Source organism: Salinicola sp. JS01 (assembly GCF_030284585.1).
GTDB lineage: Bacteria > Pseudomonadota > Gammaproteobacteria > Pseudomonadales > Halomonadaceae > Salinicola.
The window spans coordinates 3,551,105-3,665,442 of sequence record NZ_CP127244.1 but is presented as its reverse complement, the minus strand read 5'-3'; the positions used below and the strand labels follow the sequence as shown (position 1 = coordinate 3,665,442).

Below are 114,338 nucleotides of genomic sequence, written 5' to 3'. Positions count from 1 at the left end.
GCTGGGCCAGCGCTTGCTGGCGATCTACGCCTTCGGCAGCCAGATATCGGGGCAGGCACGCGCGGACAGCGATCTGGATCTGGCCGTGCTGCTGAGCGGCACGGCCGATAGCGTCGCGCTGTGGACCCTGGCCCAGGATATCGCCGCCATGCTCGATATCGATGTCGACCTCGTCGACCTGCGCAAGGCTTCCACCGTCATGCAGTATCGGGTCGTCACCAGCGGTGAGCGCTGGTGGTCACGCGATGAACAGGCGGGGCTGTTCGAAGCGTTCGTGCTCAGCGACAAGATGGCGCTCGACGAGGCTCGGGCGCCGCTGATGGCGGACATTCAGCGCGAGGGGCGTATCCATGGTCGATGACGTGCTGGTCAACAAGGCCGCGACCATCGAGCGCTGTGTCGGCCGTGCTCGCGAAGAGTATGCGAAGGGCCCGGCGTCGTTCGTCGACGACTTCACCCGTCAGGATGCGGCCATTCTCAATATTCAGCGGGCCTGCGAGGCGGCGCTGGATATGGGGCACCATCTGATTCGGCGCGAACGCCTGGGCGTGCCGCAGAGCGCCCGCGATGTGTTCACGCTGCTGGCCCAGGGCAACTGGATCACACCCGCGACGGCCGATGTGATGCGACGCATGGTGGGGTTTCGCAATATCGCCGTGCATGACTACCAGCAGCTGCAAGTGGCCATTATCGTCGCCATCATCGAGAAGCATCTCGATGACTTTCTGGCCTATTCACGCCAGCTTTTGGCTCTCTAAGAGCCCATTTCCAATCTCTCTAAGCTTGCGATTCATCGTCAGGGATCGAAACGCCAGCGTCGATGTCTATCCACAAGCCGCTGATCATGGCTGTTCGGATCACCGGCCAGACAGCGAACGCCGGTCGTGTCATGCCGGCCAGGCCCGTAAAGGGCGAGACTCGACGAAGGAGCGACGAGCGATGGTGTCACGGAGCACAGCCGTAGCGGCAGTGATGGGGGCCTGGCTGACGGCCTCGGCGACCACGGCGCTGGCCTTGCCCAGCAGCTTTCCCACCGGCACGACCTACTACGATCCCGAACGCGCCTATAACGGCTTCGTGCTGTTTCCCGGCGGCGACCGCCAGACCCACCTGATCGACATGAACGGCAACGAAGTGCACCGCTGGGACTACGAGAGCTTCCCGCCGGTGCCGCTCTCCGCTGCGCAGGCCGGCGGTGAGAAGGGGCATCTGCTGGTGCAGCTGGCACGGGTCGACAAGCTCCCCGAACACGCCAGCCCCGGCAACGGTCTCACCAACGCCGCCGTGGCCGAGGTGAATTGGGACGGCGATGTTGAGTGGCAGTGGGGCAGCCAGCAGCATCCGGTCTATCAGCATCACGACATGCGCCGGCTGCCCAACGGCAACAATCTGGTGATGACCGCCGGGATGCGCGAACTCAACGGCTTCGATTACCCGATCATCGACAACGCCGTCGAGGAGGTCGATCCCGCCGGCCGGGTGGTCTGGACGTGGAAGGCCGGCGATCATCTCGATGAGATGGGCTTTTCCGATGCCGGCCTGCGTGCGCTCAAGGATTCCGAGGACCCCGACTTCCTGCATCTGAACACGGCGGTACCGCTGGGCCCCAATCGCTGGTACGACGCCGGCGATGAGCGTTTCGCGCCGGACAATATCCTGATCAACTCGCGCAACGCCAACGTCATGTTAATCGTCGACCGGCAGAGCGGCGACATCGTCTGGCGTATCGGCCCCGACCTGCCGGCGCTCAAGCTCAATGGCAAGCTCGGCCGCCCGGTGGACCAGACCGTGGGGGCCCACGACGTCCATCTCATCCCCGAGGGCCTGCCGGGGGCCGGCAACCTGTTGATCTTCGACAACCAGGGCAATGCCGGCTTCCCGCCGTCGAAGCAGGGGTTTTTCTCCTCCTCCCGGGTGATCGAGGTCAATCCGAGCAGCGGCAAAATTGTATGGCAGTACACCGGCAGTATGTCGGGCATTTCGCCCTATACCTTCTACAGCTCGTTCATCTCCAGCGCGCGGCGGCTGCCCAACGGCAATACGCTGATCGACGAGGGTCAGGACGGCCGGCTGTTCCAGGTCACACCGTCAGGCGAGATCGTGTGGGAGTACGTGAGCCCGTTCTTCGGCAAGTCGATGCCGGGCGACGACTACGTCACCAACCAGGTCTACCGGGCGCAGCTGGTGGATTATGACTGGGCGCCGCAGGGTACGCCGCACCAGGAGCGCGCGGTGATGCCGGACTGCGACATTTATGTGGCGGCGCCCGGCTGTCATCCGGGCACGCCAGACAAGTAAACCGTGAGCGTCACTAGCGGTCGGCGTGGCGGCAAGACGCCGCACGCCGGCCGGATGCGGGGCGCGCGCTGACTGCGTAAACTTCACAGAACACTCTCCCGCGCGAGCTCCCATGACCAGCCATGCTCCAGATGCTCCGGCCGATACGCCTGCCGACCGCCATGACGCGCCTGCCGACACCCTGATCGTCGGCGCCGGGGCCACCGGCCTCGCCGCCGCCTGGGCCCTGGCCAAGCAGGGCCGACAGGTGACGCTGCTCGAAGCCGGGGCACGTGTCGGCGGCAATATCGCCAGCGAGCGCGACGGCGAGTGGCAGATCGAACATGGCCCCAACACGGTGATCATGAAGCCGCCGCTCTATGCGCTGCTCGATGAGCTCGATCTCCTGGGTGAGGCGCAGCCGGCCAACCGTATTGCCAACAAGCGCTATGTGGTGCTCGACGGCAAGCCGGTGGCGCTGCCGATGACCCCGGCCGAGGCGCTGACCAGCCCGATCATCGGCTGGCGCGGTTGGGCCCGGCTGCTGCGCGAGCCGCTGCTACCGCGTGGGCATCAGGCGGAGGAGTCGCTGGCGGCGTTCGTCGAGCGGCGTCTCGGCCGGCGCGTGCTCCAGCGCATGGTCGACCCCTTCGTCTCCGGCGTCTACGCCGGGGACCCGGCCAGGCTTTCGGTACAGGCGGCGATGCCGCGCCTGGCGGCGATCGAGCGCGAACACCGTTCGCTGATCCTCGGCGGTCTCAAACGCCTGCGCCAGAGCCGGCGCGAGCCCTCGCCCGTACCCGCTGCCTGGCGCGGCCAGCTGGTCAGTTTCCCCGGCGGGCTTGCGCGACTGGCCGAGCGTCTGGCCGAGTGCATCACGGCGCAGCCGGGTGCTGCCATCGAGACCGGCTGCGAGATCGTCGGCGTGCGCCGCGATGGCCAGGACTGGGTGGCGCGCGGGCGTGACGGGCGCGAATGGCGTGGGCGGCAGCTGCTGCTGGCGGTGCCGGCGCCGCTGGCGGCGCGCTGGCTCGACGCGCTCGATCCGGCCCTGGCCGAGCCGCTGGCGGAGATCGTCTATCCGCCGGTCAATGCCGTGGCGCTGGGCTTTCGCGAGGCCGATATCGATCACCCGCTGGATGGCTTCGGTGTGCTCATCCCGCGGGCCGAGGGGCGGGCGACGCTGGGCGCGCTGTTCCCCTCCACGCTCTTTCCCGGCCGCGCCCCCAGCGGCCACAAATTGCTCAACGTCTTCATCGGCGGCCGCCAATCCCCCGAAGCCGCGGCGGGCGACGACGACAGCCTCACCCGGCGCGTGCAGGCGGACCTGGGCGATATTCTGGGGATTCGCGGTGAGCCGGTATGGCGGCGGGTGGTGCGCTGGCCGCAGGCGATTCCGCAGTACGAACTCGGCCACGACGAGCGGCTGGCACGGCTCGACGCCGCGCTGGCACATCACCCCGGCCTGCACCTGGGCGGCAACTGGCGCGGCGGTATCGCCGTGGGTGACTGCCTGGAGAATGGCAGGCTGTTGGGCGAGGCGCTCGCTCTTTAGAACGCCTTTCCTGGAACGCCTTTCACAACCGCGAGACGACTTGGGCTTATCCGGCGGCAAGACGTCGCGAGGGCGCTGTGAACCCCTCCCTGGGCGCTACCTTTGCCATCCCTGGCAAAGGACCCTCGCTTTGTCCTGCCCCCGGCGCCCATCGTCAGAGGGGAGATGGGTTTTGGGGCGATCGGCGCGGTTGGGGTATGAAGTGTCTCGAACGCTACTTGTCCACCAGCTCGGCCACCGAGGAGAGGATCTCCTTGGGCCGGAACGGGTAGCGCTCGATCTCCGACTTGTCGGCGATGCCGCTGAGCACCAGCACGGTGTGCATGCCCGCTTCGATGCCGGCGACGATATCGGTGTCCATGCGGTCGCCGATCATGCCGGTGCCGTCCGAGTGCACCCCGAGCTTGTTGAGCGCCGAGCGGAACATCATCGGGTTGGGCTTGCCGACGATGTACGGCTTGCGGCCGGTCGCCTCGGTGATCAGCGCGGCCACGGCCCCGGTGGCTGGCAGCACGCCCTCGGCGCTGGGGCCGGTGGCGTCCGGGTTGGTGCAGATGAAGCGCGCGCCATCCTTGATCAGGCGGATCGCCTTGGTGATCGCCTCGAAGGAGTAGGAGCGGGTCTCGCCGAGCACCACGTAGTCGGGCTGGGTGTCGGTCATGATGAAGCCGGCTTCGTGGATCGCGGTGAGCAGGCCCGCTTCGCCGACCACGAAGGCCGAGCTGCCCGGGGCCTGATCGCGCAGGAAGGCCGCAGTGGCCAGCGCCGAGGTCCAGATGCTCTCCTCCGGCACTTCGATGCCGCTGTGCTGCAGCCGGGCGCTGAGATCGCGCGGCGTATAGATGGAGTTGTTGGTCAGCACCAGAAAGGGAATCTCGCGCTCGCGCCACTGATTGATCAGCTCGGCAGCGCCGGGAATCGCCTTGTTCTCATGGACCAGAACGCCATCCATGTCGGTCAGCCAGGATTTGATGTTGCGCCGGCTGGCGGTGTTGTCGCCCTTGCCGGTGCCTGACTTCCCGGATGTGCCCTTGGCGGACGATGCTGTGTCGGAGCTGCGGTTCTCGGCCATGAAACCCCTCGGCGTGCGGCTGTGGATAACGTATCAGTGATGGTCTTGTGCACAGGCAGTTTAGCAACTCGGACGGCAAAGCTCTGCCGTTCAGTAGCCGCGCGCGGCATCGGCGAGATCGGCGACCTCGCCGTGGGCCTCGAACTCTCGGATATTGGCGGCGACGATACGGCTGCCGCTCTCCGGGTCGATCAGTGAGGCGACATGCGGCGTCACGGTGATCTGCGGATGGCGCCAGAACGGGTGCGCCTCGGGTAGCGGCTCCTGACGGAAGACATCGAGCGTGGCGTGACTCAGCTGGCCGCTGGCGAGCGCGGCGAGCAGATCATCCTCGACCAGGTGGGGGCCGCGCCCGGCGTTGATCAGGCTGGCGCCGCGGGGCAGCCTGGCGAACAGCGCGGCGTCGAGGAGATTCTCCGTGGCCGGCGTCAGCGGCAGCAGACAGACCAGTATCTCGCAGCGCTGGAGGAAGGCCGCGAATTCGGCCTCGCCGGCGTAGGTGACGACCCCTTCGATCGCGCGCTGCGTGCGTGTCCAGCCGAGCGTCTCGAAGCCGAGCCCGGCGAGCGTGCGCGCCGCGGCACCGCCGAGGTTACCCAGCCCCATGACCCCGACCCGGCGCCGGGTGGCCGGCGGTACCACCTGCTGCGCCCAGCGCTGGCGGCGCTGGTTGGCGGCGATCATAGGCATCTCACGATGATGGCGCAGCACGTGCAGCGCCACGTACTCGCGCATGCGCTGGGTCAGGTCCGTGCCCACGGTGCGGATGATCGGCACCCCCGGCGGCAGCTCGCGGTCGGCCAGGACGTGATCGATGCCCGCCCCCAGCGAGACGATCGCCTTGAGGTTGGGGAACGGAGTGAAGGTGGCGTCGGCGGGGCGCCAGACCACCGCATAGTGGACCGCGGCCGGGTCGCCGGGGGCATCCACCGGGCGTAGCGTCCACTCGGGCAGCAGCGGCGCGAGCCGGGCGATCCACCACTCGATCTTGGCCGCATCGGGGATCGAGACGACGATCGTGGCACGCGTCTGGGCGGCATTCATGGGCGCACCTCCGGCGCGGTGTCGGTGAGCGGGTCGAGCTGGAACGGTGCCGGCGTGGCGCCGCCGCCGATCGGCTGGGTGGGGTCTCCAAGGCCGACGCATTCACCCGACTCGGGGTCGCGCGCCACCCCCGAGACACAGGCATAGAGCTTGGGGAAGACCAGCGACTGGGCGATCTCCAGTGTGAAGCGCGATTCCAGCGCGGCCAGCGTCGCCGCATCGAAGCGCGGATCGACGCGTATCGAGCCGCGATGACTGGCGTCGAGGCGCGGGTGCTGCATGGCTTCTTCCAGGCTCATGCCGAAGTCCATCATCAGCGCCGCGACCTGGGTCACTGCCGGCATGATCAGATTGCCGCCGGAGGCGCCCACCGAGAAGCGCGCCTCGCCGTCCTTCACCGCCACCGTGGGGCACATGTTCGACGAGTTGATGCGCTTGCCGCCGGCCATGGTCGTGGGGTAGCCGGGGCGCGGGTCGAAGTAGCTGACGCTGTCGTTCATCAGCATGCCGGTGGTGGGCAAGGTGACCCCGGAACCGAAGCGATTGAGCAGGGTGTAGGTGAGCGCGACCATGTTGCCGTCGGCGTCCACCGCGGACATCGACGAGGTGCAGGCGCCGTGTTCGCCGTCGACGCTCTCTCCGTTTACGTACCCTCCGTTTGCGTTCCCTCCGTTCACATCCTCGCCGGCACTTGGCGGCAGCACGCCGGTGCGGATCTTGTGCTGGCGCCAGCACGCTTCCAGCGCCTCGGCGTAGGCCACCCAGGTTGCCGGGGTCGGCCGCGCGGGTGGCGCCGGCATCGCCGCCCCGGCGTGGGCCAGCATCTCGCGCTGACGTAGCCCGCCCGAGGCCTCCCCGGGTGTGTAGAGCGTATAGCCGCGGTGTTCGGCCAGCATCGGTGCGTATTCGCGCACGGCGTAGCCTGCCAGATCTTCATGCGAGAGGCGTGAACCGCCGGCCTGGAGATCGGCGACGATCTGCTTCGCCAGCTTGCCGCGATAGAAGGTTTCCGCGCCGCCGGCGGCGATCTCGCGGAGCGTGTCGGCCAGCTGCGGTATGCGCAGGCGGCTTTCGGGGGTGGCCGGATGCCCGCCGGGCAGGTAGATCGCCGCCGAGGTCGCATCGCGGGCCAGGGTGCGAGCACACAGCGCGATCTGCAGCGTGGTGAACCAGTCGACGTGGAGGCCGCGTTCGGCAAGCGTGATGGCCGGCGCCATGACCTCGGCGCGGGGGCGCGAGCCGAAGCGTGTCAGGGCATGATCGAGCCCGGCCACCGCGCCGGGCACGGTGATCGAGCGATAGCCTGCGATGTTGGCGTCGTCGACCACGCCGGGAAAGCCCATCGGGGTCTTGGGCCGGGCGGGGTCGACCGGGTAGTCGGTCAGGCGGATGGCGCCCGGCAGCGTGCCCTGGAAGTCGAGCGCCACGGCGCGCTGTTCCCTGGCCAGCCAGATCACCATGAAGCCCGAGCCGCCCAGCCCGCACATCCACGGCTCGACGGCGTTGAGGGCGTAGGCGGTGGCGACGATGGCATCGACGGCATTGCCGCCGGCCTCGAGCTGGGCCGCCCCGGCGCGGGCGGCGAGCCGGTGCTGGGCGGCGACCGCACCCCGCGGCGAGCGCACCGGCGCAGTGGTCAGGGTCCAGTTGTCGCTATCGGCATGGGGGCTGGGGAGAATCATGGCCGGGTGGCCTCGCGCTGTCGGGTCTCCCTGCGATCATACGGCCTGTGGCGCAAAGATCATCCCGCGCCAGCGATATCGGCGCGCGCTGGCAGTTTCTTTCCCAGCCTCAGGCGGCGCCCGCGGCCAGGCGCCAGGTGCCCAGATAGAAGCTCAGATAGCGCAGCGCCACATAGCCGACGATCACGCTGGCGACGACGATCTCCAGCGTGGCCAGGCCATGGACGATGGCGATGTCGTGATGGTGGAAGCCGACCTGCTGCATCCAGGCGGTGGTCTTCACCAGCGCCGTGGCGCCGATCACCATGGGGAAGGTGAAGGCGGCGTAGCCGGGGCTGTAGGGCAGGCGCAGCAGCCGAATGAAGGCCAGGTAGATGATCAGCGTCATCAGCACCGCGATGCCGCCGAGCAGGGCCACCAGCAGCGGCGAGGGGCTGGCGACCACGCTCAGGTAGCCGGCCAGCGAGAGGCTGGCGGGGGCCGCCATGATCGCGATGGTGGGCTTGGCCGGGTCGGGGATCTCGGCGGCGAAGATCAGCCGGTAGATCATCACCGGCAGCAGCACCGCGTAGAGACCCATGCCCAGCCAGAGCAGGCCCAGGGCGAGCGGATGCAGCGCGGCCGTGCCGGGGAAGGCGACGTCGGCGACGATGATGCCCACCGGCGGCACGAACCACGCCGGCACCATGTGGTGCAGCTCGAAGCCGCGCACCCGATGCACCACGAAGGCGACCAGGAACAGCAGGTGCAGGGCCACCGCGACCAGCCACAGGGTCACGCCCAGGGTTGGTGCGAGCCAGGTGCCCGCGGCCTTCGACACCACCATGGTCGCCATGGCGAAGGTGGGGACCACGCTGCCCACCACCGGGTGGGCCAGATCCGCCCACAGCAGCCGCGGATGGAGCACGAACTTGGCCGTCAGCAGCGCCAGCAGCACGCTGGCGACCAGCGCGCCGCAGATCTGCGCCACACCGCCCAGCGGGGCGAAGCTCTCCCACGCCCAGCCCAGACTCGAGATGCCCAGGGCCAGGCCGGCCATGGGTGTGGGGGCGTGCTGCAGGCGCTGGTGCAGGGTCATCATGCGCGTAGCCATGGGTGCCTCGACGGTGACGATGAGCGAATGCCACCTATGTTATGGCTTTTCGTTCTATCGATATATTTTAACTTTTTTCACTGGTCGTTTTATTCTATTTAACGAGACCGCTCGAGCGGCCTGCGCCACGGCCCACATGACCGTCGAGACGTGGCGTTCCGGATACCACCCGCGACGAGAGGCAACCCATGGCCATTACCCTGCGTCAGCTCCAGATCTTCGTCAGCGTGACCCGCGAGCGCACCCTGACCGCCGCTGCCGAACGGCTGGCGCTGAGCAAGCCGGCGCTGAGCATCGCCCTGGCCGAGCTGGAGAAGCAGTGCGGGCGGACCCTGTTCGACCGCCACCGCAATCGGCTCTATCTCAACGATCAGGGGCGCCGGCTACTGCCGCTGGCGGACGAGCTGCTGGCGCGCAGCGCGACCCTCGAGCAGCTGTTCGATGACGCCACCACGCTGGGGGGCCAACTACACATCGGTGCCAGCTACACCATCGGTCATCAGTTGCTGCCCCATCTGCTGCGCGACTTCCGCGATGCCACCGGCCATCGGCAGCAGCAGCTCACCATCGCCAACAGCGCCGCGATCTGCAGCGCACTGGAGGCGTTCGAGCTGGATATCGGCATGATCGAGGGGCGCGTCGCCGATGCGCACTTCGACGTCATCCCCTGGCGCCAGGACCGGCTGGTGGTGACCGCCGCCGCCGACCATCCGCTGGCCGCGGCGGGGCCGCTCGAGATCGAGGCGCTGGCGGCGGAGGCGTGGCTGCTGCGCGAGCCGGGTTCGGGCACCCGCGAGCAGTTCATGCGCTATATCGCGCCGAGGCTGCCGGCGTGGCGAGCGGGGCTGGAGATCAACTCCGCCGAGGCGATCATCAATGCCACCGCGGCGGGGTTGGGGCTGACCTGTCTGTCACGGCTGGAGGCGCGCCATGCGCTGCGCGACGGGCGCCTGGTCGAACTCGACGTGGGCCTGGAGATGACCCGTGAGTTCAGCCTGGTGCTGCATCGCGACAAGTATCGCAGCCCGCTGCTCGAGCGTTTCGTGGCGTTCTGTCGGACGGCGGGGAACCCCGAGGACGATGACTTGGTCTAGTCTGATGAGAGGGCCGGATAGGGACGCCGGTCACGGGTATCGCCAAAGGAGAGGTCATGATCATCACTGTGGGTGAATTCAAACGTCTGCTCGACGCCTACGACGACAGTCTGGAGCTGAGTTTCAGCGGGCTCGAGTACCACCGTCTCAAGCAGAAGGGCGACGCTCACCTCGAGGTCGAGTTCGAGGAGAAGGTGTTCAAGGACAAGCAGGGCCATACCCGGGTTCATGACGACAAGTACTGACGCTCGCCGTGCGGCGCGGCGCCGGGTGCGCGCATCGGCCGCGCCCGTGCCGCCGGCCGTGGGATTACCCGCGGCGCGTTTTTGGTTATCTTGACGCCCCATCACGGTAGGGAGCGGCAGAGATGGAAGGTTCCACCCCCACAACGCGAGTCGACGTCGCGATCGTCGGCGCCGGCTCGATCGGTTTGTGCTTCGCCAACGCGCTGTCGCGGCGCGGCGTGAGTGCGCTGCTGATCGACCGCCAGCCGCGCGCCAGTCTCGAAGCGCCGCAAAGCGACGGCCGTGAGATCGCGCTGACCCGCGCCTCGCAGCAGACCCTCGACGCACTCGACGTGTGGCCGCGGATCCCCGCGGAGGAGCGCGCGGCGATGCGTGCCGCCAAGGTCTTCAACGGTGAGTCGCTGTTCGCGATGCAGATCGCTCCCCGCGCGGGGCAGGACGCCGAGCTCGGCTGCCTGGTGCCCAACCGGGTGATCCGCGCCGCCGCCTATGCCGCGCTCGTCGATTCGGCCCAGGCCGAGGTGCTGTGGCGCTGCGAGAGCGAGATCGAGACCTTCGCCCCCAGCGCCGATGACAACAGCGTCGAGATTCGCCTGGCCGGCGGCGAAACCGTCGAGGCCGCGCTGCTGGTGGCGGCGGACAGCCGCTTCTCGACCACGCGCCGGGCGATGGGCATCCCCGCGCACACCTATCAGCACGGCCAGCACATGCTGGTGTGTCGCATGCACCACGAACAAGCGCATGATTTCAGCGCCTGGGAGTGGTTCGGCCATGGCCAGACGCTGGCGCTGCTGCCGGTGGATACTCACTGCTCGTCGGTGGTGCTGACCCTGCCGCCGGCGCAGATGGATGCGCTGATGGCGCTGCCCCAGGCCGACTTCGACGCCGAGATCACCCGTCGCTTCGAGGGCCGCCTGGGGGCGATGACCCGAGCCGCCGCGCCGCGCCGCTATCCGCTGGTGAGTGTCTATGCCGAGCGTTTCGTGGGGCCGCGCCAGGCGCTGCTCGGCGATGCCGCGGTGGGCATGCATCCAGTCACCGCGCATGGCTTCAATCTCGGCCTTGAAGGCGTACGCCGGCTGGCCGGGTTGGTCGGTGACGCCCGCGCGGCGGGGCAGGATATCGGCGCGCCGCGGCTGCTGGCGCGCTACCAGCGCCAGCAGCGTCTGGCCACCGGGCCGCTGTTCGCCGCCACCCTGGCGATCGTCGGCCTCTACACCGACGAGCGCCCGCCGGCGCAGCTGCTGCGCCAGGCGGTGCTGCGCGCCGGCGACGCCGCCTGGCCGGTACGGCGGCTGATCGCCAGCCACCTGATGCGCTCTGCAGGCTAGGTAGGCTGGTGGCTGCCACCGGCAGGAGGATTTTCCGCTAGGCTCTGAAACATCTCATCGTCGTGCCCCAGTGCATGGATATCGATAGGTCGGTGGCGCGGCTCGAACCCTCGAAAAAGGATGTCACATGGAACTCGCAATGGTGGGGCTGGGGCGCATGGGCGCCAATATGGCCGAGCGGCTGGTACGCGGTGGGCACCGGGTGGTCGGCTCCGATCCGAGCGCGGAGGCTCGCGCCAAGGCGGCGGACAAGGGCATCGAGCCGGCCGAATCGCTGGCGGCGGCGGTGGCCGCGCTGCCGTCGCCGCGGATCGTGTGGCTGATGGTGCCGGCAGGGGATCTCGTCGATCAGCTGCTCGCCGACCTCGAGCCGCTGCTGGCGGCGGACGATGTGGTCATCGATGGCGGCAACTCTCTCTACAAGGACAGCCTGCGCCGGGCCGAGCGCGCCAGCGAGAAAGGGCTGCACTTCGTCGATGTGGGCACCAGCGGTGGGGTCTGGGGGCTCGCCGAGGGCTACAGCATGATGGTCGGCGGCGAGACCGCGGTGGTCGAGGCGCTCACCCCGCTGTTCGAGGCCCTGGCGCCGGCGCCGGACAAGGGCTGGGGGCATGTCGGCCCCGCCGGTGCCGGTCACTTCACCAAGATGGTCCACAATGGGATCGAGTACGGGCTGATGCAGGCCTACGCCGAAGGCTTCGCGATCATGGGCAAGAAGACGGAGTTCGGTGTCGACCTGCATCAGGTCGCCGAGATCTGGCGTCACGGCAGCGTGGTGCGTTCGTGGCTGCTCGACCTGACCGCCGATGCCCTGGACAAGAACCCCGGCCTGGAGGGCATCGCGCCCTACGTTTCCGACTCCGGCGAAGGGCGCTGGACGGTGGCCGAAGCGCTCGAGCTTGACGTCAGCGCGCCAGTCATTACCCTCTCCCTGCTCGAACGCCTGCGCTCGCGCGAGGCGGACTCTTTCGGTGACAAGCTGCTCGCTGCGATGCGCAACGAGTTTGGCGGTCACGCGATCAAGTCGGATTAGCGCCCATTTCCAAACTCTCTGACGATAGGGGCCGGATAAGCGCACGTCGTCTAGCGGTAGTGAAATGCGCTCTTAGGCCCTGACGAGAGGGCGCTCGTCACACCTCGGGCCCTACCCGATATCGCCCCTACCAGATGTAGTATGCCGAGCGCGCCGTTAGCTACCAGTCGAACGGCGCGCTCGACGTTTTTGGGGCCCTTGGCTGCCGTTGTCGAGGGCCTTTTCCTCCCCCGAGGAAGAAATTTTCGCCCCTTGACAGGGCGTGAGGCGCACAACGGTGGGCCCTCGCGAAGGGGGCGAAAATATCCACAGGGAATGCACAGAAAAAAACCACATCTATGCTTGGAAAAACGCCAGGCTACCATATATAGTGTTTTTCCAGAGGCGGTCGACACCACGCAATGGGTGTCCAGACGCCGCCAAGGCCCGCGCCATCGGCCAGCGATGGGCGTTATTTCCTATCACGGATGGTAATGATTATCATGAGCATCACGATCTATAGCAAACCCGCTTGCGTCCAGTGCAACGCCACCTATCGCGCGCTGGACAAACAGGGGATCGACTATACCGTGGTCGACCTGACCCAGGACGCCGCTGCCATGCAGCGTGTACAGGACCTCGGCTACCGTCAGGTGCCGGTCGTGGTGGCGGGTGATGATCATTGGGCCGGTTTCCGCCCGGACAAGATCAGCACGCTGGTCGCCTGATTCGTGGTTTCCGGGGCGCCCGCCCCGGCTGACGCGGACCGCGCCAAGTGCGCCGGTCCGGTCTGGAGAGCGCGGTAGAGCGGCCGCTCGCTGGCATCGTTCCGCGCTCGCAGAGAGTCTCCAGGCCGCGGTCCCATTCGACACGACCTGAATCGCGCAGAGGCGCAAGGAAGTCGTCATGGCTGAGCTGGTCTATTTCTCGACCAAATCAGGCAACACGCGACGCTTCGTGGAAAAGCTCGGCCTGCCGGCCAGCCGGATCCCGCTGAACCGTGACGATCCGCCACTGCGCGTCGCAGCACCTTATATTCTCATCGTACCCACCTACGGCGATGGTGAACCGCGTACGGCGGTGCCACCGCAGGTGATCCGCTTTCTCAACGATGAGCACAACCGGTCGCTGATCCGTGGGGTCATCGCCGGTGGCAATGCCAACTTCGGCGCGGCATTCGGCCAGGCTGGCCGAGTGATCGCACAGAAGTGCCAGGTACCGTATCTCTACCGTTTCGAGCTGATGGGCACCGATGAGGATGTCCGTCGCGTCCTTGCAGGGGTGAATGAATTTTGGAAACGCTCAGCCTAGAAAAAGAGACGGCAGCACGATCGCCCGCCGATCACAATGCCAAGACGCTCGACTACCACGCGCTCAACGCCATGTTGAACCTGTACGATGCCGAAGGGCGTCTGCAGCTCGACAAGGATCGCGAAGCCGCGCGTCAATATTTCCTCCAGCACGTGAACCAGAACACCGTGTTCTTTCACTCGCTGAAGGAGAAGCTCGACTATCTGGTGGAAGAGGGCTACTACGAGCAGGAAGTGCTCGATCAGTACGACTTCGCCTTCGTCACGGCGCTGTTCGATCAGGCCTATGCGGTCAAGTTCCGCTTCCAGAGCTTCCTGGGCGCTTTCAAGTACTACACCAGCTACACGCTCAAGACCTTCGACGGCAAGCGCTACCTCGAACGCTTCGAGGATCGCGTGTGCATGGTCGCACTGTCGCTGGCGCGCGGTGACGAGACCCTGGCGCGCCAGCTGGTCGAAGAGATCATCCACGGGCGTTTCCAGCCGGCCACCCCGACCTTCCTCAACTGCGGCAAGCGTCAGCGCGGCGAGCTGGTCTCATGCTTCCTGCTGCGCATCGAGGACAACATGGAGTCCATCGGGCGCTCCATCAACTCGGCACTGCAGCTCTCCAAGCGCGGCGGCGGTGTGGCGTTCTCGCTCTCCAACATCCGCGAGGCGGGGGCGCCGATCAAGCGCATCGAGAACCAGTCCTCCGGCATCATTCCGATCATGAAGATGCTCGAAGACGCCTTCTCCTACGCCAATCAGCTGGGCGCGCGTCAGGGCGCCGGGGCGGTTTATCTCAACGCTCACCACCCGGATATCCTGCGCTTCCTCGATACCAAGCGCGAGAACGCCGACGAGAAGATCCGCATCAAGACGCTCTCGCTGGGCATCGTGATGCCGGACATCACCTTCGAGCTGGCCAAGCGCAACGAGGACATGTACCTGTTCTCGCCCTACGACGTGGAGCGCATCTACGGCGTGCCCTTCGGTGATATCAGCATCACCGAGAAGTACGACGAGATGGTCGACGACGGCCGTATCCACAAGAAGAAGATCAACGCTCGCGAGCTGTTCCAGACCATCGCCGAGCTGCAGTTCGAATCCGGCTATCCGTATCTGATGTTCGAGGACACGGTCAATCGCGCCAATCCGATCCACGGCCGGATCAACATGTCCAACCTGTGCTCGGAGATCCTGCAGGTCAACACGCCGACCGAGTACGACGACGACCTCGGCTATCGTCAGATCGGCGAGGACATCTCCTGCAACCTGGGCTCGCTCAACATCGCCAAGACCATGGATTCGCCGGACTTCGGCGCCACCGTGGAGACCGCGATCCGCGGCCTGACGGCGGTCTCCGAGATGAGTCATATCTCCTCGGTGCCGTCGATCGCCGAAGGCAACGCCAAGTCGCATGCGATCGGCCTGGGGCAGATGAACCTGCACGGCTACCTGGCCCGCGAGCGCATCTTCTACGGTAGCGAAGAGGGGTTGGATTTCACCAACATCTACTTCTACACCGTGGCGTTCCACGCTATCCGTGCCTCCAACCGCATCGCCATCGAGCGTGGCAAGCGCTTCGCCGGTTTCGAGCAGTCGACCTATGCCAGCGGCGAGTACTTCGACAAGTACACCGAGCAGGCGTGGGCGCCCAAGACCGAGAAGGTGCGCGGGCTGTTCGAGAAGAGCGGTATCCACGTCCCGACCCAGGACGACTGGCGCGAGCTGAAGGCATCGGTGATGGCCCATGGGCTGTTCAACCGCAACCTGCAGGCGATCCCGCCCACCGGCTCGATCTCCTACATCAATAACTCGACGTCGAGCATCCACCCGGTCACGGCCAAGGTCGAGATCCGCAAGGAGGGCAAGCTGGGCCGCGTCTACTACCCGGCGCCCTACCTGACCGACGACAACCAGGCCTACTACCAGGACGCCTACGAGCTCGGCCCGGAGAAGATCATCGACACCTACGCCGAGGCGACCCAGCACGTCGACCAGGGCCTGTCGCTGACGCTCTTCTTCCGCGACACCGCGACCACGCGTGACGTCAACAAGGCGCAGATCTACGCCTGGCGCAAAGGCATCAAGACGATCTACTACATTCGTCTACGCCAGGCCGCGCTGGAAGGCACGGAAGTCGAAGGTTGCGTCTCCTGCACGCTGTAAGCCCGACTGTCTGAATCGATTGTCTGAATCGATTGTCTGAATCGACTGTCTGAATTGTTGGAACGCGCCGGCCCTCGCGCCGGCGTCAACCGAACGAGAACATGCTCATGGATATGCCCGCGACCTCTGCAGCCCGCCATCTGAGCCGGGTCGATGCGATCAACTGGAACCGCCTTCAGGACGACAAGGACCTGGAGGTCTGGAACCGTCTGACCGGCAACTTCTGGCTGCCGGAGAAGATTCCGCTCTCCAACGACATCCCGTCCTGGAACACCCTGACCGAGCACGAGCAGCAGCTGACCATCCGTGTCTTCACCGGTCTCACCCTGCTCGACACCATCCAGGGCACGGTCGGCGCGCCGACGCTGATCGAGGACGCGGTGACCCCCCACGAAGAGGCGGTGATCACCAATATCAGCTTCATGGAGTCGGTCCACGCGCGCTCCTACAGCTCGATCTTCTCGACGCTGTGCGCCACCCGCGACGTCGACGACGCCTACCGCTGGAGCGAGGAGAACCCCTTCCTGCAGAAGAAGGCGGAGCTGATCCTCGAGCGCTACCGCGCCGAAGACCCGCTGATGCGCAAGGTCGCCAGCACCTTCCTCGAGTCGTTTTTGTTCTACTCCGGCTTCTACCTGCCGATGTACTGGTCCAGCCGCGCCAAGCTGACCAACACCGCCGACCTGATCCGCCTGATCATTCGTGACGAGGCGATCCACGGCTACTACATCGGCTACAAGTTCCAGCGTCAGCTCGCCCAGCTGCCGGCGGAGCGCCAGGAAGAGATCAAGATCTACGCCTATGAGCTGCTCCACGAGCTCTACGACAACGAGGTGAGATACACAGAAGCCCTCTACGACGACGTCGGCCTGACCGAAGACGTCAAGAAGTTCCTCCACTACAACGCCAACAAGGCGTTGATGAACCTGGGCTTCGAGGCTCTGTTCCCGGCCAGCGTCACCGACGTCAGCCCGGCGATCCTCGCCGCGCTCTCGCCCGGCTCCGACGAGAACCACGACTTCTTCTCCGGCTCCGGCTCCTCCTACGTGATCGGCAAGACGGTCAGCACGGAAGACGAGGACTGGGCGTTCTGAGGCTGATTCGGAAGCCTTTCTGATCGATGCCTGTCGAACCGCCCCATGTGGGCGGTTTTGCACGTCTGGGGCCGAGCTTCCATGCTCGCTGCACACTGCGTGCATGAAACGCGGCGATAGTGGGGGTGCACCGCGTCCCGGTGCGCCACAGGAGTCGTGTCATCATGCAAGCAAGGTCCAAGTCACTCTTCGCGCTCGCCGTTACCCTCACCGCACTGTCGCCGCTGGCCATGGCGGCGCCGGCCGAGCGTGCGCAGCCACCGGCGCCGCACAGCGCCAAGCACGCCCACGCCGATGCGCTCAAGGACGCCGTGGTCGCCAGCTGGCAGCTCGATCAGCGCCAGCAGGCCGCGCTGGCCCAGGCGGATACCGAATTCCGTGACGGGCTGCGCCAGCTGCGCGGCGATGGCCCCAAGGCGGCCCCTGAGGCGCGTCGTGGTGCGCTCGATGCGCTGCTCGAGCGTCAGCGCCAGCAGCTCGCCGATGTGCTGGAGCCGGCCCAGCTGCGCGCTTATCTGATGCTCGAGCGTCAGGCGGCGATGCCGCGCCATCCTGGCCCGCGCCACGAGCACGATCCGGCAGCGCTGGAGGCCGACCTGCAGGCGCGCTTCACGCCGCTGTTCGCGACCTGGCAGCTCGATCAGCAGCAGAGCGCGGAGGTGCTCAACGCCCAGCGCACCTTCTTCGATGGTCTGCACCAGCTCAAGCGGCCCGGCGCGGCACCCGACGCCCAGGTCGACGACACGCGTGGCGAACGCTTCAAACGCCTGATCGAACAGCGCCACAGCGCCTTGGCCCAGGTGCTGAACCCGGAGCAGGTCGCCGCCTTCGAGGCGTTGACCCAGCCGCCGCGGCCGCCGCGCGCCGGTCAGGCCCAGGCGCCCGATGCGCCGCCGGCGCCCCCTGCTCCCGGCACGCCTCCGGCACCCGATGCTCCCCCGGCACCGAACGCTCCGCCGGCGCCCTGAGTCGTCCTATCAAGCCCCTCTCCGGAGGGGCTTTTTTGTGCGTGCCACAGGTGCACTTGTTAGTCTGGCGCCTTCACCCGCCGCAGGATGGACCCCATGGAAGATCAATGGCTGAGCTGGGCCAAGCGTATCTCTGCGCTCGCCGATACCGGGCTGCACTACTGCCGCGACACCTTCGACCGCGAACGCTACGAGGAGATATCCGCGCTCTCGCGCGAGATGATGGCGGCGCTGGGCGACGCCACCCCCGAGCGTATCGTCACGGCGCTGGGCCCGCGGGAGGGGCATGTCACGCCCAAGATCGACGTGCGCGCGGCGATCATCGAGCAGGGGCGTATTCTGCTGGTGCAGGAGCGCTCGGATGGCCGCTGGACCCTGCCCGGCGGCTATGCCGAGGTGGGCGTGTCGGCGGCCGACAATACCTGCAAGGAGGTGTGGGAGGAGGCCGGTATCCGGGTGCGCATCGCGCGGCTCTATGCCATCCGTCACAAGGCGCGCCACGCCTACCCGCCGGACGTGCTCGACTTCTACAAGCTGTTCTTCCTCTGCGAGCGGCTCGACGACGCCCCGCTGGACCCCGGCCACGAGGTGCTGGATGCGGCCTACTTCGCGCCCGACGCGCTGCCGCCGCTATCGACGCCGCGGGCGATCGCCCGCGACATCGAAGACGCCTTCCTGTTTCATGCCCAGCCGCAGCGGCCTGCCGTCATCGACTAGCGCAGGCCGTTTTCGTCCAGAGCCTAGAACGCTTCCCACTCGGCGGTCTCCGCTTCGCGGCGCGGGGCCGGTTGGGCGTTTGCAGGTTTGGCGCTCGCCGCCGGCAGCGGCGCGGCCTGTGGGCGCCGCGGGCTGGCCACGGCGCTGGCGTCGAGGCGGAACACCGCGACCACCGACTGCAGCTCGTTGGCTTCCTCTTCCAGCGCCCGCGCGGCGTTGGCGGCCTGCTGCACCAGCGCGGCGTTCTGCTGGGTGACCTGGTCCATCTGAGTCACCGCCTGGTTGACCTGGGTAATGCCGTGGTTCTGCTCCTCCGAGGCCGCGGCGATCTCGTGCATGATCTCGCTGACCCGGGTGATCGAGGTGACGATGTCCTGCATCGTGGTGCCGGCCTTGTCGGCCAGGGCGGCGCCGCTCTCGACCCGCTCGGCGGAGCGCTGGATCAGGTCGCGGATCGCCTTGGCCGCATCGGCCGAGCGCTTGGCCAGCGTCTGCACCTCGTTGGCGACCACGGCGAAGCCGCGGCCCTGTTCGCCGGCGCGGGCCGCTTCCACCGAGGCGTTGAGGGCGAGGATATTGGTCTGGAACGCTACCGAGTCGATGGCATCGAGCAGCGTCACCGCCTGGCGCGAGTTCTCGCTGATCGCGTGCATCGTGCTGACCACACCGCCGACCACCTCGCCGCCGCGATTGGCCACATCGGTGGCTTCGCTCGCCAGCTGGCTCGCCTGGACCGCGTTGTCGGCGTTCTGGCGCACGGTCGAGGTCAGCTGCTCCATGCTGGCGGCGGTCTCTTCCAGCGAGGCGGCCTGCTGCTCGGTACGCGAGGAGAGGTCGGTATTGCCCTGAGCGATGCCGCTGGCGCCGTCGAGCACGTTGCCGCAGGCATCACGCACGTTGCCGACGGTGTGCGAGAGATGGCTCTGGGTCTGCGCCATGGCCGCGAACAACCGGCCGATCTCGTTATTGCCGCGGCGCTCCACCGGCACCGACAGATCGCCGGTAGCGAGCTTCTCGCAGTGTTCCACCAGGCGCTCCAGCGGACGAATCACGTTGACCGTCACCCCCCACAGCACGATCGTCACCAGCACCAGGGTTGCCACCACCGCGACGACAATGCCGGCGTTGATCAGCCCCGGTGAGACGTCGGTATTGACGGCGTAGGCGGCCAGCCCTGCGACCCCCAGCACCAGGAGTGTGAATGCCACCAGTACCAGCAGCCAGCTGGTCTTCACGGTCATGTCTGCGAGACGTTTCATGCTTGGTTCACCTGCCTTCCCTTAGTATCGAAGAGCCGGGCGTCACCTGCGGGTGGCGGCCGGGACGGCACCGATCCGCGTGGGTGCCGAGTACGCTCTATCGGCCCTCGTGGCAGCCCCTTGAGCGCCGGGCGCTGCGGCAAACTGGCACACCGGGGCGATGCCGTGGCCCGGTGGCCGATGCTGGCGGCGCCACTTCTTTTCGACAGGCAGCGGAGTACAGCAGATGAACGCACAACGGATCCTTTCCCAGCTCATGCAGCAGGCGGGTGGTGGTCAGCGCCAGAAGGCCGGCAGCGGCGGCTTCGATGTCAAGTCGCTACTCGGCGGTGGCGCGCTGGGCATGCTGATCGGCAGCAAGCGCGGGCGCAGCCTGGGCGGCAAGGCGATCAAGTACGGCGCGCTGGCGGGGCTCGGGGCGCTGGCGTGGAAGGCGTGGCAGTCGCATCAGGCGCGGCAGTCGGCACCGGCCGAGGCGACGAGCGCAACGGACCAGCCGCTGGAGCAGCTCTCCGGCGAGCGCCAGGAGACGCGCAGCCGCGGCATTCTCAAGGCGATGATCGCGGCGGCGCGTGCCGATGGGCATATCGATGCCGCCGAGCGTGCCGCCCTGGCCGAGCAGATCGACGCCCTGGGCGCGGATGACGAGCTGCACGCCTGGGTCGAGCGCGAGATGTCGGCGCCGCTGGATGCCGAGGCGATCGCGCGCGATGCCGACTCGCCTCAGGCCGCCCGCGAGATCTATCTCGCCAGCGTGGCGATCATCGACGATCAGAACCCGATGGAGAAAGCCTGGCTCGACCAGCTGGCACAGGCGCTGTCACTGGATGGCGAGATGCGCCAGGTGCTCGAGCGCGAGGTGCACGCGGGCTGAAGCACAGCCCGTGTCACCGCGTCAGACGGGGCGTGGGGAGCATCCGGCGTCCCCGCGCGGTGCGGCCAGAGCCGCGATCAGCGCGGTCAGCGAGAGCAGGGCGACCAGCGTACCGTAGGCGTAGGTCGTCGGCAGCAGGCCGAGATGCTGGGTCGCCACGCCAGCGGCCAGTGACAGCAGGCTGGCCGAGAGATAGCAGATGGTATAGAACGCCGCCATCAGCGCCGAGCGCTGGGTCGGCGGCGCCAGGGGCATGACCGTGCGCATGGCGCCCATGAAAGCCGCGCCGAATCCGATACCCGCCACGGCCGTTCCCGCCAGCAGCACCGCCACCGAGTCGCTGCTGACTCCCGCCAGTAGACCGCCCATACCCAGCATCAGACAGGCCGTGCCGATCATCACCGCCGAACGCGGCGGCCTGGCGCGCAGCGTCAGCACGCTGATCCCGCCGATGAACGGCAGCAAAAAGGTGATCAGACAGCCCACCATCGGATTGTGGATGCCGCTCACGCGCTCGATCAGGGTCGGGCCGAGGGAGAGGGAAAATCCACCCAGCGCCCACGACGAGACGACCGCCGGCACCACCCGCAGCAGCGGACCGCGCACGGCCGGTGGAATGCCGATGCGCGGGCGCAGGGCACCCAACGCCCCCGCACGCCGCGCCGCGGTCTCGGGGATGCGCATGAGCCACACCCCCTGTACGCAGAGAATCACCAGCAAAAGCCAATAGATCAGGTGCATCGGCGCGGGGGCGTAGGTCACCAGCGCGCCGGCGATCAGCGCGCCGAAACCCATGCCGTAGAGCGGGGCGATACTCGCGACTACCGGGCCGCGCTGATGGTCGCTGTCGAGCATGGCGGCGGCGAGTGCGCTGGTCACCACACCGGTCGCCACGCCCTGCAGCATGCGCGCCGCCAGCAGCCAGGCGAGATCGTCCGCGGCCAGGAACACCAGCATGGCGGCGATCTCGCCGAGGATCGCCAATGCCACGACCGGACGGCGGCCGAGATAGTCCGACAGCGAGCCGGAGACCAGCAGTGTCAGCAGCAGGGCGAACACATAGCTGGCGAAGACCAGCGTCAGCCAGGTGGTCGAGAAGCCCCAGGCGAGCTGATAAGGGCGATAGAGCGGCGTGGGCGCGCTGGAGGCGGCGAGAAAGGTCACCATCAGCAGCGCATAGTAGGTCAGCGTGCCGAGCCGCGGCGCCGGATAGGCCGCGGGAGCGACGGATGGCGGTGACATGACGGGCTCCATTAATGCTAAAATTTTGCGTTAACGGAAGTCTGAGCGTGCTCAAAGCAAAAAGCAAATATTTTGCGTTTAGGCCAGTGGGTGAGCCGAATGATGGATCGAGCAGGAAGCGAGTAGTAAGCGAGTAGTAAGCGAGTCGGGAGAGAGGCATGGCGAGTACGACGAACAAGGAAGCCGCGCGGCCGGGCGGGCGCAGCGCCCGGGTTCAGCAGGCGGTACATGAAGCGGTCAGAACGCTACAGCAGGAGGGCCGGCGCGATGCGCTGAGCGTGCCGCAGATTGCCGAGCTGGCGGGCGTCACCCCGTCGACGATCTACCGGCGCTGGGGCAACCTCGCCGAGCTGTTGGCCGATGTCTCGCTCGAGCGTCTGCATCTCGATACCGCGCCGGCGGATACCGGCAGCCTGGCCGGCGATCTGCAGGCGTGGTGCGAGCAGTATCTCGAGGAGATGACCTCGGTGCCCGGCCGACGTGGGCTCGACGACATCATGGCCAGCGCCGACGATGAGCGTCGGCAGCGCTGTCGGGAGTGCAGCGAGGCGATCATGCAGACCCTGCGCGAGCGTGCCCTGGCGCGCGGAGAAGTAGCACCTTCGGTCGCGGTGCTGATGGATACGCTCATCGCGCCGCTGACCTATCATTTGCTGTATACGCGTGGCGAGATTCCCCCGGAGCGCCTGCGCGGCTGGATCACCACGGCACTGGCGGCTTGCCACGCAGCGCACCCGCCAACCCCGGGATCGAAGTTCAACCCCGGTGAACTTGATTAACGCTGACGACATGAATTAACCGGGGTGTATTTTTTCCTTTGAATTCAATCATTTATTGAAAGTCTGCGGCGCGACGACTATAGTCTGAATCTCTTTGGGGAGTAGCCGGTCGCTGGCGTGTCTGTTGTCGCCCAGCGGCGTGCGTGTCAACACACTCGGCCCTGGCCGTGGCACGCACACCGATGTCGGTTGGCGAGACCATTGACACCCGCGACGCAGAGTCGGGCCTGGCGGGTGTCGTGGTGCAACCACCGGCTGGACGACGCCATGAATCCCGCATCTCTATTCTTGCTTGCCTTCGCCATGTCGACCGATGCCTTTGCCGCGTCGATCGGCAAGGGCGCCGCGCTCAAGCGCACGCGGTTTCCCGAGGCGCTGCGCATCGGCATGATCTTCGGCACCATCGAGGCGATCACGCCGGTGATCGGCTGGGCCATCGGCCTGGCGGCAACGCATTTCGTGTCCGAGTGGGACCACTGGATCGCCTTCGTACTGCTCGCCGGGCTCGGTTCGCACATGATCTGGGCCGGTCTCAAGCCGGATGGCCCGCGCGATGCGGGCGACGCTCAAGCCCCGGCACGGCGCTCGTTCTGGCTGGTGGCGGCCACCGCTCTGGCGACCAGCATCGACGCCATGGCGGTCGGCGTCACGCTGGCCTTTGCCAACGTCAATATCCTGGTCGCGGCGGCGGCGATCGGCCTGGCCACCACGCTGATGGTCACCATCGGCATCATGCTCGGCCGCGCCATCGGTTCGCTGATCGGCAAGCGCGCCGAGATCGGCGGTGGCCTGGTGCTGATCGTGATCGGCTGCATGGTGCTCTACGAGCACCTCGCCGCTGCCTGAGCGATAGCGGGAACGGCAAGACAGACGCCAACGGCCACCCCCCGGTGGCCGTTTGCAGTTGGCGCCTGCCGCTGGCGCGCTTCCCAGGAGGTCGGGTTCATGCAGGCTTGAAGCGTCACGTTTCATCCTCCATCTTGGCCACTCATCCTGATCCACCATTCTGAACGTCAAGGAGCTTCCATGGCACGTCAGCCGATCCGCGACAACGCGCTCAAGGCCGCGTTGCGCACACCGCAGTTTCGTCAGCAGCAGCAGACGCCCAAGAAGGGCAAGGGCAGCTATTCACGCAAGGGCCGTGGTGCCCATGGGGGGCGCCATCGCCAAGCGGCCTGAAGCCGGCCGTTTCGCCATGGCGCTTTCCTGCCATCCCTCACGCTGCTCGTCCTCTCCTTATTTTCCCGCCAGCTACTCTCTCAGCCCGGCATCAGCACGCTCCACCACGCCACCAGCAGCAGCACCAGCGCCAGCGCGCGGTTGAATAGCCGCCACTGCGCTGGAGAGCGCAGCAGGCGCGCGGCGCCGTCTCCCATCGCCCCCCAGGCGGCCAGGCAGGGCATCGCCAGGGTGGCGAAGATCGCCGCCAATCCCGCGGTCGCGGCCGGCGTGGCGTGCTGCGGGGCGAACACACCCACCACCGCCAGGGCCATCAGCCAGGTCTTGGGATTGATCAACTGCAGTATCGCCGCCTGTCTGGCGCCGAAGTTGGGCGCGCGGTTGCTCTCGGTGCGTTCAGTGGATGGCGCCGGCGCATGGTAGAGCCGCCACGCCAGCCAGCTCAGCCAGACCACACCCAGCCAGCTCAGCGCCAGACTCGCGTAGGGCCGGCTGGTCAGCAGCTGGCCCAGGCCCAGCCCTACCAGCAGCACGAGCGTGGCGGCGGCCAGACTGGCACCGATCACCGCCGGCAGGGTACGCCGGAAGCCGTGATGTAGCCCCTGCTGCAGAATCAGCAGATTGGTCGGCCCCGGCGTGATCGAGGCGACGATGGCGAACAGCGCAAAAGGTATCCAGCTCGGCATGGGGTGGCTCCATGGGACAACGTGAGCCCCGACTATCGCCTGGCGCGGCTGACGCGTCTGGAAGATCTGAGCAGGGCTGGCATGCCGCCGAGGTCTGGTCGCATCGGGGCGAAGGGGCGAGAGGAAGGGATCAGGCCGGCAAGGTCGGTTCGTCGGGATCAGATCGACAGGATCGAGTCGACAGCAGTGGCGTGATGAAAGGCCGCTCAGCCGCGGCGGCGGTAGTCCGCGGGCGTGAGGCCATAGGCGCGCCGGAACCAGCGCCCCAGATGGCTCTGGTCGGCGAAGCCGAAACGCGCCGCGACCTCGGCCGGGGCGTCGCCCACCGCCAGGCAGCGGCGGGCGCGGGCGAGTCGCAGCTGGACCAGATAGGCGTGCGGTGCCAGGCCGAAGGCGGCCTTGAAGGCGCGGCTGAGACGGAAACGGTCGACGCCGCAGTGGGCGGCGAGGGTCTCCAGGCCGATATCCTGCTCGCAGTGGGCGTGTAGATAGTCGCGGGCCAGACGCGCGGTGCGCGGCAGCCGCGGGTCGCCCAGAGCGCGCTCCTGCCAGCCCAGGTGGGGCAGCATGCCGCGCAGCACGGCGTCGAGATGTGTCTCCCGGGCCAGCCGCCACCCGGGCGTGCGCAGTGCGCTAAAGGCCGCGGCCACCTGGCGTGCCAGCTCGGGGTCGTCGGCCAGCGTGCGCCGGAAGCCGGGTTCGCCGCTGCTGACCGGCGCCGCGCCGAACTGGCGCAGTTCACGCTGCAGCCACGCCGGGTCGAGGTAGAGCATGGCATAGGTGAACCCGCCCGCGGTGGGCGCGCGGCCGTCGTGGAGCTCCCCGGGCTCGACGAAGAACAGCCGGCCCGGGGTGCTGTCGTGACGCTGACGCCGGCAGTGGAACTGCTGCACACCCTGCTCGGTGAAGCCGACCAGATAGCTGTCGTGCCAGTGCGGGTCGTAGGCGTGGCCCTCGAAGTGGGCGCGCAGGGTCTCGATACCGCTGCCGTGGCGCTGCAGATCGATCCACCCGGTCGACGACATGCTCTCCTCCTGGGCTGCGTGGAAGCCGCTTCAGTCTGCCATGCCCAGCGTGGCGCGTCTGGAAGATTCGTGCACGCCGGCAGCGCGCCCCGGGCGGTGCCGCGCTCAGTCGGGTAGCGGTGCCTCGAACGGCTCCTGGGCGCGGGCGGTGAGCGTGGTGCCGATCGAGGCGACGATCACCAGCGCGATCGCCAGCCACTGCAGCACGCTCAACTGCTGGCTCAGGAACAGCAGGCCGGAGAGCGCGCCCACCGCCGGCTCCAGGCTCATCAGGGTGCCGAAGGTCTGAGTCGGCAGGCGCGGCAGCGCGATCATCTCCAGGGTGTAGGGGAGTGCGGTGGAGAGCACCGCCACCGCCAGCGCGAACGGCAGGATCTCGGGAGCGAAGATCGCCGGGCCGACCTCGATCAGCCCGATCGGGGCGATCACCACCGCGGCGATGGTGATGCCAAGGGTGGCACTCTGGGCGCCGTTGATCGCCCCGGCCTTCTGCCCGAACAGGATATACAGCGCCCAGCACACCCCGGCACCGAGGGCGAAGGCCGCGCCGACCGGATCGACCGGGCCGCTGTGATCGTCACCCAGCAGCAGCAGCAGGATCAGGCCGCTGACCGCGAATGCCACCCACACCAGGTCCAGCCAGCGGCGCGAGGAGAGCATCGCCACCGCCAGCGGACCGGTGAACTCCAGCGCCACCGCGATCCCCAGCGGAATGCGCGCCAGCGCCTGATAGAACATCAGGTTCATGATGCCCAGCGAAACGCCGTAGATCAGCGTCGACTTCCACGCCCGGCGGCTGATGCGTCGCCGCCAGGGGCGCATCACCAGCAGCAGCAGGCCGGCGGCCAGGATCAGGCGAATCGAGGTGGTGCCGGTGGCGCCGATCTGGGGAAACAGCGTCTTGGCCACCGCTGCACCGCTCTGGATCGAACACATCGCCACCACCAGCATGGCGACCGGCCAGGTGCGCTGGACGAGGGGATGGTTGGCGACGGACATGACACCTCCAGGGGGCTCGGGCATGATGGCTCGCCAAACCTGACCGCGCAGCGCCTCGGCGGTGGGCGGCGGGGACGAGAGTCGCGATTGTACGGATGGGCAATATATTGCACAACACTAACGAGCGCCCCGACGTCCTGGTGCACGTGGCCGCCAATGTCCGGCGCCTGCGCCAGGCGGCCTCTCTGAGCCAGCAGGCGCTGGCCGAACGCGCCGGGCTCAGCCGGCGCATGCTGGTCAATATCGAGAAGGGCGATGTCAACGTCAGCCTGAACACGCTGGACCGCCTGGCCGAAGCGCTGGGAGTGCTGTTCTACGCGCTGGTCCAGCCACCGGACAGTGAAGACTCCGCGCGCATCGATGAGGTCGCCTGGGTCGGCCGCTCGCCGCAGAGCCGGGCGCGACTGCTGGCGAGTAAGCCGGCCCGCCAGGAGGTCGAGCTGTGGTCCTGGTCGCTCGCCCCGGGCGAGGTCTACGCCTCGGCGGCCGACGACAACGGCTGGCACGAGATGCTGGTGGTGATCGAAGGGGCGCTGACGCTGGAGCTTGCCACGGGTGACATCGTCATCGCCGCCGGCGACTTCCATGTCTATCCGAGTGACCAGCCCTACCGCTATCGCAACGACGGGGCTGGCACGCTGCGCTTCATTCGCAACGTGGTGCATTGAACCCGCTGCGCACTCGGTGCCACACGCTCTAACGCGTGATCACAGTCCCGCCTTGTCCAGTCCGAAGGCCTTGTCGGCGGAACCAGGAACGACCTGGAAGGCAATGCTGAGACGATTCCAGCCGTTGATGGCCACGATCAGGAAAGTCAGGTCCGAGAGCTCCGCTTCGGAAAAGTGGCTGCGCACGTCATCATAGGTATTGTCATCGACCCCATGCTCGGGCAGCCGGGTCAAGGTTTCCGTCCAGGCCAGGGCAGCCCGTTCGCGCGGGGTGAACAGCGTCGATTCCCGCCACAGCGCAACGTGGTGCAGGCGCAATTCGCGCTCGCCGTCGATCTTCGCCTCCTTGACGTGCATGTCGACGCAGAAGGCGCAGCCGTTGAGCTGGGAAGCGCGCAGCGTCACCAGATGCTTGATCTCCTTGATCACGTCGTTTTGCGACAGCGCCATGCTGAAATCGAGGTACTGCTGCGCGGCCTGGGGAGAGGTCTGGTAGTAATTCACGCGGGCTTTCATGTCGTTCACCTGTCTGGGGAGTGGATTGTGGGAAGGAGTGAATCGGATACCGGGACAGGATGAGAGGCAGGCGTGAGGTCGCACAGAGCCAAGATCTGCGACGATTTCTAGGCCATGGCAAAAAGCGCCGGGCCGCGTCATGTCATGAGCGCGGCCAGCCGGGCGGCCAGTTCGTCGGCGTGGGCGGCATCGGTGACGTTGGTGAAGCTCAGCAGCAGGCCGGACTCTTTTGCCGAACTCAGGTACCAAGAGGACAGTGCATGTCCACCCAGCCCGGCGCTGACAGCCCGGTTCGCGAGGGCCACATCGTCGGCGTCGTCGGGAAGACGGGCCAGCAGGTGCATCCCGCCGGCCTGTAGATCGAGCTGAACCCGGTCGCCCAGATGATGCTCGAGCGCCTGACTAAGATGTTCACGGCGCACCTGATAGAGCGCCCGCATACGCTTGAGATGGCGGGCGAAATGGCCTTCTTCGATGAAATCCGTCACGACCGCCTGACTCAACGTCGGTGCGCCATGCCCCAGCCCCTGCATCGTGCGCTGGAAGGTCGCGACCTGAGCACGGGGAACCACCAGGTAGGCCAGCTTGATGGCGGGAAACAGGACCTTGCTGAAGGTGCCGGTGTAGAGCACGCGCTCGTCACCATCGAGACTCTTCAGTGCCGGTTCGGGCTGGCCGCGATAGCGGTACTCACTATCGTAGTCATCCTCGATGATCCAGGCCTCCTCCCGCTTCGCCCATGCCAGCAATGCCCGCCGGCGGGCGAGCGGCATCGTCACCCCGGTGGGGCTCTGATGCGTGGGCGTGACGACGGCGAAGCGGGCCTGGGTGGTGCGTGAACATCCCTCTTCGACATTCAACCCATCGGCGTCGACGCTCACCGGGTTCAAGAGCATCCCCGCGCCCAGCAGTCGTTCCCGCGCCATCACATAGCCCGGCTCTTCGAACCAGCCACTGTCGCCGGGTGCCAGCAGGGCCCGGCAGATCAGCCCAAGCGTGTCCCGGTAGCTGTCGGTGATGAAGATCTGTTCGGGCTGGCAGGCGATACCGCGCGACACCCCGAGGTAGCTCACCAGGGCGCGCTTCAGCGCCGGGTGGCCCGTCGGCGGCGGGTAATTCAGTTCGGCGCTGGACTGGGCCCTGAGTCGGCGCTGGGTCAGACGCGCCCACAGCTTGTGGGGGAAGGCGTCCAGCGCCGGCAGCCCCAATTGGAAGGGTAGCGGCGGTTCTAGATCAGGCTCCGGCGCTTGATCGGCCATCGTATCCGGTGTCGGGGCCGGCCCCGTGAAGTCGGGCAGGTGGGGTGACACGATCGTGCCCGCCGGGCCTCGCGGCAACAGATACCCTTCGCTGACGAGCAGCTGATAGGCCAGCTCGACCGTACCGCGCGACAGGTTCAGCTCACTGGCGAGGCTGCGTACCGAAGGCACCCGTTTGCCGGGGGGCAGGCGCCCGTCTGTCATCGCCTCGCGCAGGCGCTGATAGAGCTGCCGATAGATCGGCACGCTCTGCGTACGGTCGAGCCGAAGTTGGGTATTGGACATGTCGATGTCCCAGAAGATCGAAGACGTCTTGGCGCTGCCAAGCGGATCTGCCCGATTCTAACCTGACTCCTCTTCACAAGGAGGATGTCCGATGACCAGCGTCCGACTATTACCGGTGACCACGGAGCAGGCGTGTCTGCGCTGCTTCGATGTCATGCGCGAGCTTCGCGCGCATCTCGATGCACCGCAGACCTTCGTCAGCCAGATCATGCGCCAAATGGCCATGGGATATCGGCTGCTGGCGGCGTGGGAGGGGAATCGGGTCGTCGGACTGGCGGGCTATCGCCTGACCGAGAACCTGCTGTATGGCCGCTTCGTCTATGTCGACGATCTCGTCGTCAGCGCAGCAGGGCGACGCCACGGTTTGGGGGCACGGCTGATGGCGGCCGTGCGCGAGGAGGCGAGAACCATGGCGTGTCGCCATCTGGTGCTGGATACCGGGCTGGGCATGTCGCTGGCACAGCGCTTCTACTTTCGACAAGGGCTGCTCTCCCGGGGCATGCACTTCTTGGAAGCCTTGGGCATCGAGGAGACGGCATCGTGACGATACCCACACTGCTCGTGACCACCAGCCCGCACCGCGACGAGGCCTTGGGGAACCGCCTGGCGCGTAAGATCTCGGCGCGAAAGGGAGGCGACCTGCTGGTGCGGGATCTCGCCGCCGAGCCGCTGGCGCCGTTGACGGTGGACTATGCCCAGGCGCTGACGCTGCGCGATCCCTTGCCTCGCGCGAACGCGACGCTTGAGTTATCCGAACGCCTGATCGAAGAGCTCGAATCCACCGACCGGCTGATCATCGCGACCCCCATGCATAATTTCGGCATGCCCGCGGCGCTGAAGCTCTGGGTCGATTACGTGCTGCGCATTCATCGAACCTTCGCTCCGACCCCGCAGGGCAAGGTGGGCCTGCTGGCGGACCGGCCGACGCTGGTCATCGTCAGCTCCGGTGGCTTTCACCGCGCCGGAGAATCGAAACAGCCCAATTTCCTCACCCCGCATCTCGAAGCCGTGCTGAATACGCTGGGCATTCGCGCGCCGGAATTCATGTATCTGGAAGGACTGGTCAGCCGACGCAGCGCGCCGGAGTCGATCATCGCAGAGGCGGCCGCTACGTTAGGCGACGCCTGGTACTGACGGCGGTCGACCCCCCTCGAACAGCCGATCATCACGTCGACGGGCAGATCCCCGGCGCATTCGGCATCAAGGACCGCACTGCCACTCGCCTTCCAGCTTGCGCTGGGCGCCGTCGGCGCGGTCGTAGGTCAGCGTCGCCGGCCGAGCGGGCGACTCGCCGCCACCGCTGGGCTCGCCGGTCACCTCGATGTGAAGGGTCTTGCCCTTGCCCTCGAAAGTCGGGTTGCCGGTCATGCCGTCGAACCCGCCTGGCGCCGAGACCCGCTCCACGTAGCCGGAGACCTTGACCACCCCTTGCGCCGCCGAAGACGAGTCGACATTCCCCTTCGCGACCAACAGAGGCGAGGCTTGCGCGGTCGAGAACTGGCAACCCAGCTCACCCGAGAGGTTGGCCTTGTCGATATCCGACGCTGTCAGGGCGTCCAGGGTGATCGTCGAACCGTCCCCGCCCTGGGTTTCTCCACCAGTGCCCGGCGCCAGCTGGTCGGTGGTCTGATCTTGGCGTGTTGGTTCCTGGGCGGTGGGCTGTTCCGCCGATGACGCCTGGTCGCTAGCGGCGTCGTCCGGGTCCGAAGACGAATCCGAGCAACCGGCCAGCATTAGTGTCAGCAGGCTGGCAGCGACGACACCGACCCGATATCTCTTTCCCTGGGTGAACTCCATGTTTCCTCCTGGAACGTTGTCTCCTGGAACTATCGATGAGACTCACGATGATGACGCCTGAACTCTAGCGCGAGTGGTTCATCGATGGGTAATGACGCTCCGCAGCAGTCTTGATGGCGATCACGTGATGTGCCCCCTTTGCGCGGCGCCGACCTCGGACCGGATCTGCGGCAAACCAAAGCCGGCCAGGCGCTTGACGAACGGTTACGCAGTCCCAGTGTTGCTCGTCATGCCTTTGCGCGCATGATAGCGGCAGCCGGCGTGCGGGCGGTTGCCCGTCGCCGATGCGGAACTCGATTCAAGGAGAACAGCATGAAAGCATGGTGGCTGGCGGTGACGCTGGCACTGGGGACGCAGGCGGCCATGGCCCAGGAGACGGGCGAGGCCGAGACCCGCCGGGTAGTCGACCCGCTGATCGAGTCGCTGATGCAGCAGGAGCGGATCGCCGGCATGGCGGTCGCCATCGTGCGCCGCGACGGGGTCCAGGTGCTCGACTACGGCGTCGCCGACCGGGAAAAACGCCAGCCGGTGGATGCCGATACCCTGTTCGAGATCGGCTCGCTGAGCAAGCCCTTCACCGCCACGCTGGCCACTCTCGCTGCGGTGCGCGGCAAGCTCGATCTGGATGCGCCGGTGAGCCAGTACCTGCCGGTGCTCGAGGGCAGCGTCTTCGACGACGTCGATGCGATCAATCTGGGTACCCACACCGCCGGCGGCTTGCCGCTGTTCGTGCCCGAGACGGTCAACGACCAGGATGCGCTGATGGCCTGGTATCGCCAGTTTCAGCCGAGCGCACCGGTGGGGGAGAGCCGACTCTACTCCAACCTGAGCATCGGGCTGCTGGGGTTGGAAGCAGCCGCCAGCCTGGGCAGCGACTTCGTGCCGGCGGTGCGCGAGCAACTGCTCGCACCGCTGGGACTCGACCACACCTGGTACGACGTGCCCACCACCGAGCAGGGGCATTACGCCATGGGCGAGAACAAGTCGGGCGAACCCACGCGGGTCTCGCCCGGGGTGCTCGAGGACGAAGCCTACGGTATCAAGACCACCGCCACCGATCTGGCGCGGCTGGTCCAGGCCAATCTGGGGCTGCTCACGCTCGACGATGAGCTGCAGCGGGCCATCGATGCCACCCACCGCCCCTACTACCAGGTCGGCGACATGACCCAGGATCTGATCTGGGAGCAGTATCCCCGCCCGGTCAGCCTCGACACCCTGGTAGCGGGCAACGGCTACGGCATGATTCTCGAGCCGCAGACGGTCAAGCCGATCGCCCCGCCGAGTGATGCCGCCGCGCGGCCGGCCCAGGTATGGATCAACAAGACCGGCTCGACCAATGGCTTCGGCGGCTATGTGGTGATGCTGCCCGACCGGCAGGTGGGGCTGGTGATGCTGGCCAATCGCAACTACCCCAACGCGGCGCGGGTGGAGACAGCCTACCGCATTCTCTCGGGCCTGGGGGCGATCGAGCCGGACGCTGCGACCCCCTTAGGGGAATGACAGGCGTCTTGATCGGCCAGAAACGCCAAGCGCCCGCCGGATTCCGGCGGGCGCTTGGCAAGGGCGACGAGAAGTGCGTCCTGGTGCTGAGTGCTGACGTCTAGTGCTGGCGTTCAGTGCTGACGCGGCGAGGGGGCGTCGATAGCCGCCTGCCCCAGATCGGGCTCGTCGAGTTCGAGCAGCTCCCGCGACATCGCACGGACCTCGCTCAGCAGCTTCGGATTGGACGCCAGCACCTGTCCGTAGGAGGGCACCAGCTCGCGCAGCTTAGCCTGCCACGCCTCGCTCTTGACCTGCTCGGGGAACACCTCCTCGATCAGGCGCAGCATGATCGACGGCGCCGTCGACGCCCCCGGGGAGGCACCCAGCAGGGCGGCGATGGTGCCTTCGGCGCCGCTCACCAGCTCGGTACCGAACTGCAGCGTGCCGCCCTTGCCCTCGACGTCCTTGATCGTCTGCACCCGCTGACCGGCGGTCCACAGCTTCCAGTCCGCGCGCTTGGCCTCGGGGTAGTAGCCCTTGAGCTCCTCGAACTGGTCCTCCTCGGACATGCGCAGCTGGCTGATCAGGTAACGCACCAGATCCAGGTTATCCAGCCCGACCTTGGTCATCGGCCACAGGTTGCTGGGGGTGATCGAGCGCATCAGATCGGTCCACGAGCCGTTCTTGAGGAACTTGCTCGAGAAGGTGGCGAAGGGGCCGAACATGATCGCCGGGGTGCCATCGAGAATACGCTTGTCGATGTGCGGCACCGACATCGGCGGCGAGCCGGCCGGCGCCAGGCCGTAGACCTTGGCGTCGTGCTTGGCGACCACTTCCTGGTTGGTGGTGTAGAGGAACTGCCCGCCCACCGGGAAGCCGCCGTACTGCTTGGCCTCGGGGATACCCGATTTCTGCAGCAGCGGCAGCGCCGCGCCGCCGGCGCCGATGAACACGAAGCGCGCGTTGACGCTGCGCTCGTTGCCGCCGTCGCTGGTGTTGGCGACCGTGACCTTCCAACTGCCGTCGGCGTTGCGCTTGAGATCGCGCACCTGGGTGTTGAGCGACAGCTCGAAATTGTCGCGCTTGGCCAGCGAGTCCATCATCTGGCGGGTGAGCTCGCCATAGTTGACCTCGGTGCCGATCGGCATGCGCGTGGCCGCCACCGGGTCATCGCCTTCGCGCCCGCTCATCACCAGCGGGATCCACTCGGCGATCTTGGCCGGGTCCTCGGCATACTCCATGCCGGCGTAGAGCGGGTTGCGGTGCATCGCCTCGAAGCGCGCATTCAGGAAGGAGACGCGATCCTGGCCCCAGACGAAGCTCAGGTGCGGCACGGTATTGATGAACGAGCGCGGTTCGGAGAGCACGCCGTCGCGCACCTGGCTGGCCCAGTACTGACGCGAGACCTCGAACTGCTCGGTGATGCCGATGGCGCGCTGAATGTCGACACTGCCGTCGGGCTGGGGCGAGGTGTAGTTCATCTCGGCGAAGGCCGAGTGACCGGTGCCGGCGTTGTTCCAGACGTTGGAACTCTCTTCGGCGGCGCGATCCAGCCGCTCGAACAGCTGGATCGACCAGTCGGGTTGCAGCGACTGCAGCAAGGTTCCCAGGGTAGCACTCATGGTGCCGCCCCCGATGAGAACCACGTCGACGTTGGGGGTATCGCCGGATGCCGCTCCTGCCTGGGTGGTCGGCAGGGAACAGAGCGTGATGCCGTGACGCAATTTCATGAAGGTTCTCTGTCTGATGGATACGGACAGGCGCGAACGCGAATGCGTGACTAGTTTAATGAGCTAGCCCACTCAGTGCCATGATAGATGTCGACAAAGGCGAGAAATCATCGCCATCCGCGGCATTAGCCGGTGGGGCCGGCCGCAATGGACTTGACGTCTGATGTTTTGTTTAGCATGCTAACTAGAGGCTGCGGCGAAACGCCGCAGCCACCTTACCGCCAGTGACAAGAGTCAAGGAGTGGTCATGAACGTATTCAATCGTCTCTTTTCGATGCTGGCCGCTGTCATCGTCTCGGCGCTGCTGCCGTTCTCGATGAGTGCCGAGAGCGAAAGCAGCCCGCATCACAATCTCTACGGCAGCAGCAACCTCAGCGCTTCAGTCAGCGACGACCGGCGCCAGGACGACCTCGTCTGATAGCGCACGGTGCTCCCGCCCCGGCGCTGGAATGAGCGACCTGGGCGGCTAAAGTCGCCTGGCGTAGAAGGGGGCGACGGGGGACCATCGCTGTTTCCGCGTCATCTTGGGAGTCCGCCATGCCGCTATACGCCTATCGCGAACACCGCCCCCAGCTCCCCGCCAGCGGGCGCTACTGGATCGCCCCCGGGGCGCATGTGATTGGTCGCGTCGAGCTGGGTGACGATGTGGGCATCTGGTTCAACGCGGTGCTCCGCGGTGACAACGAGCGCATCGTCGTCGGGGCCGGCAGCAATATCCAGGAAGGCTGCATGCTGCACACCGACCCTGGCTTCGTGCTGCGCGTCGGCGCCGGCTGCACGGTGGGTCACCACGCCATCCTCCACGGCTGCGAACTGGGCGACCATACCCTGATCGGCATGGGTGCCACGGTGCTCAATGGCGCCAGAATCGGCAAGCACTGTTTGGTCGGTGCGGGTGCCCTGGTCACCGAGGGCAAGCAGTTCCCCGATGGCTCGCTGATCGTCGGCTCGCCGGCCAAGGCGATACGTACCCTGGACGCCGAGGCCCGCGCTGCGCTGGAAGCGTCCGCCGAGCACTACGTCAAGCGCTGGCAGGCGTTCGCCGACGACCTCCAGCTTCTCGACGAGGAGTGAGGCCATGCTGCCCATCGATTACGCGCCCCAGGCCCCCGAACTCGACGCGCTGCGCGAGATGCGCGGCCCGGCGGTGATCGAGTTCGGCGTCTCCTGGTGCCCTTGGTGCCAGGCGGCGCAGCCACTGATCGCCGAAGCCTTCGCCGGCTTCGAGGCGCCCTATTTCAAGCTCGAGGATGGCAAGGGCCGCCCGCTGGGGCGCGCCTTCGGGGTCAAGCTGTGGCCCACCCTAATCTTTCTTTACGACGGTGAAGAGATCGCGCGGCGGGTGCGGCCGGCCTCTGCCGAGAGGCTGCAGGAAGCGTTGGCGCAGCTCGCCGATATCTGAGTCCCGCGGCGGATCGCTGCCGTGATGCCTGCCACCGCGCTACTGGCTACCCGCGCTCTCCGTGCTTCGATTTCCCGCCCGTCCTCACGCCTCTATCGCCTGTCTTCTTCGCTTGGCTGAGGTCGGTTCTCTGCCCGGCGCGTTCAGTGCCGAGCCATCGCCATCAGAGCGTCGTCTCCAGCGCGTGCAGCTCGCGCTCCAGGGCAAACACGTGGGCGTCGTCCCAGCCCAGCTCGCGCAGGGCCTGGGCGAGATTGAGCAGATAGTCGCGGTTGGGCCCGCTGGGGCCGTGTGAGGCAGCGATCTGACGCGCGATCTCCGCCTCCGATGCCGGACCCAGATAGGCGGCATTGTCGGCCCCGGCGAGGTAGACCACCCCCTCCGCCGTGGCCGGCGTGGCGCTGTCCATGAAGTCCATGCGGGTGACCACGCGCAGATAGCCGTTCTTCTCGCGAATATCCAGCGGCTCGAAGACCCGCGGGGCGATGCGGTAGGCCATGCCGTGGCAGACCGCGTCCGCCTGCTCGGTCAGGGTCAATACGCGTCCGGGGGCCTCGGGTGTTCCGCGGTGGTCGTGGGAACCCTGCCAGAAACGCCGGGTCCAGCCGCGGATCGCGGCCGGGCGGCGCTCCAGATAGTCGAAGTCCGCTTTCCAGATCAGCGAGCCGTAGCCGAACAGCCAGACCGAGTCGTGGCCGTCGAAGTGGGTCATCTGGCGGTTGTGCGCGGTAGTATCGAAGGACATGGCGCCGTCTCGTTGGGTGAATGGGAAGTGGTCTCGCCGTCACAGCTAGGGGCATCGCCGTCATAGCGGCAGGCTCGATATACATATCGGAAATCGAGATTGTCGCGCTGCACGAGACCTCCGTTATATTGATCGCGTTTCTTATACCATTTCAAGTATAAGCGTGTGGCCGGAGCGGCTCCGCCACGGCTTGCACGCAGCGACTTTCCGGGAGAGCGGCATGCAGCGTCTGATCATCTTCGGTATCGCCGGTTTCATCGCCCAGCTGGTGGATGGGGCGATCGGCATGGGGTACGGGCTGACCTCGTCATCGATGCTGCTGGCGCTCGGGGTCACCCCGGCGATCGCCTCGGCCTCGATCCACATGGCCGAGGTGGCGACCACGGCAGCATCGGGGACCGCCCACTGGCGCTTCGGCAACGTCGACCGCCGTCTGGTCAAGACCATGATGCTGCCGGGTGGTGTCGGTGCCTTCGTCGGCGCCTGCTTTCTCAGCAACGTGCCCGGCGATGCGATCAAGCCGGTGATCTCGCTCGGGCTGCTGCTGCTGGGGCTCTATATCATCGCCCGCTATCTGTTTGACCTGACGTCGCGGCAGCCGAGTCGTGACGTTTCCCGCGCCAAGCTGATCCCGCTGTCGCTGGTCGCCGGCTTCTTCGACAGCGTCGGTGGCGGCGGCTGGGGGCCGATTTCGACCCCGGTGCTGCTGGCCCACCGCGGCATCGAGGCGCGCAAGGTGGTGGGCTCGGTGGATACCAGTGAGTTCTTCGTCACCGTGGCCGGCACGCTCGGCTTCGTGCTGGCGCTGGGGCTCGACGACATCAACTGGCAGTGGGTGGCGGTGTTCGCGCTGAGCGGTCTCGCTGCGGCGCCGCTGGCGGCGTGGATCGTGCGCCTGCTGCCGGCGCGGCTGCTGGCGGTGATCGTCGGCGGCGCCATCGTGGTGGTCAACGCACGCACGCTGCTCGGCGCGCTGGGCGTACACGGCGAACCCGCCACCCTGACGCTGGCCCTGCTGGTACTGGGCTGGGGCGCGCTGGTGGCGATGGCGGTGCGGCGTCATCGGGCCAGCGTGGCGGCGCTCTCCTGACAGTCAGCGCTGGTGAGCCTGCGCCTGACAGGCTGCTTCAGGACGATGATCGTCCCGGCAGCACCAGATTGAGCACGATCGAGACGATCGCCCCGGGAATCAGACCGGAGTCGATCAGCACGCCGATCTGCTCCGGCGCCGCGGCATACAACCCTTTCTGCGCCGGCAGCCCGATCGCCACCGCCAGCGAGACCCCGACGATCAGCATGTTGCGCTTGTCGAAGGTGGCGTGGGAGAGCATCTTGACCCCGGCGCTGGCGATCATGCCGAACATGATCACCACCGCGCCGCCGAGCACCGCGGCCGGAATGGCCGAGACCGTCGCGCCGAGCTTGGGCACCAGCCCGGCGACGATCAGAAAGGCGCCGCCGATCGCCACCACGAAGCGGCTGGCGATGCCGGTGAAGGCCACCAGCCCCACGTTCTGGCTGAAGCTGATCTGCGGAAAGCCGCCGAACAGCGAGGCGAAGGTGCTGGCCAGGCCGTCTGCCATCACCCCGCCGGAGAGTTCACGCGGGGTGGCCTCGCGCTCGGCGCCGCCAATCGCGGTCCCCGAGATGTCGCCGATCGACTCGGCGCAGGTCACCACCGCCATCAGCGCGATCGCCAGCATCGCCGTAGGGTCGAAGGTGATCCCCATCTGCAGCGGGATCGGTAGCTGGAACCAGGCCGCCTCGCCTACCCCCGAAAAGTCGAGCAGGCCCAGCGGCGCCGCCGCCACGCAGCCGACCAGTATGCCAATCAGCACCGCCGCCTCGGACAGAAAGCCGCGCCCGAACTGATGGAAAGCGACGGTGACCACGAACACCAGCGCTGCCAACAGCAGATGGTGGGGGGCACCGAAGTCCGCCGCCCCGAAGCCCCCGCCGACGTAGGAGAAGCCCACCGGCAGCAGCAGCAGGCCGATCAGCAGCACGAAGGTGCCCGACACCACCGGTGGAAAGAACACGCTCAGGCGGCGATAGAACAGCCCCACCGTGGCCATCGCCAGCCCGCCCACCAGCGCGCCGCCGAACACCGCGGGTAGCCCCTGGGTGGTGGCGATGGGGATCATCACCGGCACGAAGCCGAAGCTGGTGCCCATGACGATCGGCAGGCGCGCGCCCACCGGCCCCAGCCCCAGCGTCTGCACCAGGGTGGCGACCCCGGCGACGAACATCGCCATCTGCACCAGGAACACCGTGTCCGCCCCCGAGAGCCCGGCGGCGCCCGCGATCACCAGCGGCACGGTGGCGTTGGCGACGAACATGGCGAGTACGTGCTGGATACCCAGCGGGATCGCCTTGCGCAGCGGTGGCAGGTAGTCGACATCGCGCAGACGCTCGGCGCCGCGTGTCTGCGGATGGGAGGCGGTAGGGGAGCTGGGCGCGGGGGCGGCACTGTCCTGGGTCATCGTTGTCTCCGACGGCATTGTTGTTGGTGCTGACCTGATGGGGGCGGCAGCGCGCGATCGCGATGCCCGGCTCCAATCTAGCGGTTTTGCCGGTCGATGTAGACTTTCGATTTAGACCTTCGGTTTAGAGCGCCTTTCACAGCCGCTAGGCGACGTGGGCTTCTCCGGCGGCAGGGCGTCGCGAGGGCGCTGTGAACCCCTCCCTGGGCGCTACCTTTGCCATCCATGGCAAAGGACCCTCGCTTGGCCCTGCCCCCGGCCGGCGCCCATCGTCAGAGAATTTGGAAGTGAGCTCTTAGGCTCTCGGTTTAGGCTTTTGCGCTGACAATCCGGCCATCCCGGCGTTGATCGGTGGCCGGTACGGCGAATCGCGCGGTCGAGGCGACTCACGCCGGCAGACTCGCGGCGAGGATCGAGTCGTTCGGGGAGACGAGTAGCGGGACGAGAGAAGGCCGGGTATTGCCCGGTAGCCGGCCCTCAGGCCGGCGGTGACTCGGACGACGCGGGCCACCAGCGCGCCAGCACCGCTGCCGCCTGGCGTTCGACCTCTTCGTCGATATAGATCGAGACCGCGACCAGCGCCGCCGCCAGCACGCTGGCGTCGTCGGTGAAGCCGACGCCGGCGATGACATCGGGGATCGCGTCCAGCGGCGAGATGAAGTAGCCCAGCGCGCCGATGATGGTCGACTTGGCCCAGATCGGCACGTCGGGGCGCTTGAGCACGAAGTAGAGCTGCAGCGACTTGAGCGCCACGCCGCGCCCCGCGCGGCTGCCGAAGCGTGCCAGCTTGCGCCAGAAGCGCGCATCGCTGTAGACCTCGGCGTGCTCGATGACCACCGCCTCTGGGTCAGTCACGGGCGTTGGCGTGTCGTGGGGCTCCGGCGTGGCGGGTGCGGCTGCCGGCGGCGTACGGCTGAAGCGGGGCAGGCGGGGCATGGCTGGTTTCCTCGTCGCGGACGCTGAGAGGGTGACTACACAATGTCTGCGTTCGCCGAATTTGTAAACGCCCTCTGGGACCGGGGCTGTGATTCTAGCCAGGCGCCCCCGCCCGCGCCTAGCCCCACGCGGGCGGGCGTTGCCTCAACCCTTGACGCCGCCGGCGAAGTCCAGCGACAGCCGGATCGGGGTATCCAGCGGCAGCTTGACCACCGCCAGGGCGTGCTCGGTCATGCGCCGGATCAGTTGCTCGTAGGCTTCACCGCCTTCGTCCTTGATCGCCTTGACCTGATTCTCCGAGAGGTTGTCGCTGCCCAGCTGGTTCTTGGCGGCGTGGCGCAGCGTCTCGCCGGTTTCGCCGGCGGCGAGCTGATGGAATTCGTCGCGATCCATACCGTCGTTGTGCAGTGTGATTTCCATATCGCTCTCTCTTTTTAACTGATGCATGACTTCCGTGTGTGGCTTGCGTCGTCGTGTCGAGCGGCGTCGCGATGCCGCCCACGCTACACAACGTAGAAGCCGGGCGGGCAGGGCACAACTCGCGTGTCGCCGGTACTGCTCTCGCATCACGTGACGGTGCCTGTGGCGCCGGGCATCGAAAGGTCCGAAAATGTCCGCTATTCGGGCACCAACGCCCTGGTGGCCGGCGCGGGCGAGACCCTACTCTGAACGCTCTGGCCGCTTCGGCCCTATCCTGTTCGAGGAGTTCGTCATGCCCGCCACTGCCTTGCTGCTGATCGATGTTCAGGCGTCTTTCCCGGCCCGAGACTACTGGGACGAGGCGCTCGCCGAGCGCTGGCGGCCGCACCAGCGCCGCCTGCTCGACCTCGCCCGCGAAACCGGCGTGCCGCTGGTGCGTATCTTTCATCAGGCGCCGGGCAGCGCCACACCCTTCGACCCCGTGAGTGGCCTGATTCGTCCGCTCGCTGGCTTCGACGATGACGCCGACGTCACCTTCCACAAGACCGCCCACAACGCCTTCAGCGACACCGGGCTCGAGCGCTGGCTACGGCTCAACCGCATCGAGCGTCTGGCAATCAGCGGCATCCGCACCGAACAGTGCTGTGAAACCACGGCGCGGGTCGGGTCGGACCTGGGCTTCGCGATCGATTTCGTCAGCGCGGCGACGCTGACCTTCCCCATGTCCCGCGCCGGGCGCACCTGGAGCGCCTCGGAGATCCGCGCGCGCACCGAGCTGGTGCTCGAGGGGCGGTTTGCGCGGATCGTCGATATCGAGACGCTGGCCGCGGAGTGGCGCGGCGCACGCGAGGTCGCGTGAGTACGCCGGTAACGCGCGCGGATCTGCGGGTCGGGGTGCTGATGCTGCCCGGCCAGGTGCCGCTGGACCTGGCCGGGCCGCTGCAGGTGCTGCTCAGCGCCGTGCAGCTGGGGGCGCCGCTGGCGCTGCGCTTCTTCGGCCTGCAGGCGTCGCTGCCGTGGCTGGGGCCACTGACGCTGACGGGCATCGAGGCGCTGCCCGAGACGCCGCTGGCGCTCGATCTGCTGGTGGTGCCGGGGCAGTATCGGGCGCACATCGACAGCGCGCTGCAGCGTCACGCCGGCGACTGGCTGCAACGGCAGGCGCCCGCCTGTCGCACCCTGATGGCGGTCTGCTCCGGGGCGCTGCTGCTGGCCGCGACAGGGCTGCTCGATGGCCGCCGCTGCACCACGCATCACAGCCTGCTCGACGAGCTGCGCCGGCTGGCGCCGCTGGCCCGGGTGCGCGGCGACTGCATCTTCGTCGAGGATGGCCGCTATCTCACCAGTGCCGGGATCTCCACCGGCATCGATACCATGCTGCACTGGCTGGCGCGGACCCAGGGACAGCGCCTGGCCCAGCAGGTCGCGCGGGAACTGGTGATCTACTGGCGACGTAGCGGTCAGGAGCCACAGCTCGGTATCTGGCTGGAAGGGCGCAATCACGTCGAGACGCGCATTCATCGACTGCAGGACGCGCTCGCCGCCGATCTCGCCCGGCCCTGGTCGCTCGCGGAGATGGCGCGTGTCGCTACCCTCGGCGAGCGCCAGCTGCGGCGACGCTTCGCCGCCCTGACCGGGATGTCGCTGGGCGATTACCTGGCGCGCCTGCGCCTGCAGCAGGCGCGCCAGTTGATGAGTGAAACCGACTGGAGCCTGGCGTGTATCGCCGAACGCAGCGGATTCGGCGATGATCGACAGCTGCGGCGGATATGGCAGCGCTTCGAGCAAGGCTCGCCCGCGGCCTGGCGCCGAGCACAGCGCCAGACCGCCGGTCTTGCGCGCGGCATCGACGCCGGCCAGCGCCAGGAATAACGTGGGCGCTGGCCGGCGTCGACGGCTCCTGAACGCGTCGCTGTGCCTTTATCGCCCACCCCGCTAGAGGAGCCCTCGATGCTCGCTGATACCCCCGAACCGCCGTACTACGCGGTCATCTTCACCTCGCTGATGGGCGACGACAGCTCAGGTTACGCCGCCATGGCGGATAAGATGCTGACGCTGGCTCGGGCCCGGCCCGGTTTCCTGGGCGTCGAATCGGCGCGGGAGGGCATCGGCATCACCGTCTCCTACTGGTCCGATCTCGACGCGATCCGTGCCTGGAAGCGTGACATCGACCACCGCGAGGCCCAGCGCCTGGGGCGGGAGCGCTGGTACGCGGCCTATCGCACGCGTATCGCCCGGGTCGAGCGTGACTATTCTTTCGAAGATCAGGGGGATTAAAGAGCAAGGGGGTTGACGAGCGGGTGGTGAAAAGCAGGGGGTGAAAGCAGGGGAGAAGCAGAAACGAGCCGAAAGTGGGCGAGGCGACTGAGCGCCGTGGATCGATTCTCGGAGTTTTGATCAAGCATCGTGGATTTTCGTCGATAGTGGGGGCTCGCCTAATACTTTAGTCTTGCCGGCATGCTCGGGCGCTGGCGCGCTTCTCGCCACGCTCTTCAGTCCCCTTGTCGAAGGATGCCGTCATGTCGACTCCCTTGCCCTCCGCCCAGCCGGCGCCATCCTCGCGCTGGTTCGCGGTACTCGCCCTGACCCTGGGCGTGTTCAGCCTGGTGATGGCCGAGTTTCTGCCCGCTAGCCTGCTCACCCCGATGGCCGGCTCGCTGGCGATCAGCGAAGGCCAGGCCGGCCAGGCCGTCACCGCTACGGCCGTGGTGGCGCTGCTCTCGGGCCTGCTGGTGACCGCGGTGACCCAGCGTCTCGATCGTCGCCACGTGCTGCTGGCGTTCTCGCTGCTGATGATCGCCGCCAACCTGATCGTGGCCTTTGCCCCCAGCCTTGCCTGGCTGCTGCTCGGGCGGGTGCTGCTGGGCATCGCCCTGGGCGGATTCTGGGCGCTCTCCACCGCCACCGTGATGCGGCTGGTCGCCGAGGCGGACGTGCCGCGGGCGCTCTCGATTCTCTTCACCGGCGTGCCGATCGCCACCATCGCTGCGGCCGCCCTGGGCAGCTATCTCGGCGATCTGTTCGGCTGGCGGGCGGTGTTTCTGCTGGCGACGGCGCTGTCGGTGGCCACGCTGGGCGTGCAGGCGCTCACCCTGCCGAGCATGGCGCCACAGCGGCCGACGCCGCTGGGCACCCTGGTCAGCGTGCTCAAGCGTCCCGGCATGGCGCTGGGCATTGCTGCCGTGGTGCTGGTGTTCTGCGGCCACTTCGCGTTCTTCACCTATGTGCGCCCGTTTCTCGAAACGGTCGCTGGCATGGGCATCAATGCGCTCTCCTCGACGCTGATGGCGTTCGGAGTGGCCAACTTCGTCGGCACCCTGTGCGCCGGCTGGCTGCTCCAGCGCAGTCTGCGCCTGACGCTGGTGCTGATGCCGCTGGCGATGGGCGTGATGGGCTGGCTGTTGGCCTCGCTGGGCGGTCTGATCATGGGCGTGGACGCGCTCATGGTGGCGCTGTGGGGCTTCGCCTTCGGCGCGGTGCCGGTGGCCTGGTCGACCTGGATCACGCGGGTGGTGCCGGACGAAGCCGAGAGTGGCGGCGGCCTGATCGTGGCCTCGATCCAGCTGGCGATCGCCCTGGGGGCGGCCGTCGGTGGGGTGATGTTCGACCTCAGCGGCGTGCTTGGCGTATGCGCCACCGCCGGCACGCTACTGCTGGCCGGCGCGGCGCTGGTGCTGGCGGGGGTGAAGACGCGGCCGGTGGCCGCTGCCGCGGAGTGCGGCGCACAGGGCTCGGCCTGCGGCTAAGCTTGGCGCTGCGGTATCTCGGTATAGCCGGGAACAGTTCGAGATGTCCCGGCACTTCCGGATTCTGTGAAGTGCTGGGTTCAAGGCTTCTCACCCGTGTCATACAGTCTGTCTACTGTTCCTGGGTCACCCAACCAAGTGTGGCAAGCTCGCGAATGCCGGTGCGGGAGGGAGCATCCGTTGGCTCCGAAGCTTGGCAACGGTCACCAAAGTGCGGCACGTTTTCTTGATGCCGGGCCAATCGCTCAAGCAATAGCGGCCGCAGCACCGTCGCCTCCAGCCCCTAGCGCTTACCGCTAAGCCGTTCGCAATATGTGCTTGGCTTGTAGTATGGGTTTATGCACTGACGCACGGTTACGTAGAGCTTTTTTATGAGGTGACAGCCAAGCGCGACGATCGCGATGTCGGTGAGCGCTGCCAGTAGCAGGAGCAGCGGATTCGTTTCCAGCAATCGTTCTTTGGGAAAGGCATATAAAAAGCCCAAAAACCCGATGGCTAGACAAAAAACGGTCACCCCGAATATGCTCAGGCACTCCCGAATGAAGTAGTGCCGCCCATGCCGAGTGAGTGCAGTATCAATATCGATGTAGTCCTCGAGATACACTACGATCGCTTCTCCTTTTGTAACGCTGCTTTCACTGTCCGATGTCTGCTTCGAGCTCGTTTCGATAAAAACGACGTCCAACTCGGTTTCCCGATCTCCGTTTTGCTCATTGGCGACGAAGGTGACCAGTGATGTTGCGGGTGGCAGTCGAAGCTTGATATCTCCGATGAAGAACTCTTCCCCTTTGGCGTTGCCCACGTGATGGGTGGCGTAAGTAACGGGACCTTTGAGCGAACACACCTTGTCGTCGAGTACGGCCTTTTTCTTATGCCCCCGCCTACCGATCCCCCGGCCGACGTAAAAACAAAGACCCACGAGCGGTATGCCTAATAGCAGCACCGTTAAGATGCTCGCGCGCGACACTCCGAACAGTAGCACCGGCATCAGCATCCCGGCCATGGTGAGGAAAACGGCGCCGATCAGGACATAGGCGTGAAGCTCGATGCGTTTGAGCACCAATACCTGCTTCGTATAAGTCAGCTCATTAGCCGTGATCTCTCGTTCGCTCTGAACGTTGACCCCACCGTCCATAGGGAATCCTTCTAATCATATGTGTCATGGGTTGGCGGGCTGAGTGTGTTAGGGGCCGGTATCGCGGTGCAGCGAATTATATCGTCCCAGCGGCAGACATGCTGTCGGTGGAGACGTTCTTGTGTCAGCGCTGCGCGCACGGCTCTGGCATATAGCGCCCGAGCGCGAGCCCGTCAGCCGGCGTCGGTGTCCGGCGCCGTGCGTGGCGCTCGCTTCTCGGCATACATGGCCTGATCGGCCCGGCGCAGCAACTCTTCGGCGCTGGTGCCATCCCGCTGAGAGACCGCGACACCGATGCTCACGCCCACCTGCAGACGCTGGCCCGAGACATCGAACGGCTGGCGCAGCGTTTGGCGCAGTGCCGCCGCCACGCGCTCGGCCTCGGCCGGCGCGCGTAGGTTCTCGAGCAGAACGGCGAACTCGTCCCCACCCAGACGCGCCACCAGGCTGGAGTCGCGCACGCCGTGGCGCAGGCGCTGGCCGGCGAGCTTGAGCAAGGTATCACCCAGCGCGTGGCCGTAGGTGTCGTTGATGTGCTTGAAGCCATCCAGGTCGAGATAGAGCACCGCCAGCCGCTTCGGCGGCGCGCCGAGGGGTGCCAGCGCAGCGCGCAGCCGTTCATGGAAGGCTTCACGGTTGGCCAGGCCGGTGAGCCCGTCGTAGCGGGCCATGTGCTCCAGGCGCTGGAACAGGCGCTTGCGCACGATCGCCTGCGCCACCTGGATCGAGACGAACTGCAGCAGGTCGCGGTCCGCTTCGTCGTAGGACTGTCTCTCGTCGTAGCTTTTCACCACCAGCGCGCCGATGGTGCGGTCGGCGCTCTTGAGCGGCACGCCCAGCCAGGAGTGCGCGCCATTCCCGTCCGGCGCTTCACTCGCTGTGCCGGGCGCCGGCGACTCGTTGCGGGCCGGTAGCAACAGCTCACGGCCGTGGCGGATGACCTGGCCACACAGGGTATCGGCGCTCATGGGCGGCGGCGTCCCCGGGGCGGCACGCTCATCGACATGGTAGAGATAGCTCAGCTCGTCGCGGTCGACGTCATGCAGCGCGACCGCGAAATTCTCCGCCGGCATGAGCGTGCTGATGATGGTGTGGATACGCGCCGCCAGGTCCGTCAGGTCGGCCGAGAGATGCGCCGCTTCCGAGATCGCATAGACTGCCGCCTGGCGCTGCTGGGCCTGCTTGAGCGCGGTCACGTCGCGGGCCACGCCGATGCGTACCCCGTCGGCTGGTGACCAGCGCGCCGTCCACATGATATGCGCGATCCCGCCATCCTTGCGGCGATAGCGGTTCTCGAAATGGGTCTCGATGCCGCCGCGCATCACCCGCTCGGCGGCGGCGCGAGTCCGCTCGCGATCCTCCTCGTGGACCAGATCGAGCATGCGCATGCCGACCATCTCCTCCGGCGCGTAGCCAAAGATCCGCTCACATGCTGCGCTCACCGACACGAAGCGCCCCTCCGCGCTGACGACGCAGATCGCGTCCAGCAGCAAATCGGCATAAACCATGCAGCCCCTCGCAAAATCTGGCACGCCCATGGCCCGAATGGCACCGGGCCCGCCCGCGACGTGACACCCGGCTCCCGGGTACGACCCACCTGCGATGCGCGCGAGCCGAACGGAAGCACAATTTCCCCTCGTCGGGGTAGGTAGGCAGTGTAGAGGAGTTGCCGGGGCCGCGGGGAGTCTTGCTTGTCGGCTGGCGACAGTGGTCTGCTATAGGGAATCTGGCCGGCGCGTGCATGTCAGACCCTATCCCAGGCCATCGAAAGGAACCGACGATGAGTATCGACCCCCAGGCAGGACGCTTGCCGGACCCGCACAGCCTCGCCAACCTGCCGCGGCTGGTCTCGCGCTACTATAGCGAACGCCCCGACGCCCATGACCCGGCCCAGCAGGTCGCCTTCGGAACCTCCGGTCACCGCGGCTCGTCGCTCAAGCTGAGCTTCAACGAGTGGCACATCCTGGCCACCACCCAGGCGATCTGCGAGTACCGTGAGGCCCAGGGCATCGATGGGCCGTTGTTCATCGGCATGGACACCCACGCGCTCTCCGAGCCGGCGTTCGTTTCCGCACTCGAGGTGCTCGCCGCCAATCGCGTGGCGGTGCGGATCGACGCTGGCTGCGAGGCGACCGGCTTCGAGCCCGGCTACACCCCGACCCCGGCGATCTCCAACGCCATCCTCTTCTATAACCAGGGCCGCCACCACGGCCTGGCCGACGGCATCGTCATCACCCCGTCGCACAACCCGCCGGTGGATGGCGGTTTCAAGTACAACCCCACCAACGGCGGTCCGGCCGATACCGGGGTCACCAAGTGGATCCAGGAGCGCGCCAACGAGCATCTCGCCGAGGGCCTGCGCCAGGTCCAGCGGGTGAGCTACGCCGAGGCGCTGGCGGCACCGACCACCCAGCGTTTCGACTATATCGAGAGCTATGTCGGCGGCCTCGACAAGGTCATCGACATGGCCGCGATCCGCGATTCCGGGCTCACCTTCGGGGTCGATCCGCTGGGCGGTGCCGGGGTGCACTACTGGCCGCGTATCGCCGAGAAGTACGACCTGCCGCTGGAGGTGATGTCGACCACGGTCGACCCCACCTTCCGCTTCATGCGCGTGGACTGGGACGGCAAGATCCGCATGGACTGCTCCTCGCCCCATGCCATGGCCGGGCTGATCGAGAACAAGGATCGCTTCGACGTCTCCTTCGCCTGCGATACCGACCATGATCGCCACGGTATCGTCGCCCGCTCCACCGGGCTTTTGAATCCCAACCACTATCTCGCCGTGGCCATCGAATACCTGTTCACTCATCGCCCGCACTGGGGGGACAAGGCCGCCATCGGCAAGACCCTGGTGTCGTCGTCGATGATCGATCGCGTCGCCGAGGGCCTGGGGCGCGAGGTCAACGAAGTGCCGGTGGGCTTCAAGTGGTTCGTCGATGGCCTGATCGAGGGCAGTCTCGGCTTCGGTGGCGAGGAGTCCGCAGGGGCCTCCTTCCTGACCCTGGAGGGCCAGCCCTGGTCGACCGACAAGGATGGCATCATCCTCGGCCTGCTCGCCGCCGAGATCACCGCGGTCACCGGGCAGGACCCAGGCGAGCGCTACCGGGCGCTGACCGAACGCTACGGCGCGCCGGTCTACCAGCGTGTCGATGCCCCGGCCACGCGTGAGCAGAAGGCCCGGCTGGGCAAGCTGTCGCCGGAGCAGGTCACCGCCGAGACGCTGGCTGGCCACCCGATCATGCGCAAGCTGACCGAAGCGCCGGGCAACGGCGCTGCCATCGGCGGACTCAAGGTGGTCACCGAGGCGGGCTGGTTCGCCGCGCGCCCCTCGGGTACCGAGGACGTCTACAAGATCTACGCCGAGAGCTTCGAAGGCGAGGCGCATCTTGCGCGTATCCAGCAAGAGGCCAAGGCGCTGGTCGACGCCGTGCTGGCGGGCTGAGCCCAGGCGCAACGGCGGCGGCCACGCCGCCGCCGTTGCCGCCCCCTCGATGTGTGGCCTGCGGCGATATTTGGCCTGAAACGATGCGTGGTCTGAGACGATAAGTAGCCTGCGACGCCGGGTGATCCCGTGGCGACGGTGGTGCACCTTTGCCTAAAGTTGCCTCTGACCCGGGCGATAACCCCCGTGAATCGATTCGTTGCCGCTCGTCGAGCGGTGCCTTTCGCCATCGGGGAGCGCTCATGCATTTCAAGTCCATACGTACGCTGGTCACGCTGTTGGTGGGGGCGTGTATCGTCTTCGTGGTTGCGGCCATGGTGGCTTACACCGTCTATGCCAACGCGCGTTCCCAGGCGCTGGTGGACGCGCGCACCGACACGCTACTGACCACAGGAATCCGCGAGCGCCTGAAGACCGTGGCCGGGCGCGAGGCCGAGCGTATCGAGGCACCGCTCGAGCACGCCCTGACCCTGGCGCGCTCGCTCGCCAATACCAATGCACTCATGGGGGCGGTCGACGATCAGGGCCGTCGGCGGCTGTCGCTGAGCCGTGACGAGCTTTCCAACTTGGTGCGCCAGACGGTGGTCGACAACCCCGACCTGCTCGACGCCTTCATCGGCTGGGAGCCCAACGCCTTCGGCAACGACACCTATTACCAGGGCCGCGGAGACGCCGGCTTCGGCAAGGATGGGCGCTTCATGCCGTGGTGGTATCGCACCGCCGACGGCAAGATCGCGGTGCTGCCGCTGGGTGACACCATGGAGAGCACCCAGGTGCTGCCGAGCGGGATCCGTGAGGGCGAGTACTACCTCTGCCCCAAGGAGACCCTGAAGCCTTGCATCATCGACCCGGCGCCTTACGACTACAACGGCAAGACGTTGATGGTGACCTCGTTCAACGTACCGATCCTGGTCGATGGTGAGTTCCGCGGCAGCGCCGGGGTCGATCTCTCGGTCGACTTCATCCAGGGCCTGCTGAAAGACGCCAGCAGCGCGCTCTATGACGGCGCCGGCGACTGGACGCTGGTCGCCCCGCGCGGCGGAGTTACTGCCTATACCGATGATCCCCAGGCGGTGGGCAAGAACGCCGCCGAGGTGTTCGATGCCAGCATCAATGCGCTGCTCGATCAGGCGCGCCAGGGCCAGCCAGCGCTGCGCGAAGAGGGCGGCCAGATCGAGATGGCGTGGCCGTTCCATGTCGGCCCGGCCGACGGCAAGCCCTGGGTTCTGATGATCCGCCTGCCCGAGAGCGTGGCCATGGCCGGGCTCACCGACCTGCAGCAACAGCTCGCCGCCCAGCGTCATCACGACACCCTGGCGATGCTCGCAGTGGGCGCCGGACTGGCCGCGCTGGGGCTGCTCGTGAGCTGGCTGCTCGGCGGCAGCCTGTCTCGGCCGCTCAGGCTGCTGGCGCAGCGCATGCGCGAGATCGCCTCCGGCGACGGCGACCTGACCCAGCGGCTGCCGGTACGCGGGCGCAACGAAAGCGCCGAACTGGCGGTCCAGTTCAACGCCTTCGCCGAGAAGATGCAGCAGGTGCTGATCGAGGTGCGCGACAGCAGCGACTCGGTCAAGCACGCCTCGCTGGAGATCGCCAGCGGCAGTGAGGATCTGTCGCGGCGTACCGACTCGATGGCGGCGAGCCTGCAGCAGACCTCGGCTTCGATCGAGCAGATCACCGGCACCGTGGAGCACACCGCGCACTCGGCGCGCGAGGTCGACAAGCTGGCGGTCTCGGCCACCGAGGCGGCCCAGCGCGGTGGTGAGGTGGTCTCCAGCGTGGTCCAGACCATGGACGAGATCGAAACCTCGTCGCGTCAGATCGCCGAGATCGTCAGCACCATGGATAGCATCTCCTTCCAGACCAACCTGCTGGCGCTCAACGCCTCGGTCGAGGCGGCTCGTGCCGGCGAGAATGGCCGCGGCTTCGCGGTGGTGGCGCAGGAAGTGCGCAATCTCGCCAGCCGCAGCGCGAACGCGGCGCAGCAGATCAAGACGCTGATCGATGCCTCCGCCGAGCGCACGCAACTAGGCGCTCAGCGGGTGCGCAATGCCGGCGCGGCGATGGACGAGATCGTCGCCAGCATCGCCCGGGTCAACGGCGTGCTGGGCGAGATCACCGCAGCCACCGGCGAACAGAGCCAGGGCATTGGCCAGGTCAATCTGGCGGTGGCCGAGCTCGACAGCGTGACCCAGCAGAACGCCGCCATGGTGCAGCAGACCGCTGCCGCCGCCGCCGCGCTGCAGCAGGAGTCGCAGCGTCTGGCCGAGACGGTGGGGGCGTTCACCCTGGATGACACCGGCGGTGTCAGGCGGCCGGCGTTGAGCTGATCTGGCCGTTGAACGGGCAGGCCGTTAATCGACACGGCCAGCACTGAAAATTGAAAGCACTGAAAATCGAAAGCTCTGAACAGTGAAAAGGGCGAGATGGCCGGGGCGGGTGCCCCGGTCGTAGCGGTATGTCGTTGTCGCCCTCCGTTTACTCAAGCGGCGTCTAAAGTTTCCTTCGGCCACGGCGATATCCCTGAATACGTCGCCGTGTTGGTGCTCCGAGAGGTGATTCGGGGGCCAGTCCGCGCGGTGCCAGACAATCTCAAAAAAACAAGCTGATTCGAGCGGTGTAAGCCGAGCGACCGTCGCACCACGGGCTACTGCCTTTCCGGGGGACTCTCTTATGCACTTCAAATCCATACGTACGCTGGTCACGCTGCTGGTAGGAGCGTGCATCGTCTTCGTGGTCGCGGCCATGGTGACTTACACCGTCTACGCCAACGCGCGTTCGCAGGCACTGATGGATGCGCGCACCGATGAACTCTTGACCGCGAGTATTCGTCAGCGCCTGGGTGCGGTGGCCGGGCGCGAAGCCGAGCGTATCGAGGCGCGTCTCGAGCACGCCCTGACCCTGGCGCACTCGCTCGCCAATACCAATGCGCTGATGGGCGCGGTAGACGACCAGGGCCGGCGCCGGCTCTCGCTGAGCCGCGACGAGCTCTCCAACTTGGTGCGTCAGACGGTGGTCGACAACCCTGACCTGCTCGACGCCTTCATCGGCTGGGAGCCCAACGCCTTCGGCAACGACGCCTATTATCAGGGCCGCGAAGATGCCGGCTACGGTAAGGATGGGCGCTTCATGCCGTGGTGGTACCGCACTGCCGACGGCAACATCGCGGTGCTTGGACTCGGCAGCTCGATGGAGAGTGAAAAGCCGATCCCGGGCGGCATCCGTGAGGGCGAGTACTATCTGTGTCCCAAAGAGACTCTGAAACCCTGTGTGGTCGACCCGCACCCCTTCGACTACAACGGCCAGACGCTGATGGTGACCTCGTTCAACGTGCCGATTCTGGTCGACGGTGAGTTCCGCGGTACCGCCGGGGTCGACTTCTCGGTCGACTTTATCCAGGGCCTGCTGAAAGATGCCAGCCGCGCACTCTACGATGGCGCCGGCGACTGGACGCTGATCGCTCCGCGCGGTGGAGTCACCGCCAACACCACCGATCCCAAGGCGGTGGGCAAGCCGGCCGCCGAGGTGTTCGATGCCAGCATCAATGCGCTGCTCGACCAGGCGCGCCAGGGCCAGCCGACGCTGCGTGAGAACGCCGGCCAGATCGAGATGGCATGGCCGTTCCATGTCGGCCCGGCCGACGGCAAGCCCTGGATCGTGATGATCCGCCTGCCCGAAAGCGTGGCCATGGCCGGGCTCACCGACCTGCAGCAAAAGCTCGCCGCCCAGCGTCATCACGACACCCTGGCGATGATCGCGGTGGGCGCCGGGCTGGCCGCGCTGGGGCTGATCGTGAGCTGGCTGCTCGGCGGCAGCCTGTCTCGGCCGCTCAGGCTGCTGGCGCAGCGCATGCGCGAGATCGCCTCCGGCGACGGCGACCTGACCCAGCGGCTGCCGGTACGCGGGCGCAACGAAAGCGCCGAACTGGCGGTCCAGTTCAACGCCTTCGCCGAGAAGATGCAGCAGGTGCTGATCGAGGTGCGCGACAGCAGCGACTCGGTCAAGCACGCCTCGCAGGAGATCGCCAGCGGCAGTGAGGATCTGTCGCGGCGTACCGACTCGATGGCGGCGAGCCTGCAGCAGACCTCGGCTTCGATCGAGGAGATCACCGGCACCGTGGAGCACACCGCGCACTCGGCGCGCGAGGTCGACAAGCTGGCGGTCTCGGCCACCGAGGCGGCCCAGCGCGGTGGTGAGGTGGTCTCCAGCGTGGTCCAGACCATGGACGAGATCGAAACCTCGTCGCGTCAGATCGCCGAGATCGTCAGCACCATGGATAGCATCTCCTTCCAGACCAACCTGCTGGCGCTCAACGCCTCGGTCGAGGCGGCTCGTGCCGGCGAGAATGGCCGCGGCTTCGCGGTGGTGGCGCAGGAAGTGCGCAATCTCGCCAGCCGCAGCGCGGATGCGGCGCAGCAGATCAAGACGCTGATCGACGCCTCCGCCGAGCGCACGCAACTAGGTGCGCAGCGGGTGCGCGACGCCGGCGCGGCGATGGACGAGATCGTCGCCAGTATCGCCCGGGTCAACGGCGTGCTGGGCGAGATCACCGCAGCCACCGGCGAGCAGAGCCAGGGCATTGGCCAGGTCAATCTGGCGGTGGCCGAGCTCGACAGCGTGACCCAGCAGAACGCCGCCATGGTGCAGCAGACCGCCACCGCCGCCGCCGCGCTGCAGCAGGAGTCGCAGCGCCTGGCCGAGACGGTGGGGGCGTTCACCCTGGATGACACCGGCGGTGTCAGGCGGCCGGCGTTGAGCTGAGCTGGCCGTTGAACGGGCAGGCCGTGACCGACACGGCCAGCACTGAAATCGAAAGCACTGAAAATCGAAAGCTCAACAATGAAAAGGGCGAGATGGCCGGGGCGGGTGCCCCGGTGGTCTTCAGCCCTTTTTTGTTTCTTTCTTTAGTCGATATGTAACTAAAGTTTTCATTGCCTGCGGCGATATCTTTCAAGGTGCCGCCGCGTGCATTCCCGGTGCGATGACTCGGGCCGATCTGGTCGGTACCAGGTGAGACCAAGAACCTACTCGAGCGGCGCTAGCCGGTCGGGCGTGGTGCCATCGTTGCCATTTCCGGCCGCTGGGGGACTTATTTCATGCATTTCAAATCCATACGTACGTTGGTCACACTGCTGGTGGGGACGTGTATCGTCTTCGTGGTCGCGGCGCTGGTGGGATACACCATCTATGCCAATGCGCGTTCGCAGGCGCTGGTAGACGCGCGCACCGATACGTTGCTGACAACGAGTATCCGTGAGCGCCTGAGTGCGGTGGCCGGGCGGGAGGCGGAACATATCCAGGCCAAGCTCGATCACGCCCTGACCTTGGCGCGCTCGCTTGCCAATACCAACGCGTTGATGGGCGCGGTCGACGACCAGGGCCGTACACGACTGTCGTTGAGCCGCGACGAGCTCTCCAATCTGGCGCGCCAGACGGTGATCGACAATTCCGATCTGCTCGACGCTTACGTTGGCTGGGAGCCCAACGCCTTCGGCAACGACACCTATTATCAGGGCCGCGAGGACGCCGGCTACGGTAAGGATGGGCGCTTCATGCCGTTGTGGTATCGCACCGACGACGGCAAGGTCGCGGTGATGCCGATGGGCGCTGAGATCATGGAAAGCACCAAGGTGATGCCGAACGGATCACGCGAAGGTGGCTTTTATCTCTGTCCCAAGGAGACTCACAAGGTCTGCATTACCGACCCGGCGGCTTACGAAATCAACGGCAAGAGGCAGATGGTGACCTCGTTCAACGTGCCTATTCTGGTCGACGGCGAGTTCCGCGGCAGCGCCGGGGTCGATTTCTCGGTCGGCTTCATCCAGGGCCTGCTGAAGCAGAACAGTCAGGCTCTTTACGACGGCGCCGGTGACTGGACGCTGGTCGCCCCGCGCGGTGGGATCACCGCCTACACCGATGACCCCGAAGCCATGGGCAAGCCGGCCGCCGAGGTGTTCGATGCCAGCACCAATGCGCTGCTCGATCAGGCGCGCCAGGGCCAGCCGGCGCTGCGTGAAGAGGGCGGCCAGATCGAGATGGCGTGGCCGTTCCATGCCGGCTCGGCCGACGGCAAGCCCTGGATACTGATGATCCGCCTGCCCGAGAGCGTGGCCATGGCCGGTATCAACGACCTCCAGCAGCAGCTCGCCGCTCAGCGTCATCACGACACCCTGGCGATGCTTGCGGTCGGTGCCGGGCTGGCCGCGCTGGGGCTGCTCGTGAGCTGGCTGCTCGGCGGCAGCCTGTCGCGGCCGCTTCAGCTGCTGGCGCAGCGCATGCAGGAGATCGCCTCCGGTGACGGCGACCTGACCCAGCGGCTGCCGGTAAGCGGGCGCAACGAGAGCGCCGAGCTGGCGCTCCAGTTCAACGCCTTCGCCGAGAAGATGCAGCAGGTGCTGATCGAGGTGCGCGACAGCAGCGACTCGGTCAAGAGTGCCTCTCTGGAGATCGCCAGCGGCAGCGAGGATCTGTCGCGGCGTACCGACTCGATGGCGGCGAGCCTGCAGCAGACCTCGGCCTCGATCGAGCAGATCACCGGCACCGTGGAGCATACCGCGCACTCGGCGCGCGAGGTCGACAAGCTGGCCGTCTCGGCCACCGAGGCGGCCCAGCGTGGCGGTGAAGTGGTCTCCAGCGTGGTTCAGACCATGGACGAGATCGAGACCTCGTCGCGTCAGATCGCCGAGATCGTCACCACCATGGACAGCATCGCCTTCCAGACCAACCTGCTGGCGCTCAACGCCTCGGTCGAGGCGGCGCGTGCCGGCGAGAACGGTCGCGGCTTCGCGGTAGTGGCGCAGGAAGTGCGCAATCTCGCCAGCCGCAGCGCGAACGCGGCGCAGCAGATCAAGACGCTGATCGACGCCTCCGCCGAGCGCACGCAACTAGGCGCGCAGCGGGTGCGCGATGCCGGTGCGGCGATGGACGAGATCGTCGCCAGTATCGCCCGGGTCAACGGCGTGCTGGGTGAGATCACCGCAGCCACCAGCGAGCAGAGCCAGGGCATCGGGCAGGTCAATCTGGCGGTCGCCGAGCTCGACAGCGTGACCCAGCAGAACGCCGCCATGGTGCAGCAGACCGCCACCGCCGCCGTCGCGCTGCAGCAGGAGTCGCAGCGCCTGGCCGAGACGGTGGGCGCCTTCACCCTGGATGACAGTGGTGGTGCCAGGCGGCCGGCCCTGGCCCTGGATCACTAGACCTGGGGCGCGGGATTGCTGGCCCGGCGCTGCCGGGCCAGCTCGCAGAAGAAGTCGACATATTCGGTATGGCCGCCGGAAAAGATCACATCGAGGCGGAGCGGGTCGTCGGGGTCGCTGATGCCGGCCAGCGCCGGCCACGGTGAGACGCTGGGGTCGCTGGCGTGACGCGCCAGCCGTTCGGCGTCGACCCGGGCGCGCGCCACCTCGCCTCCGCTGCTGTCGACGAACAGCACCCGGTTGGGGCGCGTGAAGGCGCGCCCCAACTGCTGCACCAGGGTCAGGAAACCACGATCGCTGCCGCCCCGCTGTGGGGGGTCGCCCTCGCCGGTGCTGACCGAGGTGAGCGTGTCACCGACCCCGACGATCGTCGGCATCAGCGCCGGATCGAAGTGCCCACGCGCCAGCGTCAGCAGCGCCTGCGGCTCGCGTGGGGCCTGGCGTGCATCGAACGTCTCCCCCAGCGGCGCCACTCCGGTACGTGCCTGGTAGTAGCGATTGAGGATCGCCAGCACGCCGCTCTCCTTGACCGCGCCGCGCAGCATCAACTGGAAGTCGGTAGTGCCTTCCGCGGTGCCCAGGCGCGGGCGCTCCTGGCCTGAGTCGTCGCGTCCGGCGTTGGGCGCATAGTGGATGAAGAAGGCGTCCTCGAGCCCTGCCGCCGCGGCCGCTGCCAGACGCGCCTGCATGAAGTCCACCACCGCCTCCTGCAGTTGCCAGTAGCGCTCGGGCGTTGCCTGCCAGTGGCGCCGGAAGACATTGAGGTTGAGCGTCGGTGAGGCGAGGTTGTCGAGCACGGCAGCGGCGATCAGCGGCGCTCGCGTCGCAGCGTCCAGCGCGAAGGGCGGGCCAGCCAGGCAGTGGTCGAGAAAAGTCTCGGCCGCAGCCGCAAAGCTGGCCAGAAAGTCGAGCTCGGCGGCGCTGACGCCGGGGTGTGACACGCGTCCGAAACGGTCCTGCCACTGGACCCCGCCGGCGGCCAGCCCGGGCAGGTAGCAGCCGCGATGGCGCGCCTCGGCGGGGTCGTCGAAGTTCGCCTCCACCAGCGCATTGACGCCACGAGTGCCGACGTGCTCGCCATTGGTGAGCACGAAGAAGTGCCCCGCCAGCTCGCCGGCGGCTTCCACATAGCGGCGCGGCAGATGCCGGGTCAGCGGGTCGTCCACCAGCCCCATGCAGACGCCGTCGAGATCCTGGATGATCAGTAGATCGGCACTCCCCGCCAGAGCCCGGCCCAGCTCGGCGTGGTCGAGCGCTAAGGGGCGGGGGTGAGAGACAGCGCGGCGCTGGGAGTCTGCGGGTCGGTCATGGCGTGGGTGGGCTCCGAGGTCGATGCGTGGCCTGATCGCGAGCGCCAGGCACGGTGCGGCAAACACGATGGTTCGAGTATAGCCCCCACCGCGCTGGGGCTCAGCCCGGGGGTACGGCGGACTTTGCTTAGCCGGCGCCGCGCAACTAGGCTCAAGGAGCCGCCGAGCCTTCGGCGGCCACGCCCGGATGGCGTGTTCTTCGGTTCGCTTGCGGACCCCCACGGTGACAGGAGGCAAGGATGTCCAGCCCCGAACACAAGCAGAAGATCTGGCAGCTGATCGACGATATCAAGGTCGGCATGCTGGTGACCCTCGATGACGGCACCCCCCGCGCCCGCCCCATGCATCTGGTCCAGGATGCTTACGATGGCACGCTCTGGTTCTACACCCGGCGTAGCGCCGAGAAGGCGTTCGAGGCGCAGAGCGACCGCGACGTTTGCATCACCTTCTCCGATCAGAAGCACGGGGTCTACGTGTCGATGTCGGGCAAGGCGCGTCTGCGCGACGATGCCGAGCTGATCGACAAGTACTGGAACCCGTTCGTGGCGGCCTGGTTCGAGGGCGGTCGCGAGGATGACGATATCGCCATGCTGGAGATCGACATCGACTTCGGCGAGCACTGGCAGTCGCGCGAGAGCAAGGCCTTCCAGCTCTACGAGATCGCCAAGGCCAACGTGAAGAAGGACCACAAGCCCGATATGGGCGAGAACGAGAAATTCGGCCACTGAGCGTGGCCGGGGGCCGTCGCCGTGCGCTCGGCGGCGGCGACATCCTGCCGCCTTGACACGGTCCGCCCAAGTCCCGATAAAGAGCGCTCACTGGTCACATAGCGAACCCCCATGCTCCTGCTGACGGCTTTCGTCGTTCTCTCCATCGGCTTCTCGTTTCTGTGCTCGATTCTCGAGGCCGCGCTGCTGTCGCTGACGCCCAGCTATATCGCGCAGCTTCAGGACACGCGGCCCAAGCTGCACGACTCGCTCAATGCGCTCAAGTCCAATATCGACCGCCCGCTGGCGGCGATCCTGACGCTCAATACCATCGCCCATACGGTCGGTGCGACCGGGGTCGGTGCCCAGGTGGCGGTGGTGTTCGGCGATGCCCACGTGGCCATTGCCTCGGCGCTGATGACTCTGGGCATCCTGGTGTTTTCCGAGATCATCCCCAAGACCATCGGCGCCACCTACTGGCGCGCGCTGGCGCCGATGCTGCCGCGGATACTCAAGTTCATGGTGTGGCTGCTGCTGCCGTTCATCTGGCTGTCGGAGATGATCACCAACCGCATCGCCAAGAACGAGGGCGATGTCGACATGCGCGGGGAGATCAAGGCGCTGGCCAGGATCGGTCTCGAAGGCAAGGCGCTGGATGCCGACGAGACGCGCACCATCACCAATATTCTCAACCTCCACGAGATTCCGCTGAAGCGGGTGATGACCCCGCGCACCGTGTGCATGACGGTGGCGCCGGACATGAGCGTGGCGGAGTTCGACCGCGACTACGGCAAGACCCAGTTCACCCGCTTCCCGGTGATGGATGGTGCCGAGCATGCGCTGGGCTACGTGCACAAGGCCGACACCTACCACGCCGAGGACGAGCAGCGGCTCAAGGCGCTGATGCACCCGATCGCGATGGTCGACGAGAACGACAGTGTCGAGCATGTCTTCGCCGCCATGCTCAAGGATCACAACCACCTGCGCGTGGTCTACGACGATCACGGTAGCTGGGTCGGGTTGATCACCATGGAAGACGTGATCGAGACGATTCTGGGCCAGGACATCGTCGATGAGACCGATAACGTGCATAACCTGCGCAAGTACGCCAAGCAGCGCTGGCTGAAACGAATCAAGCGCGGCGAATCCGCCCAGCCGCCGGGCTGAAGCCGGTGGTGGATGGCGCTGGCAACGTCAGCGCAAGCGCGAGAAGAGAGGGGCGTCCTGGACGCCCCTTTTTTCGGCCCCGTGACAGGCGCCCCGGCCAGGCCCCGCCTCACGCTATCTCGTCGGTGTGACGCACGGTGGCGCGCGACTGCCGGCTTTACGCTTGGCCGTTGAATTGTTATGTTATAACATAAATAGCATCGCGCGGGCCGACAGCGGTCTGCCGCCAAGCCTGGAGAGGGTCATGGCGCTATTACCGATCGAAGACGAGGCGCAGCTACTGGCGATGCCGGCAGCGGACTACATGAACGAGGCCCAGCTGGCGTTCTTCCAGCGCCGGCTCGAACGCGAGCGTGAGACGCTTGCCACCGCTCTGGCGGAGACCCGCGCGATCATCGTCGACAGCCGCGGTGACGGCGACGATGCCGATCTCGCCGCCAATGAAGAGACGCTTAGCCTGCTGCTGCGTCAGGCCGATCGTGAAACCCGGCTGCTGCGCAAGATCGCGGCGGCGCTCAAGCGTATCGAGTCCGGCGACTACGGCTTCTGCGACGAGACCGGCCAGCCCATCGGGCTGAAGCGCCTGCTGCTGCGGCCCACCGCCACACTCTGCCTGGAGGCCAAGGAGCGCCAGGAGCAGCGCGAACACCACTATGCCAAGCGTCGCAGTGCCTGACCCTGTATCGCCGTACCCTGGCAATGACCGATGCCGTGAGGAAACGACCATGAATGACATCATACCGGCCGGCTCGCGCCCCATGGCGAAGCCGCTTCCCGTTACCGTACTGTCCGGCTTTCTCGGCGCCGGCAAGACCACGCTGCTCAACCATCTGCTCAACAACCGTGACGGCCGCCGTATCGCGGTGATCGTCAACGACATGAGCGAGATCAATATCGATGCCGCTCTGGTCGAGCGTGAAGTCGATCTCAACCGCGCCGAAGAGAAGCTGGTCGAGATGAGCAATGGCTGCATCTGCTGCACCCTGCGCGAAGATCTGCTGATCGAGGTGAACCGCCTCGCCGAGGAGGGGCGCTTCGACTATCTGGTGATCGAATCCACCGGCATTTCCGAGCCGCTGCCGGTGGCCGAGACCTTCACCTTCGAGGATGAGCAGGGCCGCAGCCTGTCGCAGGTGGCGCGCCTGGATACCCTGGTCACGGTGGTCGACGGGGCCAACTTCCTGACCCAGTACTACGAAGCCAAATCGCTGGCCGAGGCCGGTGAAAGCCTGGGTGAGGAGGACGAGCGTAACGTCGCCGACCTGCTGGTCGACCAGATCGAGTTCTGCGACGTGCTGCTGATCTCCAAGAGCGACCTGATCGACGCTGCCCAGCTCGCCGAGGTCGAGGCGGTGCTCAGAACCCTCAACCCGGATGCCGAGATCCACGCCATCAGCCACGGCCAGATCGCCCTGGATCGGGTGCTCGATACCGGCCGCTTCAGTTTCGAGAAGGCCCAGCTCGCCCCCGGCTGGCTCAAGGAGCTGCGAGGCGAGCATGTCCCCGAGACCGAGGAGTACGGCATCAGCAGCTTCAGCTTTGAAGCGCGCCGCCCGTTCCACCCGCAGCGCTTCTTCGAACTGCTGCACGGTGACTGGGGTGACGGCCGCCTGCTGCGCTCCAAGGGCTTCTTCTGGCTGGCGAGCCGCCCCGAGTTCGCCGGCCAGTGGAGCCAGGCCGGCGGCATCGCCCACCACGGCTTCGCCGGTCTGTTCTGGCGGGCGGTGCCCGAGTCGCGCTGGCCCCAGGACCCGGAATATCTCGCCTCGATCCGGGAAAAATGGGAAGAGCCGTTCGGCGACATGCGCCAGGAGCTGGTGTTCATCGGCCAGGGGCTCGACGTGGCGGGCATCCGCCGCCGCCTGGAAGCCTGCCTGCTCGATGACGACGAGCTGGCCCGCGGCAAGGCGTACTGGAAAAGCCTGCCCGACCCCTTTCCCGACTGGGGTGTCGCCGCCTGAGCGACGCGCCCAGCCCCTCTCTGTGGTCTGGTCTCCACCAGAGTCTTCCCCGGCCCGACGGCCGGGGTTTTTTGTGTCGCCCGGGGGCCGATGGCATGTGCTCTCTATAGGTGGGGGATGCTGTGTCTCTCTTGATGGCCGTCATAAGACCAGACATTGCTACGGCTGGAAGGATCACATAGGCTCGAACCGTGTCCTGGTAACGGCTTGCGCAGGGAAAGACGATGGGAGCCAGCATTACTGCAGAGAACTGAGCCGCAACAACGTCTGTAGTTGTTGCGGCACTCTGCGAGATCGATCCTGCCTGATGGATGACGAGCAGATGCCGCCCGATATTCTCGATCGAGCGGTGATTCGTCATGACTCAACCTCCCTCTGCGTGGCGGCATACGTTACCGGCAGCCCTGCTGCTGATGGCGCCTTTCGACATTCTCGCTTCTCTGGCGATGGATATTTATCTTCCGGTGGTCCCGGCCATGCCCGGTCTGCTGGATACGACGCCTGATGTGATCCAACTGACACTGAGCCTCTACATGGCGCTGCTCGGTGTGGGGCAAATGATTTTCGGGCCGATATCGGATCGTCTCGGGCGACGGCCGGTCCTGCTGGCCGGGGGCGCCATCTTCGCCATGGCGTCTCTGGGTGCTGCGTTTTCTGACACGGCGACTCCCTTTGTCACCTTCCGTCTGTTGCAGGCATTCGGCGCCTCGGCAATGTTGGTAGCGACATTCGCGACGATTCGCGATGTGTACGCGAGGCGACCAGAAGGTACCGTCATCTACGGGCTATTGAGTGCAGCGCTTGCCTTCGTCCCTACGCTTGGCCCCATCGTTGGTGCCGTTGTCGGTCGGTATCTGGGATGGCGGATGATATTCGTGCTGCTGGCCGTGCTGGCACTGGTGGCTCTGATGCATGCCGGCATGCGATGGCACGAGACACGCCCGGAGCCCAGAGTCGAGGCATCCCGGTCCCTGTCCTCGATCCTCGAGAGTCTCGATTTCTGGGTTTACACGCTTGGTTTCAGCGCTGGGATGGGGAGCTTCTTCGTCTTCTTCTCAACGGCCCCGCGTATGCTCATGGACCGCGCTGGTTATTCGGGGATCGAATTCAGTCTGACTTTTTCGAGCGTTGCGCTCGTCATGGTCTTGACCACGCGATGCATCCGGTCCTTCGTCACCCAATGGGGAAATGTGGGTTGCGTATTACGCGGAATGGCTCTGCTGATAGGTGGTGCGCTGCTGCTGAGCGTGGGGGAGCTCTGTTGGGAACCCTCGTTCTTCACGCTCATCGTGCCTATGTGGGTGATGGCGATCGGGATCGTCTGCACGGTATCCGTTACCGCCAACGGCGCACTCGGGGCGTTTGACGATATCGCGGGAACGGCAGTCGCTCTCTACTTCTGTATCCAGAGTCTGATCGTCAGTTTCGCGGGCACGCTGTCAATCATCCTGCTGAACGGAGATACGGCATGGCCGTTGATCTGTTATGCCACGACGATGGCGCTGTTGGTGTCGGCGGGGTTGGCGCTGCTCCGACTGCGTGACGCCGTCGCTAAGGGATCTACACCTGACTGACAACTCTCGGTCGATGGGCCATTGCTCGACCGGCGTGGCGCATACCGCATCAGGTAATGCGAGGCACCGCACGGAAAGCATCTGCGGTGGCGACATTGCACTGCAATTATTAGCCAGCTACATTTTGTGCCATTCCCTTTCGCAACAGGAGCCGCGACCCGATGGCATCTCCGCAACTCTTTTCCCCGCTGGCAATCGGCGGGCTGACCCTGCCCAACCGTATCGTGATCTCGCCGATGTGCCAGTACTCGGCCGACGGCGAGGGGAGCATGACCGATTGGCATACGATCCACCTGGGCCAGCTGGCGCTCTCCGGCGCCGGCCTCTTGATCATCGAAGCCTCGGCGGTGGCCGCGGCAGGGCGTATCACCCCGGGTGACGTGGGGCTCTACTCCGACGCCAACGAGCAGGCGATGGCGCGTACGCTCGCCTCGGTACGCGCTCACTCGCCGATGCCCATCGGCATTCAGCTCGGCCACGCCGGGCGCAAGGCCTCCTGCCAGGCCCCCTGGGAGGGCGGCAAGCAGTTGGGGCTCGAAGACGGTGGCTGGGAGACCCTGGCGCCCTCTGCCACGCCCTATCAGGACGATCAGCGCCCGCCGCAGGCGATGACGCTCGACGATATCGACGCGCTCAAGGCGGATTTCGTGGCCGCGGCGCAGCGTGCTGCACGCCTGGGCTTCGACCTGATCGAGCTGCACGCGGCCCACGGCTATCTGCTGCACCAGTTCCTCTCGCCGCTCTCCAACCAGCGCGATGACGCCTACGGCGGCAGCCTGGAGAACCGCATGCGCCTGATACTCGAGATCTTCGAGGCGGTGCGTGGGGTGTTCCCGGCGGAGAAGCCGGTGGGCATTCGGATTTCCGGCAGCGACTGGGTCGGAGGCGGCTGGGACCTGGCGCAGAGCGTGGCCCTGGCTCAGGCGCTGGAGGCCCGCGGCTGCAGCTTCATCGACTGCTCCGGCGGTGGGCTCGACCCGCGCCAGACGCTCGATGTCGGCCCCAGCTACCAGGTGCCGTTCGCCCGGCGCATGAAGCAGGAAGTCGCCATGCCGGTGATCGCGGTCGGTCTGATCACCGAACCGGAGCAGGCCGAGGGGATCGTCTTCAGCGGTGACGCCGACGCCGTGGCGCTGGCCCGCGGGATGCTCTTCGATCCGCGCTGGCCGTGGCACGCCGCGGCCAAGCTGGGGGCCAGCGTGCACGCGCCCAAGCAGTATCTACGCAGCCAGCCGCATACCCTCAAGGGGCTATTTGGCTAGGACTGTTCGGCCAGGGCTATCTGACCAGGGCTATTGGGCCAGGGCTTTTGGCGATAGTGCAGGTCACGCCGGGCGGTGCAAATCACGGGGCGGGCGCACCGAGCTAGATGCTTGGTGGCGCCCGTTCAGCGGTTGTCGTCCGCCTCCTTGGGTGCCTCCTCACGCAGGCTGGCGATTGCCTCGCGGGCATCCTCCAGGCTGGTCGGGTCGTCGATGGTGGCGGGCACGTCGAAGCGCTCGCCATCGGCGATCTGGCGCAGCGCGCGGCGCAGGATCTTGCCCGAGCGGGTCTTGGGCAGGCGTGCCACCACCCGCACCTGCTTGAAGCTCGCCACCGGGCCGATCCGTTCGCGCACCAGCGCGATCAGCTCCTCGGCTAGCCGCGTCTCGTCGCCGTCGAAGCCATCCTTGGGGATCACCAGCCCCACCGGCCGCTGACCCTTGAGTGCGTCCTGGGCGCCGATCACCGCGCATTCGGCCACCGCGGGATGAGACCCCAGCACTTCCTCCATCTCGCCGGTGGATAGCCTATGACCGGCGACGTTGATCACGTCGTCGGTGCGTCCCATCACGAACAGGTAGCCCTCGTCGTCGATATAGCCGCCGTCGCCGGTCAGGTAGTAGCCCGGGTAGGTGGCCAGATAGGCGCTGTGCAGGCGCTCGGGATCGCCCCAGATACCGGCCAGGCAGCCCGGCGGCAGCGGCTGCTTGATCACCACGCTACCTTCGGTCAGTGCACCCACTTCCTCGCCGTGGCGGTCGAGAATGCGCACGTCGTAGCCCGGAACCGGGAAGGTCGCGGAGCCGGCGCGGGTGGGCACGGGGTCGAGCCCCAGCGGATCGGCGGCGATCGCCCAGCCGGTTTCGGTCTGCCACCAGTGGTCGACGACGGGCACGTCGAGATGCGCCTTGAGCCAGTGGTAGGTGGGTGGGTCGAGACGTTCTCCGGCCAGGAACAGCGAGCGCAGGCTGGAGAGATCGTAACCCTCCTTCAGCCGCGCCTCTGGGTCCTCCTTCTTGATCGCGCGGAAGGCGGTCGGCGCGGTGAAGAAGCTCTTCACCCGGTACGCCTCGATCACCCGCCAGAAGGCGCCGGCGTCCGGGGTGCGCACCGGCTTGCCTTCGTAGACCACCGTGCTGGCGCCGCGCAGCAGCGGGCCGTAGACGATGTAGGAGTGACCCACTACCCAGCCCACGTCGGAGGCGGAGAAGAACACCTCGCCCGGGGCGATGTCGTAGATCGCCTCCATCGAGTAGTGCAGCGCCACGGCGTAGCCGCCGGTATCGCGTACCACGCCCTTGGGGCGGCCGGTGGTGCCGGAGGTATAGAGGATATAGAGCGGATCGGTGGCCTTGACCGCAACGCAGGCGGCGGGCTCGGCCGCGGCCATGAGTGTCTCCCAATCGCTCTCGCCGGGGCCGAACTCGGCGCGGCACGCGTCGCGCTGCAGATAGACGCAGTGCGCCACCGCATGCGCGCTGCGCGACAGCGCCTCGCGCACGATCGGCTGATAGGGCACCACGCGGCCAGGTTCGAGCCCACACGAGGCAGCCACCAGCACCTTGGGCTTGGCGTCCTCGATCCGCGCCGCCAGCTCGCGCGCGGCGAAGCCGCCGAACACCACCGAGTGGATGGCGCCGAGACGCGCGCAGGCGAGCATCGCGATCAGCGCCTCCGGCACCATCGGCATGTAGATCACCACGCGCTCACCCGGCGCCACACCCAGCCCGCGCAGGGCGCCGGCGCAGCGGGCGGTGGCGTCGCGCAGCTCGCGGTAGGTGTAGCGGCGCTGCTGGCCGCTGAGTGGTGAGTCCCAGTAGAGCGCGATGCGCTCGCCGTGGCCCTGCTCGATATGATGGTCGAGGGCAGCATGGCACAGGTTGAGCTCGCCATCGCCGAACCAGCGCGCATGGCCGCTGGCATCGACCTCGAGCGCCCGGGTCGGCGGGGTGAACCAGGGGATGCGCCGAGCCTGGCGCATCCAGAAGGCTTCCGGGTCATCGAGAGAGGCCCGGTACTCGTCCTGATAACGACTCATGAACCCCCTCCCATTGAGCGTTTCCCTGGTTCGCGGCTGCCCGGAGTTTGCCTCAGGGCGCCGGCCGGTGGCACTGGCGGCGCGCAGCCGCTGTGTCTGCTCATACTCTATGGGGGTGGCGCGGCGGCGGCCGTCAGACCATCGGCTAGCTTCGACGAATGGACGCGGGCGAGGGTCGAGTAGGGCACGCTGGCGGCGCGGCTCAGCGCACCGCGAAGTCGCGTTCGGCCCGGGCCACGGCGTCGTGGGCGTGCAGGCTCTCGGCGTGGGTGATGTCGATACGATAGCCGGCGATGCCGGCTTGCGCCTCGCACGCCGCCGCTAGCCGCCGCGCGGCGTCCTCGCAGAACATCAGATTGGCGCCGTTGCGTTCGGCGAAGGCCTGCTCATCGACACGCTTGACCAGGGTCTGCACCGGCGTCTGCAGGGTCTGTTCGAAGGCGTCGATGCGCGTGACCGGGGCGTAGGCGGCATCCGCCTTCAGACGCAGCGCGATCACCGCCCGGCTGCGCTGACTGTGGGGCGTGGGGAAGCTGCCGCCGTGCTCGATCCACTCGGCCACTGCCTCGGCGCTGAGGTTCGCGGTGTTCTGCTCGTCGGCCCAGTGGCGCCAGTCGCGGGCCATGGCGTGGCGGGCCAGCGCGGTCGAGCAGGGGCAGGTGGATGAGTAGTCGAGTTCGAGGGTCAGGGTCTGGGTCAGGCCCTCGCGGCTGCCTTCGAGGGCCAGCGTGAGCGGATAGTGGCGCCAGCCGCTGGCGTCGCTGAGCAGGGCGCGGCGGCGCAGCGGCAGGGCGAAGCGCAGGGTCAGAGAGAGGCGCTGGCTGGTGTCGTCCTGGCTATCCAGCAGGGCGTGGCCGAGGGCATTAAGCCGCGCCGGTGTCACCGGCGATTCGTCCAGACGGTCGAGCAGGCGATAGAGGCGCGACATATGGATGCCGCGCTGGCCCATCGCGAGATCGACACTGACATCGGCGGTGGCCGGCAGCCGAGCGCCGTCCGCCCACTGCAGGCGGGTGGCGATGCCCTGCATGCCGACACGTTGCAGGGCTCGGTATGGCGCGCTCTGGGACGGTTCCGGTTCGCGCCCAGCGGCGACATCCGGTAGCGGCGGTACGGAGAGGTTCATGAGTGCTCGTCGACGGTTGAAAATGTTATTTTATAACATATCATTCGAGTCGATGGGTACACCCTTCGGTCACCGCGTGACGCCGCCGGGAGGGTCTCACGGGCGAACCGATGAATCAGTCGCCGATACGGTCCAGCCGTGCCATCTGCGCCGCGGGAATCTCCAGCGCTGCCGCCTGGATATTCTGCTGCAGATGATCAGGAGACGAAGTCCCGGGAATCAGCAGGATGTTGGGTGAGCGAGCCAGCAGCCAGGCCAGAGCTACCTGCATCGGGGTGGCGTCGAGCGTCGCCGCGACCTCGGTGAGCGTCTGCGACTGGAGTGGGGTGAATCCGCCCAGCGGGAAGAACGGCACGTAGGGAATGCCCTCCGCGGCCAGCTGATCGATCAGCGCATCGTCGGCGCGGTTGGCCAGGTTGAACTGGTTCTGCACGCAGACGATGGGCACGATCTTCTGTCCGTCGGCCACCTGGGTCGGCGTGACGTTGCTCAGGCCGATATGCTTGATCAGGCCGCGCTCGCGAAGTTCCGCCAGTGTCGTCAGCGGGGCCTCCAGTGAGCCCTCCGCCGGCCCATGCACATCCAGCATGCTGCGCAGGTTGACGACCTCCATCTGCTCGAGCCCCAGATTGCGCAGGTTGTCTTCCACAGCCTGGGTCAGCTCGGCGGGCGAGAGGGCGGGCAGCCAGGCGCCGGTGTCATCGCGCCGGGCACTGACCTTGGTGACGAGGCAGAGATCGCTCGGATAGGGGTGCAATGCCTGCTTGATGAGCTGATTGGTGATGTGCGGGCCGTAGAAATCCGAGGTATCGATGTGGTCGATACCGGCGGCGATGGCCGCCTCGAGGACCTGCAACGCCCGCGCCGGATCCTTGGGCGGACCGAACACGCCGGGGCCGGCGAGCTGCATCGCCCCATAGCCCAGTCGTTTGACCCGTCGGTTGCCGAGTGTGTAGGTGCCAGCCTTGTCGATGAAGGACATGCGTTCACTCCTGTGTCGAGGTCGGGGCGTCAGATGCCCCGATGTCCCCTCATGGTAGGCGCGTCAGTGCTGTGCGACTATTGTCCTCAATCCATACAAGGTGTGCGGAGAAATGCACAATGAGTGCCGATCTCGGTGATCTTCAGGTCGTGCTGGCCGTGGCCAGAGCCAAGGGGTTTCGGGAAGCGGCGCGGCTGAGCGGTAGCAGTGCGTCGCGCTTGAGCGATGCGGTGCGGCGTGCCGAGACGGCGCTGGGCATTCGGCTGTTTCATCGCACCACGCGGGCGGTGACGCTGACCGAGGCCGGCGCTGCCCTGGTCGCGCGGCTGGCGCCAGCGGTCGAGGAGGTCGAAAACGCGCTGGATGCGATCAACGGCTTTCGGGATCGCCCCGCCGGCACGCTACGCCTCAATGTCCCGGTCAGTGCGGCGCGGCTGATCCTGCCATCGATCCTGCCCGATTTCCTCAAGGCCTACCCGGAGATCCGCGTGGAGGTCACCGCCGACAGTGCGGCGACGGATACACTGGCGGCGGGCTTCGATGCCGGCATCCGCTACGACGAACTGCTCGAGCAGGACATGATCGCCGTGCCCATCGGCCCGCGCGAGCAGCGTTTTGCGCTGGTCGCCTCGCCCGATTACCTGGCGCGTCATGGCACCCCCACGCATCCCCGCGAGCTGCTGCAGCATGCCTGTATCCGTGGCCGTTTCACCAACGGCAACCGGCCGGCATGGGAGTTCGAGCGCGGCGAGGAGGCGATTCGCATCGAGCCCACCGGCCCTTTGACGATCAGCATCGGCGGCGGTGTGGATCTTGGCGTCGAGGCGGCGTTGCAAGGCGTCGGCCTGATCATGCTGTTCGAGCAGTGGCTCCAACCGTACCTGGCCAGCGGTGAGCTGGTCGCGGTTCTCGAGCCCTGGTGGCTACGCTTCCCCGGCCCTTATCTCTACTACTCGGATCGCCGGCTGGTACCTGCCCCCCTGCGCGCCTTCATCGACTTCATTCGCGATCAAGACTCGCTCCCCCGGCGGCGGGCTCGACTCTCCTGAGCCGCTTCGTCGCCTCAGCGGGGCTGCATCATGCCGAAGGCCGCCACCAGGGCAATGACCGCCGTCGCCAGGGTCAGTTCGAGCAGGGTGGCACGCTTCAGCCGGATCAGTGCGCCGGGCGTGGCGGCGAGCCGAGGGACCAGGCGATAGCGGTTGTAGAGCGCCACCAGCACCATGACGAGGACCAGGGCCACCTTGATGCCCAGCAGTCGTGGGTAGGTCATCGACCAGTCGTCGGGCCAGTCACCGACGATCAGCCCGGTATTCACCGCCCCCGACAGCAGGACCACGGCCACCGCGACGTGCCCCCACTGCGAGAATCGGGTCAGCGCCAGGGCGGCGGGCCTCTGGGCGCCGCGAGTGCCAAGCTGGCCCAGCAGCAGCAAGACCGGCAGTAACGCGCCGAACCAGAAACCGCCGGCCAGCAGATGCAGCCAGTCATTGCCCTGGTGCAGCCAGCCGAGCGCGCCGGCGTGCATCGCCGCGTGCCCCGATAGCGTCAGGCTGCCCAGCATCAGCGCACTGCTCAATGCCACCGCCGGCGCGCGGCAGCGGCGAGGCGGTAGCGAGGTGGCGAGCAGCAGCGCCACCGCGATCATCTGGCAGAGCCAGGCGCTGCCGAGGGTGGTTTGCGTGGCGACCCGCGCCAGCAGTGCCGTATCTCGCATCGCGGACCAGCCGCCCGACAGCTCGGCGGTACGCAGCGGCAGGCTGGCGAGCGTCACGACCGTGGCCGTGCCGATGGCGCACCAGCGTGCGCCACTCAAGCGTTGCCAGAGCCAGTCGCGCAGCTCGGAGGGAGGCATCGACAACAGATAGGCGCTGGACCCCCACAGAAATAGAGCCGCCGCGTCGAACGCGAAGCGGCTCATCACCAGCGCAGTGCCGGGTTCGGTCACGGTGTCACGCTGAACGCGTAATCGCCCTCGGTCTTGTGACCATCGACGGAGAGGACATGCCATGTGACCTGGTAACGGCCGGGCTCGAGCGTGGTCTCGACCGGGGCGGTCAGGGTCGTGCCATCGTCTGCCAGGGTGGCCTTGCCCAGCTCGATGGCAGAGCCATCGCTGCCGTTCAATTCGAGACCGCTGAAAGCCAGCTCCAGGCCCTCGGTGAAGGTGAGCGCCAGGCGCTCCGGCGCCGTGACATCCGCGCCCTCGGCGGGGGTCGCGGCCTCGAGATGCGCATGCGCGAGCGCTTGATGGCTGAAGGCAAGTGCCCCCAGGGTCGCGATCAGGGAGAGTGACTGGCGTAGATTCATATGACGTTTCATGGGTCGGTTTCCTAGAGTGGCCGCCCCGTCTGGGGCGGCTGGTGGTATGTCGAGTGGCGATGAAGCCGCCTCAGAAATGAAAATCTAGCTTGGCCCAGACCATCCGGCCCGGATCGTTGACCCGAGTGTTACCCGGATACCCGAAACCGGCGTTGCCCGCGAGGTTGAGGTGTTCGCTGTAGGTGTTGTCGAAGACGTTGTCGATACCGCTGCTGAGGGTGAAGTTGGGGTTGAAACGGTAGGCGCCATTGAGCGAGAAGACGCCGAAACCTGCCGAGTCACCGAGATCCTGGCCGACGACATTGCCCTGGTTCAGCGCGATCCGATGCTGGGGCGCGACCAGCCGCCAGAGGGCGCCGACCGAGTAGTCATCGCGCTCGTAGGTGAGGCTGAAGCGCGACTCCAGCGGGGGAATCTGCGGCAACGGCTGGTCATCGGTCGCATTGCGGCCCCAGGCATAGGCCAGGCTCGCTTCGCCGGTCCAGTTGTCGCTGAAGTCGTAGGCGGCGCCGAGTTCCGCCCCGGCAATGTTGGCGTCGACGTTGCGGACCTGGGTGTTGGCCCCGTCGTAGTCGAAGAGGATGAAATCCTCTACATAGCCAAGATAGCCGGAGACCCAGGCGCGGGTGCGTTCGCCACGGTATTGGGCGCCGACGTCGAGCTGCGTGGTCTTCTCCGGTTTCACGCCGGCGAAGGCGTTCGGGCTGCCGTCGGGGCCGTCGAGCCCGGGCTTGAGTTCCCAGTAATCCGGGAAGCGCTGCACGTGACCCACGCCGGCGTACCAGGTGACCGGCGCCGAGGCGAGATCCTGCTCGTAGCGCACGAAGCTGCTGGGCAGCGTCGTGCGCCGGGTATCGCCCGCGGTGGCGGTATCGTCGTTATGGTCGTCGACGTGGTAGCGATCCAGACGTGCGCCGCCGATGACCCGGTCGCGGTCGCTGGCGTACCAGGTCAGCTGGTTGAACAGGCCGTACTGGATCTGTTCGTAGTCGCTGTCCCAGTGGTCGCCGTCGCGATTGCGATGAATCTGCTGCTGGGCGTCGACCCCGGCGATCCAGCTGAAGTCGCTCCACTCCCAGGTCGAGGCGACGCGGGTGCTGCGCGTGCGGCGATCCAGCCGCATCGCCATGCCGTCGCTCATGTCCATGCTGTCGCCGCCCATGTCCATGCCGCCGCCACCCATGTCCATGCTGTCGCCGCCCATGTCCATGCCGCCGCCACCCATGTCCATGCCGCCGCCACCCATGTCCATGCCGCCGCCACCCATGTCCATGCCGCCTGAAGGATCGCGCAGCGTGAAGTTGTCCATGATGTGGTCGGCGTAGGCGTAATTCGCCTGCAGTTCGAGTTTGCGCCAGTGTTCACTGATATTGCGCTTTTCAAAGCGAACGCCTGCCGTCTCCCGCAGGAATCGACTGCCGTCCATGCCACGCCCGGCGTAGCGCGCCTCGCCATTGCCACGACCGGCGGTGACCTCCAGCCAGGTGTCGTCGTCCGGCGTCAGACCGAGGGCGATATCGCCATTCCACTTGTCCCATTTCGACGGCACCGTATCGCCGTTGCCATCCTTGTAGTCGTTGGCTTCCGATTCGTTGCCGATCAGGCGAACGTAGCCCGCTTCGTTACCCGCGGCGGCGTCGATGCGTCGATCGAAGCGGCCATAGGTGCCCAGCATCACGCTGCCATCGACCCGCGTGCCGGGGGCGTCGAACGACTCGGGCCCGCGGTCGAAGCGCACGGTAGCGGCTGAGGCACCGGGCCCCCATAGCACCGACTGCGGCCCCTTGGTCACGACCAGGCTGTCGTAGGCCTCCGGGGAGATATAGGAGGTGGGGGCATCCATGCGAAACGGGCAGGCGCCGAGCATCTCACTGCCATCGGTCAGGATCTTGATCCGCGAGCCGAACATCCCCCGAAACACCGGGTCACCATTGGTGCCGCCGTTACGAATCGAGGCGAAGCCCGGAATGGTCTTCAGATAGTCGGCGCCATCGCTCGCCGGCATGGGTTGGCGAGGTTGGCGTGGGTCCGTCTCTACCGTGATCGGCGAGCTGAGCGGGACGGCGGTCACGACCAGGGTGTCGTGATGGCTCGCGACGTGATCGTCATGGTCGTGGCTCATCGTCTGCGCCAGGCTCGGCGTGGCGAACGCGGCGCTCGCCAACGTGACCGCGGCTGCCAACGCTTGGTGCGGGGGAAGGCTGCGGCCAGGCGCGGCTGTCTGTGCGGCACCCCAGCGGGGGCCGTGTGCAGTGGTGGACATGAAGTTCCCTTGAATGCGTTTCGAGTGTGATCCGGCCGCACGGGCGGGCAGCACCACCGCCGGAAGCGGAAGCCGGATGAACAGGATGAGAGTGCGAATCAGGAGAACGCGGGTGGGGCGCGGGGGCGGCCTTCGAACCACAGGTGGTCACTCGAGGCCGCGGGGCGCGGCGATTCGAAACGACCACCGGCGGGCTTGAGGACGCTGCGGACAACGGCGGGAACGTCGCTATGGGCGGTGGGGAAGTGCTGCCACAGCGAGCAGTAGCCGCACTGATCGTGCCAGGCGAAGACGGCGCGCTCCGTTGTATCGCGGGCGTGCATGGACGCCATCGACATGCCGGGCATCGCCGCCATTCGCATCGACGAATGAGACGACTCCGACGCCTGGATCTGCGAGATCAGCGGCCCCAGGAACAGCATCATCATCGCCAACAGCGCCAGACTGGCGGCCAGGCGACGGTAGGTGCTGCGGGTTCGAGTGAGTCGGATCATCGTCATCCACGCGATGGCGGTGGGCAGGAAAAGTCATGTGTTACCCACACGTCTCGGATGGTAACCAAAAAGTTCCGCGGCGACTCGCCGGGGGATGAGGTGGATTGTCGCACCACGGACGTCCTGCTCGGTGCCATCCACGCCCCGTGATCCGCGAGGGGCGTTCGCGGCGGCGGGATCACGTATCCTGGCTCTCTCTTCGTCGCCTTGCCGGAGCTTCCCATGCGCATGTCCCCCCTGCCGCCGCTCAACTCGCTGGTCGCCTTCGAGTCAGCGGTGCGCCACATGAGCTTTACCCGCGCCGCGGGCGAGCTCAATCTGTCGCAGAGCGCGGTGAGCCGCCAGGTGGTCCATCTCGAGCAGTTTCTGGGGCGCAAGCTGTTCGTGCGCGAGCAGCGGCGGCTGACCCTGACCCGGGCCGGCGAGGCCTATGCGCTGCAGGTGCGGGCGATTCTCGACGACTGCGTCCAGGCCACCGCCGAAGTGATGAAGAGCACCGGCGAGAACGAGCTCACGCTCGCCTGCACCGCCGGCGTGGCGCAGTTCTGGATGGCGCCGCGGCTGAGTCTGTTCCGGCGCGCCCACCCCGACATCAAGCTGCGCCTGATCGTGCGCGACGGCGTCACCTCGCTCTCTTCGTTCGAGTTCGATATCGGGCTCTACTACCTGAAGAACCCTGCGCTGCCGGGGTTCGACACTACCTTCGTGATCCCCGAGCAGGTCTATACCGCCTGCGCGCCGGGCTATCTCGCCACTTGCCGCGAGCGCCACGGGCTGGGCGAGGGCGAACGCCTGAGCCCGGCGCAGCTGCAGCACGAGACGCTGCTGATGCTCGAGGATGCCCAGAGCCTGTGGATCTCCTGGCACGACTGGTTTCGCTACCACCGCCTGGCCAGCCCGGCGCTGGCCAACACCCTGGTGTGCAACCACTATCCGACGCTGGTAGAGATGGCGAGTCTGGAGCAGGGCATCGTGCTCGGTTGGCGGCATGTGATCGACAGCCAGATTCGCCGCGGGCGCCTGGTATGGGCTTCCGACCACTGGGCCAGCCACGGTGGCGGCTATTTCCTGATCACCCCGGAGGAGCGCCGCGAGAACTACGCCACTCGCTGCTTCAAGCGCTGGCTGCTGGAGATGGCGCCCAACGAACCGCTGGCCGCGGGCCCGGCGGGCGGTCGCGGCGCGGGCTGAACGATGCGCTGGCCGCATGCTGACATGCGTTTTTGTCGCTTTTCAGGCTCTTCCCGCGCTGATTAGGCTCGAGACGTTCCCGTCCCCACAAGAGCCCAATCATGACCGAACGCACGCCCCCCGCCCGCCTGCTCAAGAACTTCCGCCTGGTCGACGGCAGCGCCGCCGAACCGCGCGACGGCCTCCAGGTGCTGATCGAGGGTGACCGCATCGTCCAGGTCGCCGAGACAGCGATCGAGGCCCCCCACGCCGAGGTGATCGATCTCGGCGGGCGCACCCTGATGCCGGGGCTGATCGACTGCCATGTGCACGTGATCGCCACCACCGCCGATCTCGGTGCCAATGCGCTGCTGCCCGATGCGCTGGTCGCGGCGCGCGCCACGCCGATCCTGAAAGGCATGCTCGAGCGCGGTTTCACCACGGTGCGCGACGTCGGCGGCGCCGACCGCGCCATCCAGCAGGCGGTGGCGGAGGGCTACTTCGTCGGCCCCAGACTGGTGATCTGCGGCAAGGCGCTGTCGCAGACCGGTGGCCACAACGACTACCGCGGCTTTTTCGATGAGCGCGACGATCAGTACCAGACCCGCCGGCTGGGCTCGATGGGGCGTATCTGCGACGGCGTCGAGGCGGTGCGTCGCGCGGTGCGTCAGGAGATCAAGGGCGGCGCCCAGTTCATCAAGGTGATGGCCAACGGTGGTGTCTCTTCGCCCAGCGACCCGATCGATTTTCTCAGCTTCTCGCGCGCCGAGCTCGAGACCATCGTCGAGGAGGCGAGCAACGCCCAGGCCTACGTCAGTGCCCATCTCTACACCGACGAGGCGATCCGGCGCGCGGTCGAAGCGGGGGTGCGCTCGCTCGAACACTGCAATCTGATCACCGCGGAGACCGCGCGCTTTGCCGCCGAGCGCGGGGCGATGGCGTGTCCCACCCTGGTGACCTACGAACGGCTCAAGCTCGAGGGTGCCGAGTACGGGCTCAAGCCGGAGTCGGTGGCCAAGATCGACGACGTACGCCTGGCCGGGCTGGAGAGTCTGGTGACCATGCGCGAGGCAGGCCTGGAGATGGCCTACGGCACCGACCTGCTCGGCGAGATGCATCCGCACCAGTCCGACGAGTTCGTGATCCGCGCCCAGGTGCTGCCGCCCCACGAGGTGATCCGCAGCGCCACCGCCACCGCGGCCAAGCTGCTGCGCATGGAGGGCGAGGTCGGCTGTATCGCGCCGGGGGCCTATGCCGACCTGATCGTGGTCGACGGCAATCCGCTGGAGGAAATGCGGCTGCTGACCGGCCAGGGCGATCATCTGGCGCTGATCATGCAGGGCGGGCGTGTGATCAAGGAGCGCCTGAGCCGTTGAGCCCGGCGCGGCCGTGGGCGCCACCCACGGCCGCGACCGGCTCGCGCTGGACAACCACCACCGTCGATAACAACCGCGATCCATAACAACCACGATTCATAACAACCACGATTCATAACAACCACAACCGGAGGCCTGCACCATGCATGCACTCTTCGTCATTGCCTATCTGCTGCTGATGGTCGTCGTGGGGCTCTACTTCTCACGGCGCAAGGTCCACGACGATACCGACTTCATCGTGGCCGGACGCTCGCTCTCGACCCTGGTACTCACCGCGACGCTGTTGGCGACCTTCGTCGGTTCCGGCTCGATCGTCGGCGGCGCGAGCTTTGTGTTCCAGCACGGCCCGGGGGCGGCGATCTTCTTCTTCGCCGGCACGCCGATCGCCGCGCTGGTGGTCTACTTCCTGCTGGCACGCAAGATGCGCCGCTCGCGCGCCACCACCATCCCGGCGCTGATCGAGGCGCGCTTCGGCCCGGTGGCGCGCTCGATCGCCTCGCTGATCATCCTGCTCGCTTATGTCGGCATCGTGTCGTATCAGTTCACCGGCGCGGGGCAGGCGCTCAATCTCGTCTTCGGCCTGCCGGTGTGGCAGGGCGTGGTGATCGCGGCGCTGGTGATGATCGGCCTGGCGACCATGGGCGGGCTGGTCTCGGTGGCTTATACCGACTATCTGAGCGCGGTGATCATCTTCGGTAGCATGCTGATCGCGCTGCCGCTGGTGCTGACCCGGCTGGGCGGCCTCGACGGCATGATGGAGGCGCTGCCGGCGACCCACCAGACGCTGCTCGGCGGGCTCTCGCCGTGGCAGGCACTGGGTTACTTTCTGCCGCTGTTCCTGCTCATCCTTGGCGATCAGAACCTGTTCCAGCGCTTCGCCGCGGCGCGCGACCCCCAGACCGCCAAGAAGGCCGCGCTGGGTCTGGTCCTGGCTTCCATCGTCTGCACGTCGCTGATCACGCTGCTGGTATGCGCCACGCGGGTGATGTATCCCGATATCACCCCTTCGACCGCGATGATGACGCTGGCCCAGCAGGGTGTCCCCAGTGTGATCGGCGGCCTGCTGCTGGCCTCGATCGTGGCGCTGCTGCTGACCACCGGCAACTCGTATCTGCTCTCGGCCTCGGCCAGCCTGACCCAGGATATCGTCGGCGGGCTGTTCAAGATCCAGGTGCCGGCGGGCAAGGCGCTGCTGCTCAACCGCCTGGCGGTGGTGCTGCTCGGCCTGCTGGCCTGGGTGCTGGGCGCCTTCTTCCCCAGCGTGCTGGCGATGCAGATGTACTCCTACGGCATGTACGGCGCGGCGATCACGCCGGTGTTCCTGGCCGCGCTGCTGTGGCCGCGGGCGACCCCGGCCGGGGCGCTTGCGGCAATGCTCGTGGGTGGCGGGATGACGCTGGTATGGGAGATCGCGCTGGGCAAGCCGATGGGCTGGAACAGCGTGCTGGTGGCGATGCCGCTGGCGGCGTTGACGCTGATCGCGGTGAGTCTCGCCGGGCGACGCCCGGCGGCGGTCTCTAGCGCCGCCTGAGGGACCGGGACGCGTATCCAGACGCCCGTTCTCGGCTAGCGAGAGCGGGCGTGCTGCGTTCCGTGGACGGCAAGAGACGTTGGACGATCGAGGCGACGTGGCGGTGAACTCGATTCGGCGGGATCGGCGCCATGGGACATAATGGGATGGCAACAGGAATCCCCTGTCATTCGCCGCTAGCCCACGTGGAGTCCGCTTTCCTTGCAACAGAAAATCATCGATACGATGGCGGCATTGAGCGTCGCCTGCCGCGCGCGTCTCAGTGAACTCGCCCAGCGCGATGGTCTGACGCATCCCCCTTTTCAACTACGCGTGCTTTCGGTGGTCGGTCGCTATCCCGAGCAGCATCAGCAGTCGCTCATGCAAAAGCAGGGCTGGGACAAAGGGCAAGTGGCGAGAGCGTTCAAGGCGCTCGAGCGTGAAGGTCTGATTCGACGCTGCGGTGACTCGACGCCGCGCCGAATCACCCAGGTTGCCCTGACGGCGGAAGGGCAGGTCATCTTCGAGCGATTGGAGCGCATTCGCGAAGAGCTGACGGCAACGACCCTGGCGGAATTCTCGACGGCCGAAAGGCGAACCTTCGAGCAGTTGATGAAGCGGGCCATGAATAACATCGTCGAGGCGCCTCCCATCGAGTGAGATCGCTGGCGTGTTTGGTTCGAGGTCAGCCCGAGGCGCTGGAGTCAGGGCAAGATCGGCCTGTCGTTTAAAGTTGACAAAGTCAACTTTTGGCGATAGTTTCCTGCGCGACACCCGTGTCGCTCGTCGCCTATTCCCACTCGCCGTGATCCAGGGTTTTGCCATGTCCTCGCGTTTGATCGTCGGAATGATCGGCATGCTGCTCGCCTGCATTGCCGCCGATATCAATCAGGAGGCGGCCTCGCTGGCGCTGGCCGATATTCGCGGCGCCTACGGCTTCAGCGTCGATCAGGGCAGCTGGTTCACCACGCTCTACGCGACCGGTGTGGCGATGGGCATGCTGGTCGCACCGTGGCTCGCGGTGACCTATTCCATGCGTCGCTTCGCGGCGCTGGCGGCGGTGTCATTGGCGCTGCTGGGGCTCTGCTGCACGGTGACCGAGTCCCGCTCTCTATTGCTGGCGCTACGCTGGGTCCAGGGACTCAGCAACGGATTTCTGATTCCGCTGCTGATGGCGGTGGCCCTGCGCTTCCTGACACCTTCCACCAAGCTTTTCGGCCTCGCCGCCTACGGGTTGACCGCGACATTCGCGCCTAACATCGCCAGCCCGGTGGTGATCTGGGCCAACCATGGGCTGGGCATCGATTTCGTTTTCTGGGCGGCGGTGCCGCTGTGCCTGGTGGCAGCGTCGATGATGCTCTACGGGCTCCCGCAGGATCCTCGACCGACGGGGCGCTGGCGGCAGTTCGACTGGCTGGGACTGCTCCTGGGTTGGGGGTTATGCGCCAGCGTGGTGATCCTGTTTACCCAGGGGGAGCGACTCGACTGGTTCCACGCTTCACTGGTGCGCTGGTTGGCGCTGGCGGCGGTGACGCTGCTGCCGCTGTTCGTCCTGCGCTGCTGGGTCGCGCCGGTGCCATTCGTGCGGCCACAGCTGGTCAAACGGATCAACTTCGGCTTCGGTATCTTCATGCTGGTCGGTGTCATTGCGCTCGGCGCCTCGGCGGCCTCCCTGCCGGGTGAGTTCCTCGCCGAGGTGCAGGGCTATCGCCCGCTGCAGAGCCTGCCAGTCGCGCTGGCGCTGGCGCTGCCCCCACTACTGATGCTGCCGCTGAGCGCGCTCGTGCTGAACGTCGAGCGCGTCGACTGTCGCTGGGTCATGGCATCGGGCCTGGTGCTGATGGCCTGGGCGAGTTGGATGAACGGTGACGTCGGCGTCGCATGGGCACGCGAGCAGTTCTATCTCTCTCAGGTGATTTTCGCCTGCGGCCAGTCGATGGTCGTGGTGGGGCTATTGATGACGGCGACGGCGGTGGTCGATCCCATGGAGGGTCCGTTCGGATCGGCCACGATCAACACCGCCCGCGCGCTGGCGAGTCCGATCGCCGGCGGTATTCTGGGCCATTGGCTGGTGGTGGCCGCTGACCACCACGCGCACGCGCTGCTCGATCGGATCGGAGCCATGCGCTTCTCGTTGGCACAGGCGGCGGCGCTCTCGGGGCACGACGCCGAGGCCTTACAGTGGGCACCGAGCCAGCACTCGAGCGAAGCGCTGAGTCACCTCCACGAGCAGGTTTCACGTCATGCCGAGGTTCTGGCGTATGCCGATATCTGGCGTGCCTTGGCGGTGATGGCGCTGATCATGGTGCCGTTCTGCCTGCTACCGAAGCGCACTTACGCCCCTCGCTTTCACCGACCCAAACCCCTGTAGGCAACCCTAGCGATCGCCATGAAGCCGACTTCCCCAGAGCACTCCCAGACACACTCGCGTAAACCCTTGATCATCGCCTTGACGACCGTCGTGGCCGCGGTCGTTGTCGCTGCGAGCCTGGCTTACGGCGACTTTGGGGGTGACGCCGATGTCTGGACCAATGACGCCAAGTTCGATGCCGACTATACGGTGATCTCGCCGCGTGTATCGGGAGACCTGGTCAAGGTACACATCGAGGACCACGATCGCGTCGGGCGAGGCGACCCGCTGCTCGACATTGACCCCCGTGACTATCAGGTGGCGGTCGAGCGTGCCGAGGGCATGGTAGCGGCTGCCGAGGCCAATCTGGCGGAGATCGAAGCGCAGCTCGCCCAGCAGCCGGCGCAGATTCGTCACGCCGAGGCAACCGTACGCCAGGACGATGCCAACGCCGACTACGCGCGGGCCGACGCCGAGCGCTACGATCGCCTGCGCCACAACGGCAATGTGTCGGAGCAGAATGCGCAGCAGGCCAGTGTCAATGCACGCGCGCGGGAGGCGCAGCGACAGGCGGACCAGGCGACGCTGGAGAGTGTGCGCCAGCAGACCGAGGTGCTCCAAGCACAGCGGAAAGGCGCCGAGGCGGCGTTGGCGCAGGCCAAGGCGCAACGTCGGCAAGCGAAATTGGACCTGTCGCACACGCGAATCGAGGCTCCCATCGACGGGATCGTCGCTGCGCAGTCCGCTCGGGTAGGGGCCTGGGCCGAGGCGGGCGCAGCGCAGTTGGCTATCGTGCCGGTCCACGCCATCTACGTCACCGCCTACTATCGCGAAGTCGACATCACTCATGTGAAGCCAGGACAGCCAGTGAGCCTCTCCGTAGACGCCTATCCGGACCTCGATCTGCATGGTCACGTGAAGAGTCTGGCCCCGGCAACCGGCACGACCTTTTCACCCGTGTCGAGCAACGACGTGTCGGGCAACTTCACCAAGATCGTCCAACGACTGCCTGTTCGCATCACGCTCGATCCCGATCAACCCGGGCTCGATCGGCTCGCGGTCGGCCTGTCTGTCGAGACGACGATCCACACCAGTACCTAGGTTCAGACCAGCGCCTAGATTCACATCAGCGCCTAGATTCAGACCAGCACCGGCCGGATCTCGGCGTTCGACTCACACCGCTAGCGCGGCAGCCAGCCGCGGGCGATCAGCGGCGCCAGCAGCCGCCGGTGAATGCCTCGGGCCAGCCGGTGCAGCGCGGGCATGTAGTAGGCCTCGCAGCGCGCGGCGAGCAGGGCCACCGAGCCGGAGATGAGCAGCGCCCCCAGCATGTCCAGGGGGAAGTGCACCCCCAGATAGACCCGCGACCAGGCGATGCCCAGGCCGATGGCGGCGAAGATCACCCCCAGCGGGCGCAGCTCCCGCGACAGCAGCAGGGTCACCGCGGCGGCGGTGATCACCGTCATGTGGTCGCTGGGGAAGGAGCTGTCGGCGGCGTGGCTCAGGTAAGTGTGCCCCACCGGCAGCATGAACGGGCGCGGATGGCTCCACGTAAGCCCGATCACGCTGTTGACGCCGAGCGCAGCGACGCAGGCCACCAGGCCGCGCAGCGCCAGGCGCTGGCGGGCCGGGTCGCGCTGCAGCCAGCCGACGATCATCAACAGCGGCACCAGGTAGATGGCGTAGATGGCCAGCGCGTAGGCGAGATCCAGGGTCAGCCGCGAGGCGTGGGCGGGGGCGTTGAGCCAGTCGAACAGGCGAAGGTTGAGCGCTTCCATGATGGCGGTACGGGGGCGTCCTCGAGCGGCGTGCGGGAAAAACCAGATCGCCATGCTAGCGCCGCGACGGCGGGCGGTGCGCAGGGATTGGTAACGAAACGGTCATCTTTTTGTCAGCCGCCGCCTGGCGCTGTCGGCGTCTGGCAACGGGGTGACCGTCTGTGTTCTACGCCGGCTCGCTTAACAAGAGCTTAGGGCGGCCACGCCGTCGCTGACGGTGTGGCCGGGTGGTGCTGGCAGCGCCAGGCGTGGCGAGCGCTTCACGCCGGCAACGGGTTGGCCTCGAAGAAGTCGGCCACGCTCTGGTGCAGTGCCTCGGCCAGCGCCTGCTGGTGCGACTTGACCAGCAGGCGCTTGCAGTCGGCGCGGTTGGACATGAACCCGGTCTCCACCAGCATCGAGGGGATATCCGGCGACTTGAGCACCGCGAATGCCGCCTTATTGACCCGGTGCTGATGCAGGTGGGTCACCTCGCCGAGATGGCCGAGCGTGGTCTTGGCCAGTTTCTGGCTGGCGACGTCGGTCCCGCGCATCGACAGGTCGATCAGCACTGACTGCACGTCGGGGTCGTCCGAATAGATGTTGCTGTCGCGGGTCGAGTCGTAGCGGTCGGCGGCGTTCTGGCTCTCCGCCAGCCAGCGTGCCATCGCCGAACTGGCGCCGTGCTCGGAGAGGATATAGACCGAGGCCCCCGACGCCGACGGGGTGGGCGCGGCATCGGCATGGATCGAGATGAACAGGTCGGCGTGGTGGTCGCGGGCCATCAGCACGCGCTGATGCAGCGGAATGAAGATGTCGCTGTCTCGGGTCAGCGACGGCTCGAAGCGTGGGTCCGCGTGGAGCCGCGTCTTGAGTGCGTCGGCCACGCCCAGGGCGACATACTTCTCGTAGTGGTCGTCGGCGCTGACGCAGCCGGGGTCCTTGCCGCCGTGGCCGGCATCGATCTCGATGATCGCCTTGCGCGGCTGGCGGTGGGACTCGGCCTCGGCGGTGACCGCCGCCATCAGCGGATCGGGATCGTTGATGCTGACGATCAGCTGGGCACGGTGGGCATCCAGCTGGCGCACCTGGGTCCTGGGCTGCTTGAGCCGTTTCAGGTCGAGTACGATACGAATGCCGTCGCCGTGACGCCCGGTGCGCACGTCCTTGACGATGCCGGCGTGCTGGCGCGGGGCCTTCGACGGTGCAATGCGCGACACCTGTGGCAGATCGATGACCACCCGCGGCGGGTTATCCAGGGTGAACACCTTGTGTTCGTGGCTGCCCTCGAGCTCGATGACGAAGCTGGCACTGTCGTCGTCTTCCTGCAGGGTGAAGGGGGTGAGCGGGTTGGCGGCCAGCGCCCGGGTGCTGGGCAGGAGACAGGTGGCCAGAAGCGTGGTGATGAAGCGTCTTCTATCCATGACGGTGACTCGTGAAAATGGGTGACGATGGATAACGAAACGGACGTTATAACATAATGTTTATGGCCAGAGATCGGCATGACTATGACCGACGCCGGGCGTAAACGATCCCTCGGCGGAAGATATCTCGCGGGCTGTGACGCGCCGTGATTGCCTAACGGTCAGCCGGTGTCACTTTTGATAGCAGCGCATGGCAGTCCGGAAAGTGCCAGTCCACCGCTTCGGGGCAGGGGTTATCGGGGACGTTGACGAGCACCGTGGTCGTGCCCGCAGCGCGGCCGCAGGCCATGTCCATGGGGCTGTCGCCGACCATCACCAGCTCATCCGGCGCCCGCGCCCAGCGGCTGGCGAAGTGCTGCAGCCCGCCGGGGTGAGGCTTGGGCGGTGCTTCGTCGCGGCCGAGCACGTCAGCGTGGGCGAAGCAGTCCGCCAGGCCGATCGCCTCCAGCGTGATGTGCGCCAGCTCCTTGGCGTTGCGTGTCAGTATGCCCAGCCGGCAGCCGCGCTGGGCCAGGGTCAGAATCAGCTCGACCGCGCCACTCGCCGCGGTGGCCGCGAGTGCCAGCGCACGCTCGTGCTCCAGCAGCCAGGCGTGCTTGGCATCGCGCTCGGCCGCGGGCAGCGTCTCCAGGTGGTGGAGCAGATCCGCCTCCGCTGGGATTTCCAGCTCGCGCCGGATCGCCGGGAAGTCGTGCACGCCGACGGTGAGCGTGCCGTCCATGTCGAAGACCCAGTGGTGGCGGTGTTGCAGGGGGTGGGACGTCATGGGGCGCTCCTCGCGGGATATGCCTGGCATCCTGCCATGATCGATGAGGCTATGCGACGTGATGATGTATCTAGCCGACGTTGGATACCCATGATCGATGCCGTTTCTTGGGAGGTGGGGCGGGCTTCCTGCTGCTAGTGGCGCCAAGGGGGCGCGACTGCGCTATGGCCGGCGTCTCACTAGGACAATGCCTCTCTCTGTCCGATGGCTGCGGTGAGTGCCTCCTGCATGGCGCTCAGCTTCAGGCATGTCTCGTGATATTCATGGGATGGCTCCGAGTCGTCCACCAGACCGCAACCTGCAAACAGGTATGCCTGTCCGCGAACGAGCAAGGCCGAGCGCAGCGCCACCAGGAAATCGCCGTTGCCCTCTCCATCGAGCCAACCGAGAGGTGCTGCGTACCATCCGCGATCCATACCCTCGAGCTGGCGTATGCAGCCCAGCGCCGCGATGCGCGGGTAGCCTCCCACCGCTGGGGTCGGATGTAGCGCCTCTAGCAGGTCCAGGATCCCGTAGCCCTCGAGGAGGCGGGCGCGGATGGGGGTATCGAGATGCTGAATGCGTGCCAAACGTTTCAGGTTGGGTACAGCGGGGATCTCAAGCGCTTCGCTGAGTGGCGCCAGTGCTGCGCGAATCGCCTCCACCACCAGTCGATGCTCGTGTCTGTCCTTGGCACTGTCGAGCAGGGACTGGCCGAGCCGAGTATCTTCCTGGGCGTCGCCGCTACGGCTGATGGTTCCGGCCAGGGCATGTGTGATCACCTCGCCAGCGTCGACCTTGACCAGGCGCTCCGGCGAGGCGCCTATGAAACAGGCGTCACCGCGGCGGCAGGCGAATAGCTGGGCATCGTCGTGGCGCAGACGCAGCTGCTCGATGATCTGCCAGGGGGCGACGTCGCCAAGTGCCTGAGTCTGGGTGCGCGCCAGAACGACCTTGCCAAAGCATCCCTGGCGAATGTTCTGCACGGCTTCCGCCACCTTGCCCTCCCACTGTCGACGCGTCAGTGTCGAGTGGCTCTCCTGCCGCTCGCTGCGTGGCGGTAGTGCCCGAGGCTTGGCGGGTCGACATAGATGCCGCAGTGCGGCGTCATAGTCAGTGGCCAGGGCGAGAGCGTCCTCGCCGGGCTTGGCCAGATGCTGGCAGAGCACATGATGCTGCTGGTTCTGGCGTATCACCGTGACGTTGGCGAGCATTAGGCTGGCATCGGCAAAGGCCTGCCAGTGCGCTTCGCGCTGGCCGTACGTATCGAAGCGGAAGCCGCCGCAAAGGCGTGGCGCCAGCGGGCCGGCGACGACAGCATCGGCACGGAGCAGACGCCAGTTCTCCTCGACCTGAGTGAAGCGTTTCTCATCGTGGCCGTTCAATTCCAGGGCACAGCCCCAGGCAAAGAACGTCAGCTCGTGCTGTTCCCAATACAGGTAGGGCGTTCGCTGGTCTTCCCAGGCACCCAAGACCTGGAGCGGATCGATCGGATCGATGTCGAACGAGATCGCCGCCAGCACCGGATGCGCCAGCTTTTCCGCCTGCTCGATGGCACGTGCGAGGGTGTCATGCAGGCGCGCCAGATACCGGCTCGGCAGCGCTGCCCGGTTCATGCGCGACCTCGGGTCTGGCGCCAGTAGTCGATTTGCTGATCGATGTACCAGTGGATGACCTGAACGAACAGGTTCTCGATGAAGTCAGCATCGAGACCATGCTCCCGCGCCCAGGCGGCGCGTTGCGGGAGCATCGCCGCGACGCGCTCGGGCGCTGGTATCGCCGATTCGCTCTCCTTGAAGCGCGAGGCGGCCTTGACATAGTCCATGCGCCGGCCGAGTGCCTCGATGATCTCATGGTCGATTCGATCGATGGCATCGCGGATATCCGCCAGGCTGGAGCACGCTTCTGGGATTTTCATCGGATCTGGGGTTTTCATCGGGCAATCTCCCGGGAACGGTGGGAAGGATGAGCGAGGCGATGCAGCAGATGCTCGATCACCGCGTCGCGCATTTCGGTCAGATAGAAGTGGCCGCCGGGGAAACGCCGCAGCGCCACCGGTTGCCGGCTGGCATCTTCCCAGGCGTGCGCCTCGGCGCGGCTGACCTCCTCGTCACGCTCGCCGAGGAGCACGTCGAGTGAGCAGTCCAAGGCAATGGGGGGCACGCGCTGGTAGGTTTCGATCACCTGGTAGTCGGCGCGCAGGATCGGCAGGAATAGCGCGCGCAGTTTGGCATCTTCGAGCAACTCGCTGGCACCGCCCTGGCGCTGGATATCTGCCAGCAGCGCGGCTTCGTCACCCCTGTGCAGTGCTCCGCCGCGTTGTCGATGTGGTGCCGGGTGGGCGGAGACGAACAGGTGGCGTAGTGCTACGCCAGCGCTTTCCAGGCGCAGTGCCGTCTCATAGGCCAGCGCCGCGCCGAGGCTGTGGCCGAACAGCACCAGCGGAGTGTCGGCGAATTCGCGCAGCGCGTCGGCGGCGCCGTCGGCCAGATCGGCCAAACGGGTTGCCGGTGTTTGGTTGAAACGCTCTTCGCGACCTGGGTACTGCAGGGCGATCAGGTCGATATCGGCGGGTAGGTGGTCGCTCCAGTGGCGAAAGAAGCTGGCACTGCCGCCGGCGTGGGGAAAGCAGGCCAGGCGCAGGCGCGGCATCGGCGTCAGGCGCCAGGGGCGGATCCAGTGGGGGCTCATGAGCGTTCCTCCAACTCGCGGCGCAGGTGCTCGCGCAGATCCTTCTTGCTGATCTTGCCGATGCCGGTATGCGGGAACGCCGAAATCAGTTCGATGCGATCCGGCACCTTGAATGCCGCCAGGCCGCAGCCGTTCAGGTACTGCTTCAGTTTCAGCGTCGAAGGTGCCGGCTGACGTGGGATGACGAAGGCACAAGTGCGCTCGCCGAGGAGGCTGTCTGGCATCGCCACCACGGCGGCATCGTGTACCTGGGGATGGGCGATCAGCAGGTTCTCCACTTCCTCCGCTGCGATCTTCTCTCCGCCACGGTTGATCTGATCCTTGTCACGGCCCTCCACCACCAGATAGCCGTCGACGTCACGGCTGACTCGGTCGCCCGTGCGGTAGAAGCCGTCTTCGCTGAAGGTGATGGCGTTGTGCTCGGGCAGACGGTAGTAGCCGCGGATGGTGTAGGGGCCGCGCACCTGCAGTTCGCCAACCTCGCCGGGGCCGACCTCGCGGCCTTCGGCGTTGACCACCCGCACCTCGTCGTCCGGTGACAGAGGGCGACCCTGGGTATGCAGGACACGCTCCGGCGGATCGTCCAGGCGGGTGTAGCAGATCAGCCCCTCGGCCATCCCCAGCACCTGCTGCAACTGACAGCCGAGCAGCGGGGTGACGCGCCGCGCCGCGTTGCTGCCAAGCTTCGAGCCGCCGACCTGGAGCAGGCGCAGGCTGCAGAGGTTGGCGCGTCGGTTTTCCTGGGCATCCAGCCAGAGCATCGCCAGTGGCGGTACCAGTGCGGTGTGGCTGACCCTTTCGTGGGCAATCAGTGCGAAGCAGTACTCGGGATCGCTGCGCTGGCTGACCACCACCCGACCGCCAGCCAGCAGGGTGCCGATCACGCCTGGGCAACAGAGGGTGAAGTTGTGTGCCATCGGCAGGGCGGTAAGGTAGACCGTGTGTTCGTCGAAGCCACAGAGCTCGGCGCTGGCCCGCACGTTGTAGAGATACTCACGATGGCGTCGGGGTATCAGCTTTGGGGTACCGGTGGTACCGCCGGAAAGCTGGAAACAGGCGATATCTCCGGCACGCGCGGCACATTCTTCCAGCGCTTGTGCCTGGTAAAGGGGCTCCAGCGGTTGCAACGGGGTTTCGGCCTCGCCGTGAATCAGCGCCATCTGGCAGGCGCCGCTGGCGAGCAGTTCGCGGGCCATTGGCCGTGGGTCGAAACCATCGATCCGCTCGGCGCCAATGTAGGCCTTGGCGCCGCTAAAATGGCAGAAACCGCCGATTTCATGCTGGCGATGGGCGGGCAGGGCCATGACCGGACGGACGCCGAGCTGGAACAGGGCGAAGCAGGTTTCGACGAACGCGATGCTATTGGGCAGATGCAGCACCACCGTGTCGCCGCACGCCAGACCGATGTGACGCAGACCCGCCGCCAGACGTCGGCAGCGAACCAGTAAGTCGGCATAGGTGAGGCGTTGTTCGGTGTCGCACAGGGCGATCCGCTGCGGGTGGTCAGTGGCCCTAGCGGCCAGGGCTTCGGCGAAGCTAGTCGGTTGCCAATAGCCGGCTTCGATATAGCGACGAACGAAGTCGTCTGGCCAGTCGGGAGCATCCTCGAGGGATGAGGGAAGCGTGGACGTGGGCGTCATGCGGTCTCCGAGGGAGCGGTCGATTGTCATTTCATGTAAATGAGATTTATTATCATCTGCGGGTTGTGGAGGGGCGCGCAAGCGGACGCCTTTCGATGGCGGGACTTTTTCGTTCGGTGCGGTGGCGGGAGGCGCGATGCGGTGCCCGTCGCGGCTAAAAAGCGCGCCTGTCCCTCTGCGCTCAGCAAGGCCCTGCCATGTCGGCGGCGCCCGGACTACAGGAACATTCGATGGCCATCACAATCATTGCCCCGAAGTCGGGTGGCGTCGGGCCGGCACCCGGTAACCGGGCCGGCGTCGCGCACTTCGACCTGAACCTCAAGCTGGTGTCCGGGACCTTCCTGTCATCCAACGAGGCGTGGTACGAGGAGCCGCTGGAACGGGGTCTGCGGCTTATCCTGGTGCAGAGTGGCCGGCTGCGCTGCCGGGTTCCCGGTCAGCCCGAGCACCTCATCGAGGGACCGAGCCTGTGCACCATCGCCAACGACGGAGAGTTCAGCTCGGCACAGATCTACGCCACCGACCAACCGTTGCGCTATACCATCGTCCAACTCGGTGTCGAGGTGTTGAGCAGTCGCATCGGCGGGTTTCCCGAGCGACTGACCCGGCGCCCCGGCGGCGATCCGAAGATCATGAGCTGCCCGGCGCCACGGGCGATGCAGGCACTGGCCTCGCAGATCGATACCTGCCAAATGGTCGGTCCGGCTCGCGACCTCTACCTGGGCGGCAAAGCGCTCGAAATGGCTGCGGTGAGCGCTCAGTTTCTCTCCGGCGAGTCGCCTTCTTCCGCCGGACAGCGCATCACCTGCGGCGAAGTCGAGCGCGTGCACGCTGCCCGCGACATCCTGATCGGCGCGTTGCAGGATCCGCCATCACTGGATACGTTGGCCCGTCGCGTGGGCACGAACCCGCGCAAGCTGACCGCCGGCTTCCGCAAGGTCTTTGGCACCAGCGTATTCGCTTACCTGCAGGAGTATCGTCTGCGCGAGGCGCACCGGATGCTCTGTGATGAGGAGATGAATGTATCGACGGTGGCCTATCGCGTGGGCTATAGCCCGGCGCATTTTTCCATCGCTTTTCGCAAGCGCTATGGCGTCTCACCGAGCGACATCCGCTAGTCCGCGGGCGCTACATCTAACGAAACAGTGCGGCTGCCTAAAGCCGCGTCATTTAGGCTCCTTCATTAAATGAGATAAGGTCGCATTTGATAATAACTGCCATAACGGCAGTCGACTTCAGATGCCTGCCTCAGGGAGCCTCCATGGATCTGCCCCTCGATTCGCGTTCCGCGCTGCGCGACTGGATGACCGAGCAACTCGCCGAACTGCTTGGTGAGCCACTCGACGATGTTCGCGCCCTGGCGGACGACGACGATCTGCTGGGCTGTGGCCTCGATTCGATTCGCCTGATGTACCTTCAGGAGCGCTTGCGGGCGGGCGGTGCGGCGGTAGATTTCGCCCAACTGGCGCAGCGTCCTTGTCTGGGCGACTGGCTCGACCTCTTGGTGGATACCGTACCCGCGCCGACGCCGGCGATGCCGGAAACCTCGCTGGCACCTGGCCAGCCCTTCGCGCTCTCTTCCGTGCAGCAGGCCTACTGGCTGGGCAGGGGCGCCGACGAGGTGCTGGGGAACGTCAGTTGTCATGCGTTTCTCGAATTCCGCGCGTGCGATCTCGATCCGCAGCGCCTGGCCGTGGCGGCGCAGTGCGTGCGCCAGCGCCACCCGATGCTGCGAGCGCGCTTCATCGACGGGTGTCAGCAGATTCTCGCGTCACCACCGCTGCCCTGCTTCGACCTGCAGGAGTGGCGCGAACTACCCCCGGAACAGGCCGAACGCGACTGGCAGGCCCTGCGCCAGTGGCGCGCCAACGAGTGCCTGGCGGTGGAACAGGGGCAGGTGTTCCTGCTCGGGCTGGTGCGCATGCCGGCAGGCGAAGATCGCCTCTGGCTGAGCCTCGATCTGCTCGCGGCCGATGTCGAGAGCCTGCGCCTGCTGCTCGCCGAGCTGGGCACTGCCTACACGGCGCCGGCGCATCTGGCGCCGCCGCCCGCGCTGCACTTCGCCGATCACTTGGCACGTCGCGCGGTGCGGGATGAAGAGACCGAGGCGCGGGCCCGTGCGTATTGGCTGCAACGCTTGCCGAGCCTGCCGGATGCGCCGGCCCTGCCATTGGCCTGTGCGCCGGAGACGATTCAACGGCCCCACACCCAGCGCCTGGCGTTCACGCTTTGCGCCCGCGAGAGCCAGTCCCTCGAGCAGTTGGCGGCACGCCATGGCGTGACCCTGTCGAGCGTGTTCGGCTGCGCCTTCGCCACGATCCTGGCGCGCTGGAGCGAGACCGCGGAATTCTTGCTGAACGTGCCGCTGTTCAATCGTCACGACGAGGATCCGCGCATTGGCGAGGTGATCGCCGATTTCACCACCCTGTTGCTGCTGGAATGCCGTATGGACGCCAGTCGGCCCTTCGTCGAGGCGGTGAAAGACTTTCAGCGCTGTCTTCACGGTGCCATCGACCATGCCGCGTTCCCGGCGCTGGAGGTGCTGCGCGAGGCGCGTCGGCAGGGGCAGCCGCGCTCGGCGCCGGTGGTGTTCGCCAGTAACCTGGGTGAGGAGACCTTCGTGCCGACGGCCTTCCGCGAAGCTTTCGGCGAGCTCCATGACATGCTCTCGCAAACGCCGCAGGTGTGGCTCGACCATCAGCTCTACCGGGTCGACGATGGCATCCTGCTGGCATGGGACAGCGTTATCGGGCTGTTTCCCGAGGGCATGCTGCAAACCATGTTCGACGCCTATGTGGGTGTGCTCCAGCAACTCTGCGACAGTGCCTGGGAGCGACCGCTCGGCCTGCCGTTGCCTTGGGCGCAGCAGGCGCGCCGGGCCAGGCTGAATGGTCAGCCGTCGCTCGCTGCTCCGCGCACATTGCATCACGATTTCTTTGCCCGCGCGCTGGCCGCGCCGTCCGCCGTCGCGCTCTGCTACCGCGACAGGTGCATCAGCCGTGGCGAACTGGCCGAGCGCGCCCTGCGCATGGCCGGTGGCCTGTGCGCCGCCGGCGTCAGGCCGGGGGACGCGGTGGAGATCAGCCTGCCGCGCGGGCCTGAGCAGGTTGCGGCGGTCTTCGCCGTGCTCGCGGCGGGGGCCTGCTATGTACCGCTGGACATCGACCAGCCGCCGGCGCGCCGACGCCTGATCGAGGAAGCAGCCGGGGTGCGCCTGGTCATTGCCGGGCTGGACGACCCGCAGGCCTCGCCGCCGCGTTGGGATAGCGAGCGTTTGGCGTGCATGCCGGCCCTGGCCGCACCGTTGCCACTGTCGCCACAGGCCAGCGCCTATGTCATCTACACCTCCGGCTCCACCGGGGTGCCCAAGGGTGTGGAAGTCAGTCACGCGGCGGCGATCAATACCATCGACGCCTTGCTCGATCTGCTGCAGGTGAGCGAGGCGGATCGCCTGCTGACGGTTTCGGCGTTGGACTTCGATCTCTCGGTGTTCGACCTGTTCGGTGGCCTCGGTGCGGGCGCCAGCCTGATTCTGCCAAGCCAGGCACAGGCGCGCGATGCCGCCGCCTGGGCACAGGCCATCCAGCACCATGGGGTGACCTTGTGGAACTCGGCACCGGCCCTGCTGGAAATGGCCCTTAGCCTGCCTGCCAGCCAGGCCGACTACCGTAGCCTGCGCGCGGTGCTGCTGTCCGGCGATTGGGTGGCGCTGGATCTGCCCGCGCGCCTGCGTGCGCGTTGCGACAGCGCATGCGAGCTCCATGTGCTCGGTGGCGCCACCGAGGCGGGCATCTGGTCGAACCTGCAAAGCGTCGATACGGTGCCGCCACACTGGCGCTCGATTCCCTATGGCCGCCCGCTGCCCGGGCAGGCCTACCGGGTGGTCGACGCGCAGGGGCGTGACGTGCCGGATCTGGTGGTCGGCGAGCTGTGGATCGGTGGCGCCAGCCTGGCCCGTGGTTATCGCAACGATCCCGAGCTGAGCGCGCGGCGTTTCGTCCACGATGGCCAGGGCCGCTGGTACCGCACAGGGGATCGTGGACGCTACTGGCCCGATGGCACCCTGGAATTCCTCGGCCGGGTCGATCAGCAGGTGAAGGTGCGCGGTCAGCGTATCGAACTGGGCGAGGTGGAGTCCGCGCTGTGCGTCCCGCCCGGGGTGGAAAGCGCCTGCGCGGTCGTGCTCGAGGGTGCTACTGCGAGCATTGGCGCGGTGCTGGTGCCGCGCCTGGCAGAGCGCGCCGATAGCGCCACGCAGGTGCCGGAGGCACATCGCTTCGAGAGCCTGGCCGAGGCTGAAACGGTGGTGACCCGAACGCTGCTTGGTACGCTGCTGGAGGCGCCGCTGGCACTCGATGATGCCCTGCGCCAGCGCTGGCGCGACTGGCTGGAGGACTCCGCCACGCACCGGCTGCCGTCGTGCGACGACGCGTTGCAGCGGCTCGGCTGGCAGGCCGCGGACCTGGCCGCCATGGATGACGCCCTGCGTGTTCAGCTCAGCGGGGAGCAGGCTGCTGCACTGCTTCTCGATCCCTGGCTTGCGCCACAGGCGCTGGCCGCGCGTCTGCCGGATGGCCGCGAGGCTCTGGCGCGCATGCTGGAAGCGCTGCCGACGCCGGCCAATGGCGAGCGCTTGCGGGTGGCCATCGTCGATACCCGCGCCGGACTCTGGCTTGACCCGGCGTTGATCGCGCGGATGCACCCGGCGCTCGAATTGACGCTCTTCGAGCGCAGTCGTGGCCTGCTCGATGCCGCCGCTGCGCGCCTGCCGTCGCAGTGGGCGACCCAGCTACTGGACGACGGCCTGCTACCGGCGGAACACCTTGGCCGCTATGACCGGGTGATCAGCTTCGCCGCGCTGCATACCTACGATACCGGCCGCGAGGGGCTGGCGCTGGCGGTGTCACTACTGCGGCCGCAAGGCAGTCTGCTGCTGATCGATCTGCTGCGCGACTCACCTCTGGCACTGCTCGGCGCCGCGCTGCTCGACCCGCGGCCGCTGCGTCTGGCGCCGTTACCCACGCTACTGGAGGAGATCGCCGAGGTGGGGCTGACGCCGCACTGCCTGTGGCGCAGCGAACGCGTCGCGCTGATTCAGGCGCAGTCACCGGGCGTCGGACTCGATGCCGCTGCGCTTCACGCCACCTTGGCGGCGCGCCTGCCGCAGGCGATGCGCCCGGACCATCTGTGGTGTCTGCCGTCCCTGCCATTGAACGCCAATGGCAAGGTCGACCGCCGTCGTCTGGCGCACAGCATGAGCCGTGCGCTGGGCCAGGGTCGCGACGAGGAGGTGGCGGGGGAGCCGCTGCAAGCCCACGAAGAGGCGCTCGCCGAATGTTGGGCGGCGCTGCTCGAACGTCCGGTAAGGCAGCGCGATGCCAACTTCTTCAGCCTCGGCGGCGATAGCCTGCTGGCGACCCGTCTGCTGGCCCAAGTTCGCGAGCGCTTCGGTGTGCGTCTAGGCATGGCCGACTTCTATCGTCAGCCGACCCTGGCCGCCCTCGCTGACAAGGTGCGTAAGCCGGCCGTCGACCTCGCTGACAAGCCGATGGAAGAGGGCGTCCTATGAGCCTGGGCGAACTGCTGGAAACCTGCCATAGCCGCCGCATCGAACTCTGGAGCGAGGAGGGCCGCCTGCGTTACCGTGCGCCCCAAGGCGCCCTCGACGCCGACCTTGCCGAGCGCCTGCGGGCCGAGCGCGAGGCATTGCTGGAACATCTTGAGGGTGGCCCGGACTGGCGCGCCGAGCCCGAGCTTGCCCATCAGCGCTTCCCGTTGACCCCGGTTCAGGCCGCCTACGTGCTGGGCCGCCAGGCGGCTTTCGACTACGGCGGCAACGCTTGCCATCTCTACGTCGAGTACGACTGGCCAGCCGACACCGACCCCGAACGCCTGGAAGCGGCCTGGAACGCTTTGGTTGCTCGCCATCCCATGCTGCGCGCGGTGATCGAGGACAACACCTGGCAGCGGGTACTGCCCGAGGTGCCCTGGCAGACGTTGGCCGTGCACCCTTGCGCGGAACTCGACGAGGCGGATTTCGAGGCGCATCTGGGCCGGGTGCGCGAGCGTCTCGATCATGCCTGCGTAGCGCTCGACCGGTGGCCGATCCTGCGCCCCGAACTGAGTCTGGGTCGGCATGCCTGCGTGCTGCACTGCTCGGTGGACTTCACCCTGATCGATTACGCCAGCCTGCAACTGCTGCTCGGCGAATGGCGCCAGCGCTATCTCGATCCACAGGGCACAGAGCCTCCATTGCAGGCGACCTTCCGCGACTATGTTGGGGTCGAGCAGCGCCGTCGCCAGTCGCCGGCCTGGCAGCGTGACCGCGACTGGTGGCTGGCGCGTCTGGACGGTCTACCAGGTCGCCCCGACCTGCCGCTGCGGGCGCAGCCGGACACCCATGCCACGCGCTTCCAGCACTGGCACGCGCGGCTCGATGAAGCCGACTGGCAGAGCCTCGGTACCCGCGCCGCGGAATACGGGTTGAGTGCCGCGGGCGTGGCCCTGGCGGCATTCGCCGAGACCGTGGGGCGCTGGAGCCAGACCCCGGCGTTCTGCCTCAACCTGACGGTGCTCAATCGGCCGCCGCTGCACCCTCAGTTGCCGCAGGTACTCGGCGACTTCACCGCCCTCAGCCTGCTGGCGGTGGACAGCCGTCAGGGCGATAGCTTCGTCGAGCGTGCGCGGCGTATCGGTGCGCAGATGTTCGACGACCTCGACCACGCGACGTTCGGTGGCGTCGATCTGCTGCGTGAACTGGCCCGTCGGCGGGGACGTGGCGCTGACCTGATGCCGGTGGTCTTCACCAGTGGTATCGGCAGCGTGCAGCGGCTGCTCGGTGAGGGCGAGGGGCCGCGCGCGCCGCGCTACATGATCAGTCAGACGCCGCAGGTGTGGCTGGATTGCCAGGTCACCGACCAGTTCGGTGGGCTGGAGATCGGCTGGGATGTGCGCCTGGGACTGTTCCCCGAAGGTCAGGCGCAAGCCATGTTCGACGACTTCGTCGGCCTGTTACGGCAACTGGCGCAGAGCCCGCTTGCCTGGCGTGACGACGAGGCCGCGGCGTCCCTGGAAGCGCTGCCGCAGGCGTTGCCCGGCAGCGCGCGGAGCATCGCCGCAGGCTTCGCCGAGCGTGCCCTGCTGACCCCCGAGGCAACGGTGATCCACGACGCCAGTGGCAGCTACAGCTACCGCCAGGTCGCCCAGCACGCCAGCGCCCTGCGTCGTGCACTGGCGGCGCAGGGCGTGGGCCGTGGCCAGCGGGTCGCGGTGATGCTGCCCAAGAGCGCCGCGCAACTGGTCGCGGTGCTTGGCGTGATCCAGGCCGGCGCCGCCTATGTGCCACTGGATATCCGCCAGCCGCTGCTGCGCCGCCAGGCGATCCTGGACAGTGCGGGCGTCGCGGCGCTGGTCTGTCTGGAACACGATGCCCAGGAGACCGGCTGTCCCTGTCTGGCCATCGATCGTCTGGAGGCCGATCACGACTGGCCGCCGCCGCCCGCCGCGGAAGTGTCAGCGGATGACCTCGCCTACGTGATCTACACCTCGGGCTCCACCGGTACGCCCAAGGGGGTGATGCTCAGCCACGCCGCGGTGGGCAACACGCTGCTCGATATCAACGAGCGCTACGCGGTTGGCGAGCATGACCGACTCCTCGGGCTGGCCGAGCTGAGCTTCGATCTGTCGGTCTACGATCTGTTCGGGGCCACTGCGGTGGGCGCGCAGATCATCCTGCCGGACCCCGCACGCGGCAGCGACCCGTCGCATTGGGTCGAGCTGATGGAACGCCATGCCATCAGCCTGTGGAACTCGGTGCCGGCTCAGGGCCAGATGTTGATCGACTATCTGGAGAGCGAACCCGAGCGGCGCTTGCCTGGGCCGCGTTGCGTGCTCTGGTCCGGTGACTGGATTCCGGTCAGCCTGCCGACTCGCTGGTGGCAGCGCTGGCCGGAAAGCGCACTGTTCAGTCTGGGCGGCGCCACCGAGGCGGCGATCTGGTCGATCGAGCAGGCGATCCGCCCGCAGCATGCCGATATGGCCAGTATTCCCTATGGCCGCGCCTTGCGCGGGCAGAGCGTGGAGGTCCTGGATGCGCGTGGCCGGTGTTGCCCGCCCGGGGTACGCGGCGAGATTCATATTGGCGGGGTGGGGCTGGCGCTCGGCTACGCCGACGATCCGCAGCGAACGGCCGAGCGCTTCGTGCGGCATCGCGATGGCCGCCGCCTGTACCGCACCGGCGATCTTGGCCGTTATCTGGCCGACGGCAGCATCGAGTTCCTCGGTCGCGAGGATGATCAAGTGAAGATCCGCGGGCACCGTATCGAGCTGGCCGAGCTGGACGCCGCGCTGGGTGCTCATCCGCAGGTCAATCTGGCGGCCACTGTGGTGCTGGGTGAGGCCCATGAGCGGAGTCTGGCCAGCTTCGTCACCCTGCACGCGCAGGAATCGGGCGATACAGACCCACAGGCGGCGCTCGATGCGGTGCGCCAGCTGGCGGCGCAGGCCTTGCGGCGCGACTGGGGTAGCCTCGAGACGATTGCCGACGCGGTCGCGGCCCTCGATCGCGCTTGTCTTGCCTCCTTGGCGGCGTGGCTGGCCGGCAGCTGTCTGTTCGCCAGCCGCGTGCCGCTGGATGTCGCCACCCTGTGCCAGCGCCTGGGTCTCGCCGAGGAGCGACAGCGCCTGCTGCGCCACTGGTTACGCCAGTTGCACGAGGGGGGCTACCTGCGCGTCGAAGATGAGGGTTGGCTGGGGTGTGAGGAGCGTCCCACGCTGCCACCGGATGCGGCCTGGGCGGCGTTCGCCGAATGCGCACCGGCGTCGCTCTGGCCGGCGGAACTGGTCGCCTACCTGCGCGACAGCGCGCAGTCTCTTGGCGAACAGTTGGCCGGGCGGATCAGCCCGGCGGCACTGATGTTCCCGCAGGGGTCGGCGCGCATCGCCGAGGCCATGTACAGCCAAGGTCTGCATGCCCAGGCGCTGCATGACGCCATGGCCGAGGCCATCGCCGCCATCGTCGAACGGCAACCGCAGAGGCGCTGGCGTCTGCTGGAACTGGGCGCCGGCACCGCCGCCGCCAGCCGCGCGGTGATCGCCCGGCTGGCGCCGCTGGTGGCGAGTGGTGTGGAGGTGGATTATCTGTTCAGCGACGTCTCCAGCTACTTCCTCGCTGCCGCCCGCGAACGTTTCGCCGGCCAGCCCTGGGTGCGCTTCGGCCGCTTCGATATGAACGGCGATCTCCTCGACCAGGGGGTGGCGCCACACTCGGTGGACATCGTGCTCAGCTCCGGGGCCTTGAACAACGCCGTGGACACCCCGCGGCTGCTGTCCGGCCTGCGCCAGCTGCTGAATGCCGACGCCTGGCTGGTGATCCAGGAGCTGACCCGTGAGCACAACGAAATCAGCGTCAGTCAGAGCCTGATGATGGAAGCCCCGCGCGACCTCCGGGCTCAGGAACACCAGTTGTTCGTGCATGCCGGGCAGTGGCTCGACTGGCTGACGCGCGAGCCGGGTGACCTGGCGTGCAGCGTGGTAGCGCCCGGCAGTGCCCTCGACCTGCTCGGCTACGATCTCCTGCTGGCGCGCAGCAAGACCGACCGGGCGCGCCTGGAGCCAGCCGAGCTGCTGGCTTTCGCCGCAACACGGGTACCTCGCTACATGCTGCCGGCACAGGTTCGGGTGCTCGAACGCCTGCCGGTCACCGGCAATGGCAAGATCGATCGCAAGGCCCTGGCTGGTTTCGCCCGCCGGCCCCAGCCGAACCCGAATCGCGGCACTGCCCAGACGCCGACGGACGGGTTGGAGCGCGCGCTGCTGACGCTCTGGTGCGAGGTGCTGGACAGCCCCGGGCTGGGGGTCGAACAGGACTTCTTCGCTGCCGGCGGCGACTCGCTATTGATCGCCCAGCTGATCGCGCGTCTGCGCGAGCGGCTGGAGGAAGCGCGTCGTCATCCATTCGATCGCCTGCTGCGCTGGGCGCTCAGCCAGCCGACCCCGCGCGGTCTGGCCGAACGTCTGCGTGCCACACCCGATGAGGCGCCTGAGCAGGGTATGCCGACGCCTCGCGGTGTCGTGCCGGAGGTCACATCCCAGCCACCCGCGCCCCTCGGCTCGGGCCGGCCTTCGCTCGATCCGCTGGTGCGGCTGGTGGCCGGCGAGGGGACACCGCGGGTGTTGATCCACGAAGGGCTGGGTACGCTGCTGCCCTACCGGCCACTGCTGCGCGCTTTGGGCGAGGAGCGGCCGCTGCTGGGGTTGGCGGTGCACGACAGCGACGCCTACCTGGCGATCCCTGCCGAGCACCTCAACGCCTACTTGGGCCGGCGCTATGCCGAGGCGCTACAGGCGGCCGGGCTGCGCGAGGTCGATCTGCTCGGCTACTGCTCCGGTGGGCTGCTGGCCCTGGAAATGGCCAAGGCCCTGATACAGCGAGGGGTGCGGGTGCGCCACCTGGATATCGTCTCCAGCTACCGCATCCCCTATTGCGTGGACGACGAGCGCCTGCTGTTGTTCAGCTTCGCTGCCACCCTGGGCCTGGATACCGCAGCGCTCGGCTTCCCTGCGCCGCAGCAGCTCGGCCAGGCCGTGCAGGCGGCGCTCGTGCAGACGCCGGAACGTCTGGGCGACGAAGCGCTGGCAGATTTGCCGAACCTGGCCGATCTCGCCGCCCTGCGTGCCCGCGTATTGCAGGCGGCCAGCGGCAGCGCCGATGCCGCTAGTCTCGAACGGGACACCCTTTACCGGCTGTTCTGCCACTCGGTGCGCGCCAGCCAGGCCGAGACACCGGCGCCCTACGTCGGCGCCCTGCGGCTGTTCGTGCCGAACGCCGGTAATCCGCTGGTGCCGCGCTACGCCGACGCCCTGGAGTGTGAGTGGCGGGCTGCCGCGCTCGGCGCTTGCCGTGTCCAGGAGATTGTCGGCGGACACTTCGACTGCCTGGGCGAGGCCCTGGCGCAATGCCTGCTGACAGAGGAGGGGACGCGATGAGCGACGTCCATTCCGTGGTGGTCGCCGGTTCCCGGTTCGGCCAGTTCTACGCCGCCGGCATCGCCGCCGACCCGCGTTTTGACCTGCGCGGTATTCTCGGCCAGGGCAGCCGACGCTCCCAGGCCCTGGCAGCGCGTCTGAATGTCGAGTGCTGGTGCAACGTCGCGGCCCTGCCGGACGATATCCGGCTGGCGTGCGTCGCGGTCGGCGGGGCGGCCCGCGGCGAGCAGGGCCCAGCCTTGGCGGAGGCGCTGATGGCGCGTGGCATCGATGTGCTGATCGAGCATCCGCTGTTGCCGCGCGAATGGCAGCATCTGCTGCGTCGTGCCGAATGTCTGGGGCGGACCTGTCTGCTCAACACCTTCTATCCGCAACTGCCGGCGGTGGCGCGCTTCATCGAGCTGGGCCGACAACTACGTCGGCGTCGGGGCATTCGTCATCTGGACGTGGCCTGTGGCGTGCAGGTGGGGTTCGCCACCCTGGACATTCTCGCTGCCCTGCTGGAGGGGAGCGGCTCCTGCTCGCTGGAGGTGCCGTCGAGCGCGCGGTCGAGCATGCGCCACCTGTCCCTGGTGCTGGCCGAGGTGCCTTTGAGTCTGCAGGTGCTCAATGAACTGGCCGACGCCGACGATGGACGCATGACCCTGCTGCAGCGCATCAGTCTGACCACCGACCGCGGCACCCTGAGCCTGCTCACGCCCCATGGCCCATTGCTGTGGACGCCGGCGGTGGCTGTGCCGGCCGAGGACGACGATGGCCTGTTCGCGTTGTTCGACGAGCTCCCCGGCGAGCCGCTACCCAGCGCTCAGCTCTGGTACGCCGAGCCGTGTAGCTGGACGCAGATCCATCAGCGGCTATGGCCGGCAGCGGCAGCCGAAGCGCTGGCGCTGTTGGCTGACGGAGATGCGGTGCGCCAGCGTAACCAGCGCAGCCTGGAAGTCGCCGCCCTGTGGCAACGTATCGCCGAGTGTCTGGGGTTCCCCGAGGCGCCGCCGCGATCCCTGGCATCGGCGAGGCTGGAGCAGATCCTGGAGCCCGCGTCATGACCCCGGTGCTATGGCGTCTGCTGCGTCCCTATCGCGGGCGGATGTCCCTGGCCATGGGCTTGCAGGCCGTGGCCGGGCTCTGCTCGCTGCTGCCATGGATGCTGCTCGCCTGGCTGGCCGAGCCCCTGGCGCAGGGACGGGCGCCATCGGCGCTGCTGGCCTTGGTGCTGCTGGCCCTGCTGGTGTGGTTGAGCTGTCAGGCGCTGGCTGCACATCTAGCCCACCAGGTCGATGCGGATCTCTGTCATGACCTGCGCTGGCGCCTGCTGTCGCATCTGCAACGATTACCGCTGGCGTGGTTCGTTCACCGGGGCCAGGACGGTGTGGCGCGACGTGTCGAGCAGGACGTACGGGCCTTGCATCAGTTGATCGCGCATGCGCCCAACGATCTCAGCAATCTGCTGGTGGTGCCGCTGGCGGCGATGCTATGGCTGGCCTGGTTGCAACCCTGGCTGCTGTTGTTCTGCTTGCTGCCGTTGGCGTTGGCCTGCGCTGGCTTTCTGCGGCTGCGTTCGGCGCGTTACCGCGATCAGGTGCTACGCCGCAACGCCGCCCTGGAAACCCTCGCGGCGGATTACGGCGAGTTCGCCCACAACCTGCTGCTGGCGCGGCAATATCCCGATGCCGGCGTGCAACGCCGTGTCGAGGCGTCGGCGCGGGCTTTCGGCGAGGCGTTCGCTGCCTGGGTGGCGCGGGCCGGGCATCTGGCGGCACTGGTCTACCTGCAGCTATCCACCCCCTGGCTGCTGGCCTGGGTCGTACTCGGTGCGCTGCTGCTCGATAGCCTGGGCGTGCCTCTGGCGCTGGGACAGGTCTGCGCCTTCCTGCTCCTGCTGCGGGCGATGGCCGCGCCGGTTCAGGCGCTCGGACATGGCGGCGATGCGTTGTTGAGCGCCCGCGCCGCCGCCGAACGTCTGCAACAGGTGTTCGCTCAGGCGCCACTGGCCGAAGGCCGTGCGACCACGCCGCCGGCCGACGGTGCGGTGAGGGTGAGCGGCCTGGGGCATGCTTACGAGGGTGAGGCGGTGCTGAGCGATATCGATCTTGCACTGCCGGACGGCAGTCTGGTGGCGTTGGTCGGCGCCTCCGGTTCCGGCAAGAGCACCCTGCTGCACCTGCTGGCGCGCTACATGGATGCCGGGCGCGGCGAGATAAGCATCGGCGGCGTGGCGCTGCGGGATCTACCCGACGCGGTACGCCACCGGCATATCGTGCTGGTGGACCAACAGGCGGCGGCGCTGGAGATCTCTCTGGCCGACAACATCGCGCTGTTGCGTCCTGATGCTGGGCTTGACGAGATTCGCCAGGCGGCCCGCCTCGCCTGTCTCGACCGGCGCATCATGGCACTGCCGCGCGGCTACGACAGCGTACCGGGATCTGACCTGTCGCTCTCCGGCGGCGAGTTGCAGCGCCTGGCACTGGCGCGTGCGCTGTTGTCGCCGGCACGCCTGCTACTGTTCGATGAGCCGACCTCGGCGCTCGACCCGCAGACCGCCCGCCAGGTGCTGGGCAACCTTCACCGGCATGGCGACGGGCGAACCCGGATAGTCGTCGCCCATCGGCTGTCCGAGGTGCGCGATGCCGATCTGATTCTGGTCATGGCCGATGGCCGTCTGGTCGAGCGCGGCGAGCACGAGACGCTGCTGGCGGCGGACGGCATCTACGCGCGGCTGTGGCACGAGCAGCACGGCGGGGAGGCGGCCGCATGAGTCTGTTCGAACGACTGCGCGCGCTGCCGGATGAGTGCCGGGATGCACTGCGTCGGGCAAGCCTCTGGGCGATGCTGGCCGGCGTGCTGGATGCGGTCAGCGGGGTGTTGCTGGTGCCCTTGATCGAGGCCTGGTTCGCCGCGGGTAGCGTGCCCTGGCACTGGGCCACGGCACTGCTCGGCGCGACCCTGGTGCAGGCGCTGGTGCAGTACCTGGCCCTGAGACGGGGATTCGCCGCCGGCGGTGCGCTGACCGCCGGCCTGGTACGCCAGCTGATCGCGCGACTGCCGTGGCTGGCGCCGCCGGCACTGGATCGGGTGGCGCCGGCCGAAGGCCTGTTGCATGGCCCGGTCATGCAGGCCATGGGCATTCCGGCGCACCTTCTGGGCCCGCTGATCGGTGCCCTGGTGACGCCGCTCGGCGTGGTGCTCGGGCTGTTCCTGATCGACCCGCCGATCGCGCTGGCGTTGCTCGTCGCGGGTATTCTGCTCGGCCTGCTGCTGCGCTGGAGCGGGCGGCGCAAGTTGGCGGTGGAGGACGCCCGCATGGCCGCCGAGCGCGATGTCGCGCGGCAGGTGCAGGCCTTCGCCGAACACCAGCCGCTGCTGCGCGCGGCACAGCGCGAGAGTCGTGCCAGGAGGGGCCTGGAAGCGGCCCTGGCGTCCCTCCACGACACCACCCTCGGGTTGCTGCGGTGCAGTCTGCCCAGTGGCCTCGGCTTCGCCCTGGCGGTGCAGGCGGTGTTTGCTGGCGTGCTGCTCGGCGGGGCCTGGGCGGTCCAGCACCAGGCGCTGGATGGTGCGCGTCTGGTGGCGGTACTGGTGCTGCTGGTGCGCTTTCTCGAACCGCTGGCCCAGCTCACCCATCTCGACCAGGCGCTGCGGGGCGCCTGGCAGGCCCTCGATACGCTGTTACGAGTGTTCGTCCTGCCGCCGCTGGAGAGCCCCGAGCCGGGTGAGCAGCCGCGCGATGCCAGCCTGGCGGCAACGAAAGTGAGTGTGCGCCTGGATGATGGCCGGGCGCTGCTCACGGATATTGACCTGAAGCTGGAGCCGGGCTCGCTGAACGTCGTGGTTGGTCCTTCCGGGGCGGGCAAGAGCACCTTGCTGGCCGTGCTCGGGCGGCTCTACGACGCCGATGCCGGGCGTGTCCTGCTGGGGGGCGTGGATATCCGCCGATTGAGCGCAACAACGCTGGCCGCCAGCCGCAATCTGGTATTCCAGGACAATGGCCTGTTCCGCGGCAGCGTCGCCTGGAATCTGCGCATGGCGCAACCCGGTGCCAGTTTCGAGGCACTGCGCGAGGCAGCGCGAGCGGTCGGGCTGCTGGCGGAGATCGAGCGCTGGCCACAGGGCTGGGAGAGCGAGGTCGGCCCCGGCGGCGCACTGCTGTCCGGTGGTCAGCGCCAGCGCTTGTGTCTGGCTCGCGGTTTCCTATCGACGGCGCCGCGACTGTTGCTCGATGAGCCTACCGCCAGCCTCGACGCCGTCAACGAGGCGCAGGTGTTGCGTAGTCTGATCGCCTTGCGTGGCCGGCGAACCCTGCTGGTGGTGACCCATCGCCCGGCGCTGGCGTGTCTCGCCGATCAGGTGCTGGTGCTGGAACAGGGGCGCCTGCGCGCCAAGGGGCGGCCTGCCGAACTGCTCACCCGCGACGCCTGGTATGCCGACTTCGCCGCTGGCACGGATGCCAAGAGTTCCCAACGCTCCCGGGATCGATAGAGAAAGGCCGGCAATCGAAAGCGCCTGGGTCGATGTTTTTGTAAAATGATAATCATTTAGATTTGAAAGCAAAAACGAAAACGACCAGGGAACGCCAATCGATGAGCAAGAAACGCTATGTGCCGCTGTCTGTGGGGCTGCTTTTGATGTTGAACCCGCTGGGTCTCGCCATGACCTATGCGGATGAGCGCGCCAGTGAAACGAGCCCGGACGCTGCAAGGGCGGGCAAGGGTGCGGCCCATGCCACGAAACTGCAGGATGTCGTGGTCGAAGGCACGCGCTCTGCCGGCGTGGAAGCGCCGGGCGTGACCACGTTGGCCAAAATGCCGCTCGATCCGCGCGAACTGCCCCAGTCGGCCAGCGTCATCGATCGAGAGCGTCTCGACGAACAGAATCTGTTCAGCCTCGAAGAGACCATGAAGCAGGCCACCGGCGTCACCGTGAGGCCGTTCGAGCAACTCACCACGGCCTATTACGTGCGGGGCTTCAAGGTCGACTCCTTCGAGTTCGACGGCGTGCCGGCGCTACTGGGCAACACCGCCAGCTCCCCTCAGGACATGGCGGTCTACGAGCGGGTGGAGATACTGCGGGGTTCCAACGGCCTGCTGCACGGCACCGGCAATCCGGCCGCCACCGTCAACCTGGTGCGCAAGAAGCCGCAGCGGGAGTTCACCGCCAGCACCAACCTGTCTGCCGGGAGTTGGGACCGCTACCGCGCCGAGTTCGATGTGGGCGGGCCGCTCACCCCGAGCGGCAAGGTGCGCGGTCGGGCGGTGGCGGCCTATGAGGATCGCGATTACTTCTACGACACCGCGGATCAGGGCACGCGTCTGCTCTATGGGGTGACCGAGTTCGATCTCTCACCCAAGACGCTGCTGACCCTAGGCGCGCAGTATCAGGATATCGAGTCGACGACCAACATGGCCGGCGTGCCCATGGCCAAGGATGGCTCCAGCCTCGGACTGCCGCGGGATACCTATCTCGATGTTGACTGGGACCGCTTCGACTGGGAGACCTATCGTGCGTTCGGCTCGCTGGAACAGCAGCTCAGCGGGGGCTGGACAGGCAAACTGAGTGCCGAGTACCAGCATGCGGACTCCCAGTTGCGCTATGCCGGCGCCTACGGTGCTATCGATCCTGATACCGGTGATGGCGGCTATCTGACTGGGGCCGCCTACAAGTTCTCGACGATCCAGCGCAGTGTCGACGCCAATCTCAAGGGACCCGTGACCTGGTTGGGGGCGACGCACGAGCTGCTGGGTGGAGTGACCTACGCCCAAAGCGAGAGCCGCGATGCGTCCGCTGCGTTTCTCGATCTGGCCGCCACGCCGGTCAACGTCTATCGCTGGGACCCGTCGAGTGTTCCGCGTCCCCGAATCGGCCAGTACAGCTCTCGAGGAACGACGACGACCACGCAGAAGGGCCTCTATGCCCTGGGGCGGTTCAAGCTGGCCGAGCCCGTCACGCTGGTGGCCGGCGGGCGTGAAAGCTGGTGGGAGCAGGAAACCCCCTCGACGCGTTTCGAGCCTGGCCGTCAATTCACGCCCTATGGCGGCCTGATCTGGGACTTCGCCCGCGACTGGTCCTGGTATGCCAGCTATGCCGAGGTCTATCAGCCGCAGACCGGACAGACCTGGAGCGGCGAGCTGCTGAAGCCGGTCGAGGGCAAGACCTACGAGACCGGCATCAAGGCCTCCTTCGCCGATGACCGTTTGAATCTGTCACTGGCGGCGTTTCGCATCGACCTGGAGAACAATCCGCAGGTCGACCCCGACCATCCGGGTGTCGGTAGGAGTACTTACTACATCAGTGGTGGCAAGGTGCGTAGCGAGGGCTTCGAACTCGAGGGTACCGGTTACCTGACGCCCAACTGGAGCCTGTCAGCGGGCTACACCTACACCACCACCGAATATCTCAAGGACACCCAGTCCGCTTCCGGTGAGCGTTACGCTTCCTTCACGCCGCGCCATCTCCTGCGGCTTTGGAGCAGCTACGACCTGCCCTGGCAGGCGCGGCGCTGGAGTGTCGGCGCCGGCGTCCAGGCACAGAGTGATTACAACGTCGATTCCGGTGGCGTGACCCTACGTCAGGGCGGCTATGCGCTGGTCAATGCGCGCCTGGGATACCGCATCGACGAGCACTGGACGGCGGCCCTCAATGCCAACAACGTCTTCGACCGCACCTACTATCAGAGCCTGTTCAGTCCCAGTTGGAACAACCGCTACGGCGAGCCGCGCAGCCTCATGCTCAGCTTGCGGGGGACTTTCTGATGCCGCGCCGACAGACCTTCGGCTGGGCCTGGCGGGTACCCTGCGTCATCACGGTCAGCCTGATCGCCGCCGGGGCGACGGGCAATCAGCTCACGCGCGGACTGGTTGGATATGAGCCGCTGGAGCGGCTCTACGCCGGCCTCTTCGGCTCCCTGGCCGTGGGCCTGCTGCTGCTGGTTGCCGGGCTGTTGGCGCCGGATGCCGACGCCATGGCCGGGCGGCTAGGTGCGGGTCTGCTGTTGCTGGGCCTGACGTTGGGTCTGCTGACATGACCACGTCCAATCGCCCCCTCCTGCTTGCGCTGCACGGTGGTGCGGGCGCGCTGTTCGGTGTGGTGCTCTTCGTGGTCCTGTTCAGCGGCGCCTGGAGTCTCGGGCACGAGGCGCTGAACGATTGGCTGCGCCCCCCGTCGCAAACTGCGTCAACCTCGATGACGCTCGAGCGGGTCGTGGCCCGGGCACGCGAAGCGGGCATCGATACGCGCCATGTCAGCATCGTGCTGCCCAGTGCCGAGCGTGCCGCCTTCCGCGTCTGCGATGCGCGTCTGAACTGTCAGCTTACGCTCGATGCGCACGATGGCCGGCGGCTGAACGACATCCCGTCGCTGGACATCCTGCTGACTCTCCACAAGAGCCTCTTCATCGGCTTTCCGGGGCGTGTGTTGATCAGTCTGTCCGGCGTGGCGCTGTTCGTTCTCTGTGTGGCTGGCGTGCTGTTGCATGGTCGCCGTTGGCGCGAGCTATGGCGCTGGCGGCGTGATCGTGGGCTGCGGCTGGCGCTATTCGACCTGCACGGTCTCATTGGCCTATGGGGGCTGCCGTGGCTGTTGCTGTTCAGTCTCACCGGAGCGCTGAGCGGGCTGGGGGCGCTCGGTACCCTGCTGCTGGCGCCGGTGGCCTATCCAGAGCAGCCAAGGCAGGTCTTCGCGGCGCTCATGGGGGCGCCGCCACCGGCCGCCGTGGGCAGGCCGCTGGAGACGCGCGTCGACCTAGATGCGCTGCTGGTCAGGGATGCCGCGCGATCGCCGGGCTTCGTGGCGCAGCGGCTGACGCTCGTCCACGCCGATGATGTTGCCGGCAGCGTGGAGGTTGCCGGTATTCAGCGAGGCCTGCCGAGCAGCGCCAATTTCGAGCGCCACCGCTACCGGCTCGCCGATGGCACGCTCCTCGAGGAACGCAGTTCGGCGCAGCGCGGCGCCTGGCTGCGCGCCTTCATCGCAGTGCAGCCACTGCACTTCGCGCGCTACCAATGGCTGGGGCCGGGTTGGTCGGCCGTGCTGCGCGGCCTGCATCTGACCATGGGGCTCGGCGCCTGCCTGCTCTGTGCGACGGGGTTGTATCTGTGGCTGCAACGGCGCAGGGCGGCGTCAGCGGCGCGCGTGACGCTTCTCCTGCACCTCAGCCAGGGCGTCTGTGCCGGGCTGGTGACCGCCGCGGCGCTGCTCCTGCTGGCGCTGCAGCTTCTGCCGCAGGGCATGCTGGGCGGCCCCTGGCCGAGCCGGCTGTTCTTCGGCGTATGGTTCGCCTGCGTGCTCGCGGCGCTGGTCCCCATCAAGGGCTGGACGCCCATGCCGTGGCTGCTTGGCAGCGCGGGGCTCGCCTGCTTGGCGGCCGTAATCCTGCATCTCGGCCTCTGGCTCGCCCATGGCAGGTTACCGGCCCTCGGGCCGGATGTGACGCTGCTCTGCTGCGGCGTGCTGCTTACGCGCCACGTCTGGACACAGACGCGAGCCGCCAGATCTTTCAGCCACTCTCGGGTCATCGGAGACCATCATGTTTGAGCGCTATCGTCACCGGGGTGTGATCGCCACCCTGGCCTTGCTGTATCTGTCACAGGGCATTCCCATCGGCTTGGCCATGGACGCGCTGCCGACGCTGCTGCGCCAGGATGGCGCGCCACTGCGCGCGCTGGCCTTCCTGCCGCTGGTGGGCCTGCCCTGGGTGCTCAAGTTTCTCTGGGCGCCCTGGGTCGACAACCACTGGTTCCGCCGCCTCGGCCGGCGACGCAGTTGGATATTGCCGATGCAGGGCTGCGTTGTCGTCTGCCTGCTCGGCCTTGCTGCACTCGGTCTCGACGTAGACAACGCTGGTTGGGCGGTGGCGCTGCTGGCTGTGGCCTCACTGGCAAGTGCGACACAGGACATTGCCACCGATGGCATGGCGGCGGAGCACTTCAGCGGTGATCTGCTGGCCAAGGTCAACGCTATTCAGGTCGCCGGGGTGATGATCGGTTTCTTCGTCGGCGGCGCCGGCAGTCTGATTTTCAGTGGCCAGTTCGGCACTCGGGTGACCTGCCTGGTCTTGGCCGGCTTGCCGCTGGCGAGCCTGTGCTGCGTGCTCGCGCTGGGTCGGGACGACCCACGCGAGCGCCCCCCGGTGACGGCGGCCAACGCCAGCCTGCTGTGCTTCCTGCGCCGGCCGCTGGCGCCGTCGCTTCTGGCGCTGGCACTGCTGTCGGCGATGACTGCGGTGTCCGGCTTCGGCCTCTCCAAGCTCTATCTGAGCGATGCCGGCTGGGCGCTGCAGGATATCGGCAAGCTGGGCATGAGCGGCGGCCTGGTCACGGTCTTGCTGGGCTGTGGCGGCGGGGCGTGGCTGATCAGGCGAGTCGGCCTGTGGCGAGGCTTGGCTCTGGGGGTGACGCTCGGCGGGGGCGCGGCCCTGCTCTGGTCTCTCCAGGCGGGGCACTGGCTCAGGCTGAGTGAGCCACTGGCGTGGACTTGCGTGATGATCGGTTCGTTGTCCACGGGCATCACCTCGGTGGCGATTCTCACCGCGGCGATGCGCGTCGCCGGCCAGGGCGAACAGGCGGGTACCGATGTCACGGCGGTCCAGAGCACCCGTGACCTGGGGGAGATGCTGGCGTCCTCGTTTCTGGTCAGTCTCACCGCGCAGATTGGCTACGCGGGGGGCTTCGTGAGTGGCGCGGCACTGGCGCTGCTGGCGCTGATCGTGGCCCTGCGCTTGCAGGCACGTGAGGGGACGGAGTCAGTGCAGAGAGCGGGGCTGAGCGGTTGAGCGTTCGTCTTGGCGGCTATGGCATGCTCGGCGTGCCTGGCGACAGCCTCGGCACCCGAAATAGGCAAGCTATCGAGATCTGGTGTTGTGATCCTCGACGCTGCGTGCTCACTACCAGTGATCGGGATGTGTTGTCGGCGCAAGAGCGCGATGCGATGACGTCGTTCCGCTCACAGGATGCGCACCGACAATATCTGGTCAGCCGTGTCATGCTGCGTCGGGTATTGAGTCGCTACGAGCCCCGCGTGACGCCGGCGGCCTGGCGCTTCGAGAAAGATGGCTGTGGCAAGCCAAGGGTGCTCAACGCCACCCCGGCGCCGCTGTACTTCAATATCTCGCATATCTCGGCGTGTGTCGTGATCGCCGTCTCGCGGGGTGGGGAGGTCGGTGTGGATATCGAGACATGCGCGAAGTTGCCCGATCCTCAGGCCCTCATCGCGCTGTGCTTCAGTGACGCAGAAAAGAGACATCACACCGGCTTGGCGTCAGCGGAGAGATGCCAAGCCTTCATCCGGCGCTGGACGCTCAAAGAGGCCTGGTTGAAGGCGTTGGGAAAAGGCTTGAGCGTGCCGCCTGCCTCGATCGAATGCACGTGGCAAGCCGGTAGGTGGCAGATAGACGATCACCACCATCGGCTCACTTCCCGGCGGGACTGGTCGATAGAACAACGCGCGCTAACGAAGGATGTGCAGCTCGCCGTCGTGGCTGCCTATCCCGGTGCCAGCATGGATCTGATCCCCTGGTTGCCATCATGCAACGGTGATGAGCGGTGAGGTGCAAGGCGACTGCGCGGCACTCATCTTTCATCCGTTTTTCTTTCATCCGCTTTGTCACACCCGTCGATGATTTGCCTCACACCGTGGCTTCTTCCCACACCATCGCTTCGTCTCATATCGTCGCTTCGTCTCATATCGTCGCTTCGCTTTTGGCCGTCTGGCGCAGTGAGTGGACGAAGGCGATCACGAACACCAGCGTATAGAGCAGCACGATGGTCGGCGCTGGCGCGCTGTCGATGAAGAACGACAGGTAGACGCCGAGAAAAGCCACCGCTACCGACATCGCCACCGCCACGATCAGCATGACGCCGAAGCGCCGGGTCAGCAGGAAGGCGACTGCGCCGGGGGCGATCAGCAGCGCAATGGCGAGGATGATGCCCGCGGCCTTGAGCGCACCGACGATGGTCAGCGAGATCAGGCAGAGCAGGCCGTAGTGCAGCCAGCGCGTGTGCAGGCCGACGGCGCGGGCCTGGGTCGGGTCGAAGGCGTGGAGCAGAAAGTCCTTCCACTTCAGCCCGATCACCCCCGCCGTGACCAGCGCGATCGACGCCGATTCGACGATGTCCCGCGCTCCCACGCCGAGAATATTGCCGAACAGGATATGGTCGAGATGTACCGTCGACTGGATCTCGACATAGAGCACCAGCCCCAGTCCGAACATGCCCGAGTAGACGATGCCCATCACCTTATCCTGCTTGACGCGGCTGTTCTCTTTGAGAAAGCCCGTGGCGACCGCGCAGAACATGCCTGCGGCGAAGGCGCCGACGGCGAGCGGTATCCCGATCAGGTAAGAGATCACCACGCCGGGGAAGACCGCGTGCGAGATCGCATCCCCCATCAAGGCCCAGCCTTTCAGCACCAGAAAGCAGGAGAGCAGCGCCATGGGAACCGCCACCAGCATGGCGATGATCATGGCGTTGAGCATGAAGTCGAACTGGAACGGGGCGATTAGCCACTGAGCGAGACTCATCGGGTTTCCTCCCGGAGCAGCGACTGCGTTTCGTGCAGGGTGCGCGACGCCCGGCGGCGCGCGGCGAGCATGCCGTGCTTGGGCGCCAGGAAGAAGGCGCTCAGAAAGATCAGCGTCTGCAGCACGACGATGATGCCGCCGGTGGCACCGTCGAGGAAGTAGCTGACATAGGCGCCGATGAAGCTGGTCAGCGTGCCGATCGTGACTGCGATGACCAGTAGCCGCGGAAAACGGTCCGTGAGCAGATACGCGGTGGCGCCGGGCGTGACCACCATGCAGATCACCAGAAAGGCGCCCACCGTCTGCAGTGCGGCCACGATGGACGCCGAGAGCAGCGTGAAGAAGGTGATCTTGAGCGCGGTTGGGTTGAGTCCGATCGAGCGGGCGTGGTTCTCGTCGAAGAAGGTCACCAGCAGGTCCTGCCACTTGACCAGCAGCACGGCGAGCGAGACGACGCCAATCAGGGCGAGCTGGAGGGTATCGCTCGGCGTGATCGCCAGCACGTTGCCGAGCACGATCGACTGAATGTTCACCGCCGTCGGCGCTAGCGACACCATGAACAGCCCCAGGCCGAAGAAGGCGGTGAAGATCAGCCCGATGATCACGTCCTCCTTCAGCTTGCTGCGCTGGTTGAGAAACAGCATCGCCGCCGAGGCGAGACCGCCGGCGAAGAAGGCGCCGAGCGCGAACGGCAAACCGAGCATGTAGGCCCCGGCCACGCCCGGCACGATCGAGTGCGACAGCGCATCGCCGATCAGCGACCAGCCCTTGAGCATCAGATAGCAGGAGAGAAAGGCGCAGACGCCGCCCACCAGGGCCGAGACCCACATGGCGTTGCGCATGTAGCCATAGCCGAACGGTTCGCCAAGATAGCCGAACGGCTCGCAAAGATAGGAGAGCAGCTCGCTCATGTCTGGCTGTCCTCCGGCGACTGGCGCTGGCGTGCTGCGATGCCGTTGTGCAGCACCAGCGCGCGCTCGTCGTCGGTGAAAACGCCCACCGACTGGCGCGATGTCTCGTCCTTGTCGTGCTCGAAGATGAAATGGCGCAGTACACCCCCGAAGGCCTTTTCGAGATTGGCTTGGGTGAATATCTCGTCGGTCGGCCCGTGGGCGAGTACGGTGCCCTTGATCAGCACGGTGCGGTCGCAGAATTCCGGCACCGAGCCCAGATTGTGCGTCGAGACCAGCATGACCCGGCCCTCCTCGCGCAGTTCGCGCAGGAGCGCCACGATCTGATCTTCGGTCTTGACGTCGACCCCGGTGAACGGCTCGTCGAGCAGAATCACCCGGCTATCCTGGGCCAGCGCCCGGGCCAGGAAGACGCGCTTGCGCTGGCCGCCGGAGAGTTCGCCGATCTGGCGCTGGCGAAAATCGCTCATGTCGACCCGGGCCAGGGCCGTCTCGACCGCTTCGCGATCCTGGCGCTTGGGGATTCTGAGCATGCCCATGTGGCCGTAGCGCCCCATCATCACCACGTCCTCGACCAGGACGGGAAACTGCCAGTCGACCTCTTCGGATTGCGGGACATAGGCAATGAGATGGCTTTTCAGCGCCGCTTTGACCGAGCGGTCGAGCACGCGAATCTCGCCCTTGGCGAGCCGTACGAAGCCCATGATCGCCTTGAACAGCGTCGACTTGCCGGAGCCGTTGACCCCGACCAGCGCGGTGATCGTGCCGGTGGGGATCTGGAAACTGGCGCTTCTCAGCGCGGTATGGCCGTTGCGGTACGTCACCGTGGCGTCTTGGACGGCGATACCACCACCCGACGGTCGGGCTTCGGTGACCTTGGACGGTCGAGTGTCGGCGACCTTGGACGGTCGGGCAGCGGTGGTCGCACAGACGCTCGATGATGCGTGCGCGTCGGTTCGACTCATTGATTGACCCCTTCGGTCAGGCCGTTGGCCACCGTCCGGGACGTGACCTCGAGCAGATCGATGTAGGTCGGTACCGGGCCATCGGCGGCGCTCAGCGAGTCGACATAGAGTACGCCACCGTAGTGGGCGCCGGTTTCACGCGCGACCTGCTGTGCCGGTTTGGCGGAAATGGTGCTCTCGCTGAACACGGCGGGGATCTGGCGGGTGCGCACCTCGTCGACCACGTGGCGCACCTGTTGCGGCGTGCCCTGCTGGTCGGCGTTGATCGGCCAGAGATAGAGCTCCTTCAGGCCGAAGTCCCGGGCCAGGTAGGAGAAGGCGCCTTCGCTGGAGACCAGCCAGCGCTTGTCTACGGGAATCTGGGCGAGCGCAGCACGGATCGGTGCGATGGCCGCCTCGATCTTCTCCTTGTAGGCCGCGGCATTGGCGCGATAGGTGTCGGCGTTGGCCGGATCGTACTGGATGAACGCATCACGGATGTTGTCGACGTAGATCAGGGCGTTTTGCGGCGACATCCAGGCGTGCGGATTGGGCTTGCCAGCGTAGGGGCCGCCGGCAATGCCGATCGGCTCGACACCGTCGGAGACCACCACGCTGGGCACGTCATGCAGGTGCTGGAAGAACTTCTCGAACCAGCGCTCCAGATCGAGCCCGTTCCACAGGATCAGATCGGCGCCCTGGGCGCGCATGATATCGCCGGGTGTCGGCGAGTAGTCGTGGATCTCGGCGCCCGGTTTGGTGATCGACTCCACGGTGGCGGCATCCCCGGCCACGTTCTTGGCCATATCTGCGATCACCGTGAACGTCGTCACCGCCTTGAACTTGTGATGCGTGTCATCCTGCGCGAAGGCTGGCAGCGTGATCATCAGCGTCACAAAGGTCATGATCCGCAGTAGCGTCGAACGTCGATACATCATCCCAGGCATGAAGCGCTCCTACTCGACATGAGGTTTTGAAGGGTAGCCGCGGCCGTCTCGTCTTGCGCCAAGCCTGGGCGGTGCTTCGAGCGCGAGACGTTAGCGCGATTTTTCACCATGGTTAAATAGTATTCCTTTGGTTTTGATTTATAGCATCGGTTGATTCGGCTGTGAAGAAGGGAGCGACGTTGATCGAGAGAAGATCGACGACAATTCGAGAAGAGGGAGATTCGAAGTCGCCGCCCTCGATCTGCCCACGCTGTTGGTGGACGAGGGCGGCGACTACCCGGAAGGGCTAGAAGAGAACGCGGTGAAATTCTTCGAAGGGCCGCTGGGTTGAGCCCAAGGTGAGCTCAGGCGGGCACGATGGTGATATCGACGATCGCAGCATGACGCCGCGCGGCGCGCGCCTCGCGATATTCCGTGGAGTGATAGCAGGCTAGGGCCTGTTCCAGGCTCGGGAATTCGAAGATCACGCAGCGCTCGGGTGTCTGGCCGTCACGACTCTCCAGCACTTTGGGCTGATCACTGCGTACCAGCAGGCGCCCACCGTAAGCCTCGAAGGCCGTCGGTGCCAGCTGCTGATACATATGGTAGCGCTCGGGCTGTGTGATTTTGACCGTGGCGATCCAGTAAGCCTTGGGCATGTCGCTCTCCGTTGATTGCTTTTTGTATTATGGTATGCCAAAACGAATGGGGAAGCATATCTTCTCCCCTCTGACTGGACCATGCCATGACTGCCAAGCCTCTCACCTGCCGTGACGACACGCCTTTCGATACGATCGAAGAGATCATCGCTGACATGCGTGCCGGGAAAATGGTCCTGATGGTCGATGACGAGGACCGCGAGAACGAGGGTGACCTGGTACTCGCGGCGGACCATGTCAGTGCCGAGGCGATCAATTTCATGGCCCGCCACGCCCGCGGGCTGATCTGCCTGACGCTGAGCGGGGAGCGCTGCGATCATTTAGAGTTGCCGCTGATGGTGCGCGACAACGGCTCCAGCTACACGACCGCCTTCACGGTCTCGATCGAGGCACGTGAGGGCGTCACCACCGGCATTTCTGCCGCCGACCGTGCGGCCACCGTGCGTGCAGCAGTGGCACCCGATGCCAGCCCGCGGGATCTCGTCAGCCCGGGGCATATCTTTCCGCTACGTGCCCAGCCAGGGGGCGTGCTACAGCGCGCAGGGCATACCGAGGCCGGCTGTGACCTGGCGCGCTTGGCGGGCCTGGAGCCAGCCG

At 66.7% G+C, this 114,338-nt stretch carries 99 protein-coding genes and 1 riboswitch (2 of these 100 running past the window's edge); of the genes, 59 read left to right on the top strand and 40 right to left on the bottom strand.

The window, feature by feature from the left end:
- The 4 genes from mntA to hemG form a co-directional block, all read left to right on the top strand.
- Positions 1-361 carry the 3' portion of a type VII toxin-antitoxin system MntA family adenylyltransferase antitoxin gene (mntA, locus tag QO259_RS16620; RefSeq protein WP_285950802.1) on the top strand. 50 nt of this gene lie to the left of the window's left edge, so 361 of the gene's 411 nt are visible here — the last part of the coding sequence; its start codon lies off the left edge, out of view; the stop codon is at positions 359-361.
- Positions 351-758: a type VII toxin-antitoxin system HepT family RNase toxin gene (hepT, locus tag QO259_RS16615; protein WP_285950801.1), complete on the top strand. Its 408-nt coding sequence runs from the start codon at positions 351-353 to the stop codon at positions 756-758. The genes mntA and hepT overlap by 11 nt, the downstream gene beginning before the upstream one ends.
- Before the next feature lie 184 nt (positions 759-942).
- Positions 943-2,298, top strand: coding sequence for an aryl-sulfate sulfotransferase (locus tag QO259_RS16610; protein ID WP_285950800.1), 1,356 nt, complete (start codon positions 943-945; stop codon positions 2,296-2,298).
- 112 nt (positions 2,299-2,410) lie between these two features.
- Positions 2,411-3,832 carry a protoporphyrinogen oxidase gene (hemG, locus tag QO259_RS16605; RefSeq protein WP_285950799.1) on the top strand — a complete coding sequence of 474 codons (1,422 nt, stop codon included), beginning with the start codon at positions 2,411-2,413 and terminating at the stop codon, positions 3,830-3,832.
- Between the two features lie 214 nt (positions 3,833-4,046).
- Here hemG and QO259_RS16600 read toward each other — a convergent pair whose 3' ends face one another.
- The 4 genes from QO259_RS16600 to QO259_RS16585 all read right to left on the bottom strand — a co-directional run bounded on the left by QO259_RS16600 (position 4,047) and on the right by QO259_RS16585 (position 8,723).
- Positions 4,047-4,904 carry an HAD-IIA family hydrolase gene (locus tag QO259_RS16600; RefSeq protein WP_285950798.1) on the bottom strand — a complete coding sequence of 286 codons (858 nt, stop codon included), beginning with the start codon at positions 4,902-4,904 and terminating at the stop codon, positions 4,047-4,049.
- Positions 4,905-4,994: 90 nt separating this feature from the next.
- On the bottom strand, positions 4,995-5,948 hold the full coding sequence (locus tag QO259_RS16595) for a 2-hydroxyacid dehydrogenase (RefSeq protein ID WP_285950797.1): 954 nt from the start codon (positions 5,946-5,948) through the stop codon (positions 4,995-4,997).
- Positions 5,945-7,630, bottom strand: coding sequence for a gamma-glutamyltransferase family protein (locus QO259_RS16590; protein WP_285950796.1), 1,686 nt, complete (start codon positions 7,628-7,630; stop codon positions 5,945-5,947). The genes QO259_RS16595 and QO259_RS16590 overlap by 4 nt, the downstream gene beginning before the upstream one ends.
- Positions 7,631-7,739: 109 nt before the next feature.
- Positions 7,740-8,723: a TDT family transporter gene (locus tag QO259_RS16585; RefSeq protein ID WP_285950795.1), complete on the bottom strand. Its 984-nt coding sequence runs from the start codon at positions 8,721-8,723 to the stop codon at positions 7,740-7,742.
- Positions 8,724-8,911: 188 nt separating this feature from the next.
- Here QO259_RS16585 and QO259_RS16580 point away from each other — a divergent pair, with 188 nt between their 5' ends.
- The 10 genes from QO259_RS16580 (at position 8,912) to QO259_RS16535 (ending at position 18,648) form a co-directional block, all read left to right on the top strand.
- Positions 8,912-9,817, top strand: coding sequence for a LysR substrate-binding domain-containing protein (locus tag QO259_RS16580; RefSeq protein ID WP_285950794.1), 906 nt, complete (start codon positions 8,912-8,914; stop codon positions 9,815-9,817).
- A gap of 56 nt (positions 9,818-9,873) precedes the next feature.
- Positions 9,874-10,062 carry a hypothetical protein gene (locus tag QO259_RS16575; protein WP_035475128.1) on the top strand — a complete coding sequence of 63 codons (189 nt, stop codon included), beginning with the start codon at positions 9,874-9,876 and terminating at the stop codon, positions 10,060-10,062.
- A gap of 122 nt (positions 10,063-10,184) precedes the next feature.
- Entirely contained in the window at positions 10,185-11,393 is a 1,209-nt protein-coding gene (gene ubiM, locus QO259_RS16570) for a 5-demethoxyubiquinol-8 5-hydroxylase UbiM (RefSeq protein ID WP_285950793.1), read from the top strand.
- A gap of 127 nt (positions 11,394-11,520) precedes the next feature.
- Positions 11,521-12,426 carry a phosphogluconate dehydrogenase (NAD(+)-dependent, decarboxylating) gene (gene gnd / locus QO259_RS16565; protein ID WP_285950792.1) on the top strand — a complete coding sequence of 302 codons (906 nt, stop codon included), beginning with the start codon at positions 11,521-11,523 and terminating at the stop codon, positions 12,424-12,426.
- Between the two features lie 482 nt (positions 12,427-12,908).
- Positions 12,909-13,133 carry a glutaredoxin-like protein NrdH gene (nrdH, locus tag QO259_RS16560; protein ID WP_035475161.1) on the top strand — a complete coding sequence of 75 codons (225 nt, stop codon included), beginning with the start codon at positions 12,909-12,911 and terminating at the stop codon, positions 13,131-13,133.
- A gap of 178 nt (positions 13,134-13,311) precedes the next feature.
- Positions 13,312-13,716: a class Ib ribonucleoside-diphosphate reductase assembly flavoprotein NrdI gene (gene nrdI / locus QO259_RS16555; RefSeq protein ID WP_035475124.1), complete on the top strand. Its 405-nt coding sequence runs from the start codon at positions 13,312-13,314 to the stop codon at positions 13,714-13,716.
- Positions 13,698-15,869 carry a class 1b ribonucleoside-diphosphate reductase subunit alpha gene (gene nrdE, locus QO259_RS16550; RefSeq protein WP_233076887.1) on the top strand — a complete coding sequence of 724 codons (2,172 nt, stop codon included), beginning with the start codon at positions 13,698-13,700 and terminating at the stop codon, positions 15,867-15,869. The genes nrdI and nrdE overlap by 19 nt, the downstream gene beginning before the upstream one ends.
- 113 nt (positions 15,870-15,982) lie before the next feature.
- The gene (gene nrdF, locus QO259_RS16545; protein WP_035475159.1) at positions 15,983-16,963 is read left to right on the top strand and encodes a class 1b ribonucleoside-diphosphate reductase subunit beta; all 981 of its coding nucleotides are present in this window, start codon (positions 15,983-15,985) and stop codon (positions 16,961-16,963) included.
- Positions 16,964-17,127: 164 nt separating this feature from the next.
- Positions 17,128-17,931 carry a hypothetical protein gene (locus QO259_RS16540; protein WP_285950791.1) on the top strand — a complete coding sequence of 268 codons (804 nt, stop codon included), beginning with the start codon at positions 17,128-17,130 and terminating at the stop codon, positions 17,929-17,931.
- Positions 17,932-18,027: 96 nt separating this feature from the next.
- A complete protein-coding gene (locus QO259_RS16535) occupies positions 18,028-18,648 on the top strand; it encodes an NUDIX hydrolase (protein ID WP_285950790.1) in 621 nt (206 codons plus the stop codon).
- Positions 18,649-18,671: 23 nt separating this feature from the next.
- Here the strand turns inward: QO259_RS16535 and QO259_RS16530 are convergent, their stop codons facing one another.
- On the bottom strand, positions 18,672-19,907 hold the full coding sequence (locus QO259_RS16530; protein ID WP_285950789.1) for a methyl-accepting chemotaxis protein: 1,236 nt from the start codon (positions 19,905-19,907) through the stop codon (positions 18,672-18,674).
- 226 nt (positions 19,908-20,133) lie between these two features.
- Between QO259_RS16530 and QO259_RS16525 the strand changes: the two genes are divergently transcribed.
- Entirely contained in the window at positions 20,134-20,781 is a 648-nt protein-coding gene (locus QO259_RS16525) for a tellurite resistance TerB family protein (RefSeq protein WP_285950788.1), read from the top strand.
- Between the two features lie 21 nt (positions 20,782-20,802).
- Here the strand turns inward: QO259_RS16525 and QO259_RS16520 are convergent, their stop codons facing one another.
- On the bottom strand, positions 20,803-22,023 hold the full coding sequence (locus tag QO259_RS16520; RefSeq protein WP_285950787.1) for an MFS transporter: 1,221 nt from the start codon (positions 22,021-22,023) through the stop codon (positions 20,803-20,805).
- Between the two features lie 158 nt (positions 22,024-22,181).
- Between QO259_RS16520 and QO259_RS16515 the strand changes: the two genes are divergently transcribed.
- The 3 genes from QO259_RS16515 (at position 22,182) to arfA (ending at position 23,981) form a co-directional block, all read left to right on the top strand.
- Positions 22,182-22,802 carry a TetR/AcrR family transcriptional regulator gene (locus tag QO259_RS16515; RefSeq protein ID WP_285950786.1) on the top strand — a complete coding sequence of 207 codons (621 nt, stop codon included), beginning with the start codon at positions 22,182-22,184 and terminating at the stop codon, positions 22,800-22,802.
- Between the two features lie 84 nt (positions 22,803-22,886).
- Positions 22,887-23,059, top strand: a riboswitch (yybP-ykoY riboswitch).
- A gap of 10 nt (positions 23,060-23,069) precedes the next feature.
- Positions 23,070-23,648: a manganese efflux pump MntP gene (mntP, locus tag QO259_RS16510; protein ID WP_285950785.1), complete on the top strand. Its 579-nt coding sequence runs from the start codon at positions 23,070-23,072 to the stop codon at positions 23,646-23,648.
- A gap of 180 nt (positions 23,649-23,828) precedes the next feature.
- Positions 23,829-23,981, top strand: coding sequence for an alternative ribosome rescue factor ArfA (gene arfA, locus QO259_RS16505; RefSeq protein WP_207033866.1), 153 nt, complete (start codon positions 23,829-23,831; stop codon positions 23,979-23,981).
- Positions 23,982-24,061: 80 nt separating this feature from the next.
- Here the strand turns inward: arfA and QO259_RS16500 are convergent, their stop codons facing one another.
- The 3 genes from QO259_RS16500 to rhtA form a co-directional block, all read right to left on the bottom strand.
- Positions 24,062-24,667 (bottom strand): LysE family translocator, encoded by a 606-nt coding sequence (locus tag QO259_RS16500; protein ID WP_285950784.1) that lies wholly within the window; start codon positions 24,665-24,667, stop codon positions 24,062-24,064.
- 206 nt (positions 24,668-24,873) lie between these two features.
- Positions 24,874-25,692 (bottom strand): AraC family transcriptional regulator, encoded by an 819-nt coding sequence (locus tag QO259_RS16495; RefSeq protein WP_035475116.1) that lies wholly within the window; start codon positions 25,690-25,692, stop codon positions 24,874-24,876.
- Positions 25,693-25,797: 105 nt separating this feature from the next.
- On the bottom strand, positions 25,798-26,691 hold the full coding sequence (gene rhtA, locus QO259_RS16490) for a threonine/homoserine exporter RhtA (protein WP_233076889.1): 894 nt from the start codon (positions 26,689-26,691) through the stop codon (positions 25,798-25,800).
- Positions 26,692-26,786: 95 nt separating this feature from the next.
- Between rhtA and QO259_RS16485 the strand changes: the two genes are divergently transcribed.
- Positions 26,787-27,359 (top strand): helix-turn-helix domain-containing protein, encoded by a 573-nt coding sequence (locus tag QO259_RS16485; protein ID WP_285950783.1) that lies wholly within the window; start codon positions 26,787-26,789, stop codon positions 27,357-27,359.
- 39 nt (positions 27,360-27,398) lie between these two features.
- Here the strand turns inward: QO259_RS16485 and QO259_RS16480 are convergent, their stop codons facing one another.
- Both QO259_RS16480 and pdxR read right to left on the bottom strand, forming a co-directional pair.
- Positions 27,399-27,875, bottom strand: coding sequence for a carboxymuconolactone decarboxylase family protein (locus QO259_RS16480; protein WP_207033876.1), 477 nt, complete (start codon positions 27,873-27,875; stop codon positions 27,399-27,401).
- Between the two features lie 137 nt (positions 27,876-28,012).
- Positions 28,013-29,419 carry a MocR-like pyridoxine biosynthesis transcription factor PdxR gene (gene pdxR / locus QO259_RS16475; RefSeq protein WP_285950782.1) on the bottom strand — a complete coding sequence of 469 codons (1,407 nt, stop codon included), beginning with the start codon at positions 29,417-29,419 and terminating at the stop codon, positions 28,013-28,015.
- A gap of 91 nt (positions 29,420-29,510) precedes the next feature.
- On the opposite strand from pdxR, the gene QO259_RS16470 reads away from it, so the two are divergent.
- Positions 29,511-29,963 carry a GNAT family N-acetyltransferase gene (locus QO259_RS16470; protein ID WP_285950781.1) on the top strand — a complete coding sequence of 151 codons (453 nt, stop codon included), beginning with the start codon at positions 29,511-29,513 and terminating at the stop codon, positions 29,961-29,963.
- Complete coding sequence (locus QO259_RS16465; RefSeq protein ID WP_285950780.1) at positions 29,960-30,553, top strand: FMN-dependent NADH-azoreductase; 594 nt, start codon at positions 29,960-29,962, stop codon at positions 30,551-30,553. Before QO259_RS16470 ends, QO259_RS16465 begins: the two co-directional genes overlap by 4 nt.
- A 66-nt stretch (positions 30,554-30,619) precedes the next feature.
- Here QO259_RS16465 and QO259_RS16460 read toward each other — a convergent pair whose 3' ends face one another.
- Entirely contained in the window at positions 30,620-31,216 is a 597-nt protein-coding gene (locus QO259_RS16460; protein ID WP_285950779.1) for a hypothetical protein, read from the bottom strand.
- Between the two features lie 312 nt (positions 31,217-31,528).
- On the opposite strand from QO259_RS16460, the gene ampC reads away from it, so the two are divergent.
- Positions 31,529-32,716 (top strand): class C beta-lactamase, encoded by a 1,188-nt coding sequence (gene ampC, locus QO259_RS16455; protein WP_285950778.1) that lies wholly within the window; start codon positions 31,529-31,531, stop codon positions 32,714-32,716.
- A gap of 113 nt (positions 32,717-32,829) precedes the next feature.
- Here ampC and mqo read toward each other — a convergent pair whose 3' ends face one another.
- Positions 32,830-34,428 (bottom strand): malate dehydrogenase (quinone), encoded by a 1,599-nt coding sequence (gene mqo / locus QO259_RS16450; RefSeq protein ID WP_285950777.1) that lies wholly within the window; start codon positions 34,426-34,428, stop codon positions 32,830-32,832.
- 247 nt (positions 34,429-34,675) lie between these two features.
- Here mqo and QO259_RS16445 point away from each other — a divergent pair, with 247 nt between their 5' ends.
- From QO259_RS16445 to QO259_RS16435, 3 genes are all read left to right on the top strand, one after another.
- Positions 34,676-34,846 carry a hypothetical protein gene (locus tag QO259_RS16445; protein ID WP_285950776.1) on the top strand — a complete coding sequence of 57 codons (171 nt, stop codon included), beginning with the start codon at positions 34,676-34,678 and terminating at the stop codon, positions 34,844-34,846.
- 119 nt (positions 34,847-34,965) lie between these two features.
- A complete protein-coding gene (locus tag QO259_RS16440) occupies positions 34,966-35,502 on the top strand; it encodes a gamma carbonic anhydrase family protein (protein WP_285950775.1) in 537 nt (178 codons plus the stop codon).
- A 4-nt stretch (positions 35,503-35,506) separates the two neighbouring features.
- Positions 35,507-35,830, top strand: coding sequence for a thioredoxin family protein (locus QO259_RS16435; protein ID WP_285950774.1), 324 nt, complete (start codon positions 35,507-35,509; stop codon positions 35,828-35,830).
- A 163-nt stretch (positions 35,831-35,993) separates the two neighbouring features.
- Here QO259_RS16435 and QO259_RS16430 read toward each other — a convergent pair whose 3' ends face one another.
- Complete coding sequence (locus tag QO259_RS16430; RefSeq protein WP_285950773.1) at positions 35,994-36,575, bottom strand: gamma-glutamylcyclotransferase; 582 nt, start codon at positions 36,573-36,575, stop codon at positions 35,994-35,996.
- Positions 36,576-36,795: 220 nt separating this feature from the next.
- Here QO259_RS16430 and QO259_RS16425 point away from each other — a divergent pair, with 220 nt between their 5' ends.
- Positions 36,796-37,665, top strand: a complete 870-nt coding sequence (locus QO259_RS16425) for a sulfite exporter TauE/SafE family protein (RefSeq protein WP_285950772.1) — start codon at positions 36,796-36,798, stop codon at positions 37,663-37,665.
- A gap of 37 nt (positions 37,666-37,702) precedes the next feature.
- Here the strand turns inward: QO259_RS16425 and QO259_RS16420 are convergent, their stop codons facing one another.
- The 3 genes from QO259_RS16420 to QO259_RS16410 form a co-directional block, all read right to left on the bottom strand.
- Complete coding sequence (locus QO259_RS16420) at positions 37,703-39,058, bottom strand: uracil-xanthine permease family protein (protein WP_285950771.1); 1,356 nt, start codon at positions 39,056-39,058, stop codon at positions 37,703-37,705.
- 477 nt (positions 39,059-39,535) lie between these two features.
- The gene (locus tag QO259_RS16415) at positions 39,536-39,994 is read right to left on the bottom strand and encodes a YkvA family protein (RefSeq protein WP_285950770.1); all 459 of its coding nucleotides are present in this window, start codon (positions 39,992-39,994) and stop codon (positions 39,536-39,538) included.
- A 144-nt stretch (positions 39,995-40,138) separates the two neighbouring features.
- Positions 40,139-40,414, bottom strand: coding sequence for a hypothetical protein (locus QO259_RS16410; RefSeq protein ID WP_035475106.1), 276 nt, complete (start codon positions 40,412-40,414; stop codon positions 40,139-40,141).
- A 292-nt stretch (positions 40,415-40,706) separates the two neighbouring features.
- Here QO259_RS16410 and QO259_RS16405 point away from each other — a divergent pair, with 292 nt between their 5' ends.
- The 4 genes from QO259_RS16405 (at position 40,707) to QO259_RS16390 (ending at position 44,160) form a co-directional block, all read left to right on the top strand.
- Entirely contained in the window at positions 40,707-41,273 is a 567-nt protein-coding gene (locus QO259_RS16405; RefSeq protein ID WP_285950769.1) for an isochorismatase family protein, read from the top strand.
- Positions 41,270-42,286: a GlxA family transcriptional regulator gene (locus tag QO259_RS16400; RefSeq protein WP_285950768.1), complete on the top strand. Its 1,017-nt coding sequence runs from the start codon at positions 41,270-41,272 to the stop codon at positions 42,284-42,286. The genes QO259_RS16405 and QO259_RS16400 overlap by 4 nt, the downstream gene beginning before the upstream one ends.
- A gap of 78 nt (positions 42,287-42,364) precedes the next feature.
- Positions 42,365-42,691 carry an antibiotic biosynthesis monooxygenase family protein gene (locus QO259_RS16395; protein ID WP_285950767.1) on the top strand — a complete coding sequence of 109 codons (327 nt, stop codon included), beginning with the start codon at positions 42,365-42,367 and terminating at the stop codon, positions 42,689-42,691.
- A 242-nt stretch (positions 42,692-42,933) separates the two neighbouring features.
- Positions 42,934-44,160 (top strand): MFS transporter, encoded by a 1,227-nt coding sequence (locus QO259_RS16390; protein WP_285950766.1) that lies wholly within the window; start codon positions 42,934-42,936, stop codon positions 44,158-44,160.
- 283 nt (positions 44,161-44,443) lie between these two features.
- Here the strand turns inward: QO259_RS16390 and QO259_RS16385 are convergent, their stop codons facing one another.
- Positions 44,444-45,295: a hypothetical protein gene (locus QO259_RS16385; protein WP_285950765.1), complete on the bottom strand. Its 852-nt coding sequence runs from the start codon at positions 45,293-45,295 to the stop codon at positions 44,444-44,446.
- A gap of 173 nt (positions 45,296-45,468) precedes the next feature.
- Entirely contained in the window at positions 45,469-46,803 is a 1,335-nt protein-coding gene (locus QO259_RS16380) for a sensor domain-containing protein (protein WP_285950764.1), read from the bottom strand.
- Between the two features lie 272 nt (positions 46,804-47,075).
- On the opposite strand from QO259_RS16380, the gene pgm reads away from it, so the two are divergent.
- From pgm to QO259_RS16365, 3 genes are all read left to right on the top strand, one after another.
- Positions 47,076-48,740: a phosphoglucomutase (alpha-D-glucose-1,6-bisphosphate-dependent) gene (gene pgm / locus QO259_RS16375; protein ID WP_285950763.1), complete on the top strand. Its 1,665-nt coding sequence runs from the start codon at positions 47,076-47,078 to the stop codon at positions 48,738-48,740.
- A 242-nt stretch (positions 48,741-48,982) separates the two neighbouring features.
- Positions 48,983-51,070 (top strand): methyl-accepting chemotaxis protein, encoded by a 2,088-nt coding sequence (locus tag QO259_RS16370; RefSeq protein WP_285950762.1) that lies wholly within the window; start codon positions 48,983-48,985, stop codon positions 51,068-51,070.
- A 343-nt stretch (positions 51,071-51,413) separates the two neighbouring features.
- Entirely contained in the window at positions 51,414-53,501 is a 2,088-nt protein-coding gene (locus tag QO259_RS16365) for a methyl-accepting chemotaxis protein (RefSeq protein WP_285950761.1), read from the top strand.
- Here the strand turns inward: QO259_RS16365 and QO259_RS16360 are convergent.
- Positions 53,479-53,694, bottom strand: a complete 216-nt coding sequence (locus QO259_RS16360; RefSeq protein WP_285950760.1) for a hypothetical protein — start codon at positions 53,692-53,694, stop codon at positions 53,479-53,481. The two genes, QO259_RS16365 and QO259_RS16360, sit on opposite strands and share 23 nt — an antisense overlap.
- A 142-nt stretch (positions 53,695-53,836) precedes the next feature.
- On the opposite strand from QO259_RS16360, the gene QO259_RS16355 reads away from it, so the two are divergent.
- Positions 53,837-55,936 (top strand): methyl-accepting chemotaxis protein, encoded by a 2,100-nt coding sequence (locus tag QO259_RS16355; protein WP_285950759.1) that lies wholly within the window; start codon positions 53,837-53,839, stop codon positions 55,934-55,936.
- On the opposite strand, the gene stpA is transcribed toward QO259_RS16355, so the two are convergent.
- Positions 55,933-57,312: a glucosylglycerol 3-phosphatase gene (stpA, locus tag QO259_RS16350; protein ID WP_285950758.1), complete on the bottom strand. Its 1,380-nt coding sequence runs from the start codon at positions 57,310-57,312 to the stop codon at positions 55,933-55,935. The genes QO259_RS16355 and stpA overlap by 4 nt on opposite strands.
- 173 nt (positions 57,313-57,485) lie before the next feature.
- Between stpA and QO259_RS16345 the strand changes: the two genes are divergently transcribed.
- From QO259_RS16345 to QO259_RS16320, 6 genes are all read left to right on the top strand, one after another.
- A complete protein-coding gene (locus tag QO259_RS16345; RefSeq protein ID WP_285950757.1) occupies positions 57,486-57,974 on the top strand; it encodes a pyridoxamine 5'-phosphate oxidase family protein in 489 nt (162 codons plus the stop codon).
- Between the two features lie 111 nt (positions 57,975-58,085).
- On the top strand, positions 58,086-59,120 hold the full coding sequence (locus QO259_RS16340; protein ID WP_035475091.1) for a CNNM domain-containing protein: 1,035 nt from the start codon (positions 58,086-58,088) through the stop codon (positions 59,118-59,120).
- 244 nt (positions 59,121-59,364) lie between these two features.
- A complete protein-coding gene (gene dksA, locus QO259_RS16335) occupies positions 59,365-59,796 on the top strand; it encodes an RNA polymerase-binding protein DksA (protein WP_035475089.1) in 432 nt (143 codons plus the stop codon).
- A 49-nt stretch (positions 59,797-59,845) separates the two neighbouring features.
- On the top strand, positions 59,846-61,081 hold the full coding sequence (zigA, locus tag QO259_RS16330) for a zinc metallochaperone GTPase ZigA (protein WP_233076895.1): 1,236 nt from the start codon (positions 59,846-59,848) through the stop codon (positions 61,079-61,081).
- Between the two features lie 359 nt (positions 61,082-61,440).
- On the top strand, positions 61,441-62,655 hold the full coding sequence (gene cml / locus QO259_RS16325; protein WP_285950756.1) for a CmlA/FloR family chloramphenicol efflux MFS transporter: 1,215 nt from the start codon (positions 61,441-61,443) through the stop codon (positions 62,653-62,655).
- 161 nt (positions 62,656-62,816) lie between these two features.
- Positions 62,817-63,917, top strand: a complete 1,101-nt coding sequence (locus QO259_RS16320) for an NADH:flavin oxidoreductase/NADH oxidase (RefSeq protein WP_285950755.1) — start codon at positions 62,817-62,819, stop codon at positions 63,915-63,917.
- Between the two features lie 125 nt (positions 63,918-64,042).
- On the opposite strand, the gene QO259_RS16315 is transcribed toward QO259_RS16320, so the two are convergent.
- The 3 genes from QO259_RS16315 to QO259_RS16305 form a co-directional block, all read right to left on the bottom strand.
- Positions 64,043-65,956, bottom strand: coding sequence for an AMP-binding protein (locus QO259_RS16315; protein WP_285950754.1), 1,914 nt, complete (start codon positions 65,954-65,956; stop codon positions 64,043-64,045).
- A gap of 202 nt (positions 65,957-66,158) precedes the next feature.
- Positions 66,159-67,082, bottom strand: coding sequence for a GTP cyclohydrolase FolE2 (gene folE2 / locus QO259_RS16310; protein WP_285950753.1), 924 nt, complete (start codon positions 67,080-67,082; stop codon positions 66,159-66,161).
- Between the two features lie 115 nt (positions 67,083-67,197).
- The gene (locus QO259_RS16305) at positions 67,198-68,064 is read right to left on the bottom strand and encodes an aldo/keto reductase family oxidoreductase (protein ID WP_285950752.1); all 867 of its coding nucleotides are present in this window, start codon (positions 68,062-68,064) and stop codon (positions 67,198-67,200) included.
- Between the two features lie 119 nt (positions 68,065-68,183).
- Between QO259_RS16305 and QO259_RS16300 the strand changes: the two genes are divergently transcribed.
- Positions 68,184-69,113 (top strand): LysR family transcriptional regulator, encoded by a 930-nt coding sequence (locus QO259_RS16300; RefSeq protein WP_285950751.1) that lies wholly within the window; start codon positions 68,184-68,186, stop codon positions 69,111-69,113.
- A 14-nt stretch (positions 69,114-69,127) separates the two neighbouring features.
- Here the strand turns inward: QO259_RS16300 and copD are convergent, their stop codons facing one another.
- The 4 genes from copD to QO259_RS16280 form a co-directional block, all read right to left on the bottom strand.
- Positions 69,128-70,012: a copper homeostasis membrane protein CopD gene (copD, locus tag QO259_RS16295; RefSeq protein WP_285950750.1), complete on the bottom strand. Its 885-nt coding sequence runs from the start codon at positions 70,010-70,012 to the stop codon at positions 69,128-69,130.
- Positions 70,009-70,386, bottom strand: a complete 378-nt coding sequence (gene copC / locus QO259_RS16290) for a copper homeostasis periplasmic binding protein CopC (RefSeq protein WP_285950749.1) — start codon at positions 70,384-70,386, stop codon at positions 70,009-70,011. The genes copD and copC overlap by 4 nt, the downstream gene beginning before the upstream one ends.
- Before the next feature lie 70 nt (positions 70,387-70,456).
- Positions 70,457-72,508: a TonB-dependent receptor domain-containing protein gene (locus QO259_RS16285; RefSeq protein ID WP_285950748.1), complete on the bottom strand. Its 2,052-nt coding sequence runs from the start codon at positions 72,506-72,508 to the stop codon at positions 70,457-70,459.
- A 239-nt stretch (positions 72,509-72,747) separates the two neighbouring features.
- Positions 72,748-73,143 carry a DUF2946 domain-containing protein gene (locus QO259_RS16280; protein WP_285950747.1) on the bottom strand — a complete coding sequence of 132 codons (396 nt, stop codon included), beginning with the start codon at positions 73,141-73,143 and terminating at the stop codon, positions 72,748-72,750.
- A 222-nt stretch (positions 73,144-73,365) separates the two neighbouring features.
- Between QO259_RS16280 and QO259_RS16275 the strand changes: the two genes are divergently transcribed.
- The 6 genes from QO259_RS16275 to QO259_RS16250 all read left to right on the top strand — a co-directional run bounded on the left by QO259_RS16275 (position 73,366) and on the right by QO259_RS16250 (position 80,650).
- Positions 73,366-74,334: a LysR substrate-binding domain-containing protein gene (locus tag QO259_RS16275; RefSeq protein WP_207033924.1), complete on the top strand. Its 969-nt coding sequence runs from the start codon at positions 73,366-73,368 to the stop codon at positions 74,332-74,334.
- Between the two features lie 101 nt (positions 74,335-74,435).
- The gene (locus tag QO259_RS16270; protein ID WP_285950746.1) at positions 74,436-75,689 is read left to right on the top strand and encodes a metal-dependent hydrolase family protein; all 1,254 of its coding nucleotides are present in this window, start codon (positions 74,436-74,438) and stop codon (positions 75,687-75,689) included.
- 142 nt (positions 75,690-75,831) lie between these two features.
- Positions 75,832-77,220, top strand: coding sequence for a sodium:solute symporter family protein (locus tag QO259_RS16265; protein WP_207033928.1), 1,389 nt, complete (start codon positions 75,832-75,834; stop codon positions 77,218-77,220).
- A gap of 201 nt (positions 77,221-77,421) precedes the next feature.
- On the top strand, positions 77,422-77,859 hold the full coding sequence (locus QO259_RS16260; protein ID WP_233076896.1) for a MarR family winged helix-turn-helix transcriptional regulator: 438 nt from the start codon (positions 77,422-77,424) through the stop codon (positions 77,857-77,859).
- Positions 77,860-78,022: 163 nt separating this feature from the next.
- Positions 78,023-79,570, top strand: a complete 1,548-nt coding sequence (locus QO259_RS16255; protein WP_285950745.1) for an MFS transporter — start codon at positions 78,023-78,025, stop codon at positions 79,568-79,570.
- A gap of 66 nt (positions 79,571-79,636) precedes the next feature.
- A complete protein-coding gene (locus tag QO259_RS16250; RefSeq protein ID WP_285950744.1) occupies positions 79,637-80,650 on the top strand; it encodes an HlyD family secretion protein in 1,014 nt (337 codons plus the stop codon).
- 80 nt (positions 80,651-80,730) lie between these two features.
- Here the strand turns inward: QO259_RS16250 and QO259_RS16245 are convergent, their stop codons facing one another.
- From QO259_RS16245 to QO259_RS16215, 7 genes are all read right to left on the bottom strand, one after another.
- A complete protein-coding gene (locus QO259_RS16245) occupies positions 80,731-81,381 on the bottom strand; it encodes a phosphatase PAP2 family protein (RefSeq protein WP_207033933.1) in 651 nt (216 codons plus the stop codon).
- A 206-nt stretch (positions 81,382-81,587) separates the two neighbouring features.
- Positions 81,588-82,730 carry an N-acetylmuramoyl-L-alanine amidase gene (locus tag QO259_RS16240; RefSeq protein WP_285950743.1) on the bottom strand — a complete coding sequence of 381 codons (1,143 nt, stop codon included), beginning with the start codon at positions 82,728-82,730 and terminating at the stop codon, positions 81,588-81,590.
- 154 nt (positions 82,731-82,884) lie between these two features.
- Positions 82,885-83,496 (bottom strand): HAD family hydrolase, encoded by a 612-nt coding sequence (locus tag QO259_RS16235; protein WP_285950742.1) that lies wholly within the window; start codon positions 83,494-83,496, stop codon positions 82,885-82,887.
- Positions 83,497-83,675: 179 nt separating this feature from the next.
- The gene (locus tag QO259_RS16230) at positions 83,676-85,091 is read right to left on the bottom strand and encodes an isochorismate synthase (RefSeq protein ID WP_285950741.1); all 1,416 of its coding nucleotides are present in this window, start codon (positions 85,089-85,091) and stop codon (positions 83,676-83,678) included.
- A complete protein-coding gene (locus QO259_RS16225; RefSeq protein ID WP_285950740.1) occupies positions 85,088-85,411 on the bottom strand; it encodes an isochorismate lyase in 324 nt (107 codons plus the stop codon). Before QO259_RS16225 ends, QO259_RS16230 begins: the two co-directional genes overlap by 4 nt.
- Entirely contained in the window at positions 85,408-86,166 is a 759-nt protein-coding gene (locus QO259_RS16220; protein ID WP_285950739.1) for a thioesterase II family protein, read from the bottom strand. The genes QO259_RS16225 and QO259_RS16220 overlap by 4 nt, the downstream gene beginning before the upstream one ends.
- A complete protein-coding gene (locus QO259_RS16215; protein WP_285950738.1) occupies positions 86,163-87,806 on the bottom strand; it encodes a (2,3-dihydroxybenzoyl)adenylate synthase in 1,644 nt (547 codons plus the stop codon). The genes QO259_RS16220 and QO259_RS16215 overlap by 4 nt, the downstream gene beginning before the upstream one ends.
- Before the next feature lie 230 nt (positions 87,807-88,036).
- Here QO259_RS16215 and QO259_RS16210 point away from each other — a divergent pair, with 230 nt between their 5' ends.
- From QO259_RS16210 to QO259_RS16160, 11 genes are all read left to right on the top strand, one after another.
- Complete coding sequence (locus QO259_RS16210) at positions 88,037-88,924, top strand: helix-turn-helix transcriptional regulator (RefSeq protein WP_285950737.1); 888 nt, start codon at positions 88,037-88,039, stop codon at positions 88,922-88,924.
- 143 nt (positions 88,925-89,067) lie between these two features.
- Positions 89,068-93,375, top strand: a complete 4,308-nt coding sequence (locus QO259_RS16205; RefSeq protein ID WP_285950736.1) for a non-ribosomal peptide synthetase — start codon at positions 89,068-89,070, stop codon at positions 93,373-93,375.
- Positions 93,372-98,792 carry a non-ribosomal peptide synthetase gene (locus tag QO259_RS16200; protein WP_285950735.1) on the top strand — a complete coding sequence of 1,807 codons (5,421 nt, stop codon included), beginning with the start codon at positions 93,372-93,374 and terminating at the stop codon, positions 98,790-98,792. The genes QO259_RS16205 and QO259_RS16200 overlap by 4 nt, the downstream gene beginning before the upstream one ends.
- Positions 98,789-99,838: a Gfo/Idh/MocA family oxidoreductase gene (locus tag QO259_RS16195; RefSeq protein ID WP_285950734.1), complete on the top strand. Its 1,050-nt coding sequence runs from the start codon at positions 98,789-98,791 to the stop codon at positions 99,836-99,838. The genes QO259_RS16200 and QO259_RS16195 overlap by 4 nt, the downstream gene beginning before the upstream one ends.
- The gene (locus QO259_RS16190; protein WP_285950733.1) at positions 99,835-101,547 is read left to right on the top strand and encodes an ABC transporter ATP-binding protein; all 1,713 of its coding nucleotides are present in this window, start codon (positions 99,835-99,837) and stop codon (positions 101,545-101,547) included. The genes QO259_RS16195 and QO259_RS16190 overlap by 4 nt, the downstream gene beginning before the upstream one ends.
- Positions 101,544-103,268, top strand: a complete 1,725-nt coding sequence (locus QO259_RS16185; protein ID WP_285950732.1) for an ABC transporter ATP-binding protein — start codon at positions 101,544-101,546, stop codon at positions 103,266-103,268. The genes QO259_RS16190 and QO259_RS16185 overlap by 4 nt, the downstream gene beginning before the upstream one ends.
- A gap of 101 nt (positions 103,269-103,369) precedes the next feature.
- On the top strand, positions 103,370-105,538 hold the full coding sequence (locus QO259_RS16180) for a TonB-dependent siderophore receptor (protein ID WP_285950731.1): 2,169 nt from the start codon (positions 103,370-103,372) through the stop codon (positions 105,536-105,538).
- Positions 105,538-105,810 carry a hypothetical protein gene (locus QO259_RS16175; protein ID WP_285950730.1) on the top strand — a complete coding sequence of 91 codons (273 nt, stop codon included), beginning with the start codon at positions 105,538-105,540 and terminating at the stop codon, positions 105,808-105,810. Before QO259_RS16180 ends, QO259_RS16175 begins: the two co-directional genes overlap by 1 nt.
- Complete coding sequence (locus tag QO259_RS16170) at positions 105,807-107,318, top strand: PepSY-associated TM helix domain-containing protein (RefSeq protein WP_285950729.1); 1,512 nt, start codon at positions 105,807-105,809, stop codon at positions 107,316-107,318. The genes QO259_RS16175 and QO259_RS16170 overlap by 4 nt, the downstream gene beginning before the upstream one ends.
- Positions 107,311-108,555 (top strand): RhtX/FptX family siderophore transporter, encoded by a 1,245-nt coding sequence (locus QO259_RS16165; protein WP_285950728.1) that lies wholly within the window; start codon positions 107,311-107,313, stop codon positions 108,553-108,555. The genes QO259_RS16170 and QO259_RS16165 overlap by 8 nt, the downstream gene beginning before the upstream one ends.
- Entirely contained in the window at positions 108,552-109,328 is a 777-nt protein-coding gene (locus tag QO259_RS16160; RefSeq protein WP_285950727.1) for a 4'-phosphopantetheinyl transferase family protein, read from the top strand. Before QO259_RS16165 ends, QO259_RS16160 begins: the two co-directional genes overlap by 4 nt.
- A 133-nt stretch (positions 109,329-109,461) precedes the next feature.
- Here QO259_RS16160 and QO259_RS16155 read toward each other — a convergent pair whose 3' ends face one another.
- The 5 genes from QO259_RS16155 to QO259_RS16135 all read right to left on the bottom strand — a co-directional run bounded on the left by QO259_RS16155 (position 109,462) and on the right by QO259_RS16135 (position 113,741).
- Positions 109,462-110,301, bottom strand: coding sequence for a metal ABC transporter permease (locus tag QO259_RS16155; RefSeq protein ID WP_285950726.1), 840 nt, complete (start codon positions 110,299-110,301; stop codon positions 109,462-109,464).
- Complete coding sequence (locus QO259_RS16150) at positions 110,298-111,212, bottom strand: metal ABC transporter permease (protein WP_285950725.1); 915 nt, start codon at positions 111,210-111,212, stop codon at positions 110,298-110,300. Before QO259_RS16150 ends, QO259_RS16155 begins: the two co-directional genes overlap by 4 nt.
- The gene (locus tag QO259_RS16145; protein ID WP_285952788.1) at positions 111,209-112,057 is read right to left on the bottom strand and encodes a manganese/iron ABC transporter ATP-binding protein; all 849 of its coding nucleotides are present in this window, start codon (positions 112,055-112,057) and stop codon (positions 111,209-111,211) included. The genes QO259_RS16150 and QO259_RS16145 overlap by 4 nt, the downstream gene beginning before the upstream one ends.
- 116 nt (positions 112,058-112,173) lie before the next feature.
- Complete coding sequence (locus QO259_RS16140) at positions 112,174-113,103, bottom strand: metal ABC transporter substrate-binding protein (protein ID WP_285950724.1); 930 nt, start codon at positions 113,101-113,103, stop codon at positions 112,174-112,176.
- A gap of 344 nt (positions 113,104-113,447) precedes the next feature.
- A complete protein-coding gene (locus QO259_RS16135; protein WP_285950723.1) occupies positions 113,448-113,741 on the bottom strand; it encodes a DUF1330 domain-containing protein in 294 nt (97 codons plus the stop codon).
- An 86-nt stretch (positions 113,742-113,827) separates the two neighbouring features.
- Here QO259_RS16135 and ribB point away from each other — a divergent pair, with 86 nt between their 5' ends.
- Positions 113,828-114,338: the 5' end (the start) of a 3,4-dihydroxy-2-butanone-4-phosphate synthase gene (gene ribB / locus QO259_RS16130; RefSeq protein ID WP_285950722.1), read on the top strand. Its footprint extends 653 nt past the window's final position; only the first 511 of its 1,164 coding nucleotides appear in the window; it begins with the start codon at positions 113,828-113,830; its stop codon lies beyond the right edge, outside the window.

Excerpts from the sequence above, each read along its gene's own strand:
- QO259_RS16445 (WP_285950776.1), top strand. The coding sequence starts at position 34,676 with ATGAACGTATTCAATCGTCTCTTTTCGATGCTGGCCGCTGTCATCGTC.
- QO259_RS16355 (WP_285950759.1), top strand. The coding sequence starts at position 53,837 with ATGCATTTCAAATCCATACGTACGTTGGTCACACTGCTGGTGGGGACG.
- ampC (WP_285950778.1), top strand. The coding sequence starts at position 31,529 with ATGAAAGCATGGTGGCTGGCGGTGACGCTGGCACTGGGGACGCAGGCG.
- QO259_RS16285 (WP_285950748.1), bottom strand. The coding sequence starts at position 72,508 with ATGAGCCACGACCATGACGATCACGTCGCGAGCCATCACGACACCCTG.
- QO259_RS16440 (WP_285950775.1), top strand. The coding sequence starts at position 34,966 with ATGCCGCTATACGCCTATCGCGAACACCGCCCCCAGCTCCCCGCCAGC.
- QO259_RS16230 (WP_285950741.1), bottom strand. The coding sequence starts at position 85,091 with ATGAACCGGGCAGCGCTGCCGAGCCGGTATCTGGCGCGCCTGCATGAC.
- QO259_RS16275 (WP_207033924.1), top strand. The coding sequence starts at position 73,366 with ATGCGCATGTCCCCCCTGCCGCCGCTCAACTCGCTGGTCGCCTTCGAG.
- hepT (WP_285950801.1), top strand. The coding sequence starts at position 351 with ATGGTCGATGACGTGCTGGTCAACAAGGCCGCGACCATCGAGCGCTGT.
- QO259_RS16580 (WP_285950794.1), top strand. The coding sequence starts at position 8,912 with ATGGCCATTACCCTGCGTCAGCTCCAGATCTTCGTCAGCGTGACCCGC.
- QO259_RS16365 (WP_285950761.1), top strand. The coding sequence starts at position 51,414 with ATGCACTTCAAATCCATACGTACGCTGGTCACGCTGCTGGTAGGAGCG.
- QO259_RS16470 (WP_285950781.1), top strand. The coding sequence starts at position 29,511 with ATGACCAGCGTCCGACTATTACCGGTGACCACGGAGCAGGCGTGTCTG.
- QO259_RS16170 (WP_285950729.1), top strand. The coding sequence starts at position 105,807 with ATGACCACGTCCAATCGCCCCCTCCTGCTTGCGCTGCACGGTGGTGCG.
- zigA (WP_233076895.1), top strand. The coding sequence starts at position 59,846 with ATGAATGACATCATACCGGCCGGCTCGCGCCCCATGGCGAAGCCGCTT.
- QO259_RS16225 (WP_285950740.1), bottom strand. The coding sequence starts at position 85,411 with ATGAAAACCCCAGATCCGATGAAAATCCCAGAAGCGTGCTCCAGCCTG.
- QO259_RS16185 (WP_285950732.1), top strand. The coding sequence starts at position 101,544 with ATGAGTCTGTTCGAACGACTGCGCGCGCTGCCGGATGAGTGCCGGGAT.
- folE2 (WP_285950753.1), bottom strand. The coding sequence starts at position 67,082 with ATGAACCTCTCCGTACCGCCGCTACCGGATGTCGCCGCTGGGCGCGAA.
- QO259_RS16595 (WP_285950797.1), bottom strand. The coding sequence starts at position 5,948 with ATGAATGCCGCCCAGACGCGTGCCACGATCGTCGTCTCGATCCCCGAT.
- mntP (WP_285950785.1), top strand. The coding sequence starts at position 23,070 with ATGAATCCCGCATCTCTATTCTTGCTTGCCTTCGCCATGTCGACCGAT.
- QO259_RS16495 (WP_035475116.1), bottom strand. The coding sequence starts at position 25,692 with ATGTCGTCGACCGGGTGGATCGATCTGCAGCGCCACGGCAGCGGTATC.
- QO259_RS16265 (WP_207033928.1), top strand. The coding sequence starts at position 75,832 with ATGCATGCACTCTTCGTCATTGCCTATCTGCTGCTGATGGTCGTCGTG.
- QO259_RS16280 (WP_285950747.1), bottom strand. The coding sequence starts at position 73,143 with ATGATCCGACTCACTCGAACCCGCAGCACCTACCGTCGCCTGGCCGCC.
- QO259_RS16210 (WP_285950737.1), top strand. The coding sequence starts at position 88,037 with ATGGCCATCACAATCATTGCCCCGAAGTCGGGTGGCGTCGGGCCGGCA.
- QO259_RS16305 (WP_285950752.1), bottom strand. The coding sequence starts at position 68,064 with ATGTCCTTCATCGACAAGGCTGGCACCTACACACTCGGCAACCGACGG.
- nrdI (WP_035475124.1), top strand. The coding sequence starts at position 13,312 with ATGGCTGAGCTGGTCTATTTCTCGACCAAATCAGGCAACACGCGACGC.
- QO259_RS16480 (WP_207033876.1), bottom strand. The coding sequence starts at position 27,875 with ATGAAAGCCCGCGTGAATTACTACCAGACCTCTCCCCAGGCCGCGCAG.
- QO259_RS16525 (WP_285950788.1), top strand. The coding sequence starts at position 20,134 with ATGAACGCACAACGGATCCTTTCCCAGCTCATGCAGCAGGCGGGTGGT.
- mqo (WP_285950777.1), bottom strand. The coding sequence starts at position 34,428 with ATGAAATTGCGTCACGGCATCACGCTCTGTTCCCTGCCGACCACCCAG.
- QO259_RS16540 (WP_285950791.1), top strand. The coding sequence starts at position 17,128 with ATGCAAGCAAGGTCCAAGTCACTCTTCGCGCTCGCCGTTACCCTCACC.
- QO259_RS16500 (WP_285950784.1), bottom strand. The coding sequence starts at position 24,667 with ATGCCGAGCTGGATACCTTTTGCGCTGTTCGCCATCGTCGCCTCGATC.
- QO259_RS16390 (WP_285950766.1), top strand. The coding sequence starts at position 42,934 with ATGTCGACTCCCTTGCCCTCCGCCCAGCCGGCGCCATCCTCGCGCTGG.
- pgm (WP_285950763.1), top strand. The coding sequence starts at position 47,076 with ATGAGTATCGACCCCCAGGCAGGACGCTTGCCGGACCCGCACAGCCTC.
- QO259_RS16205 (WP_285950736.1), top strand. The coding sequence starts at position 89,068 with ATGGATCTGCCCCTCGATTCGCGTTCCGCGCTGCGCGACTGGATGACC.
- arfA (WP_207033866.1), top strand. The coding sequence starts at position 23,829 with ATGGCACGTCAGCCGATCCGCGACAACGCGCTCAAGGCCGCGTTGCGC.
- pdxR (WP_285950782.1), bottom strand. The coding sequence starts at position 29,419 with ATGTCCAATACCCAACTTCGGCTCGACCGTACGCAGAGCGTGCCGATC.
- QO259_RS16135 (WP_285950723.1), bottom strand. The coding sequence starts at position 113,741 with ATGCCCAAGGCTTACTGGATCGCCACGGTCAAAATCACACAGCCCGAG.
- QO259_RS16520 (WP_285950787.1), bottom strand. The coding sequence starts at position 22,023 with ATGTCACCGCCATCCGTCGCTCCCGCGGCCTATCCGGCGCCGCGGCTC.
- gnd (WP_285950792.1), top strand. The coding sequence starts at position 11,521 with ATGGAACTCGCAATGGTGGGGCTGGGGCGCATGGGCGCCAATATGGCC.
- dksA (WP_035475089.1), top strand. The coding sequence starts at position 59,365 with ATGGCGCTATTACCGATCGAAGACGAGGCGCAGCTACTGGCGATGCCG.
- QO259_RS16600 (WP_285950798.1), bottom strand. The coding sequence starts at position 4,904 with ATGGCCGAGAACCGCAGCTCCGACACAGCATCGTCCGCCAAGGGCACA.
- QO259_RS16150 (WP_285950725.1), bottom strand. The coding sequence starts at position 111,212 with ATGAGCGAGCTGCTCTCCTATCTTTGCGAGCCGTTCGGCTATCTTGGC.
- ubiM (WP_285950793.1), top strand. The coding sequence starts at position 10,185 with ATGGAAGGTTCCACCCCCACAACGCGAGTCGACGTCGCGATCGTCGGC.
- QO259_RS16180 (WP_285950731.1), top strand. The coding sequence starts at position 103,370 with ATGAGCAAGAAACGCTATGTGCCGCTGTCTGTGGGGCTGCTTTTGATG.
- QO259_RS16190 (WP_285950733.1), top strand. The coding sequence starts at position 99,835 with ATGACCCCGGTGCTATGGCGTCTGCTGCGTCCCTATCGCGGGCGGATG.
- QO259_RS16435 (WP_285950774.1), top strand. The coding sequence starts at position 35,507 with ATGCTGCCCATCGATTACGCGCCCCAGGCCCCCGAACTCGACGCGCTG.
- QO259_RS16345 (WP_285950757.1), top strand. The coding sequence starts at position 57,486 with ATGTCCAGCCCCGAACACAAGCAGAAGATCTGGCAGCTGATCGACGAT.
- QO259_RS16405 (WP_285950769.1), top strand. The coding sequence starts at position 40,707 with ATGCCCGCCACTGCCTTGCTGCTGATCGATGTTCAGGCGTCTTTCCCG.
- QO259_RS16535 (WP_285950790.1), top strand. The coding sequence starts at position 18,028 with ATGGAAGATCAATGGCTGAGCTGGGCCAAGCGTATCTCTGCGCTCGCC.
- QO259_RS16200 (WP_285950735.1), top strand. The coding sequence starts at position 93,372 with ATGAGCCTGGGCGAACTGCTGGAAACCTGCCATAGCCGCCGCATCGAA.
- QO259_RS16380 (WP_285950764.1), bottom strand. The coding sequence starts at position 46,803 with ATGGTTTATGCCGATTTGCTGCTGGACGCGATCTGCGTCGTCAGCGCG.
- QO259_RS16430 (WP_285950773.1), bottom strand. The coding sequence starts at position 36,575 with ATGTCCTTCGATACTACCGCGCACAACCGCCAGATGACCCACTTCGAC.
- QO259_RS16425 (WP_285950772.1), top strand. The coding sequence starts at position 36,796 with ATGCAGCGTCTGATCATCTTCGGTATCGCCGGTTTCATCGCCCAGCTG.
- QO259_RS16315 (WP_285950754.1), bottom strand. The coding sequence starts at position 65,956 with ATGAGTCGTTATCAGGACGAGTACCGGGCCTCTCTCGATGACCCGGAA.
- QO259_RS16460 (WP_285950779.1), bottom strand. The coding sequence starts at position 31,216 with ATGGAGTTCACCCAGGGAAAGAGATATCGGGTCGGTGTCGTCGCTGCC.
- QO259_RS16165 (WP_285950728.1), top strand. The coding sequence starts at position 107,311 with ATGTTTGAGCGCTATCGTCACCGGGGTGTGATCGCCACCCTGGCCTTG.
- QO259_RS16485 (WP_285950783.1), top strand. The coding sequence starts at position 26,787 with ATGGGCAATATATTGCACAACACTAACGAGCGCCCCGACGTCCTGGTG.
- QO259_RS16220 (WP_285950739.1), bottom strand. The coding sequence starts at position 86,166 with ATGAGCCCCCACTGGATCCGCCCCTGGCGCCTGACGCCGATGCCGCGC.
- QO259_RS16395 (WP_285950767.1), top strand. The coding sequence starts at position 42,365 with ATGCTCGCTGATACCCCCGAACCGCCGTACTACGCGGTCATCTTCACC.
- QO259_RS16530 (WP_285950789.1), bottom strand. The coding sequence starts at position 19,907 with ATGAAACGTCTCGCAGACATGACCGTGAAGACCAGCTGGCTGCTGGTA.
- QO259_RS16215 (WP_285950738.1), bottom strand. The coding sequence starts at position 87,806 with ATGACGCCCACGTCCACGCTTCCCTCATCCCTCGAGGATGCTCCCGAC.
- QO259_RS16255 (WP_285950745.1), top strand. The coding sequence starts at position 78,023 with ATGTCCTCGCGTTTGATCGTCGGAATGATCGGCATGCTGCTCGCCTGC.
- QO259_RS16340 (WP_035475091.1), top strand. The coding sequence starts at position 58,086 with ATGCTCCTGCTGACGGCTTTCGTCGTTCTCTCCATCGGCTTCTCGTTT.
- QO259_RS16515 (WP_285950786.1), top strand. The coding sequence starts at position 22,182 with ATGGCGAGTACGACGAACAAGGAAGCCGCGCGGCCGGGCGGGCGCAGC.
- QO259_RS16415 (WP_285950770.1), bottom strand. The coding sequence starts at position 39,994 with ATGCCCCGCCTGCCCCGCTTCAGCCGTACGCCGCCGGCAGCCGCACCC.
- QO259_RS16385 (WP_285950765.1), bottom strand. The coding sequence starts at position 45,295 with ATGGACGGTGGGGTCAACGTTCAGAGCGAACGAGAGATCACGGCTAAT.
- nrdH (WP_035475161.1), top strand. The coding sequence starts at position 12,909 with ATGAGCATCACGATCTATAGCAAACCCGCTTGCGTCCAGTGCAACGCC.
- QO259_RS16195 (WP_285950734.1), top strand. The coding sequence starts at position 98,789 with ATGAGCGACGTCCATTCCGTGGTGGTCGCCGGTTCCCGGTTCGGCCAG.
- hemG (WP_285950799.1), top strand. The coding sequence starts at position 2,411 with ATGACCAGCCATGCTCCAGATGCTCCGGCCGATACGCCTGCCGACCGC.
- QO259_RS16155 (WP_285950726.1), bottom strand. The coding sequence starts at position 110,301 with ATGAGTCTCGCTCAGTGGCTAATCGCCCCGTTCCAGTTCGACTTCATG.
- QO259_RS16320 (WP_285950755.1), top strand. The coding sequence starts at position 62,817 with ATGGCATCTCCGCAACTCTTTTCCCCGCTGGCAATCGGCGGGCTGACC.
- nrdF (WP_035475159.1), top strand. The coding sequence starts at position 15,983 with ATGCCCGCGACCTCTGCAGCCCGCCATCTGAGCCGGGTCGATGCGATC.
- QO259_RS16175 (WP_285950730.1), top strand. The coding sequence starts at position 105,538 with ATGCCGCGCCGACAGACCTTCGGCTGGGCCTGGCGGGTACCCTGCGTC.
- QO259_RS16140 (WP_285950724.1), bottom strand. The coding sequence starts at position 113,103 with ATGCCTGGGATGATGTATCGACGTTCGACGCTACTGCGGATCATGACC.
- QO259_RS16235 (WP_285950742.1), bottom strand. The coding sequence starts at position 83,496 with ATGACGTCCCACCCCCTGCAACACCGCCACCACTGGGTCTTCGACATG.
- QO259_RS16585 (WP_285950795.1), bottom strand. The coding sequence starts at position 8,723 with ATGGCTACGCGCATGATGACCCTGCACCAGCGCCTGCAGCACGCCCCC.
- QO259_RS16410 (WP_035475106.1), bottom strand. The coding sequence starts at position 40,414 with ATGGAAATCACACTGCACAACGACGGTATGGATCGCGACGAATTCCAT.
- QO259_RS16270 (WP_285950746.1), top strand. The coding sequence starts at position 74,436 with ATGACCGAACGCACGCCCCCCGCCCGCCTGCTCAAGAACTTCCGCCTG.
- cml (WP_285950756.1), top strand. The coding sequence starts at position 61,441 with ATGACTCAACCTCCCTCTGCGTGGCGGCATACGTTACCGGCAGCCCTG.
- QO259_RS16300 (WP_285950751.1), top strand. The coding sequence starts at position 68,184 with ATGAGTGCCGATCTCGGTGATCTTCAGGTCGTGCTGGCCGTGGCCAGA.
- QO259_RS16240 (WP_285950743.1), bottom strand. The coding sequence starts at position 82,730 with ATGGATAGAAGACGCTTCATCACCACGCTTCTGGCCACCTGTCTCCTG.
- copC (WP_285950749.1), bottom strand. The coding sequence starts at position 70,386 with ATGAAACGTCATATGAATCTACGCCAGTCACTCTCCCTGATCGCGACC.
- QO259_RS16245 (WP_207033933.1), bottom strand. The coding sequence starts at position 81,381 with ATGGCGATCTGGTTTTTCCCGCACGCCGCTCGAGGACGCCCCCGTACC.
- QO259_RS16370 (WP_285950762.1), top strand. The coding sequence starts at position 48,983 with ATGCATTTCAAGTCCATACGTACGCTGGTCACGCTGTTGGTGGGGGCG.
- rhtA (WP_233076889.1), bottom strand. The coding sequence starts at position 26,691 with ATGTCCGTCGCCAACCATCCCCTCGTCCAGCGCACCTGGCCGGTCGCC.
- QO259_RS16420 (WP_285950771.1), bottom strand. The coding sequence starts at position 39,058 with ATGACCCAGGACAGTGCCGCCCCCGCGCCCAGCTCCCCTACCGCCTCC.
- QO259_RS16590 (WP_285950796.1), bottom strand. The coding sequence starts at position 7,630 with ATGATTCTCCCCAGCCCCCATGCCGATAGCGACAACTGGACCCTGACC.
- QO259_RS16575 (WP_035475128.1), top strand. The coding sequence starts at position 9,874 with ATGATCATCACTGTGGGTGAATTCAAACGTCTGCTCGACGCCTACGAC.